Consider the following 113,561-nt stretch of genomic DNA (forward strand, 5'->3'; position numbering starts at 1 on the left):
AAACCTCGTCCAGGAATTCCCAGTCGGTCGCAACCGGGTGGTCCACGCGGTGTCCGACGTCTCTTTCGATCTCCGCAAAGGGGAGACCCTGGGCATTGTTGGAGAATCCGGCTGCGGTAAGTCCACGACAGCTCGAGCCTTGGTCCAACTCCCACCGCCTACCAGCGGACGGGTGGTTCTCGACCCCGGCTCCGAAGATGAGATCGACCTGACCGGCCTATCAGGTAACGACCTGCGCGATGTACGGCCGAGACTCCAGATGATCTTCCAGGACCCGATCTCGTCGCTGAACCCACGGCGGCGGGTAAAAGACATCGTCAGTGAGGGTCTCGAAATCTGGTCCGACGGCGACATCGGGACCGAAGGAAGGGAACGAGTCGCAGAAGTCCTCCACGCCGTAGGCATCGACCTGGCAGCGGCGGCCTCCCACCGGCCACACCAGTTCTCTGGCGGACAGTGCCAGCGGATCTCCATCGCCCGGGCGCTCACCGTGAACCCGGAGATCCTGATTTGTGACGAGCCGGTCTCAGCTCTCGACGTTTCAGTCCAGGCAAAGATCCTGAACCTCCTGGAGGACATGAAGGCCCGCTACGACCTGAGCCTCGTGTTCATCAGCCACGACCTGTCGGTGGTTCGCAATGTGAGCGACCGAGTCGTCGTGATGTACCTGGGAAAGCTCTGCGAGGTGGGCGACGCTGACCGCCTCTACGAGGCCCCGACCCACCCGTATACCAGGGCGCTGCTTGCCTCGGCACCCGAGCCGGCCCAATCAGTCGGCGTTGCCGACGCAGTCCTAGGCGACGAAATTCCTTCTCCCACCGACCCGCCGTCCGGCTGTCGATTCCGGACCAGATGTCCGGCGGCCTTCGACAGGTGCGCCGTCGAAGAACCGCAGATGCGACAACTAGGCGAGGACCACTTCGTGGCCTGCCACCTGCCGTCAACCTGATCGCGACGCTGCAAGCGCCTGATCAGCGGACTACACCCTCCCAGGCAGAACGCTCGTCAGCCCGAGGGTCATGAAGTAGACCGCACTGTTCGTCAAGTTCCATGACTACCCGGTCATCCGGTGAGTAACGAGGCCAGACGCCAAGCGTCGACGTGGACGGGTCACCGTCGCGGATAAAAGCGATCCAAGCGTCGTGCATGATTTCGGCCAGTTCAGTCGGTACATCACCGGGCCCCAGGAACACGTCCACTCCCGCCTGGTCAATGGTGTTGAAGGTGAAGGGGATCTCCAAGGCGTGGGCGGCCCCGAACAGGCCGTCAAAGGCCCGAGAATCCCAGGAGAACCGGTACATCCAAGTATCGGCACCGTGGGCACTCCGGTATTCGGCGTGACGGATAGCCGGGATGCCGAACACCAGGTCCGACGCAATGGCACAAGCCACCCATCCGGGCGTGGCATCGCCTAGCCGTCGCCGGTACACGTCAACCAGGGCGTCTGGGTCGTCGGCGATCCTGGCCACCATCTCGGCCGCTTGGTCGGAGTCCATGGCCGACACTCCCCACAGGGCCATCTCGTCCTCGTTGGTGCCGGTTAGCAGGGCCACGTCGGACCCTGCCCCGCTTGCGATCAGGTCCCGGGGGTCGTCGGGAAGGGCCTCGTGGCCCCACACCGGATAGAAGGGCTCCTGGCTTCGGCCCGTCTGCTGGCCACTCTCCTCGGCAACCTTCTCGGCAGCTTCAAGTATCCGTTTCACGTCCATGGACATCAGGTCGTCAGCCGACGGACCACCCAGCTGGTTCAGGAAACTTCCGGCAATCTCGCGGCCGTCATCAGGGTCAAAGGTGTGGTGGGCGGCCCCACTCTGGGCAATAGCCCGGTGGAACAGACCGTCAGTGGTCGACATGGCCAGCATGTTGGTGACGCTGAACGCCCCAGCTGACTCCCCTCCGATGGTGACCCGATCGGGGTCACCGCCGAACGCTTCGATGTTCTCGTGGACCCACTGCAGGGCCGCCACCTGGTCCAGGGTGCCATTGACGCCACAGGTAGCGAAGTCGTCGCCCAGGTGGCCGGCCAGGTCGCAGAACCCGAGGGCTCCCAACCGGTAGTTGATGGTCACCACGACGATGTCGCCCCGGGTAGCAAACGAGGTGCCGTCGTACCAGGGGGTAGCCCCCTGGCCGTGCTTGTAGGCACCGCCGTGGATCCACACGTAGACGGGACGTCGGGCATCGTCACAGGCCGGGGTGACGACGTTCAGGTACAGGCAGTCTTCGTCCCACGGAATCTCGAACCGGTTCGTGAGGCCCTCGCCCGGCAGTTGGGCTGATGCCGGACCGAATCGTCGGGAATCTCGGATGCTGTCCCACGGTTTCGGAGATTCGGGGGCCCTGAAGCGTCGTGATCCGACCGGTGGGGCGGCGTACGGAATTCCAGCGAACAACTGGACGCCTCGACGGTGACGGCCCTGAAGTTCTCCCTGATCGACCAGGGTGATCGGGTAGTCGTCCGGACTTGCATCGGTGGTCATGCGGCGACCTTCAAGGAGGATGAAGACATGTCTGGACGGTACCGGTCAGACATGCCTGGATCCGCTTCCGGGGGCGGGCGTGGCTTCTCCTCGCATCAGTGTTTCCCACAGTTCGGCGTAAAGGCCGCCAGCGTCTCGGAGTTCCGGATGACGTCCGCGTTCGACGATCCGGCCGTCGTCGACCACCACGATTTCGTCCGCGTCGATGATGGTGGAAAGTCGGTGGGCGATGACGATGGCGGCCCGTCCGGCAAGTGCGGCAGCTAGGGCTTGTTGCACGACGGCTTCATTTTCAGCGTCGAGATGACTGGTGGCCTCGTCGAGTATGACTACTGACGGGTCCTTCAGCAGCAGGCGGGCGATAGCCAGGCGTTGCTTCTCTCCACCCGACATGCGGTGGCCACGCTCGCCAACCACCGTGTCATATCCATCGGGCAGGCGTTGCACCACATCGAGGATGCGAGATGCCCGACAGGCCTCATCCAGCTCAGTGTCGGTGGCGTCGGGTCGGGCGTACCGGAGGTTGGCGCCCACCGTGTCGTGAAACAGGTGGGGGTCCTGGGTGACCACGCCGATTCGGGCCCGCAGGTCGTCTTGACGCACTGACCGTATGTCGTGTCCATCGAGGGTGATTGACCCCTCGGTTACGTCATAGAGCCGAGGAACGAGGGAGGCCAGGGTGGACTTTCCAGATCCCGACGGTCCGACGATGGCCAGCATCTGCCCGGGCCGGACTTCGAGGTCGACTTCGTGGAGCACGGTGTGGCCGGGCTTGCCAGGCGCAGCGTCGGTCTCTAGCGAAGCGACCGAGGTTTCGTCGACCGTTGGGTACCGGAATGAAACCTTGCTGAAGACCATGTGGCCGTCGGCGGTAGGGAGGGCCCGGGCATCAGGTGCATCGGCGACAGGGTTAGGGGCGTCAAGCACCTCGAATACCCGTTCAAAGGAAACGAAGGCCGACATGACATCTACGCGGGCGTTGGTTAGCTGGGCTAGTGGCCCGTAGAGCAGGGCAACGAGCACTCCCATGGAAGCCAGCGTGCCGATGGTGATGGTCTCGTTTATAGCTAGCGAACCGCCGACCCAGTAGACGACGGCAGTGCCAACGGCCCCCAGAAGGGTCAGCGCGATGACGAAGGCCCGGCTGAACAGGGCCCCGCGGATCCCAATATCACGGACTCGCCCGGCCCGCTCTTGGAAGCCTTCGGTTTCTTCGTCGGGTCGTCCGAACAACTTGACCAATTGGGCCCCTGAGACGTTGAAACGCTCGGTCATCGTGGCGTTCATCGAGGCATTGAGGTTCATGCCCTCTCGGGTGATACCAGCCACGGTTCGACCGACTCGGCGAGCCGGAAGGATGAACAGCGGGAGCAGGACCATGGCCAGAAGGGTGATCCGCCACTCCAGGAGGAAAAGAGTGACCAAGGTGGTTACTGCCGTAATCCCATTGGAGACGACCGTGCCGAGCGTTCCGGTCAGCGCCCGTTGGGCCCCGATCACGTCGTTGTTGAGGCGGCTGACCAGAGCACCGGTCTGGGTGCGGGTGAAGAACGACAGAGGGAGGCGCTGGACGTGGTCGAACAATGCCACCCGCAGATCGAAGATGAGGCCTTCACCAACCGTGGATGACGCCCACCGTTCCACGAACGACAAGACGGCCTGGGCGAGTGCCGCAGCGACCACTAGCAGGCCGAGCACGGTGAGGCGGTCGCGGTCGCCAACCACGATGGCCTTGTCGATGATTTCCCGAAAGAGGAGGGGTGGGACTACACCGAGCAGCGAGGACAGGGTCACCACGATGAGGAAGCCGGCAACCATCCTCCGGTAGGGGCGGGCGAAACCCCAGACCCGCCTCCTGGTCTCGCGGTCGACCTGTGACGGCGTGTCTGACTGATACGACATCACATGGAGGAGATGCATAGCGTTGCTCACCGCCCGAGCCTACGGAGCACCAGTGCGTCCGGGTAATCTGACGTTCCGTCAGGTATGCGGGAGCCCGGCGGATCCAACCTGGGAGGCATTACAAGCATGGGCCTAGACGCCAACCGACCGTTAGGCGGTCTCAAGGTGATCGAGAGTTCACTGCTCGGCCCCGGCCTGGTGGCCACCTTCCTGGCCGACCTGGGCGCCGACGTGGTCAAGGTGGAGCCGCCGTCTGGTGACTACATCCGGCAGATGACGTGGCCCATCGTGGACGGCACCTCACTGCTCCACCTCCACACCCACCGGGGCAAGCGCAGCATCGCCCTCGACCTCAAAACCGACGACGGCCTCGGGATCTACCGCGACCTGGTGCGAGAGGCCGACGTGGTGGTGGAGGCCATGCGACCGGGTTCGCTGGCCCGCCTAGGGATCGGCTTTGACGATCTTGTAGCCGTCAACCCTCAACTGGTCTTCTGCTCCGTGTCTGGCTACGGCGCCACGGGCCCCTACCGAGACATGCCCAGCCACGGCATCGCCTACGACACGTGGGCCGGTCTCATCGAGCCGGCCGTCGACGACCAGGGGTTCACCCGGATTCCCACGCTGCCCAACATCGGGATCAACGTCGGCCCCCTGATCGGGGCGCTAGGCATCCTGGCTGCCGTCCTCCGGGCCCGCGAGACGGGCAAGGGGACGTGGCTGGAAGTAGCCCAGTCCGACGCCGCGGCCTACATGGACTGGTACCGGATTGAGACCTACCGGGCCTACGACCGGCCAGCCGACGTGGTCACCGGCAACGCCGCCGATGACTACGAGCGCCGCGAGCCGGGCCTGGCCGGCATGTGGGAAGGCGTCCGCTACCAGATTTACGAGGCGTCAGATGGCCACGTCCTCTTTATGGCCTCTGAACAGGCGTTTTGGCGAAATTTCTGCGAGGGAGTTAACCGGATGGACCTCTTCGAGCAGTGGCCCGGCTCCACCTACGCCGACCATGCTCGCCACAACACCGAGCTTCAGACTGAGTTGAAGGCCATCTTCGCCACCCGGACCTGCACCGAGTGGCTGGACTTCTCAAACGAGGCCAACACGCCAATCGCTCCCGTTAACACGCCCCGTACAGCGCCGGACGACCCCCAGTTTTCCTACCGCTTGCCCTTCTACGGCATCGAAGACGTCGGCGCCGAGCAACTTCCCCTACCCATCTACCTGGAGGGCGAGCTGCCACCCACGCCGACCATGGCGCCCCGGGTGGGAGAGCAGACCGACGAGGTCCTGGCCGAACTGGGCCTGTCGCCCGAGCGCATCGCCGAGCTTCGGGCCTCCGGAGCGGTGGGGCCCCGAGAGGGCTAGCCGACCGGGTCACCGGTCGCCCTGAGCCCGGTCGCCGGGTCAGACGTCGAGCCCGAGGACCTGGATTGCGTTCTCCCGTAGGAACTTCGGCCACACCTCGGCTTTGAACGGCACGTCACGCAGTTCAGTGAAGATCCGATCCAGCGAGAGGCCCATGGGGAAGTAACCGGCGTAGAGGATCTTGTCGGCACCTCGGGTGTTGGCGTAGTCGATGATGGCCTTCGGGTAGTGCTTAGGGGCGAAGGCTGAGGTCGAGTAGTAGAGGTTGGGCCACTTCAGCATCAGCTTGACGACGAGGTCCACCCATGGCTCACAACCGTGACGAGTTACGAAGGTCAGGTCCGGAAAGTCGTACATGACCTGGTCGATCAGCTCCACCTTCTGGGGGGCAAACGGCACCCGCGGGCCGGGAATGCCGGCACAGCAAAAGACCGGAAGGTTCAGCTCACAGCACAACTCGTAGATGGCGTACATCTTCGGGTCGTCGATCGGCACCTGTGGATCCCGACCCGCCGGGAACGCAGTAATCGCCCTCAGTCCGTCGTCCCGATGGAGTCGGCGGATAGTGCGGATCGACTCCGGACCGTCGTTGGGGTCGGGCTCATGGCTGGGAATAAAACGGTCCGGGTGCTGCTCGATCATGGCCCGGCCTTCGCTCTTGTTAGGCCCGATGCCGATCATGGCCAATTGCACGTTGTTGCGGTCCATGAACGGGAGGCACAGGTCAGCCCCCTGGGGTGGATCCTGCGGTTCACCGTCACTGTCCCGTGCCTGGTCCGAGAACGGGACGTCCTTGAACATGTACTGGGCCGGAAAGTTCATGGACTTCGAGTCGGCGTCCCTGATCCCGGTGAGGTTGGCGTAGTTGAGTTTGGCGTTCGGCCCGGCCCGGGTGCCCATCATGGTGTCGACGGCCGCCACGTCGGTGGGGAACGTCCCGGTGGTCATGGCCCCATCCTCCGATCTGACGGCCCGTCAGGCAAACCCTGGCGCCGGGAGCGCGGTCAGAAGCCGACGGACGCGAGACTCCCGGTATGGACGACGGGCCAACCGGGCGACGCCTGAGCCGCCTCAGCCGGTCGGTGGCCGACCACCGGGTGCTGGTCACTGGAGCGGGGTCGGGGATCGGTCGGGCCACCGCCCACCTTTTCGCCGACGAGGGGGCAACGGTGGCCGTCACCGACCGGGACGGGGACCGCGTCGACGAGGTAGTAGCCGAAATCGAAGGCGTTGGGGGACGGGCCGCCGGATGGGAGTTGGACGTCACCGACCGGGAGGCCGTCGACCGGGTGGTAGCCGAGGCAGCCGACAGGTTCGGCGGCCTGGACGTGCTGGTCAACAACGCTGGGTTGGCTGCAGGCGCCCTGATCGACGATCCGTCCTACGAGGAGACCTGGCACCTCTCTCTCGACGTCATGCTCACCGCTCTGACCTCCTGCATCCGAGCTGCTCTCCCGCACCTCCGCGAGTCATCCGCCGGCCGGATCGTGAACCTTGCATCCACCGAGGGGGTCGGCGGTTCGGCCGGCCTGTCGGCCTACACCTCGGCCAAACACGGCGTGGTCGGCCTCACCCGAGCCCTGGCCGTGGAGTTAGGCGGGTCAGGCGTCACCGTCAACGCGGTGGGTCCCGGCCCGATCCGTACCGGTATGACGGCGGCCATCCCCGAGGAGAACAAACAGAAGTTCGCTCGACGCAGGGTGCCCGAGCGGCGCTACGCCGAACCCGAGGAGGTTGCACACGGCATCCTCCACCTAGCCCTGCCAGCCTCCAGCTACATCACCGGCCACTTGTTGATGGTCGACGGCGGGATGACCATCAAGAACAACTGACCTCGGACTCACTCAAGGCCAGTAGTCAACCCTGGTAGAGAGCCAGGGCCTCATAGAGCACGGCCGGCACGTCGTCGTTTCCCACCACGTGGATAGCCACCTGAGTGGCAACCAGCGTGCCCTTCTTGTGCTCACGAACATCCCTGATCCGGTTCCGGGCATGAAGCACCGATCCCACGGGAACCGGGGCCAGGAGCCTCATCCCGTCGGCCCCGTAGTTCACGACGTTCTGCTGGCCCGTGATCTTCACGTGACCGGCGCGGTTCAAGGTGGGTAAGAGACTGAGGGTGAAGAAACCATGGGCGATCGGCCCACCGAACGGACCAGCATTTGCCCGCTCAACATCCACGTGGATCCACTGGTGGTCACCGGTCAGGTCAGCGAACTGGTTCACCTTCTCCTGGGTCATCTCGTACTCGGGACCCCAGTCGCTCCACTCTTCGGTGATAACGGAGCGGAGCCCTTCTAGGTCATTAAACGCGATCTCCGGTAGGTCGCTCATCGAGTCATTCTCCTGCAGTCTGCTGATTGATCTATTGCCATTGTGGCCGTCAACCAACGTTCCGAGGCCAACCGGGCGCCCGTTGCCTCGACCAGGCACGGCCCGTCCTAGGGTCGGCGTCCGGCAGATACGACGTGGGGAAGGGAATTCGGGTGGACCGGCACTATCGCGAGGCATGGGAAGAACTGACCGCACCCGGCGCGCCCTTTGCCTGGTCGGTGACCGACGTCCGCGGCGTCCCCACCCGGACATACGACGCTGCCCCGCCGAACATGGCTCAGGTCTGGGCCGGTTCAATAGTTCACGGCGATGCCGATTACCTCGTCTACGAAGATGAGCGGATGTCCTACGCCGAGGCTCACAAAGCGGTCGACGCCCTGGCTGCCCACCTATCCGACGTTGGGGTAGGGCACGGAGATCGGGTGGCACTGGCCCTACGGAACTACCCCGAGTGGGCCCTGGCCTACTGGGCCACCGTGCGTCTGGGAGCCGTGGTGATTGGGATGAACGCCTGGTGGACTGGCCCGGAGCTGGAGTTCGGCCTGGCCGACTCGACTCCCAAGGTCATGGTGTGCGACGCCGAACGTTTAGATCGGGTGATGCCTCATCTCGCCGGGCTCCGATCCAGCGGACCCCTCCACCTGGTAGGTGTTCGGCTTCCCGCCGGGACCAGGCTTCCCGATGACGCCGTTCGGTGGGAGGACGCCCTAGCTGGTGCTGCAGAACACGGACCGGCTCCTGAACCCACCATCGATCCCGATGACGACCTCTGCGTCTTTTACACGTCGGGTACTACCGGCCACCCCAAAGGGGCTGTGCTGACCCATCGTGGTGCCACCTCCAACCTTTTCAACCTGGGTTTCTGGCAGGTCATGGCCGCGTCAGCGGAGGCCCGGGCAGTGGCGGCAGGGGAACCTCCTCCAGGGTCCGAGAAGAAAGCCGGAGAGTCGTACCCCGGTTCAGTATTGGCTGTTCCGCTCTTTCATGTCACCGGCTGTAACTGCTGCCTCCACCCGATCACCGCCGTGGGCGGCAGGCTCACCCTTATGCACCGCTGGGATCCCGAGGTGGCGCTGGAGTTGATTGAACGAGAACGGCCCGCCAGTTTGACTGGAGTGCCGACCATGACCCGTGAGTTGCTCAACAGCCCCGACTTTGAACGACGCGACACTTCCAGCCTTTCCCACGTAGGCGGTGGTGGAGCACCGGTACAGCCCGATCTGGTGCACAAGATCGAGGACCGATTGGAGGGCCGGCCCAGTACCGGCTACGGGTTGACCGAAGTCAACGGGGTCATCACCATCAACGTTGGGCACTTCTTCATGGCCAAGCCGGCCTCGGCAGGTTCACCGTGCCCGATCATGGAGACTCGGATCGTGGCCGAGGACGGTACCGATCAAGGGCCGGGTGAGCACGGCGAGCTGTGGGTCCGCGGCGGAAACGTGTTCCGCGGTTACCTGAACCGACCGGAGGCCAATGCCGAGGCCCTGACCGACGGGTGGTTCCACACCGGTGACATTGGCTACCTGGATGACGACGGCTTCTTGTTTCTCGTCGACCGGGCCAAGGACATGGTTCTGCGCAGCGGTGAGAACGTCTACTCGGCCGAGGTAGAGGCAGCCATCTACGAACACCCGGCAGTGGCCGAAGCCGCGGTATTCGCAGTTCCCGATGAACGCCACGGCGAAGCGGTAGGCGCGGCAATCGTTCTGCTTCCTGGGGCCGAATGTTCAGCCGAGGAACTGCGGGACCACACCCGTCGCTTGATCGCCGTGTTCAAGGTGCCGGAACACCTGTGGTTCCTGGACGAGGCGTTGCCCACTAACGCCAATGGCAAGTTCGTTAAACGCGACCTTCGGGACCGTCTGGTCGGTACACCGAGCAACTGAGGAGGGCCACGTGCCTGACCAGGACGATGCACCGGTCGCCGATGGTGACCCAGATCCGATGGCAGCAGTCATGGCATTGCTGGCCCCCGGGGCTCCGTTTGAGATGGGAACCGAGAAGGTGCTGGGCGTTCCCCTTCAGGTCTTCGTCCAACGGGCTGGTTCACTACGCGAGTTGCTGACATCGTCAACCCGGTTCGGAGACGTTGACTATGCGGTATTCCACGATGGAGACCGTCGCCGGGCAGTGACCTTCACCGAACATGAGCGCCGGGTGGCCTCGGTCGCTGCCGCCCTAGCGGACCGAGGGATCGGGCCTACCGACCGGGTGGCAATCCTGGCCGCCAATTGTCCGGAATGGTTGGAGACCTTTTGGGCAGTGGTGTCGTTGGGGGCGATCGCCGTGGCCTGTAACGGCTGGTGGACCCGTGACGAGGTCGAGCACGCCCTGGCTCATACCCGCCCGGTGCTCCTTGTGGCCGACCGGAAACGCCTGGCTCGACTAGAGGGTGCCGATCCGGGCATGCCAGTCGTCGTGATCGAAGACGACTTCGTCGCACTCCAAGAGTTCTCCCCTGATGCCGCCCTACCCAACGTAGCCATCGACGAGGACCAGCCAGCACTGCTCCAGTTCACCTCGGGGACCACCGGCCAGCCCAAAGCCGCCATACTCAGCCACCGCAGCATCGTTGCCTTCGTCCAGGTCGTCACCTTCCTGGGTGCCGCCCAGGCAGCCTCGGTCGGGGCATCGACGTCCGGCACAACTCGACCTCGTCTAGCCGTATTCCCCATGTTCCACATCTCGGGCCTACAGAGTTCCAGCGTCACCCCGATGGCCACTGGTGCCGGCAACGTCTGGCCCATGGGGAAGTTCGACCCGGCCACCGTGATCCGGCTGACAAACGAAGAACGGATCTACGCGTGGAACGGCACAGCCACCCATATTTTCCGCCTGTTGGAGGATCCGACAATTAAGGATTTGGACGCGACCCTGATCGAGACCGTGGCCATCGGCGGTTCAGCAAGCACCCCAGAGCTCATCCGAGCTACCGAAGAGCGGTTCCCTCACCTAGTGGACACCTTCACCTCCGGCTACGGCCTAACCGAGTCAGGTGGGATGGTCAGCCACGCCAGCAACGAGATGCTGAAGGCCAACCCTGACAGCGTCGGCATAGCCATGCCAACCGTCGAGTTGAAGATCGTCAATGACGATGGCGTCGAGTTGCCCGAAGGCGAGAACGGCTCAATCTGCGTGCGCAGCCCCCTGACCATGATCGGCTACTGGGAAGACGAGGACGCGACAGCCGCGGCGATCCTGTCCGACCGATGGCTACAGACCGGCGACTTCGGCCGTTTGGAAGGTGGCCAACTGTTTCTGGCCAGCCGGCTGCGGGACCTAATCCTCCGCGGTGGTGAAAACGTTTACCCGGCCGAGGTCGAGGCCCGACTTGAACAGCATCCCGCAGTCGCCGAGTGTGCAGTCGGCGGAGTCGACCACCGGACCCTCGGCCAGGAGGTCAAGGCCTACGTCGTGTTGCGCCCCGGGAAAACCCTGGACTTGGAAGAGGTGAGGGCGTTCTGCGCAAAGGTTCTCGCCTCCTACAAGCTGCCTGACCACCTCGAGGTCCTCGAAGAACCCCTGCCACGCAACGCCACCGGCAAAGTGCTTAAGACAGTCCTGCAAGGCGAAGCCGTCCAGACGTTTATCGAAGAGTAGAAACCCGGCGCGGTGAGGCGGCGGGGGCCTGTGGGAGGCTCCGGCCATGGTCGGTGACAACCCCTATCTGGAGGGCGCCCTGGCACCGGTACCCGACGAGGTCCTAGCGCTGGACCTACCAGTGACCGGGACTTTGCCTGAGGAGCTGGAGGGCCGGTGGCTCCGTAACGGCCCGAATCCCCTGGGGCCAACTGATCCGGCCACCCACCATTGGTTCTTAGGGGACGGGATGGTCCACGGCGTGAGGTTGTGCGGCGGCCGAGCCGAGTGGTACCGCAACCGTTGGGTCCGTGGCCCGAGGGTGGCCGAGGCGCTAGGGGAGCCCCACCCCGCCGGGACCTCCTTTGGCGATCGAGACTTCGGGCCCAACACTTCCGTGGGCGGGTTTGCCGGCAAGACGTGGGCCATGGTCGAGGCAGGAACAACACCGATGACCCTGACTTACGAACTGGACACCATCGACTACGACGATTTCGAAGGCACACTCCCGGCCGGCTTCACCGCCCACCCGAAGTTCGACCCGACGACCGGTGAGTTACATGGCGTCTGCTACGCGTACCCCGACCTTCCAGACCGGGTACAGCATGTGGTCGTCGGTCCGGAAGGAACGGTGTCCTCGGTGACCGACGTTCCCGTCGACGGAATGCCCATGGTCCACGACATGTCGCTGACCGAGACAAACGTCCTGATCTACGACCTTCCGGTGTGCCTCGACCTTGAAATGGCCATCGGTGGTTCACCCTTCCCGTTCTCCTGGAACCCAAATCATCCGGCTCGGGTCGGGGTCCTGCCTCGTGCTGGTACGGCGGACGACGTGGTGTGGTGCGAAGCCCCACAGGCCTATGTATTCCACCCTGTCAACGCTTACGACACCGGAGATGGTGGCGTGGTGGTCGACGTGTGCCGGTACAACTCGATGTTTGATCAGGACCGACGAGGACCGGTAGGTGACAGCGCCCCGACACTGGCTCGGTGGACGGTGGATTCGACGACCCGGCGGGTAACCGAGAAGCCTCTCGCTGACGGCCACCACGAGTTCCCGGCCCACGACCCACGGGTCGCCACTAGGTCCTACCGGTATGCGTACACAGCGGACGGCCTGACGCTGGGGCCGACCACCCGTATCGACGTGGAGACCGGTACCTCGGTCATTCACGACCACGGAAAGGGACGTTACGGAGCCGAACCAGTGGTCATCCCCAAGTATCGCTCGACCACCGAGGACGACGTCTGGGTGCTGGTGTGCGTCAACGACCGGGCCGGTGGCCCCGCAGAACTGGTGGTCCTCGACGGAGGTGATCTGGCCAGTCCGCCGGTGGCCCGGGTACACCTCCCCCGCAGGGTTCCGGACGGATTCCATGGTTCATGGATACCCGACTCCTCAGTACCACCACCGTGAGTACCGAACATGCCCAGGCCGAACGAGGCCTCCTATGCGACCTGATGTTGGAGGCGGGTCCCGACGCGCCGACCCTGTGCGAGGGATGGACCACGGCACACCTGGCCGCCCACCTGTGCCTCCGGGAGCGCCGACTCGACGTGGGCCTAGGCCTGGTCTTGCCCGGACCGTTCGCCCACTACACGGCGTGGACCACCGACCGGGTGGCCCAACGGGCCCCCTTCGAGAGCCTCGTCTCCCGGATCCGGTCAGGACCACCAACCCTGGTCCGACCGATCGACGGGCCGATGAACCTGTTGGAGTTCTTCGTCCACATCGAGGACATCCGACGGGCCGTCGAAGGGTGGTCGCTCCGAGAGAACGAGGCCCTCCAGGACGCCCTGTGGCCGTTCCAGCGGTCCCGGACCAAGATGCAGACCCGACGGTTGGACGACGTAGACCTGTCAATCGCCCGGCGGGGCGGGCCGGCCGTCCACGTGCGGTCCGGGATCCGCCAGGTCACGGTGACCGGCGAGCCAGGTGAGCTGGCGCTGTACTTCTTCGGGCGGCGCGACCATGCCGTGGTGGATCTCGACGGCGACCCAGAGGGGATCCGCGAGGTGTCCACCGCTCCGATCGGCTTCTAGGTCGCCGAGGGGAGGCGGGAGATGGTCTCTGATGAACGTCGACCGACGCTGCCCTGCTTGGTGGTCTGCCCACCGGGCCTGGAGGACGTGGTGACCGCCGAGTTGGACGACCTGGGGATCCGGGCGCGGCGGACGGGCAAGGGCTCGATCTCGGCGGACCTGACGACCCGGCAGCTGTACGCCGCCAACCTGTTCCTGCGGTCGGCAACTCGCGTGCTGGTTCGGGTGGCCCGGTTTACCGTGCGGTCCTTCGCCGACCTGGAGCGCTGGATCAGAGAGGTGGACTGGGACCCGTGGATCGGGCCGGAGGATCGGCCACGGGTACGGGTCACCACCCGGCACTCGAAGCTCTGGCACGACGGCGCAGTGGCTGAACGCTTCACCTCGGTGCTGGGCCCGGGGTCCGAAGAGGGACGAGAACAGCTGGTAGTCGTGCGGGCTGTGGACGACCGGTTCACAGTCAGCGTGGACTCCTCGGGGGCACCACTCCACGAGCGGGGGTGGAGGCAGGCCACGGCACGGGCTCCCCTCCGGGAGTCGGTGGCCGCAGCGCTGCTGACCGCTGCTCGGTGGGATCCCACTACGCCCCTCGTCGACCCGCTCTGCGGGTCGGGGACCATCGCCATCGAGGCGGCGCTGCGGGCCACCGGATCCGCCCCTGCCGGTCAGCGGGATCTGGCGTTCCAGTCGTGGCCGGGGTTCGAACCTGGGACGTGGGCCAGCGTCACCGCCGAGGCCGACCGACGGGTCTCCGAGGCCGGCGCGGTGCCATCCATCGTGGCCGCTGACCGCGATGCGGGTGCCATCGAGTCGGCACAGTCCAACGCCCAACGGGCCGGGGTGGAGGACCTCATCGAGTGGCGGCGGGCCCCCATCGCCGACCTGGCCCCTCCCGCCGGCGTCCAGGCAGAGAGCGGCCTACTGGCCACCAACCCACCGTGGGGTGGTCGAGTGTCCGGCGGCGACCTCCGGAACCTCTACGCCACGCTTGGTCGGGTGGCGGCCGAACGGTTCGCAGGCTGGTCCTTGGGAGTACTGGTTGCCGACCGGGGCCTGGCCCGCCAGGTGCGGCCCGGCCTCACCGAGACGCTCGACCTGGAACTCGGCGGCCGACGGGCCTGGTTCCTGACCGGCCGGGTCGGCTAAGGCGACGGAACCTCTGGGTTCAGCCCACGGCGGCGGCGGCCCTCATGTCCGGATGCAGGGCACAGAACAGGGTGCAGGTGCCCGGTTCAGGCGAGTCCAACAGGTAGTTGTCACCATCAGAGAGACGGCGATCCCGCGGCCCCTTATGCCTCTCCACCGGGCCGAGGGATCAGGTAGTCGGGATCAACAGCACGCGGGCCCTCCCGACGGGCCAAGGCGGCGGCCACTGCATCGGCGAGCCGTTCGTCACGGGCCGCCACGTGGGCTGGGTCCCGTTCGGCAAACTCGCCCATCACCTCGCGGGCGAAGAGCTCCATTGACTCACAGATGTGCTCATGACGGTTCCGCCCGGCCTGACTGACGAAAATCACCTGGTCCACGCCAGCCGCCTCGTACTCCCGCAGGAGGTCCCGGACCTGATCGGGGGTGCCGATAGCACCCCGGAGGGCCAGCAGCCCATTGCCCTGCATCTGGGCTCGGAGGTTGCCGCCCAGCTGGGTGGCCGTGTCCCGGTCGAAGCCGTACAGGCTGCGGTTACGGGTGAATTCCTCGTGGACGTCGGTGACGCCGGGACGGTGCTGACCGAACCCGTAGTAATGGGCCAGCGAGTATCCGAAAAAGTGAGCCCCGTCGATGCCACGCTCCAGCGCTGTTTCCTCGTCCTCGTGGCACAAGAAAGGCAGCACGCACGCCACGTTTGGGTTGACGGCGAACCCCGCTGGGACGCAGGCCTCCGAGGCGATGATCTCGTGATACTCGCCGATCCACTGCTCGGCCTCGCCGGGCTCCACGAAGGCGAAGGTCAGGGCGCCCATGCCCTTTTGGGCGGCCAGGTGAATGGTCTCCCGCTGGCTGCACGCCACCCATAGCGGGGGGTGGGGGCGTTGGAGAGGCTTGGGTACCACGTTTCGGGGCGGCATGGACAGCCACGGTCCCTCCCAGCCGGCGAATGGCTCCTCCACCATCATCCGCGTCGCAGCCTCGATGTGGTCCAGCCACTGGTCCCGCTTGGTGGCCCGGTCAATGCCGAAGCCGTCCAGCTCGGCGTTGGACGAAGACTCCCCGGTGCCGAACTCCACCCGGCCCCCGGACACCAGATCCAGGGTGTTGATCCGCTCCACCACTCGCGCCGTGTGGTTGTAGGCCGCCGGGAGCAGCGTGATGCCGTGCCCTAGCCGGATCCGGGACGTGCGCTGGCTGGCCGCGGCCAGGAAAACCTCGGGAGCCGAGCTGTGGCTGTATTCCTCCAGGAAGTGGTGCTCCACCTCCCACACGTAATCGAAGCCCAGGCGGTCGGCCAGCTCCACCTGCTCCAGGGCATCAGTGAAGAGCCGGTGCTCGTCGCCGTCAGCCCACGGTCTAGCCATCTGGTGTTCGTAGAACACGCCGAACCGCATGGGGCGACCCTACGGCTCGCGGTCCGAACAGTTCCGATCGAAGGTCGGGGCGTAAGGTCGAACCATGGATCGGCAGAGGTGGTCGTGGGTCGTTCTCGGCATCGTTGTGGTTGCCGTGGCCGGCTGGTGGTTTGTCCTGCGGTCCGACGCCCCGCCAGCTCCGGACCTAGCCACTGCGGCCGAAACGGCCGCCGCTGCCCAGGCCACCACGACGGCTGCGCCTGCTACGACGGCTGCGCCTGCTACGACGGCTGCGCCTGCTACGACGGCTGCGCCTGCTACGACGGCTGTGCCCACCACGACGGCTGCGCCCACCACGACAGCTGCGCCCGGTCCGGCCGGCACCTGGACGGTCGACCCGACAATCGGATCATTCAACGACTTCACCTCGAACTATGTCGGCTACCGGGTCAACGAGGTACTGGGCAATGGCATCGGTGCGACAACAGCGGTGGGTCGAACGCCGCTCGTGACCGGAACCGTCCAGCTCTCCGAAGACTCCCTGGTGGCTGCCGAAATTGTCGCCGACCTCCGGGGCCTGCGATCTGACAAGTCGTTCCGAGACGGCAAGGTCCAGACGGCGTTGAACACCGACGAACACCCGCGAGCCACGTTCACCCTGGACGGCCCCGTTGTCCTCGGAGACATTCACGGAGACGGTGCCTCGGCCGAGTTAACGGCAGCCGGCACGCTGACCGTAAATGGCCTGACTGCTGAGATGGAGGTGGCGGTTTCAGCCATCCGGGTGGGTGACGTGGTAACCGTGGTCGGCTCCTTCCCGATCGTGCTTATCGACCACGGAGTGGAGGCTCCCAGCGCGTCCATCGTGGTCTCGGTAGAGGACCACGGCACGGTCGAGTTCCAGCTATTCCTGACTCGGTGAGCCGCGAGGTCGATTCGACCGACCCTGGGCGCTCCAGCCCCTTTGGCTCCCTCCGCCACCCGGCTTTCGCTCGGTTTGCCGCCGCCCAGACGCTGTGCGGGATCGCCCAGTTTCTCGGAGGTCTGGCCACTCCGTTCCTGGTCAACGAGCTCACCGACTCCAACACGTGGGTTGGGGCGGCCTCCTTCGTGGCCCTCATCCCAGCCGTGGTGGGAACGCCCCTGTCGGGGACGCTGGCCGACCGGATGGACCGTCGCCGGCTTCTTCTCCTCGGCCTGTCCCTCCAGACGGTGACCATGGCCGCCGTCGTCATCCTGTACACCAGGGGCGACCTGACCCCTTGGCGAATCCTGGCGTTGAACTTCGTCGGAGGCACGGCGGGGTCCTTCCAGTGGGCGCCTATCCAGTCCATGGCCGCCGTGCTTGTTCCCCGCGAATCCCTGATAGCCGCGGTCCGGCTGGTGTCGATCACTTTCACCGTCGGCCGGTCCGTGGGTCCGGCCATCGCCGCTGTGACCCTCGCCTTTCACGGTCCGGGTCTCGCCTTCGCTGTGTCCCTAGGCCTCTACGTGGCAAGCCTGGCCATCCTCACCACGGTGCGGACGTCATGGGTGCCTTCCCGCAGCACCGGCTCCATCGGAGACCAGTTCCGCGAGGGCCTGGCCTACGTTCGAACCCGGCCGGAGATGCGTCTCGCCTTTCGCCTGGCATTCACCGTGGCGGGGCTCGGTGCCGTGTTCGCTTTCTCACTAGCCGCTGGCGTCGCCGACGACCTGTTCGGGAGGGGTGGCGGTGGGCTGGGGGTCCTTTCCACCAGCCTCGGTGTGGGATCCCTCCTGGCCAGCGCCTTCATCAGCGGCCGGGGCGGGCGAATGCCGCGGGCTGTCCTGGAACGGCAAGCCATCCTGCTCTACGGGACCGGTCTACTTATCGTGGCCTCGTCGTCGTGGCTAGGCCTGGGGATGCTCGGCTACCTCCTCACGGGAGCCGCCCACATGCTGCACGGCACCACCCTCAGCACAGCCCTGCAGATGCGGGTCGACGAGGAGTTCCGGGGACGGGTGATGTCGGTGTTCCTTGTGGCCATCCTCAGTGGGATCCCGATCGGTGGTCTGGCCTTCGGGATCCTCGGCGACCTGGTCGGCCTACGGTGGGTGGTCCTGTCGGCTGGCCTGGTGCTATGTCTGGACGGCCTTGTCACCGGGAGGCGCGGGGTCCTCACCCTCCTGGACGAGGAGGGCGAGACGGACGGCTGAGCGTTTGCCGAATCGCTTAATTCGGGGGACAATCGAGACACGCAACGGAGGTCCGCCATGTCCGACAACCAGTCCGAGCAACTCCTCGGTGTGGTCGACGCACTGGACGCCCTGTCTCGGGCCTGCTCGCCGGCTGAGGCCGCCGAACACCTGGACCCGGTCGTTCTGCAGGCCTTCTGGCGCGAATGGCCCCACACCAGCGTCTGGGCCGGGAACCTCTGGAGGACCCTCAACCTGGACCTTGAGGAGCCGGCCAGCGAGCGACTAGATCGAGAGGTCGACGAGGTCGGGGGCAGCGGCTGATGGCCACAATCGCCGACGTCATGACCAAGGACGTGGTGACCCTTTCGTCGGACTCGACGGTCAGCGATGCCGCCCAGGTGATGGTGCGGGGCGGTTTCGGGTCAGTGGTCGTGGTTCACGGCCGCATGCTGCTGGGCATCCTCACCGAACGCGATGTGCTTCGGGCCGCGGCCTCCGAGGACGATCTGCGATCTGCATCGGTGGAACGCTGGATGACGCCGGATCCGGACACCAGCGAACCCGACCTGGATACCGAAGAGGCGGCCGGCCTGATGCTGAGTCGTGGCTACCGCCACCTGCCGGTGGTGGTCGACGGGGACCTGGTCGGCATGGTGAGCCTGCGCGACGTTCTTAGCGCGCGGATCGCCCGGCGCTGATTCAGTAACGGTCCCGACCGGCGTCAGCCGCTCCACATGTCCTCCGATCGGCAGGAGCGCGCCCGTCGGACTAGCGCAGCGTGGACCGCCGGGCTCGTCTACGGGACGGTCCGGACGCTGGTGCGATTCGTGCTCTGGCCCTACCTGCGGACCCGGACCACTGGCCGGGAGAACATCTCACCCGAAGGACCAGTGATCCTGGCGCCCGTCCACAGGTCCAACCTGGACTCGATCATGCTCTCGCCCCTTTCCCGTCGTCGGATACGGGCGTTGGCCAAGGAGAGCCTGTTCACAGTCCCACCACTGGCTTGGGTGCTGGCTTCGTTGGGGGCCTTTCCGGTCCGGCGCGAGACCGCCGATCGGGAGTCCCTGCGAATCGCTCAGGAACTGCTGGTCGACCAGAACGTGCTGCTGGTCTTCCCGGAGGGCACCCGGCACGAGGGTCAACAGGTGGCCGAACTCTTCGACGGGACGGCCTGGCTGGCCGCCAGGACCGGTTCGCAGGTGGTGCCAGTGGGCATCTCGGGTACCGGCGAGGCCATGCCGACCGGAGCCCGTTTCCCCCGGCGCACCCGGGTCCGCATGGTGGTCGGTCCTCCGATCCAGCCACCGGACCCGAAGGCGGCCCGGAGTGCGCTGAGGAATTGGACCGACGGCTTAGTAGTCGCCCTCCAGGCCGTGCAGGACGAGGCCTGCTCGGCCTGATCCCTGTGGCGGACGGCCTCCGATAGCCGGGGGTCAGGGACCCCGTGAAAGGGTCCGCCGATGGAACGCCAGGCGGTCATCGGTCGGGTGGCGGCTGTCGGGGCTGTCTTCCTCATGTCGTTCGGTCCGAGCATCGTCAAGCTGGCCGACGTGGCCGAGATCACCTTCATTTTCTGGAGGCTCCTGGTAGCCGTGGTGTTCTACTCCCTGCTCCTCGTGGTGACCGGACGACGGCTGCTCTGGGAGGACCTCCGACGGTGCATTCCCGGGGGCGTCCTGTTCGGGGTGAACCTTGTTTTCTTCATCCTCACCATGCGCCGGACCAGCGCGGCGAACGCCGTGGTGATCGCGTCTCTCCAACCGGTGGTGCTCATCGGGATTGCCGGCCCGCTGTTCGGCGAGCGCCCCCGCCCGTCGATCTACCTGTGGTCGGCAATGGCCATGGGCGGGGTAGTGGTGGCCATGACGGGAGCCGACGCGACCGGAGTAGCCACGCGCACCGGCGACCTACTGGCCGTAGGCACGATGCTCCTCTTCGCCGCCTATTACGTGGTGTCCAAGCGGAGTCGGGTCAACCTGGACTCAGCCACGTACCAGGTGGGCCTCACGGTGGTCGCCACCCTGACCGTGCTGCCCTTTGCTCCGGTCATGGGCCAGAGCCTGGCTCCGCCGCCGGTCGACCAGTGGACTTGGATCGCTCTCATGGCCGTTATACCGGGGACCGGGCACCTGCTCACCAACTACGCCCTGGGCCATGTACCGATCATCTTGATGAGCCTGGTCGGCCTCCTGTTCACCGCCGTGGCGCCCCTGTACGCCTGGTGGCTGGTCGGGGAGACAATCGGAGGCGTACAGGCCCTCGGCATGGCCCTGGTTATTGCCGCCCTAGCCGTGGTGGTGACCCGTCCTGTGGAGAAGCCCCCCGCTCTCACCGTCGGCTGACCGGTCAGGTTCCGTACTCGCCCCGGAGGAAGCGGAGCATCCACGATGCCACTTCCACCCGGTGGAGTGGGGCGTCCAGCGTGGCCAGGGCGTCGTCCAGCACCCCGGGTGGGCTCGAACTCGTGTAGCGGCCCCGGTAGAGGATGTCGGCGTAGTGGGCATCGAACTCCGGGTGGGCCTGGACGCCCAGCAGGTGGTCGCCGACGGCCAGCACGGCCGCCGGGCAGTGGTCTGAGGAGGCGATCAGCCGGGCCTCACCGGGAAGGTCCAGGACCTGGTCGCGGTGGCAGTAAAAGACCCCCACCGGGTCGGGGCCCGACTCCATCCAGCCCTCGCGGGCGTCCAGGTTGATCGGCCGGTTGCCCAGACCCCACGTTTCCACCCGCTCGACGCGACCACCGAGGGCCTGGGCGATTGCCTGGTGGCCGAAGCACACCCCGACAGTGGGGGCCCGGGCGGCGTCCAGATCGCGAACCAAGTCCAGGAGGTCGTGGATCCAGGGCTCGTCCTCGTACACCCCGCGGACCGATCCGGTGATCAGCCACGCGTCCTGCTCGTCGGCCGATCTGGGAAGGGTGCCGTCCACCACCGGGTAGTCCACGAAGGACACGTCGGGTCGCACCGCTCCGAACAGGTCGGTGAACAGGCGGTGGTAGCCCTCGTAGCGGGGGCGGAGATCCTCAAAGATCTCGTCGCAGCGTAGGAGGCCGATCTGCATCACCCGAAACGTATCGAAACGTGGTGGAGGTGTTCGGTTCGGGCGGCGAGACTCCGGGGATGCGGCGGGGCCTCCTCTACATCCTCTGTGCCCAGGTGATGTGGGGGGTTTCCCCGGCCTTCTGGCGTGGCGTGGCTGACGTTCCGGCGCTGGACGTCCTGGCCCACCGGGCCTTCTGGACGTTCACAGTCCTCCTGGTGGTGCATCTAGTTCGGCGGTCGTGGACCGCCGTCCGGGAGGCCGCCGGGATGCCGTCCGTCCTGGGCCTGGAGGTCCTGGCAGGAGTCCTGATCGGCTCCAACTGGTTGGCCTGGATCTGGGCGGTCAACAACGACATGGTGTTGGAGGGCAGCCTCGGGTACTTCATCACCCCGCTGGTGAGCGTCCTGTTGGGCGTTCTAGTGGTCGGGGAGCGGCTACGCCGGGCCCAGTGGTTGGCTGTGGCCCTCGGCGCGGCGAGCGTGGTGTGGCTTACTGTCGACATGGGACGTCTGCCATGGGTGTCGCTCTTCCTGGCTGGCACCTTCGGCATCTACGGGCTCATCAAGAAGAAGGTCGACCGGCCACCGGTTGACATGCTGGCTATCGAGCTAACTGTGATGCTGCCCGTCACCCTGGGCTACCTCGCCTACCGGACGTCCAGCGGGCACGACGTCCTGTTCTCGGGGACGTCGAGCGAAGTGGTGGTCCTGGTGGCCAGCGGGGTGTTCACTGCCGCCCCGCTGCTGTTCTTTGCTGGCGGGGTCCGGCGGGCACCACTGTCGGTAGTTGGGGTGCTCCAGTACCTCTCACCCTCCATCAACTTCCTGTTGGGCGTGGTGGCCTTCGGTGAGCCATTCGGTTCGGGACGCCTGGTCGGCTTTGCCCTTGTCTGGACCGGATTGGCCGTATTCACCGCCGACGGCCTCCGGTCGGTCAGGCCACCGCGTCGCCGTTGATCAGGGAGGTCAGCCGGCAGCGGTCCGGATCTTGTCGGGGCGGCCAGCCGTTTGTAGCCGTCACCTCGGCGGGTAGGTCAGCCGGCGGCAGCCAGCACCTCGGCGGCGAAGGTCGGAGCCTCGTCGGCCAGGCGCCACCGGCTTAGTGACCGGGCGGCCACTACGTCAGCCCCGTGACTGGCGAGCATGTCGGCCAGCATGTCGGCAGCGCGACCCGGGTTCACGGCATGGGTCATAAAGGCAGCCACCCGTTTGTCCCAGAGTTTGGGGATCTGGTTCACCTTGGCTGCGTCGCCCGGACGGTGGCCGAACAGGATCAGGCCGTCGACCCAGGTGCCCACGAACACCAGGTCGGCCTCAGCCAGTTCCTTGTAGTCGAGGTTGGTGACCGGGCGGACGGCCACGGTGGCGCCGGAGGCCTGCACGGCCCCGCCGATCAACTCTGCGGCCCGTCGAGTGTTTCCGGTACGACTCTGGTGGATCACGACCACGTTCACGGCCACAGTGTGCCCCACCGAAGGGTCGGTTCTACACTCGCCATCATGCCGACCTACGACTATCGCTGCGGGATGTGTGATGCCGTCTTCGAGGTGCGTCAGCCCATGGCCCTGTCGTCGGAGCCGGCAACCTGTCCGAGCGGCCACGAGGGTGCGCGACGCCTGTTGTCGGTATTCGCGGCGGTCGGCGGGACAGAGGCCGCCCGCCCGACAACACCCGCTCCAACCGGCGGTTGCGGCGCGGCCTGCGCCTGCCATCCCGGCTGATGTCGGACCGAACCCGAGGAGAACCCATGGCCAGACGCCTGGAGGGGAAGATCGCCTGCATCACCGGTGCGGGCTCGGGGCTGGGGCAGGCCATGGCTTTCCGGTTCGCCGAGGAGGGGGCCACAGTGGCTGCCCAGGATCTGAGGAGGGAGGCGGCCGACGAGACGGTGCGCCTGTTGGACGGCGCGGGCCACAGTGCCTTCGGCGGCGACGTGTCCGACGAGGACGACATGGGTCTGGTCTTCGGCGAGATCTACGCCGCGTACGGGCACCTTGATATCCAGGTCAACAATGCCGGGGTGGACCGTCTTCCCGGTGACGGTTTCGACGAGATGATGGCCGGCGAGGGCTCCCAGATCTCATTGATGGACCACGCGGCGTTTACGAAGATGCTGGCCATTCACGTCGGCGGCACCTTCCTATGTACCCGAGAGGCGGTGAAGCTGATGGGCGAGGGAGGCGCAGTCGTCAACCTTTCCAGTATCGCCGGCCTGGCCGGATGGGGGCCGATCCACTACGCGGCAGCCAAGGGCGCCGTCCTGGCCTTCACCCGGGCGGCGGCCCGCGAGTTGGGCGCCATGGGAATCCGCATCAACGCCATTGCCCCCGGGGTGATCGACACGCCGATGACGGCCAGGGTCGACGAGGCCCTGCTGGCCCCCATGGTCGGGATGACCCCACTACGGCGTAAGGGCACCGCCGAGGAGATCGCGGCCACTGCCCTCCACCTCGCATCCGACGAGAGCTCGTTCACCACCGGACAGTGGATCTCGCCCAACGGGGGGCTCATCACCATCTGAGGTCTGACCCGGTGGGCACCCGGTCGGTCAGCGGGTCCGGTCCAGGTCTGCTAGTTGTCCGTCGATCTGGGCGGGGTCCAAGCCCATCTCGGCCATGCCGGCAGCCAGGACGTCCCGGTACGTGAGGCTGGGTGGCCCGATTTCCGGCGGGTCGCTGGAGGCCAGCGTGCAGGCCGGCTCGCCGTCAATCTCTGGCATTCCGACCACCAGGTCGATCACGCCGTCCAAGACCCGAACCGCGGTGTCCGGTGGTGGCGGGGTCTCGGGCATTGAGGCCTGGTCTGTTGGACGGTTGTTTTCCTGGGCGACTACGTCGGTCATCTGATCCCAGGTAATGCGCCAGGCTCGGCCGACCACCGGGAGGCGCCCAGGTTCTGGTGGCTCGGCTCGACAGAAACAGCACCCGCCCTGCCACTTTCGGGAATGGCCACCGAAGAACACGGGATGAGGAACCACGACCCGTCGGTCACCGGACGGCGGTGAGGGGTCCCTGGCCCCGCGGTGGGCACCCCAGGCGGGACCGTCGCCGCATCCCGCGAGGTAGGCGAGGAACCGGGCCTCCAGCAGGTTGGACCCGTAGGCCACGTACCAGACGGTGTCAGAGGCGTGCATAGCCGACGTCAGCCAAGGAGGCTGGCCAACGCCTCGGCTGCCCAGTCGTCGGCAGGGGGCGCCTCGTCGTGTAGGCGGTTTAGCCAGGTGAGGCTCACCTTGCCGGCCATGACGGATCCCCCATCGGTGTCCTCGGCAAGTACGCCTGGCTCCCCCCAACTCATCTGCACCCGATAGGTGCCGGCATGGCCCTCCTTGGGCACCAGGTCGGCCGTGGTGAGGCTCCGGGGAGGGGCTGACCCTGTCACCGTGTGGCACCACCCTCGGACGTCCTGCAACGCCACGTTGGGGACGTTCACGTTCAGGACCGAGGGTATTGCCGGTAGGTCGGCTGCGATGCCTCCGACCACCGCCCGGGCCACGGTGGCCGCCGTCGACCACCACTGGTCGATCAGCACCTCGTCGGCGCCCTGGCCCTCGATGCCCCAACCGGTTACGGCTTGGCTGACGGCGATCCCGGTGGTGCCGCCATTCCGGGCTGTGAGGGCCGCCCCGACCGTCCCCGAGTGGTACACAGAGCGGCCGACGTTCATGCCGGGGTTGATGCCGGCCACTACGAGGTCGAACGGGTCGCCGAACAGGCCGAGCCGGCTGTACATGACACACAGCCCCGGCGGGCCGCTCACCGACCAGGAGCGCGGGACCCCATCCACGTGGGCGTCGTGGACTTCGGGGCGCATCAGGTGGAGGGCCCCCAGCGAGGCACCGGCCCCCGAGTACTCGGTGTCGGGGGCCACCACGGTGACATCCCCCACGTCGACCAGGGCCCGGGCCAGATGGTGGAGGCCGTCTGAGTCGATGCCGTCGTCATTGGTGACCAAGATGCGCACAGTCGCCGACCGTACCGGCGTCGGGTGGTCCGCTCGTTAGCCGCCGAGTTGGGCGCTGAGGCGCTCCCAGTCGGCCATGAGCGCAGCCGCGGCGTCCTTGGCCGCCTCATGTTCGGCCACCACGGCGGCGGCCCGGTCGGGATCCCGGTAGAGGTCGGAGTCGGCCAGGCGGCCCTGTACCTCCAACACAACTGCCTCAGCCGTCTCCCAGTCCCGTTCTGCCCGTTCTAGCTTCCGCCTCAGGCCCTGGGCGGGGTCACGGGGCTTCCCCTTACGGGGCTTCTTGGTGGTAGGGGAGTCGGAGCGGCGTTCCGTCGCGCCGTGCCGGGTGGGGGTCGGGGCGGCATCGGCCTTCACCGGGTAGAGGACCCGGTCGGGGACCCCTTCGTGCCATACGGCCCGTCCGTTCCGAACCTCCACCAGATTGTGGGCCACCGAGCGGATCAGGTGGCGGTCGTGGGTGATCAGCACGACGGTTCCTGGGTAGGCCGTCAGGGCGTCCTCCAGCACGTCACAGCTGGGTAGGTCGAGGTGGTTGGTGGGCTCGTCCAGGATGAGCAGGTTGACCGGCACGGCCAGCGTCTTGGCCAGGGCCAGGCGCGTCTGCTCGCCTCCCGACAGGTCACCCACCAGCCGGTCTACGGTGTCGCCTCGGAAGCCGAACGAGGCCAGGTAGGTACGGGGGTTGCGACCGTCAGTGCCCACGCCGGGCACCGTTTTGAGCTCCTCCAGTACGGTCCGCCGCTCGTCCAGGACCTCGGCCTGAAGTTGGTCGAAGTGGGAGAGGTCGACGTTGGTGCCACGAGTGATCCGGCCATCCAGCGGGGCCATCTCTCCGGTGAGAAGGCGGACCAGGGTGGTCTTGCCGGCCCCGTTGGGCCCGACCAGGGCCACGGTTCGGCCTCGCTCCACCCCGAAGGTGACGTCGCGGAGGACGACCTCAGGGTCCCGTCCGTCGCCATCGTCGTAGCCGGCAGTCACGCCCTCCAACTCGGCCACCAGGCGAGACGAACGTCGGGGCTTGGGGAAGCCGAAGCGGGTTGCCGGGTCGTCAGGTTCCTCGACCACGATCCGGTCCAGCCTCTCCAGGGCCTTCACCCGGCTCTGGACCTGGCGGGCCTTGGAGGCCTTGTACCGGAAGCGCTCGATGAAGCGCTCGGTCCGGGCCACCTGCCGGGACTGCTGGGCGGCGGCCGCCCGTTGCATGGCCAACTGCTCCTCGCGGGCCACTACGAAGTCGGCAAAGCCCCCCACGTACTCGGTGATCCGGTTCCCGGCCAGTTCTAGAATCCGGTTGGCCACCGCGTCGATGAAGTCCCGGTCATGGCTGACGAACAGCAGGCCACCGGACCAACCGGCCAGGTGCTGTTCCAGCCAGGCCACGCTGTCCACGTCGAGGTGGTTGGTGGGTTCGTCCATGATCAGCAGGTCGGGGGCCGATAGCAGCAGCCGGGCCAGGGCGACACGCATGCGCCACCCGCCCGACATCTCGTCCATGGGTCGGTCGTGGTCGGCCGGGTCAAAGCCCAGGCCGGACAGGATCCGGTGGGCGTCGGCCTCGACGGCGTAGCCGCCGAGCTGCTCGAACCGGGATTGGGCCTCGCCAAACTCAATCAGCAGACGGTTCTGCTCGTCGCCTGCCGTCTCGCCGATCCGGGTGCCCAGGGCCTCGATGCGCTGGGCCAGCTCGGTGACCGGCCCGGCGCCCAGCATGACCTGTTCGAATACCGACCGACCGACCTCGTCGGGGAGCTCCTGAGGGAGGTAGCCGATACGAAGGTCCCTGGGTCGGTGGACCTCGCCAGCGTCGGGTTCCTGCAGGCCGACGATGGTTTCGATGAGGGTGGTCTTGCCGGTCCCGTTGCTGCCCACCAGGGCGACGCGGCGACCCGGACCGAGTTGGAGCGAGACGTCGGCGAAAAGGGTCCGGGACCCGAAGCTGCGGGACAGGCCCGAGGCGGTCAGCACGTCGGGAGGGTATCCGGAGGCCTCGAAGGGACCGGACGGTACCCAACGGTCTGGGCGGTGGGTGTCAGGTTTCGGGCGGATCCCAACGAATCACGGCGGCCGCCGACGACATGCCGGCGCCAAACCCCACCATCAGGACCAGGTCGCCGGGGGCCACCCGGTCATTGTCCAGGGCATCCACCAAGGCCAGCGGGATCGAGGCGGCCGAGGTGTTACCGGTCCGCTCGAGGACCATGGCCGCCTTCTCCCGGGGAATGTCCAGGCGCTTCAGGGCGGCATCGATGATACGGATGTTGGCCTGATGGGGGACCACCAGGGCAATGTCGTCGATGTCCACACCAGCCCGCTCCATGGCGTTGCGACCTGCCTTCTCCACGGCCAGGACGGCGCGACGGAACACCTCCTTGCCGTTCATGAAGATCTTGCCGCCGTGCTCGCACGACAGGATCCCAGCTGCCGAGCCGTCCGACATGAGGTCCCAACCCAGCAGGGTGGGGGCGTCGGCCGATCGTTCGATGACTACCGCACCGGCGCCGTCGCCGAACAGCACACAGGTGCCCCGGTCGGTCCAGTCGATGATCCCGCTGAGGGCATCGCTTCCGATGAGCAGGATGCGGTCGACACCACCGGCCGAGAACTGCATAGCTGTCACAAGTCCGTACACGAAGCCCGAACACGCAGCGTTCATGTCAATGGCCCCGCACGACATCCCAAGGTTGTCCTGGACCACCGAGGCACTGGCTGGAAACTGCTGGTCCGAGGTACAGGTGGCCAGGAGTAGCAGGTCCACGTCGGCCGGGTCTACGCCGGCCATGGCCAAAGCGTCGCGACCAGCGGCCGTGGACATCTCAGTGACCTTGCCGTCCACATGGCGGGCGCCGATGCCGGAGCGCTCACGGATCCACTCGTCGGTGGTTTCCACCATCTCAGCCAGGTCGTGGTTGGTGAGCTGGCGCTCGGGAAGGTGGGTCGCCCAACCGGTGATACGGCCGTGGGCCATGGGGTGCTCCGTCAGGGTTATGAGACGGCCGGTGGGGACCGGCCCGTCGGCAGGCTAGTCAAGGACCGCCGAAAGCCGGGTGAGAAGGGGTGCGGCCGGAGTAGGGATAGGGTCGAACGCCCATGCAGGACCACGAACTCGCCGGACTCCTAGCCCAGGAAGCCGGTGACCTGCTCCTCGGGATCCGGGGCCAGGCCGTCGCCGAGGGCTGGCCGTCGTACCGCCTGCAGGACGAGGGGGACCGGCAGGCCCACCGCCACCTGGTGGACCGTCTGGCCGAGCTCCGTCCCGATGACGGACTCCTGTCCGAGGAGGGGACTGACGACGGGGCCCGCCTGGAGGCCAACCGGGTGTGGATCTTGGACCCACTGGACGGGACACGCGACTTCGGCCGGCCGAAAAGCATTGAATGGGCGGTCCACGTGGCCTTGGTGGAGGGGGGTCGGCCGACGGCCGCTGCCGTAGCCCTTCCGGCCAGCGGACAGCTTTATGGAACCGGCCTCTCGGCGGCCTCCCGTCCACTCGAGCGGGAACGCCCGGTGGTCGTTACCAGCCGGTCGCAGTGGGGCGAGGCCGAGGTAGTGGCGGCGGCCATCGGCGGCGTGGTCCGGTCCTTCGGGTCGGCGGGCGTGAAGGCCATGGCAGTGGTTGGGGGGTCGGCCGACGTCTACGTCCACCCGTCAGGCCTCTACGAGTGGGACGCCTGCGCCCCGGCCGCCGTGGCTACCGCCGCCGGTCTAGACGCCAGCGGTCTTGACGGCACGACCCTCACGTTTAACAAACCCCGCCCCGTCGTGCCAGGCTTACTCATCTGCCGGCCGGAATACACCGGGCGGGCACGGTCCGCCCTCCGCTGGTAGGGGTCCCACGCCGTCCTAGCCCACTAGGCGGGTAAGCAGATCGTCTACCAGGACGGCCAGGTGATCCCGGTCGCCGTCATTAACCAGCACGTGGTCGGCCACCGCCCGCCGTTCGGCGTTGGTGGCCTGGGCGGCCATCCGGGACCGGACGTCGTCGGGAACCATGCCCCGTCCTACCAGGCGATCCATTCGCAACTCGGGATCGGCTTCCACCACGACCACCTCGGTGTAACCCCGGCCGTCGGCTAGCCGACCGAGGTCGCTCTCCACCAGCACCGCCATGTCCAGCACCACCAGATCAGGTGGATCCTCGGCCAGAGCATCCAGTCGGCGGAGGATTTCCCGGTCTATGACCGGATGGCTGATGGCCTCCAGGTCGGTCAGGCGACCCTTAGAGGAGAACACCACTTCGGCCAGAGCTCCACGGTCAACAGCCCCATCAGGCCCGAGAATGCCGTCACCGAACTCGGCCACCACAGCGTCACGGACCTCCCGGAGGGTGAGGACGTGACGTCCCAGGGCGTCGACGTCGATGACCACCGCACCCCTTTCTGCCAGGAGGGTGGCCACTGTGGACTTCCCGGCGCCAATGCCCCCGCAGAGGCCTACGACCTTCACGCGAACCGTGGGGCTGTCAGACGGCCGGGGTGATAAGGCCGTAGTGGCCGTCGAAGCGCCGGTAGAGGACCTGGCCCCTGCTGGTGTCCGGCTCGGCGAAAAACACGAACGGCTCGTCGCCCTCGTCCAGCAGCACCTCAGCCTCGTTCAGGGGCAGGTGATTCAGGACCAGGGGTGCCGGATGTATGGGAGGCCTGGTCCGACCCGGAAGGGCCTCGCCGTCCACGCGGGGAACCACGCGCAACCCGGAGTCACCGTTGCGGTACACCACCCGGTCGATGCCGTGGTCGGCGTCCAGGTATAGGTAGAAGCCGTGGTCCAGGAGGTCCATCTCGTCTGCGGCCTCCTCGACGCTCATCGGACGCATGGCCAGCGACTTGTGGCGGACCACCGTCCGGTCGTCGACGGGGAGGTCCGCGTAGCCCGGGTGGGCCGGGGCCGGCTCGGGCTCCGACTCGCGACGCCGGTCTTCCAACCGCTTGCGGTGGCGCCTCAGGCGTCGGCTGAGGCGTTGGTCCAACTGGTCGATGGCCTCGGGCATGGTGTCGGCCGAGGCGTGGGCCCGCACGGCGACGCCGTTCAGATCCAGGGTGGCCTCCGCGATGGCCGGCAGGGAGTCGGTGGTCCCGTCGCGGAGCCGTAACTTGACCACCGCCGAAAGCACGGGTTCGTGCCCCAACTCGCACAACGCCCGGACCTTTCCGATCGCATAGTCCCGATCGCCGAACTCCACCGGTCCCCGGCTGAGCAGTTCGACTTCACAGACGGCATGTGGCTTCGTCAAGCCTCCCCCTTCGTGTGTCGGCCCCGGCAACCGCGACGGCCGGGTATGTGCCCGCCCATCATGTCGCGTGCGGGCCGCGCTGTCAGCCCTACACATTGGCGAAACCCGTGGGGTGGGAAACCATCGGGGATCGGCGAGACTTTTCGACCATGGCCTTCCGACTTGGGACTCTGCGCGACGGTCGGGCCGTTCTCCTCGACGACGGTCTGGTGGAGCCGGGCGACGATGCCGTGGCCCAGTGGTGGGACCTTGGACGGCTCACCGACGGCCGCTTGGCTGACCCCATGGACGCCCTCGGCGACCTCCCGACATTGAACGATCTGACGGGCGCCGACGGCAGCCCGGACGGCGGTCCGGACGGGACGGTGGGCCTGGCCGGGTTGGGTCCGGCGGTGCCGCGACCCCGGAGCGTCTTTGGGATCGGCATGAACTATGTGGCCCACGTCGACGAAATGGGCCGGGCACCGTCCGCAGCACCGGTCATCTTCACGAAGTTCTCGTCCTGTCTGGTTGGCCCATCCGACGACGTGGCTGTGGTCGGTGACCGCACCGACTACGAGGTGGAGTTGGTGGCCGTGGTCGGGCGTCGCTGTCGGAACCTGGCCGAGAGCGAGGTGTGGAACGCCTTGGCCGGCGTCACCGTGGGCCAGGACATCTCCGACCGGGCCCTGCAGACGGCGGCCGAGCCGCCCCAGTTCAGCCTGGGGAAGAGCTACGACACCTTCGGTCCGATCGGGCCTGCTGTGGTGTCCGTCGACCTTCTCGCGAACCGTGACGACCTGGCCCTGAGCTGCGCCGTGGATGGCGAGGTCCGTCAGGACAGCCGGACCAGCCGGATGATCGTGGGCGTTGAGCAGCTGGTGTCTTACCTGTCGCAGGTGTGCACCCTGCAGCCCGGGGACCTGGTGTTCACCGGAACCCCGGCCGGCGTGGGAGACCCCCAGGGTCGGTGCCTGAAGCCCGGCCAGCGGATCGACTCCCACATCCAAGGCGTCGGCCACTTGGTCAACCACTGCGTCTGAGCAGGTGACGCCTTCGGCTGGGACGGCCGTCGTCCGAGATTCCTAGTCCAGGCGTACCGGGGTCGACACCTCATCGAAGAAGTCTCCACCCTTATCGTCGACCACGATGAAGGCGGGGAAGTTCTCGACCTCGATGCGCCACACGGCCTCCATGTCTAACTCCGGGTAGTCGAGAACCTCGACCTGACGGATGGAGTCCAGGGCCAGGCGGGCCGCTGGGCCGCCGATCGATCCGAGGTAGAAGCCGCCGTGGCGGGCGCACGCCTCGGTGACCTGCCGCGACCGGTTTCCCTTAGCCAGCATGACCAGGCTGGCCCCGGCGGCCTGGAAGCGGTCCACGTAGGAGTCCATGCGGCCGGCGGTCGTCGGGCCGAATGACCCCGAGGCGTAGCCCTCAGGTGTCTTAGCCGGTCCCGCGTAGTAGATGGGGTGGTCCCGGAGGTAGTCGGGGAGGGGCTGTCCGGCGTCCAGCAACTCGGCCATCCGGGCGTGGGCGATGTCGCGGGCTACGACCAGGGTCCCGGTCAGGGACAGCCGGGTCTTGACCGGGTGCTGTGACAGCTCGTTGCGGATGGTGTCCATGGGTTGGTCGAGGTCGATAGGCACCACGGTGGCCGACAGGTCCTCGTCGGTGATCTCGGGTAGGAAGCGGGCCGGGTCCTCTTCCAACTGTTCGAGGAAAACGCCGTCGGAGGTGATTTTGCCGAGGGCCTGGCGGTCGGCCGAGCAGGAGACGGCGATGCCGACCGGGTTGGAGGCGCCGTGGCGGGGCAGGCGGACCACCCGGACGTCGTGGCAGAAGTATTTGCCACCGAACTGGGCTCCGATACCGAACCCCCGGGTCATCTCCAAGATCTTTTGCTCCCAGTCCAGATCGCGAAAGCCGTGCCCAGCTTCGCTACCGCTTGTCGGTAGGTGGTCCAGGTAGTGGGCCGAGGCGTACTTGGCCGTGCGAAGGGTGTGTTCGGCCGACGTGCCACCGATGACTACCGCAAGGTGGTATGGCGGGCAGGCCGCGGTACCCAGAGAGCGCAGCTTCTCGTCCAGGAAGGCGGCCAGCCCCTCAGGGTTGAGGAGTGCCTTGGTCTCCTGGAAGAGGTAGCTCTTGTTGGCTGAACCGCCGCCCTTGGCCATGAACAGGAACTTGTAGGCGTCGCCGGCTACTGACTCGATCTCGATCTGGGCCGGCAGATTCGTACCCGTGTTCTTTTCGGTGAACATGTCCAGGGGTGCCAACTGCGAGTAGCGCAGGTTGGAGGTCAGGTAGGTGTCCTGGACGCCTTGGGAGATGGTCTCCCGGTCGTTCCCACCGGTCAGGACCAGTTCGCCCTTCTTGGCCGACACGATGGCCGTTCCAGTGTCCTGACAGGACGGGAGCACTCCGCCGGCCGCGATGCAGGCGTTCTGCAGCAATTCCCGGGCTACGAAGCGGTCGTTGGCCGACGCCTCGGGGTCGTCCAAGATGGCCGCCACCTGGGCTAGGTGCTCGGAGCGCAGCAGGTGGGCGATGTCGCGCATGGCGGTCGCCGTCAGCAGGCGGATGGCCGCCGGGTCGACCTCCAGGAAGGCCCGACCGCCCGGTCCCTCGACGGTTCGGACGCCTTCGGCGGTGAGCAGTCGGAAGTCAGTGGCGGCGTAGGGGTCGTCCAGCAGTGGCAGCAGATCGGTGTAGGCGAACTCGGGGGTGTCGCTCATAGCTCCAACCTAACGGTCGCGGTTCTTCGGAACCCTCGACTTTGACCGGAGGCCGTAGTGAGCGCTGGCGCCTCAGGCAGCCAGGTCAGCCACGATCGGCATCCAGAAGTCGGCGCCGTGGTCGCCTCCAAGCGCGTAGAACATCATGCGATCGACGCAGTCGCCGTAACGAGCCCGGATTTCTGCAGCCACCTTGTCGGGTTCTGCGACGACAGCAAATGCGTCGAGCATCTCGTCGTCGATGAGATCGCCCATGGCTTGCCACTCGCCCCGCTTAGACATGGCGTTGAGGTCGCCGTGGAGGCCTTCCCAGCCGTGGATCTCAAGCACGCCCAGGTAGGCGGGAGTCGAGGCGTAGAAGGCGATCTGCTGGCGGATACCCGTGGCAGCCTTCGCCATGGTCTCCTCGTCGGGGCCGGTGACCACAAAACCGGGGCCGATGATCTCGAAGTCGTCCATCGTGCGTCCGGACTTCGCTAAGCCGGCTTCGATCCTGGGCAGGGTGACCTCGCGCAGGTACGTCTCGGTGGAGAAGGCGTGACAGATCAGGCCGTCGCAGACCTCACCGGCAACCTCGGACATGAGCGGTCCGACCGCTGAGATGAACACTTTGGGCGGGCCGCATTCGTTGGGGCCGGGGTTGAAGAACGGCGTCATCAGGGTGTGGGTGTAGAAGTCGCCGCGGAACGCCAGCTTCGTGCCGTTGTTCCAACAGTCCCAGATGGCCTGCATGGCACTCACGAACTCGCGCATCCTTGCCGCCGGCTGCGACCACTCCATCGAGAATCGCTTGGTGATGTGCGGCCGGATTTGGGTACCGAGCCCCATGATGAAACGGCCGCCGCTGTAGCGCTGCAGGTCATGGCCAATCTGGGCGAGGATCATGGGGTTGCGGGCGAAGGCCACGGCGATCGCGGTACCCAACTCGAGGCGTTCGGTGTGCTCGGCGGCGATGACGTGCGGCAGGAAGGGGTCATGGCTCGTCTCGGCGGTCCAGGCGCCGGCATAGCCCTCGTCCTCGAGGCGCTTCGCCGACGCTCCGATGGAGGCAAGTCCGCCGGACAGGGAAGTGGGGTTCGCGGCGCCGAGTCCGCCGTCGATCTTCATGCGCCGACGGTAGCGGTGGGGTAGGGCACCGCTAGCGTCCGGCCGACCATGGAACTGCTCCTCATCCGGCACGCCCTTCCGACAACCGTGGACAACCGGGACACCGGCCGGGAGGCTGACCCCGACCTGTCGGACCTCGGTCGACGCCAGGCGGCCGCGCTGGCCGACTGGTTGTGTACCGGCCCGACGGCCGAGCCGGTCGACGCCGTGTACGCCAGCCCGAAGGCCCGGGCCGTCCAGACCGTGGCCCCGCTGGCCGAGCGCCTGGACCTCGAGGTGGTCATCGAACCGCTGGTCAACGAGTACGACGCCGGCGAGCCGGAGTACGTTCCCATGGAGCGCCTCCGGGCCTTAGGGGACCCCCGGTGGGGCGCCATCATGGCCGGTGAGGACCTGGACGATCCGGAGGCCTTCCGGGACCAGGTGGTGATCGGGATGGAGCGGATCATCGGCGCCAACCCGGGACGGACGGTGGCTGTGGGGTGCCACGGGGGCGTGGTGTCCGCCTACCTGTCCCACGTGCTGGGCACCGACCGGGTGATGTTCTTCGAGGCCCGGTACACGGCGATCAGTCGGGTGGCCGCCTCGTCGTCGGGTCACCGCAGCTTGCGATCGGTGAACGAGCTGGACCACCTGCGGCTGGCGGGCATACCGTTGAGCGACGTCTGAGCCGACCGGGTGACCGGGCCCCGTCGGTCAGCGGGACAGGTCGGACAGGTTCCGGAAGTAGTCCAGGGCCGACGGGTTGGCCAGGGCCTCGAGGTTGGTGACCTCCCGACCCTCGACCACAGCCCGGACGGCCAGTTCTACCAACTTCCCCGAGCGGGTTCGGGGAAGTTCTGGAACCTCCACGATGACCGCAGGGACATGCCGGGGCGAGGCTCCTGTCCGGACGTCGGAGCGGATTCGGTCTCGGAGCTCGTCGTCCAGGGTGACGCCGTCGGTGGTGACCACGAACAACACCACCCGGGTGTCGCCGTCCCATTCTTGACCGATGACCAGGGCCTCCTCCACGTCGGGGTGCTGCTCCACCCGGCGATAGATCTCGGCCGTACCGATGCGCACGCCGCCCGGGTTCAGGGTGGCGTCCGAGCGGCCGTGGATGATGAAGCCCCCCTCTAGGGTCCGTTCTGCGAAGTCGCCCTGGTGCCACAAGCCGGGGAAGAGGTCGAAGTAGGTGGCGTGGTAGCGCCGGTCGTCGGGGTCGTCCCAGAACCCCAACGGCTGAGACGGAAAGGCCGACCGACACACCAGCTCGCCGCGTACCCCTGGTCCGACCGGGAGACCGGACCCGTCGACTACGTCCATGTCCATGCCCAGCACCGGGCCCTGGATCTGTCCGGCGTGGACCGGGCCGGTCGGCTGGCCGCCTACCAGGCAGCCGCACAGGTCGGTTCCACCGGAGATGGAGGCCAGGTGGACGTCGGCCTTCCAGTCGGCGTACACGTGGGCGAACCCCTCGTGGCTGAGCGGGCTGCCAGTTGAGCAGATTGTGCGGATCGTGCCCAGGTTGTGGGTGTCGACGGGCCGGAGTCCGGCCCGAGCCACCGAGTCGATGAACTTGGCCGAGACCCCGAAGAGGTTGATGCCACAGTCGTCGGCCAGGTCAAACAGCCGGTCGCCGTCGGGGTGGAAGGGCGATCCGTCGTAGAGCACCAGGGTGGCGCCGGTAGCCAGGCCGGAGGCCAGCCAGTTCCACATCATCCAGCCAGCCGTCGTGAAGTAGAAGACGCGGTCTCCGGGACGGACGTCGCACTGCAGGCGGTGCTCCACCAGGTGCTTGAGCAGGATCCCACCGGCCCGGTGCACGATGCACTTGGGCCGACCGGTCGTGCCCGAGGAGTACAGGACGTAGAGGGGATGATCGAACGGCAGATTCGCGAACCGGACGGTGTCCGGGCCGTGGGGCGACAGGAACTCCTCAAGAGTGACGGCGCTGCCGGGCAGGGGGCCGGACGGCCCCGGCCCGGGGACCACCACAACCCGTCGGAGGTCGACCAGCCCGTCGGCCACCTGGACGAGCCGCTCGGTCATGTCGTGGTGGCGACCGGCGTAGTGGTAGCTGTCGGTGGCGAATAGGACCACCGGTCGGATCTGGCCGAACCGGTCTAAGACCCCGTCGATTCCGAAGTCGGGCGAGGTGGACGAAAAGACGGCGCCGATGGACGCCGCGGCCAGCATCACGGCGTACACCTCGGGCACGTTGGGCAGCCAGGCGACGACCCGGTCGCCCGGTTCCACGCCGAGTTCCAGGAGAGCCTGCTGCAAGCGCGACACCAGGTCGTGGAGTTCCCGCCACGTGACATCTCTACGGGTGCCGTCCTCGCCGCGGGCCATTATCGCCGGATCGTCGCCACTCCGCGACAGGAGGTTCTCGGCCACGTTCAGGCGTCCGTCGGGGAAGAACCGTGCCCCGGACAGGTTCGTGGCGTCGCCTCCGACGGTTCGACCGCCTGGGTCACCCACCACTCCTAGGTGCTCCCAGACGGCGGCCCAGAACTCGTCCGGCCGATCGATCGACCACCGGTGGAGGTCGTCGTAGCCGCCAGCTACGCCGACCGACATCCGGAAGGCCTCGATCTGGGAGGCGGACCGGCGGTCGGTGTCCGGGGTCCAGAGGGGGTTGGCCATGGTCTCCGGAGACTAGGGCGGGCACGCCGGCTGGGAACCCGATGGGCCAGACTGCGGCCATGGAGGACGAGGTGGTTCCGGTGGACGGGGCACGTGGGAGGTGGTTTGAGGAACTGCCCGTCGGACTGGTAGTCCGCCACGCCCTTTCTCGGACGGTGACCGAGGCCGACAACACCTTGTTCTGCGCCCTGACCCACAACCCTCAGCCACTGCACCTGGACGCCGAGTTTGCTGCCAGCACCGAGTTCGGCCAGCGCCTAGTCAACAGCCTGTTCACCCTGGGTCTGGTGGTCGGGGTCAGCGTGGCTGATACCACCCTGGGGACCACGGTGGCCAACCTGGGATTCGAGGAGACGACGTTCCCAGCTCCGGTGTTCCTGGGCGACACCCTGCACGTCGAGACCGAGGTGATGGCGGCTCGCGGGTCTCGTTCCCGGACCGACGCCGGGATTGTGGCTTTCGAGCACCGAGCCCACAACCAGCGCGGCGAACTGGTGTGTCGGACGCGACGCAACGCCCTGATGCGCCGTCGCCCCTGACGTGACCCCGATCCCCGTTCTCACGGATTCCCGGTAGGGCCTCGCTGGCGTAGGCTCGGCGACCGTGCCTGAGGACCACCCCGCCGCCGTCTCGTCGTCGGACGGGCAGTCACTCGGACGGGGTCACAACCACGGGGTAGTTGATGACCTGCACGTAACCGTGGGACGGCGTCTCCGGGCCTCCGGGATGCGCTACAGCCGGTCCCGCTTTGCCGTGGTTGAGGTTCTGGCTGACGCCGGTCGACCGGTCACCCTCCGTGAGATCCTGGTCGTAGATGGTGGGCGACGTCTGGCCCAGAGCTCGGCCTACCGGAACCTCGCCGAGCTGGTGGACGTGGGGGCTGTCCGACGGGTGGACGCCGGCGACGACCGGGCGCGCTTCGAGCTTCACGAGTCGCTCACCGGGCACCACCACCACCTGGTGTGTGACGTCTGCGGCCGAGTGGAGGACTTCCGGGTTCCGGACGAGTTTGAGCGGCAGGTAGCCGCCCTGGTCGACGTGGCCGAGGGCGGGGGCTTCCGGGTGGACGCCCACCGCTTTGACATGCTCGGCCGGTGCGCCGACTGTCGGTGAGCTGCCGACGCCGGAGGTCCGGCGAGTGTTCCTGAAGCGCCCGGCCGCCCGGGTTGTCCTCCTCGACCGGGAGGGGCGGATCTTCCTCGTCAACGCCGAGGATCCGCTCGACCCGTTCAAGCCGCCGTGGTGGGAGATCCCGGGTGGTGGCATCGACTGGGGTGAGGACAGCGCCACAGCAGCAGCCCGGGAACTAGTCGAGGAGACGGGTATCGAGGAGGTGGAGATGGGTCCGATCATCTGGACCCAGCACGTGCAGTTCACCTTCGGTGGGTACTTCTTCGACAGCCACGAGAAGATCCACGTGGCGTGGTGTGACGGCGGTGACTACCGGCCCCGGCACCTGGAGGCCCTGGAGGCCGCGGCCTTCCGGGGAGCGCGCTGGTGGGCCCTAGACGACCTACTGGCCTCTGACGAGCCAGTGCTCCCGGCCCTACTGCGCGAGCACCTGAGTCCCATCGTGGCCGGGAATCTGCCCGTCGAACCGATCGACATCTCGCCGGAACCCCTCGACTGACCGGTCGATAAGACAGGCCGAGGTGGTCAGGCCAGGGACTCCAGCCCGCCCCAGGCCAGTCGGGCGGCCAGGGCAGCCATCTCCTCGGCCGATCGAGTCCGACCCTCGTGCATCCAGTGACGGATCATGCCCTCGGACATCCCGTTGATGCCCGCCGCCATGGCCAGCGCCGATCGGTGGTCCACGACCCGGATGAGGCGGGTCAGGTACTCGGCGAACGAGTCCCGAACCTGACGGGCGTCTCGTCGAAACTCGGGGTCTACGGCCAGGCTCGAGCCGTAGAGCACTGAGAAGGCGGCTGGGCGCTCGTCGAAGAAGTGGAAGAAGGCCCGGAAGCCGGCCTCCACTTGACGCCGCGGCGTCTCTTCCGCCTCAGCGGCCTCGATGGCCCGCATCAGCCTGTCGCCTGTTTCGGTCAGGAGGACCTCGAACAGGTCGTGCTTCGACACGAAGTGCTGGTAGAGCACCGGCTTGGTTACGCCGGCCTCCGAGGCCAGGGCGTTCATGGACGTGTCGTGATAGCCGTGGCGGGCGAAGACCTCGAGGGCGACATCCAGGATCTGGCGACGACGCTCGGCGGCCGGCAGGCGTGTCTGGGTGGCCGTGACGGTCATCAGGGGCCTGGGAGCTGGTCGACGATTGTTGACACACTGTGACGGTAGACACACTGACGGCCAATGGGAGAAGCCGGGCGGGGAAAACCCCCTTGGGCACCTGGCAGGGGTCGGTCAGTGCCTGCGGTCCGTGCCCCGATCCTCATCGTCGGCGGCCCGCACTGCGTAGTGGAGGACAATGGCCGGGGCCAGCACGACAGATCCGGCGACCAGCAGCACCACCAGGCTGGTGGCCACGCGGCCCGAGAACCCAGAGGCCAGCCCGGCGGCGAAGATAACCAGGGAGGCGGCGAACGCCAGGTAGCCAAGCCGTTGGCCCAGCCGGGCCAGGCGTCGGAGGGATTCGCGCCGGACCAGCATCGGATCGAGGGGCTGTGACGGGGAGTCGGGTGGGGAGGTCACGGGAGCCAGCCTGCCTCAGCTAGTAGGGATTCCAGCCCTTCGGCCATCCGTCTGGTCGACAGTTCTTCGACCGCCACCTCCCGGTTGTGGGCCAGCAGAGTTTCCCGCTGGTCGGCCGGTGAGGCCAGCCAGTCCCGGAGGGGTTCCGGGTCGCTGGCGTCGAACCAGGCGAATCCCAGAGCCCGCAACTCATCAGCCACCGGGTAGTCGCCGACGGCCACGGGCCGTCGGGCCAGGGCGGCCTCGACCGGTGGGTTGCCGAAGCCCTCCCAGCTAGACGGGAAGGCCACTACATCGGCCGCTGCGTAGAGGTCGGACCGGTTGGCGTGCGAGGCGTGGATAACCGGACAGCGGGCGGCCGCCAGTTCCCGTGCCAGATCGGGTCCGTAGCCGTCTTCGGCCGGTCCGGAGAGCCAGTAGGTGGCGTCCAATGACTCGGCGAGGGTCACGGCACGGCCTACCGCCTTGCGGGGAATGGCCCGAACCGGATGGACCACCAAGCGGTCGTCGGCGCCTAGCCCCAGTCGGTCCCGGGTGGCCTGGTGGTCGCCGAGGGGAGGGTCCGGGTCGAACCCGTTGCGGATGGTGGTGGCGGCGATTCCCCGTTCGGCCAGGTCCCGGCGGGTCAGGTCGTTGACTGTGACGTGGCGCCACGCCGGGTCATCCGGTGGTAGGTCAGTCACGTGGGCGAAGCGGGTCCGCTGCCACGGGAGGTCGTGGTGGTGGAGGACGGCCGGCCGGCCCCGGAGAACCCCGGCCAGGACGCGGGCGGCAGACGGGTTCAACGGGAGAGAGCACAAATTTTCTACCACCACCAGGTCGGTTCCACGTAGGACCTCAACCAGCCGGTCGGCTTTCGGCGGGCTGGAGGCACCTACGCTCAGGCCTTCCACCAGGGTCAGTGGCCGGTCATTGTCCCAGCCCGGCTCCACCGCACCGGCCAGGAAGTCCACCCCGAATCCCAGCCCGGCGAGCGCGTTAGCCCAGTTCCGTGCTACGACCGAGACCCCGTCGGTCGGGCCGAAGCGGAAGGAGACAATGGTGCAGCGAGGCATGGGGCTCCCGGTCCTCCCAGACCCGTCCGACGGCGACCTCCGGGCCGTTGTGCAACGGGTGCTCGACGACCACTGGGTGCCGGAAGGGTACGCAGCGCCCAACACGGGGGTCTACCCGTGGCAGTGGCTGTGGGACTCGTGCTTCCACGTGCTTATCTGGCGGGCGCTCGGCGACCGGGACCGGGCCCAGCGGGAACTGGCCGAGATGTTCCGCCCGCAGGGACCCTCCGGCTTTGTGCCCCACGTGAACTACGTCCGGTCGCCGGGGTTTCACGAGGACCTGTGGGGGCGGAGGGACGGCTCGGCAATCACCCAACCGCCAATGTACGGCCACGCGGTGGCCGAGCTCGTCCGGGCTGGCTGGCCACCGGACGACGAGGTGGTGGCCTTTGCGGTCTCGGGACTGCGGTTCCTGCTAGAGCACCGGGCCCGCGACGGGAACGGGCTCGTCCTGGCATGCCACCCCTGGGAGACGGGTACCGACGACTCCCCCCGCTGGGACGACCGGTGCCCGGACGGCTTTGACCGGTCCCGCTGGGCGTCGGTCAAGGACCGCTTGGTGTCCACCATCGAGACCGGCTCCGACGGCGAGCCCCTTCACAACCCGGTGTTCCCGGTGGCCCCGACGGGCTTCAATGCGCTCATCGCCTTCAACGCCCGGGAGCTGGCCGCCGTGGTCGACGATGCCGGGCTGGCCGAAGAGGGCGACCAGCTGGCCGCCGCCCTGGTCGATCGGTGGTCCGAGGAGGCCGGAACCTGGGTGGACGCCGGTCCGACGGCCGACGGCTCGGGTCGGGTACGGACCCTGGACGCCCTGCTCCCGCTCCTCGTCGACGACGAGCCTGGTCGGGCGGCGACCGTGGTCGACCAACTCCTGGACCCGAGAGCCTTCGGAGGTCCGGCCGGTCCGGCTGGCGTGCATCGGGCCGAGCCGACCTTCAACCCGGATGCCTACTGGAGGGGCCCGGTATGGCCCCAGCTGGCCTACCTGGTGGTCCTGGCCGTCGAGCGGCACTCGCCGACCGCCGCCGCCCACCTGGCCCGGACCACGGTGGCTGGGGCGTGGGCGTCGGGGCTAGCCGAGTATTGGAACCCGGACACCGGAGCGGGTCTTGGTGCCGTCCCGCAGTCCTGGTCGGGCCTGGCTCTGGTGCTGGCCGAGCGGCGTTAGCGGCGAGAGTCCCGGGCCGAGCCGACCATCTCGCCGCCGTCCTCGACCATCAGGTAGCAGTGGATGCCTCGGAACCGGGCCTCCTCGTGCTCGAAATCGGTTCTCGACGGGGTGAGGTAGCCCAACTCCAGCTCGGAGAGCTCGTAGATCTGGCCCACGAAGGCGGCAAAGGCGCCATAGCACTCGGCCCGGGCGTAAGCCTCCATCTCGCTGTCTCCGGGCCACGGTGCCCCGGCTCGGGCCGGGTGGTCGGTCCGGAGGTACACCTCGTGCTGGTGAGGGCCCTCGCAGGGCACCCTGGTGTCGATCTCGACGTGCCGGTCGTTTTGCACCCAGGAGTACCGGTTAAAGCAGGTTCCGTCGGCCAGGTCGTGCAGGTTGACCACGTCGCCTACCCAGTCAGGTATGCCCTCGTCGGCCAGGGTAGGTCGGGCCTCCACGATCGACGTGGTGGCCACCGCCGGCCCCGCTGCCGGAGGGGCCGGGGCGGTGCCGTCCTCGGAGCAGGCGCCAGCGAGCAGGAGGACGGCCGTCATGGTGGCCGCCGGGAGCCGTTGTTGAGCGGACCGGGGCATGGGCATGGGGTCAGGGTACGGCCGACCGGTACCGTGACGGGGTGCCGGTGGTCGAGTTGCGTGGGACGGTGGCGCTGCTGGGGAACTTCCCCGCGCTGGCCGGGGTGGATCTGACGGTCCGGGCCGGCGAGACGGTGTTAGTCCGGGGCCCCAACGGGGCCGGGAAGACCACCCTGCTTCGCCTATGCGCCGGCCTAATCCGGCCCGAATCCGGGTCGGCCACCGTGCTGGGCCATGACCTGGTCATGGAGCGTCGGGCGGCCAGGCGTCGGGTGGCCCTCCTGGGACACGCCAATGGGCTCTACGACGACCTCACCGTCGTGCAGAACATGCGCTTCTGGGCCCGGGCAGCTGGCCTCTCGTCCGGCGAGGCAAGTCAACGGACGGCTTCGGCGCTGGACCGTCTAGCAGTCGCCAGGCGACTCCACGACCAGCCGGTCCACACCCTCTCGGCCGGCCAGCGTCGCCGGACCTCGCTGGCCGCCCTAGTCGTACGACGACCGGAACTCTGGCTGTTGGACGAGCCCCATGCGGGGCTGGACCAGGCCGGCCGGGACGTGGTTGACGCTCTGGTGAGCGACGCGGTAGCCGCCGGGGCCACTGTGGTGGTGTCGTCTCACGAGCTGGAGCGGGTGGCCACCCTCTCGCCCCGGGTGGTGACCGTGTCCGGTGGGATGGTGGTGGACGACACCGCCGGCGGGCATGGGCGGCCGGCCGATGGTTGACGTACGCCGGTTCCTGGGTGACGTTCGGCTGGTTGCCGGCCGCGATCTACGGATCGAGGCCCGTTCCCGGGTGGTCGCCGCCCAGGTGGTGCCCTTCGCTCTACTGGTCCTGGTCCTGTTTGGCTTCGCCCTAGATGCCGACCAGCGCACCCTAGGTACCTTCGCTCCGGGGCTGTTCTGGGTGGCCGTCCTCCTCAGCGCCCTGCTGGCCGTCCACCGGTCAGCGACACTGGAGCAGTCGGACGGGACGCTGGACGCATTGCGCATGTCCGGCTTGGCGCCGCTAGCCCTGTTCCTGGGCAAGGCGGCGGCTGTGTTCGTGCAGCTTCTGGCCCTCGAGGCGGTACTGGTCGGGGGGCTCTTGGTGTTCTACGGCGTCGAGGTGGACGACCCCGCCCTGTTGATAGTGGCCGGTGTGCTGGCCGGGGCCACGGTGGCCGCCGCCGGTACCCTCTACGGCGCGCTGGCCTCGGGTCTCGGGGTGCGGGAAACCCTCCTGCCCATCCTGTTGCTCCCGGTTCTGGCGCCGGTGCTGATCGCAGCCACCCGTGCGTTCGACGACGCCCTGGGGGTCGCGGCGGTGGACGGATGGGCCTGGACCGGGCTGCTGGCCGCTACCGCTTTGGTCGCCACCGTGGTCGGCGCCCTGGCCTACGGCGCGCTGATCGAGGACTGACCGGGAGCACCCATGGCCGGACCAGACGAGCGACGAGACGGAACCGGGTCCCGCGGCTCGCGGCTACTGGGCGCCGGGGCGCTGCTCGGCGTTGCGGCGCTGGTCGTCCTGGCCTTCGTGGCAACCGACGCCGACGTGCGTATCCACCCCACGACCGGTGAGGAGTTCGGACAGTTCGATGCCGTACGGATGCTTTACCTGCACGTTCCGATGGCTGTGCTTATGTACGCCGCCTTCGTGGTTTGTGCCGTGGCCAGCGTCGGGGTGCTGTTGCGCCGCTCGGCCTGGTGGGATGTCATGGCCTACGCAGCGGGTGAGGTGGGCACGGTGCTGTGTGGCCTGGTCCTGGTGACCGGCTCCATCTGGGGCCGACCAGTCTGGAACACCTGGTGGGAGTGGGGCGACGTACGCCTCATGACCACTCTGGTCCTCTTCCTGTTGTTTGTCGGCTACCTGGCGTTGCGTCGCACCACCGCTGACCCCCGCCTCCAGGCCCGGAGGGCGGCCGTGGTGGCCCTGGTGGCCGTCCTGGACATCCCGCTCATCAACCGCTCGGTGGCCTGGTGGGAGAACCGGACCCTCCACCAGCAGTCCACCCTGGCCGAGTTAAAGATCGAGGACCTTACGCTGTTCACCCTCATGTTCGGCTTCCTGGTCTTTGGCCTTGTGGCCTGGTGGCTGCTTGTCCACCGGTTCCGGGTGGGATGGCTGGAACAGGCGGCGATCGACCACGACGTGGCGACGGCCCTGGCCGAGCGCCGGTCCGAAACCTCGGCCACCGACCTGGACGCCGCGGTCGGCCGCCGGAACGATGGGGAAGACACGGTATGACCCACGTGGGCTATCTGGTGGCTGGGTGGGGCATCTCGCTGGTCGTGTTGGGCGGTTACGCCTTCGGCCTGGTACGTCGCGGTCGACGGTTGGCGCCCCGGGTTCCCGTGGACGGACGTCGCTGGATCGACTCGTCGGGGTCCGACCGTGGTTGACGATCTCGGACCACGGTCGGCTCCCCTCGACCTGACCCCTGAGCCGGCACGGCCGGTGGTCCGGACCCGGCGTCCTGGGGCGATGCTCCTACTCCTGGGAGTGGTGGCCGCCGTGGTCTTCGTGCTACTGCGTTCCCTGGGCGACGCCTCCCTGTTTTTTTACGAGGTCCCCGAGGCGGTCGAGCTGCGGTCTGAGCTCGGCGACGACCGGTTCCGGGTGGTGGGCACCCCGCAGCCCGGCCTAGTGGAGGGCGAGTTGGGGGGCGAGGCGGCGGTCGTCTTTACCCTGTGCGCCGGTGACGTCCTGGCCGACGTGGTCCACCTGGGTGACCCGGCTGAGCTCTTCCAGCCCGGAGTGCCGGTGGTGCTCCAAGGGGCCTGGAAGGCTGGAAGGCCCCCGGACCTGACCGGGCTGGACGGGGCGGCCGACGACGGCTGGTTCCTGCGGACGGACCACATGGTGGTCAAGCACGACAACGACTACCGGTCCGACGGCGCCCAGCTGGCTCCCTGCGGGACGGTCGGTTGAACGCCACCCTCGGCACGCTCTTCGTCGCCCTCGGCCTGTCCGCCTCGGTGGTCGGAGTGGTCGTGGTGGCCTACGGCCTGGCTACCCGTAACCCAGCCCTGGTCGTGCGTTCTCGGGTGGCCGTGGGATTCCTGGCCGTAGCCGCCGTAGGCCAGGTGGCGGCCATGGAGCGTGCGCTCATCACCCGGGACTTCACGGTGGCCTTCGTGGCCGAGCACGGCAGTCACCGGACGCCGGCTCTGTTCAACGTGGCCACTCTGTGGTCGGCCCTCGAGGGATCGATCCTCTTGTGGGTCCTGGTCCTCGTGGGCTACGTAGTCCTGGTGGCTAGGCGGTTCCGCGACCGCCTGGACGACCCGATGGTGGGGTGGACCCTCCTGGTCCTGTTCGCCGTCTGTGCCTTCTTCTTCCTGCTCCTGGCCGGGCCAGCCCATCCGTTCGGCCGGTTCAGCCCATGGCCGGGCTACGACGGACCGGGTCCCAACCCGCTCCTCCAGAACCACGTCCTCATGGCTTTTCACCCGCCGGTCCTGTACCTGGGATACGTGGGCTTCACGGTGCCGTTCGCGCTGGCTGTGGCGGCCCTGGCCACTGGACGCCTTGGCGAGGGCTGGCTACTGGAAGCCCGGCGGTGGACCTTGGTCGCTTGGGGGTGCCTCACTGTAGGAATCCTGTTGGGGGCCTGGTGGTCCTACGACGTCTTGGGCTGGGGCGGTTACTGGGCGTGGGATCCGGTGGAGAACGCCTCCTTTCTGCCTTGGCTGACCGGGACGGCTTACCTGCACTCGGTCATGGTTCAGGAGCGGCGGGGGATGCTTCGGGTCTGGAACCTGTCCCTACTTTGTGCCACGTTCTCGTTGACCATCCTCGGGACCTTCATCACCCGGTCGGGGGTCCTGGATTCCGTGCATGCCTTCACCGAGTCGGCCATCGGGCCGCTCCTGCTCGGCTTCTTTGCCGCCGTGGTGGCGACCACCGTGGGCCTAATCGCCTGGCGGGGCGACGAGCTCCGCACGGTGGGGTGGATCGACTCTCCGGTGTCACGCACTGGGGCCTTCCTGGCCAACAACCTGCTGTTCGGGGCCTTCGCCTTCGTGGTGCTCCTGGGCACCGTCTTTCCGCTGCTGGTGGAGGCGGCTCAGGGGAACCGGATCTCGGTCGGCAACCCGTACTTCGAGCGGATGACCATGCCAATCGGCTTCGCCCTGTTATTCATGATGGCGGTAGCCCCGGCACTGCCGTGGAGCCGCACCTCGGCTGACATGCTCTCGGTGCGCCTCCGGTGGCCGGCGGTGGCAGGGGCGGGGGCCATGCTGGCCGGCGTCCTGCTGGGCAGCCGCGGCTGGGCACCCACCCTGGCTGTCGGCCTGGCCGGCTTCGCCGTGGGAGGCGCTGTTCGGCAACTGCTCCTGGCCGTGGGAGCCCGGGGTCTCAGGGGCCTGATGGGCCGGTCCAGCGGAGGCATGGTCGTCCACATAGGGGTGGCCGTGGTGGCTGTGGCCTTCGCCTGCTCCTCGGCCTTCGTTCGCCAGGCCGAGTTTCGGTTCACCGATCCGGGCGATCGGGCCTCGTTCGCCGACCATGAGTTGGTCTTTGACGGCGTGGCCACCGTGCAACTTCCCGAGAAGACTGAGGTCCGAGTGGCTGTGCTGGTCGACGGGCACCGCTACCTACCGGCCATCAGCGCCTTCCCGTTCGGAGGCCAAACAATCGGCACGCCGGCTACCAGGTCCACGTTGCGCGACGACCTCCAGTTGGCGGTGTTGGCCGTGCCGGACGAGGAGTCCTCAACCACCGTTGTCCGGGTCACCGTGCAGCCCTTGGTGATGTGGCTGTGGGTTGGTGGGGCAGTGATGGCGGTGGGGACGGCCCTGGCCGCCGTCCCGACGGGCCGACGCCGCGACGAGGTTGACGTGCCATCGGTCGATGAGGTGGCCTCATGAGCCCGGTGCGGTCGGCGGCTATAGCCGTGGGTCTCGTCCTGGCCGTCCTGGTAGCGGTGTTTGCCACCCGTGACTCCAGCCGGGACCGGATGACCACCCACCTAGTGGGGGGCGTGGCCCCAGCCGTTGTCGGCACGGCGGTGGACGGCTCGACCTGGGACCTGGACGACCATCGGGGCAGGTGGGTGCTCGTCAACTTCTTCTCCACCACCTGCGTACCGTGTATCGAAGAGCATCCGGAGCTGGTGGCCTTCGCCGAGGCCCACGCGTCGGCCGGTGACGTGCGGCTGGTGAGTGTGGCCTTCGATGACCGTCCGGCCGCCGTGGCGGCGTTCTTCGCCGAGAACGGTGGGGGATGGCCGGTACTCGTCACCGATACGGGTCGGATCGCCGTGGACTGGGGCGTGGTGGCCGTGCCCGAGTCATACCTGGTGACCCCCTCGGGCCACGTGGCGGCCAAGGTGGTAGGCGGGGTCGACCGGAACAGTCTGGAGGACCTGCTGGATCAGGTCTCGGCAGGGGCGTCGTGAGGGCCGCATGGTGAGCCGACGCCTGACCTGGCTAGTCGTCCTGGCTGTAGTCGTGGGGAGCCTGGTGGCCGCTGAGCAGGTCGGGCGGCCTCCCCTCACCAACGCCGACCGGGTCCATGCGTTGGCTGGTGACTTCGCCTGTCCAGTTTGTCGTGGACAGTCCCTCGGGGAGTCGGACGTACCGATCGCCCGGACCATCCGTTCGTCCATCCGCACCATGGTCGACGACGGTCGGACTGACGACGAGATCCGATCCGTGCTGGTGGCCCGATTTGGCGAAGACATCGACTACACGCCGGGGGGAGAGGGCCTGACCGGGCTCGTCTGGGTCCTCCCAGTGCTGGCCGGTGGGGCGGCGGCGGTCGGTCTGGGGTTGGCGCTCGTACGGTGGCGGGGGGGACGGTCCGGTGGGCGGCCCCCCCGGCCGTTAGTCGTCGGGGGCGTCCTGCTAGTCGTCGTGGTGGCCGGGCTCCTAGTGGCCCGGACGGCTGGTCAGCGCCCGACGGGTGGGTCGCTCAGCGGTGATATCCGGTCGTCGACCCGCACCCTGCTGGTGGAGGCGGGGGTGGCAGACCCCGAGGAAGCCGTCGTCCTGTACTCACAGGTCCTGGAAGTGCAGCCGTCTAACGCGGAAGCGCTGGCCTACCGCGGCTGGGTCCGTTGGCGAAACGGCGAGGGCCCGTCGGCCCGTTCCGACCTAGACGAAGCAGTGGCTGTCGATCCCGCCTATCCAGACGTCCGGGTGTTCCGGGCCTCCCAGCGCCACGCCGACGGGGACCACACCGGGGCGGCTGCCGACCTGGTTGCCCTCGACGGCCTGGCCGCGCCGCCCATCGTGGGCGACCTGCTGGCTGCCAGCCGACTGCGAGAGCGCATCGCCGTCGGCCTGGCCTCCGACGGCGATCTGCTGGAGGCCCTGGAGGTCCTCGATTCTGGGCTATCGGCCGATCCAGAGAGCAGTTCGCTGCTCGCTGAGCGGGGCTGGCTGCTGGTCCTCACCCGGACGCCGGAGCTGGTCCAACGGGGCCTCAACAACCTGGACGAGGCGGTCGCCGTCCAGCCCGGAGACCCGCACGCCCGGGCTTACCGCGCGGTGGCCCTGGCCACGGTGGTCGGGAGGCCCGGTGACGCGACTGCCGACCTAGCGGTGTTCGCCGCGATAGACAGTCCTCCGGCGGACCTAGTGGACCTGCTGGTCGGGATGGGGCTCCTCGGAGGCTGACCCCGGTACTTACCTGGCTCCCCGGCTCAAGGGGTGGGGTGGTAGCGGGCGTGGACGATCCGACCACCGCCGATCGTCAGCTCCCACGTGGAGGCGTAGCCGCATTCCTGGCCACCGCTGATCTCTGCGCCATCGGAGACCAGGTCCCGGACCACGTCGAATATCACGTCGGAGTGGCTGCACAGCACTGTCGGCGAGGTCTCGGGATCGGCCGCCAGGTCCCGGATCAGGGTCGTGGTGTTCCGCGATGCCCCCTCGAATAGGTGGTCGACCACCTCGGGCAGGATGCCCAGCCGGGTGCACAGCGGGCCCACCGTCTGGAGGCAGCGGACGGCCCGGCTACTCAGGACGCGGGTCGGTGGCCGATCGGCGAACAGCGCCGACACCAAATCGTCCAACCGACCGGCCTGGGCAGCGCCCCTGGCGTCCAACGGCCGGTCGACGTCCTCGCCAACCCATCGGTAGGGATCGCCGGCCGACCCGTGGCGGATCAGGAGCAGGCTCATCCCGGTCCCCGGAGGTCAGCAGAGATCTCTCGACAAGTGTTCGGGACCCCTCCAGGGTGGACGTGACTGGCGCAAAGGGCGGCCACGGGGCGTGGTGGAGAGGTGGAGGCGTGGCCGAGCTGATGACACTTCACGGTGGCGCGGACCGTCGAACGAGACGTCGCTACGGGCCTAGCCCGTCACGTCGGTGATACAGACGGCGTCGCCCATTGGCAGCGACGACCGCATCTCGGCCGTCGCCTCGCCGTATAGCGTCGAAAGCATCCCTCGGACCAGGCCCCGGTCCACGGCACAGATCACCGGGTGCTCGATAGGGGCGCCCCCGAACGGGCAGTGTTCGGAGACGATACGCAGGCGGTCGTCAGCCGCCCGCTCCGCCCGGGCCGCGAAGCCATGGGCGGTGAGGGCCTCGGCCACCACGTACATCGCCGATTGGAAGGACCGGTGCACCTCGTCGGTCCCGAGGGACTCGGCCATGCTGCGTCCCACCTCGGCGCCCACCTCCTCGGCCATGGCCTCGGCCTGTTCCGAGGGCAGGAGGGCCAGCGCCCGGCCAAGCAGGCTGACTAGGACGGCATCTTGGCGGACCGGCAGCTCCAACGGAATGCCGGGATCGGAAATCCGGTAGTGCTTGGACGGGCGGCCCGCCGTGGCTCCCTCGGCCCGCTCCACGGCCACCTCCAGGTAGCCGCCGGCGGCCAGCTTGTCGAGGTGGTGGCGGGCCACGTTGGGATGGAGGTCGAAGGCGGCCGCTGCCTCGGCCGCTGTGACCCCATCGTCGGCCTCTCGGACGTGCAGGTAGATATCACGGCGGGTCGGGTCGCCGAAGGCGCCAGTAATCGCGGTGACCGCCGATGAGAACTCGGTGGCCGTGAGGGGGGCCGTGTCCACCCGGCTATTCTACCGAACCCGACTCTCCGGTCGCCCGGCCGGGTCCGCCGGTGGCATCGTGGCTGGTTCCCGGGCGGATGGAGGACGTCGGCAGCCCCGTGGCGGATCCTGTCCGGGGCACGGGAGGAGTATCCGTGCCGGTCACCGAGTCCCAGGTCATCGAGGCCCTGCGCCCTGTCCACGACCCTGAATTGAGGCGCAGCATTGTGGACCTGGGCATGGTCCGCGGGGTTGCTATCGACGGTCTGCGGGTCAACGTGCAGGTCGCCCTCACCGTGCCCGGCTGCCCCCTGAAGGCTGAGATCCAGCAGTCTGTGGACGACGCCGTAGTGGCTCTCGACGGCGTAGACGCCGTGGGCGTCGACTTCACCGTCATGAGTGATACCGAGCGCGAGGAACTCCGGGAGCGACTGCACGGTGATCCGTCGGCGACCGCGGGGACCAACCCCACCTTCGGGCACTCCGAGGGGCGGTCCGTGCCGTTCGCTGAGGCCAACTCATCCACGCGGGTGCTACTCATCGCGTCGGGCAAGGGCGGGGTCGGCAAGTCGTCGGTCACCACCAACCTGGCCGTGGCCCTGGCCGGTCGGGGTCGTGACGTGGCCGTCGTGGACGCCGACGTCTGGGGCTTCTCCATCCCACGGATGCTGGGCGTGTCCCATGCCCCGACGGTCATCGACGACATGCTCATACCGCCGGAGGCCCATGGTGTGCGCTGTATCTCGATGGGGTTCTTCGCCGAGGAGGACCAGCCGGTCATCTGGCGGGGCCCGATGCTGCACAAGGCCCTGGAGCAGTTCCTCACCGACGTCTACTGGGACGAGCCCGACTACCTACTGGTCGACCTTCCGCCCGGGACGGGCGACATCTCGATTTCGCTGGCCGGCTTCTTGCCCACCGCCGAGATGTACGTGGTCACCACCCCCCAACCGGTGGCCCAGACGGTGGCCCAGCGGGCGGCCTTCATGGCCGAGAAGGTCAACCTCAAGGTCCACGGCGTCATCGAGAACATGTCCTGGTTCACCGGCGATGACGGGACTCGCTACGAGCTGTTCGGCGCCGGTGGTGGAAACTCACTGGCCAAGCGACTGGACGTGCCCCTTATCGGTCAGGTCCCGTTGGTGCCCGAGCTACGCGAGGGTGCCGATCACGGTCGACCGGTAGCCGAAGACCCGACCAGCGAGGCGGGCGCCGTGTTCGCCGAAATGGCCCGGCTGCTGGACGTTGAGATGAAGCCGACGAAGCGTCGGCACAGGGAACTGAAGATCATCTGAGCCGGTCGCCGACCGGTCGGAGCGAACCCGAGGAGGATGAGGGTGGACCTGCGTATTGGGGTGACTAACGCCCCGAAGGAGATCACAGTGGAGTTGGCCGACGACACCGACGTGGACGCCCTACGGGCCGACGTGGACCGGGTGGTCGGTGGCGAGGAAGGGGCCGTGCTGTGGCTCACCGATGTCCGGGGTCGGCAGGTGGGGGTCCCGGCCGACCGGATCGCCTACGTGGACGTGGGCGCCGCCGGATCCGACAACCCGGTCGGCTTCGGCTGATCCGCTGACAGCGAGGGCCCCGTGGCGACGTTGGCCGACCTGGCCCGGACCCACACGGATCTCGACGACGAGGACATCGGCCTTCTTCAGGATCTGTCCAGCACCTGGGGCCTGCTGGCTGACCTCTCGTTCGCTGACCTGCTGCTCTTCGGCCGCCGGGACGGTGAGCCCAGGGGTCCCCTGGTCCTGCTAGGCCACGTCCGACCCACCACCGGCACCACCCTGTACCGGGCCGACCTAGTCGGCCAGGTCTTCGAGTCGTCGCGCCGTCCGTTGGCCACCGAGGCCTTCGATACGGGAAGCACGACCGCCGGGACGGTCAGCGTGGGAACCGACCGGGATGTCAACGTGGTGGCTATCCCGGTCCGACGGTCGGGGCGTACGGTCGGCGTGGTAGTACGCGAGAGGTTCCGCCCGGAGAGCCGTCCGACCAGCGAGCAGGAGCGCACTTATCTGACGGTCTTCGACCGGTTCGCGTCCATGATCGAGGCAGGCGAGTTCCCGTACCGAGACGTGGAGCGCCTCCGCCACCGGACACCCCGGGTGGGCGACGGCCTCCTATTGGTCGACGCAGAGGGCCGAATCGAGTTCGCGTCGCCCAATGCCGTCTCCGTCCTCCATCGGCTAGGGATGACCCGGGGCGTTGTCGGCGCCCGATTCGGCGACACCGGGTTGGGCTCGGCGATGCTGCGATCAGCGTTCTCCCGGCGGACGGCGGCCATCGACGAGATGGAGCGGTCCGACGAGGTGGCGGTGGTCAGCCACTGCTTTCCGCTGCTGGACACGGGGGTGGCCACCGGGGCCATCGTCCTGGTCCGCGACGTGACCGAACTCCGCCGACGGGATCGCCAATTGGTGTCCAAGGACACCACCATCCGGGAGATCCACCACCGGGTGAAGAACAACTTGCAGACCATCTCGTCGCTACTGAGGCTCCAAGCCCGGCGGCTGCAGTCCGACGAGGCCCGAGCGGCCTTGGGGGAGTCGGTACGTCGCATCGGGTCCATCTCCGTCGTACACGAGACCCTGGCCCAGAGCGCCGACGATGACGTGGCGTTCGGCGAGATTGTGCGCCCTCTAGTCCGCGTTGTGGAGGAGAGCGTCTCCTCGCCGTTGCGTCCCCTGTCGTTCACGGTCCAGGACGAGGCGGGCGTAGTTCCCGGCCAGGTCGCCATGACCCTGGCCGTGGTCCTGACCGAGTTGCTCCAGAACGCCGTGGACCATGCCTTCCCACCAGACGAGGTGGACACCTCGGCCTCGGGAACCGTACGGATCGAGTTCGACCGGCGTGCCGACGGCCTGGCCGTGCGGGTGGTCGACGACGGGGTGGGGGTTCCCGAGGGCTTCGACGTGGCCGAGGCCACGGGCCTCGGGCTGACCATCGTGCGGACATTCGTGGAGGGCGAGCTGGGGGGGCGCATCCGACTAGATCGGGTGGACAACGGCTCCGGGACGGTTGCCGAAGTGTGGGTGCCTGGCTCCCGGCTGGTCGGCCTAGGGGGAGACGCCCGTGACCCGGCCACCTAAGCCCGCGTGGAGACACCCGCGACCCGGCTACCTGAGGCCGTGCACCGCCCTAGGGTCGGCTGGGTGGGAAGCCGTCGGAGGCACAGCAAGTGATCGTCGGCAGGCCTGACGGCCGACCGCTGGTGGTCGCCCACAGGGGTGCCTCGGTGGACCGGCGGGAAAACACCGTGGAGGCGTTTGAGGAGGCCGAGACGCAGGGGGCCGACTGGGTTGAGTTGGACGTCCGCCTGTCGGCCGACGGCGTGCTGGTCGTCCACCACGATGCCCACTTCGATGACGGGAGGCTGGTCCGCGAGACGCCGGCTGACGAGGTCCCCGACTATGTGCCCAACCTCGCCGAGGCCTTCGAGGCCTGCGGCGGCATGGGGGTGAACGTGGAGGTGAAGAACCTGCCCGGTGATCCTGACCACGACGTTTCGGATCAGGTCTGCGCCGCGGTGGCCGGGCTGGTGGCTGCCTACCGGCCGACCGACGAGCTACTGATCTCCTCATTCGACATCTCTGCTGTGGACCGGATCCGCGGCACGGATCCAACCCTTCCCACCGGCTGGCTGGTTGTGGAGCGCCACGGAACCGACCTCGTCCTCGATCGAGTCGTAGCCCATGGGCACGGTTCCGTGAACCCGTGGGACGAGCTGGTCGACGAGTCGATGGTGGTGGCAGCCCACCAGCGGGGCCTCCGCATGGTGGTCTGGACGGTCGACGATCCGGGTCGCATTTCCCAACTGGCTGACTGGGGGGTAGACGGCATCATCACTAACCGGCCCGAGTTGGCCCGCCGGGTCATCGATGGTCGCCTCGACGGGACCTGGGTCGACGGCTAGCCAGGCTCGGCCTCGCCGACCGAAGTCAGTCGAAGGCAGCCGACGCCAGAGGGACCACCAGGTCCAAGGCGTCCGGCTGGTGGTTTACCACCAACTCGGTGGCCGTTCCTAGATAGTCGCCGTCGACCTGCCACGGCACGGCCCTCGACGCGACCACCGTGGCTTCGGTGACGTCGGACCGGAAGTTGACCGTCGGGTTGGCGGCCGGTGACGACCGGGTCAGGCCGAGCGAAGCGGCAACCACCGGCAGTAGGCGGGCCGGGGACAGGCTCTGGAAGGTGATGGCGGCCAACGGGTCGTCCAGAGTGGTACCGGGGGCCAGCGACAGGCCCCGGGTGCCCAGATAGGTGTACGGGTCAGTGTTCAGGAACACCGCGAACACCCCGGGTACCCCGGTCGACGGGTGAGGGGCCTCCTCGTCGCCGAGGACCCTGGTAGCCACCCGGAAGGTCGGGTTCCGGTGGTCGTAATGCCGTAGCCACGTGTCGACGGCCGCCACGATGAACAGGGGGTGTCCGGCGAACCGCTTCAGGAGACCGCCCCGGCGCTCCACCTGTTCGACCACCGCGGCGTCGAAGCCCACGCCGGCATGGAACAGGAAGTATCGCTGGTTGATGGACCCGAGCCCGATTCGTCGGATGGAGGCCGCCTCGACGGCGTCCAGCAGAGCTCCCGTGGCCTCGACCGGGTCGTCGGGCAGGCCCAGGGTCCGGGCGAACACATTGGTTGACCCGCCGGGGAGGGCAGCCAACGCTGTGTCGGTGCCGACCAGGCCGTTAGCTGCCTCGTTCAGGGTCCCGTCACCACCCAGGACGACCACCACGTCCATTCCGTCCTTGGCAGCGCTCTGGGCCAGCCGGGTGGCGTGGCCCCGCCGGGTAGTGGCCGCTACCTCCAGGCGGTGGTCGGCCGACAAGGCCTTCTGGATCACGATCCGGGTCCGGGCCGTGACCGACGAGGCCGAGGGGTTGACCACCAGGAGGATCTTCACGACACGGTGGCCATGTCGCGGCGGGCGGGAGATCCGGGGGTGCCGTCCTGAAACGGATCGTCGACCACAGACGAACCCTACGTCGCGGGCCACCTTGGGGCCGGAGACCGCTGGTGACCGACGACCATCGCGAAAACACCTTCCACGGATGGTCCGGTTCTCGTCCTCGTCGGGCACACTTTGCGACATGAACGTCGTCGTGTGTGTGAAGCAGATTCCCGATCCGGCCGACCCCGGGGTGTTGGATCCGGAGACCAGGACCCTCAAGAGGGACGTCAAGCTCATCTTGGACGAGTCCGACTCCTACGGGGTCGAGATGGGCCTGCAGTTGGTGGACGCCGCTGGCGAGGGTGAGGTCACCCTGGTGTCGATGGCCCCCAACAATGAGGTAGGCGGCCTCCGGACCGCCCTGGCCATGGGCGCCGCCGGTGCTGTGCTGATCAGCGACGAGGCCCTGGCCGGCTCGGATGCCCTATCCACGGCCAAGGTCCTGGCCGCCGCCATCCGGCGCTACGAGCCCGACCTGGTCTTGACCGCTACCGAATCCAGCGACGGCTACACGGGAACGGTCCCCGTCCAGGTGGCCGAGCTGCTCGGGCTGCCGTCGGTGACCTTCGGCAAGGAGATCGAGGTGTCCGGTGGCACGGCCACCGTCCGCCGACAAACGGAGGCCGGCTACGACGAGGTGGAGTGCCCGCTCCCCGCCGTGGTCTCGGTAACAGCCGGCGTGGTCGAGCCCCGGTACCCCTCGTTCAAGGGGATCATGGCTGCCAAGAACAAGCCGGTCGAGGAACTCGATCTGGCAGGTCTGGGCATCGACCCGGCCACCGTCGGCTGGGCCGGTGCACGCCAGGAGATCACCGAGATCACCGAGGCGCCCGCCCGCGAGGCCGGCGAAATCATCCACGACGAGGGCGACGCCCACGAGCGCATCCTGGCGTTCCTGGACGATCTCAAGGTCCTGTAGGAGGTCATCATGGGAATCTCGAAGATTTGGGTGTTCGGCGAAGCCACGGAGGCCGGTGCCACCGCGTCCACGCTAGAGATGCTGACCAAGGCCCGCGACCTGGCCGACACCGTCGAAGTGGTCATGTCGGGCGACGCCGCATCCGTGGCCGGTCCGCTGGGTGCCCACGGGGCCACCACCGTCCACACCATCGGCGACATTGAGGGAGCGCTAGCCGGCCCCCGGGTGGCCTCGGCCATCGCCGGTGCCGTGGAGGCAGGTTCCGGTCCAGACATCCTGCTGTGCGCCACCTCGTATGACGGCCGCGACGTGGCCGGCCGCCTGTCGGCCAGGATCGACCGCCCAGTTATCACCAACGTTGTTGACCTGGCGGTCGACGGCGACCGCCTGCTGGGCAGCGAGCCGGTCTTCGGCGGGACCACCGACGTGACCACCGGCTTCACCGACGACGGCCTGGCCATCTTCCTGGTCCGTCCCAAGTCATTCGCTGCCGAGGAGTCGGGCGGCGGGCTGGCTGACGTGGCCGAACTGGCTGTCGGCGACCTCGGGAACACCGGGGCGGCCACTGTGCGCGAGCGCTTCGTCGAGGAGAGCAGCGGTCCGAAGTTGGACGAGGCGGCCGTCGTGGTCTCTGGCGGCCGGGGGTTGGGCGATCCTGAGAAGTACGAGATGATCGAGTCGCTAGCCAAGCTGGTGAAGGGCGCCCCAGGGGCGTCACGGGCCGTAGTGGATGCCGGCTGGGTGCCCTACTCGTACCAGGTGGGCCAGACCGGCAAGGTCGTCAAGCCGACCGTCTACCTGGCCTGTGGCATCTCCGGTGCGACCCAGCACCTAGTGGGAATGAAGGGTTCAGCCAACATCATCGCCATCAACAAGGACGAGGAGGCGCCGATCTTCGGCGTGGCCGACCTCGGCATCGTGGGCGACGTGCACAAGGTCCTGCCCAAACTGATCGAGGCGCTCCAGGCCCGAGGCTAAGGGCCGCCGGCCGTCGAGGCGACCGCTCCGGCGACCCGGATCAACTGGTCCGGTCAGCGACGTCCCGGGCGTCCAATGCCCATGCCAGCCCATCGGCCGGGTCCTCGACGGCTATCAGCAGATGCCAGCCGGTGGGTGGCGTTCCATCGTCCCACCGCCACCACCTGAGCTCGGCGACCGCTCCTCCCAGGTCCTCCCCGTCGGGGGGCCAAGCCTCGTCCAGGCCGGTGAGAGCCGCCGCGCACCACCAGGCTTCGAAGCGGCCACGGGCCATGCCCCGACGCCGACCGTGGGCGCCTCCAGATGCCCCGGCCCATGCCAGCAGCCCTAACGCCTCATCGACCGGCAACCTGTGGTGGCGACCGGGGTGCCCGCTGAGCGAGGCCACGGCCTGGGCTGCGGTTCCCCGGACCGCAGCGGCCCTCCGAAGGCCATTGGACTGCTCGGCCCACACGGCGGTCAGGTCTCCGAGGGCGGCCAACCCGGGATCTCCGTCCAGTCCGGCAGGTGGTGCGTCGTCCACGGCGTCGACGGTGCGAGTGGGCCCGGGAGCCGGGACGGGGTCCTCCACGGAGTAGGCCCCGATGGCCGGCCCCTCGAGGCGGGGTTCCCATGGGGCGAGGGTCAGGGGAAGTCCAAGCGGGTCCTCGGCCAGGTCCGTCCCCGTGAGGTCCTCACCCCGGGCGACCCGTTCGTGGGCCACCACCGACCGGACCGGGCCAGCGTCGATCGGGAAGTGGGGTTCGAGGTCGACCCACCGGTGGGTGGAGGCCACCACCTCGGCCAGAGGGGCCAAACCGAACGTGGGGGCGTCGCGTAGCACGGCGGCTGCGGCACGGTCGGCGGGTGCCTCCAGCGCTAACCGGTGTTCGGCATGGTCGGCGGCCGGCCACAGCTGGTAGCCGCGATCGTGGGCCTTCCGGGCCCGGAGCGCCACCTGTTCCAGGTCGTCCCAGGCGCAGCCGTCACACGCCTCATCGACCAGGCGGAGTAGCCCGTCCAGGTCGCCGTTACCCAGCAGGCGGTCGAGGCCGGGGCCGCTCACCGGGTCCCCACCCGGGCAGTGTCCCGCCGGGCGGCTGCGGTGGTGCGACCGGTGCCCACGTGGAGGGTCACGAGATCCACCTTCCAACCGATGGTCACACCAGCGGCCACGGAACCCGCCGCCCGCTGGGGTCGGCCGGGAGTTCGCCGGCGTCCAGCACGGCCCGGGCCCGGGTCACCACGGCATCCCGCTCGAACGGGTCGAGGAGGTCGGCCAGCCCGTCACTTAGGCCGTCGGAAAGCAGGCGGCCTAGGTCGCCTGCCAGGTCGTCGCCGAGCGGATCGCCGGCGAAGTCCCAGACCACGGTCCGGACCTTGAACTGGTGGTGGAAGCACAGGGCGTTGTCGATGGCCCACAGGTGGCCGTCGAGGCCGGCGAGGACGTGGCCCGCCTTGCGGTCTGCGTTGTTGGCCACCAAGTCGAAGGCGGCCAGGCGACGGAGGTCGGCTACCCGGTCCGGGTCGTGGTGGAGGGTGAAGTAGTGCTCCTCGTAGTCGCACGGCACGTACAACTGGACCGATCCCTCTCCGAACGGGCCGTCGCGGACGATCGTCGGGGGGACCAGACCCCACCCGAGGAGGTTGGCCAGCTCCCACGCCGCGGCCTCCCGCCGGTACAGGCCGGGGGGGAAGTCGTGGAGGGGTCGCTCGCCGCGCCCCGGCTTGTAGACGCCCTGGATTAGGGGAAGGGGGCCGTCGTCCGGTGGGGTGACGTCCACCAGGAAGGTGGCGTTCGAGGTCCACGGCATGCGACCCAAGACTTCCAGGCGACCGGCGGCTAGCACTTCTACGGCCGTCGCGTCGTCGATCGGGCCCCGGGCCCGGAAGGGGCTGGGGGCTCCATCTCCGGTGGCCGGGTCTGGCGGCGCTGGGGCGTCAGTTGGCACAGGGGCACCAGCCGTCGACCGCGGGGTCGAGCGGTGCGCCGCACCACGGGCACGGTGGTCGGCCGGCCGCCACTAGTTCCCGGGCCCGGACGATGAAGGCGGCCACCAGCTCGCGGCGCATCGGGAACCGGGCCTGGGCTGGGACCAGGTCCTCGTCCCGCAGTAGTTCCTCGGCGATAAGGACCAGGCGGTCGGTGGACTGCTGGTAGGTCACCCCGAGGCTGCCGACCACCCAGTCGGCTTCCTCGGGGTCCTCGAACCGGGCCGACGTCTCCGCTACCTCGACGGCCGGTTCGTCGATCGGCGGCAGGTCGCCCATCAGGCCGTGCAGGAACTCGGCCAACCCGGCCACCTGTTGCTTCTCCAACTTCAGGGAGACCACCTGTCCGGCCCGGCGGGCCTGGAGGAAGAACACCCGCCGCCCCTGCGGTCCGGTGGTCCCGGCCGTGAAGGCGTCGGTGTCGTCCCAGTCGATTTCCGGCCGTTCCATCGCTGACGAGCCTACGAGTCGGGGTGTCCGGCGGTCCGGAGTTGGAGAGCTCGGGCGGCCGCCGCCTGGTCGAGGTACACGAGGATCTCTTGGGTGTTGGAGGCCGGGTCCATGACGCGTGCCGTGTAGGCGTCGACCACCAGTTGCTGGACGTCCGGGTGGTGGGGGTCGGCGTACCACGCCCAGTCGGCCAGGTGACAGGCCTGTGCCACGTCGGCGTCCACCAGCGAGCGCGCCCGGGCCACCAGCGGGCCCAGGCCGCCGGCCAGGTCCACGATGGTGGCCGCCTGGTCGACCAGGGGGGCCGGGGACCAGTGCGAGGGGATGTCGTCCCACCATCCCGTCCAGCGCTTGATGACCATCCGGGCGATGTCCCCGGGGGTGACGTACTGGATGGCCAGGGTCGGGTGGTCGGCGAAGCGTTCCGGCCAGTCCAGCGTGTCCACGATGAGGTCCTTGCGGAGGCGACGGTTCAGGCCGTCGACCACGTGGTCGATGATGTGCTCGAGGGCGTCGGCCAGGAGGTGGAACTCGGATCGGATCAGTTCGGGGTCGGTGATCGGCTCGCCGTGGCCGGGGAACAGAAAGAGCGGGCTCAGGTCTGCCATCTCCCTCATGGCCAGGACCCAGTCGTCGGTGCCCCGCTGGGTCCGCTTGCCATTGCCCAAGTTGGGCAGGAAGCCCTGGTAGTAGTCGGCGCTGTAGAGGGCCCGGCGGTCGGGGAACCAGGCGTAGCACTGGTCGTCGGTCTCTGCTGGGTGGTGAACCAAGTGGATTTCTTCGCCGCCGACGGTCAGCACGAGGCGCTCGTCGAAGGTCTCAGTCGGCCAAGCTAGGTCGTCGCGAGAGGTGGGCAGGTGGTGGGGGGGCTGGTTCATGTAGCGGGCCAGTGAGCCTCGGAGCCGGAGGTAGTAGTCGAAACGGTCAGCGACGCCCCGGTGGGCCACGATCCGGGGCCCTCCAGCGGCGATCGTGGTCTCGTCCTCTAGGAGGGCCCAGGTCCCGTAGGCGTGGTCAACGTGGCCGTGGCTGTACACGATGGTGTGGATCGGGCTGTCGGACACCGAGCGAATGGCCTCCAGCAGGGCGGGCCCGCCGGGCGCCATCGCCGTGTCACAAACCACCAGGCCATCGTCGGTTTCGAACACGGCGCTGTTCACGAGGGGCAGGCGGACCAGCCATGACCGGGGGGCTACCTCGACCACCCGGGTTTTGGCCCGAAGGTCCTCTACGGCCGGCCCCGAGTGGCGGTTGAACATGGCCTGGCCGGCGGGTCGGGAGTACTCGCCGCCAAAGGAGCCCCCCTCGGCCACCCGGGCCATGAGTTCCGGGTAGCCCACCACCAAGTCGATGCGGGCCGCCGTGCACTCGGCCACGTCGAGGCCTAGGTCACCGTGTTCTAGGGCGGATGGCGAGTCGGTCACCTTGGGGGCCTCCGTCGGGGGTTCAGGGGTGGTCGGCCAGGTGGCCGGTGGCGTTGATGCCCAAGATGTGGGGTCGGTGTGACCCGTGCAGTACGGCGCTCACCGAGCACGGACTGACCTCCAGCCGCTGGAAGAGGTCCAGCGGGGTGCCCAGGTCGCGGGCCAGGATCGCCTTCAGGGGATCGGCATGGGAGACGCACACGATGGCCTGGCCGGGGTGCCGGGAAACCAAGGAGTCCACCTGGCCGGTGATCCGGTCCTGCATCCCGGCGAACGACTCGCCCTTTGGGAACCGGAAGGTTGACGGCTGGTCCTGCACGGTTGCCCAAGACTTCAGTTTGCGGAGTTCCCGGAGGCGACGACCGGTCCAGGCGCCGAAGTCGCACTCGTTCAGCCCGGAAGCCGTCCGAACCCGGCACCCGATAGCCCGGGCGATGGGTGCGGCCGTTTCCTGGGCCCGTTCCATGGGCGAGGCGTAGACGGCGGCGATGGCTCCGCCGGGCAGCCCGGGCGCCCGGTCGGCCAGGTGACGGGCCACAGCCTCGGCTTGGGCTCGCCCCTCGTCTGAGAGGTGCAGATCGGGGGCCCGACCGGGGAGACGTGCCCCGGTAGTCGGGGTGTGGCCGTGACGGACATAGAGCACGAGGGTGGGGGCCATCGGTCGCTGAACCTACCCTGCCTTCGTGGACGGTGGCCGGGCGCTGCAGACGGTGCACGACGAGGTGGTGTCCTGCCGGGCCTGTCCGCGCCTCGTGGCGTGGCGAGAACAGGTGGCCGCTGAGAAGAGGGCTGCCTTCCGGGACCAGGACTACTGGGGTCGGGGGGTTCCCGGCTTTGGCGACCCGCGGGCCCGGATCCTGGTCGTGGGGTTGGCCCCAGCTGCCCACGGGGCCAACCGGACGGGACGGGTGTTCACCGGGGACCGGTCGGGAGACTTCCTGTTCGCGGCGCTCCACCGGGTAGGCCTGGCCAGCCAGCCAGAGGCCGTGGGCCGCGACGACGGCATGGTGCTGGACGACGTGTTCATCACGGCGCCGGTCAAGTGCGCCCCACCGGCCAACAAGCCCACCCCCGACGAAAGGGCGGCCTGTCGGCCGTTCTTCCAGCGGGAGGTGGAGGCCCTGGAGCGGGTCAGGGTCGTCGTCGCATTGGGCCGGATCGGCTACGTAGCGGCGGCCGCCGATTTCGGGCTGCGTCCGCGGCCGGACTTTGGCCACGGGGTGGAAGCACCCCTGCCCGACGGTCGGACCATCCTCTGCTCGTACCACGTCAGTCAGCAGAACACGTTCACCGGTCGGCTCACCGGTCCCATGTTCGACGCCGTGTTGAACCGGGCCCAGGGGCTGGCCGACGGTCGGTGACCGGGACGGGGGTAGGTCGACGGGCCGGTAGCCTCGGCGCCGTGGTGAACCGTCTCCGTTGCCTCCTGGCCGCTCTCGCCGTGGTCGTCTTGGCTTCCGGCTGTATGAGTTCCGGGGAGCCCGTCTCTTGGGAGGACCAGGCCGACGAGACCGGGGAGGGCCTCGTTGAACGGGAGTTCACAGCGGCCTGCCTGGCAGCCAACGACGATCTCGCGACGGTCCGGGCCAAGGACTTCTGCGGGTGCGTCTTGGACCGGGTGCAGTCTGCGGTGACATTCGAGGAGTTCAAGGGCCTCGACGACTTCATCGACAAACACCGGGACGACGTCACGGTCGCCATGCTGGGCGAGCACTACGGCTGGTTCGTGGAGGCCACGGAGACCTGCGGCGCCTAACTGGCTTCTGGCGGCCCGGGGGCCGTCGGCATTTCAGCCGGCCCTGACGGGCAAACCCACCCGGGCCGTCGGGTTGGCCCACTCCGGCCACCGCTCACGGCTCTTGGCCGACAGGCGATGCATGAGGGCGATGGCTCCGGGGTCGCTGTCGCCCGGCCGTCCCTCGATCACACCCTCGGCCAGCATCTGCATGATGATCTGGCGTCCCAGCTCGGTCCGCACGATGGTCAGGGTCCAGTCGTTGTTCTCGCCGATACCACCCGTCGAGATGTCAGCGTGCTCGGCGGCGAAGTCGGGGCAGTAGTCGCACCCCTCCCGGGTCCAGGCATGGCACTCCTTGAGGTTGACCTCGTGGTAGTCGCCGTTGCGCATCCAGATCTGGAACACGCCCTTGATGTTCATCTTGACCATGTCCTCCTTGCGGAGGCGGTACTTGGCCAAGAACAGCTCCTCGAAGATGGAGTCGTCGAACGACTTGGAGCACAGCAGGCCAATGTTCAACTTGATCGGCTTGCCGACCTTGCCGACCTTGCGGTGCCACATCACCGGTCCGATCGACGTCTGGCAACTCATCCCCACCAGGGCCAGTGAAGACAGACCCCGGTCCAAAGCCTCGGGAATGGCCAACGTGTTGGCCGAGTAGGTGTAACGGCTCCCCGCTCCGGCCAGTACCGATTCCCGGTCGGTGGCCACGGCCGGTACGGCCTTCCAACTCCCGTCGTGCTCCAGGTGGGAGGTCAGGGCACCGTCGATGACGCCATTTTCCAAGCACCAGATGAGGATCGCCGAGACCAGGCCTCCGTCCTGGCCCACGGTGTGCACGGCATCGTCGGAGGCTCGGGTGAGCAAGATGTCCTTGTAGACGCCGGACATCTCATCTGGTCGGCGCTCCCGGGCGAACAAGTGCCGGTCGGCCTCGGTCTCCCAGTCTCGGAACCGGGGACAGGCCCGGGTGCAGGACGTACAGCCCTTCTGGCCGTGGCCGCAATCGTCGAGTCCCAGCTCCTCCTCCAGGTGGAACGGGCGGTACTTCCCGGGCTCGTGCTCGTATCCGATGACGTCATGCGGACAGGCGATCACGCAACCAGCACACCCCGTGCACAGCCCCGAGGTGATGACCTCGTCGTAAAGCTCCTTCCACTGGAAGGACCACTTCTCGCGGGGTGCAGCCACGGGCCGACACTAGCCATGGTCTCGCGGTCGTCCGAGTCCCGGACCGTGCGGTAGGAAACACCACCCTCTCAGGGGTCAGCGGTGTCTGCGATTGGTGGCGCCCCTGACAGGACTCGAACCTGTGCACACGGCTCCGGAAGCCGATGCTCTATCCGCTGAGCTACAGGGGCCGGGACGGGTCAGGCTACCCCGACCTCAGGATGCCCCGATCGCTGCGAAGGGTCTGCAGTTGGCGCTGGTCGGGCCTGTGGGGACAACTACCGCGGACCGGAGTGATTGTTGATTGCTACCGACCCGATTGCCTTCTAGCCGACCGATCGGAATACGAGATCTCCAAGCGGCGAACCGTTCCTGATGCCTACGATCCCTGAGACCAGACAGAAGAAAGAAGGGCAGGAGGAGCGATGAGCGGAACGATGGTCGAGTTCCCGGCCAATGGGACAACAGCCGGTGGCTACCTGGCTGTACCGGACGGTGGCCGTGGCCCCGGCGTGGTCGTGCTCCAGGAATGGTGGGGCCTCGTCCCCCAGATAAAAGGGGTGTGCGACCGCCTGGCCTCGGAGGGCTTTGTGGCCCTGGCCCCCGACCTCTACCACGGGGAGATGGCCGAGCACACAGAGATGGACAGGGCCGGCGAGCTGATGACCTCCCTGCCACCCGACCGGGCGGCCCGTGACATGTCGGCGACTATCGACCACCTGCTCTCCTTGGATACCACCACCGGTGAGGCCGTAGGTGTGACCGGCTTTTGCATGGGCGGGATGCTCGCCCTGCTGATCGCTGCCCGGGAGGGCGACCGGGTAGCCGCCGCCGCCCCTTTCTACGGTGCCCCTCTCGGTGACGGCGCGCCCGACTGGTCGGGTCTGACGGCTGCTGTGGAGGGCCACCTGGCCGAGAACGACGACTTCTTCCCTCCGGAGGCCATCAACGCTCTGGGCGCAGAACTCCGGGAGGCGGGCCGCGACGTGGTGTTCCACGTGTATGAGGGCACCGGGCACGGTTTTGCCAACGAGGAGAACCCGCTGGGGACCTGGGACGAGGCCGCCGCCGCCACGGCGTGGGCTCGCACGCTGGCCTTTCTGGGCGCTCACCTCTGACACCCACTTGCTGATACCGGGTCGGACCGCCCGGTAGCTCAGCCCGGGTCGACGGCCAACAGGGCGGCGCCTATCGCCCCGGCGTCCGGACCTAGTTGGGCCAACACGACTTCGACCGGGGGCCGGGAGTCCGCTCCGGGGACCAGGCCGGCCAGGGCTGTCGCCACCCCGTCGCGCAGCGGCTCGCCGACGTCGGCCAGCCCGCCACCCAGCACGACCCGGGACAGGTCCAAGAGGACGACCAGGTTGGCCACCCCGCGGGCCACCTCGGTGCACCACTGGTCGAACACCTCAGCGGCTTGCGGGTCGCCGTCGGCCATCGCCTCGACGACGTGGTACCCGGTGACGGCGTTCGGGGAGCCCGCCAGGGCCACCCCACGGTCGAAGGCCCCGGTCGTTGCGGCCTCGCTGCCGAGGCGCCCCAGGGCGTTGCCCGAGGCATAGTGCTCCCATGGGCCCCGGTGGCCGGAGAGGTGCACCGGCCCGGCGGCGTTTACCACCATGTGGCCTGGTTCGCCGGAGAACCCGTGGGCGCCCCGGTGGAGGCGTCCTCCCAGGACGAAGCCACCGCCGATGCCCGTTCCCAGAGTTACCAGGGCCAGGTCGTCGCAGTTCCGGCCCGCTCCGAACCGGGCTTCGGCCAGGGTGGCCGCCAAGGCATCGTTGCCCACTGTCACCGGGAGCCCGACGGTTTGCTCCAACTCGGGTCCTACCGGGTGGCCGACGGCCCCCGGAAGGTTGGGCGACCACGTCACCGTGCCCGCCTGGTCGGCCAGGCCTGCGATGCCCAGGCCCACGGCCTCCACCGGCTCCGGGCTGCGGTCCCGAAGGGCGGCCACCAGAGTGGCCAGGGCGGCTACCAGGGCCGGACCGTCCTCGACGCTGGACGCTCGCTCCCGGTCGACGACAGCCGCCGACCCGGCGTCGACCAGCAGGGCTGACGCCTTCGTCCCCCCGACGTCGATCCCAACGATCATGGGATCGAGGTTACGGCTGTCCTGTGAGGCCGAGTCGGCTCAGCGACCCAGGCCGGTCAGGTCGGCTAGCACTGCGGCGTTGCGGTCCTCGTCGGAGTCGATGCCCGAGGACGTGGCGGCACCCCGGATGATCCGTCGCCGCACCGCGGCCGAGGCAGTGTCGATGCTCAACACCACGGCGATGGTCATCAACAGCACGGCGCCTACTGCCGGGAAGTTGCGAAACACCAGTTGGGACACCAGCTCAGAGCCCACGCCGCCGGCGCCGATCATGCCCAGCACCGCCGACGCCCTCACGTTGATCTCGAAGCGGAACAGCCACTGAGAGGTCACCACGGGCAGGATCTGAGGCACGACCCCCCAGCGCATTCCCGACACCCACCGGCCCCCGGTAGCCGCCACCGCTTCCAGAGGCCCGGTGTCCACCCCCTCGATAGTCTCGGTAGCCCACTTGCCGAGGGTGCCCACCGAGTGGATCCCGATGGCGAGCGCACCGGCCCACGGGCCCAGCCCGGTGATCGGGATGAGAATCACGGCCAAGATCAGCTCCGGTACGGCACGGATCACGTTGAACAACTGGCGTACCGGGATCCGAACCGCAGCCGGTGCCACATTCTCGGCGGCTAGGAAAGCCAACGGTAAGGACAGCGTGGCCCCGATAAGGGTGCCGATCCACGCAATGTGCACCGACTCCAGCACCTTGCCCACCACCCCGCGCTCAGCGGCTTCGGCAAAGGCTGGCGGGACCATGCGACGGAAAATGTCCCAGGCATCGCCGGGTGCACCGAGCAGACGGTCAAGCGAGACGCCCAGGCCAGATACCGACCAGCCGACAACCACGACCAGGATCGCCGCCGCCACAGCGCGGCGACCCGACCTGGTGGGGGCGACCGGTCGGTCCGGAGAGGCGATGGTCGGGTTGGCAGACATGTCAGACCAGCCGCCTGCGGATGGCCACGCTGACCTGCTCAATCACGAAGACGACCACAAAAACCAGCACCAGCACGCCCAGTACCCGGTCGAACCGGAAGTACTGCCGTTGGGCCTCGACCACCCGTCCGATGCCCCCGGCGCCCACCAGGCCCAGCACCACCGATGCCCGGATGTTCAACTCGAACACGTACAGCCCGTAGGCCACGTACTCGGGAAGGACGGTGGGCAGGACGCCGGTCCGGACCACGGGACCGTGGCGGCCGCCGGCCGCCCGGGCCGCCTCCAGCGGTCGGGGATCGGCACCGTCGATGGTCTCGCTAAACAACTTCACCATCACGCCCAGGGAGAAGACCGAAAGGGCCCAAGAACCGGCGAACGCCCCGACCCCCACCGCGGTGACCAGCAACTTGGCCCAGAAGAGGTCAGGTACCGCCCGGACCACGTTCATGGCTGACCGGCTGACCACCAGGGTTACCCGGTTCGGAGAGGTCAACGGGGACATGGCGAAGGCCAAGGGGAGGGCCAGGGTGCAACCGATGAGAGTGGAGACCACAGCGATCTGGAGGGTTTCGACCAGGGGGTCCAACACGTTGTGCCGATCCAGGACCCAGTCCCACGGGATGGGCCAGAACTTCTCCCACAGGGGGTTCGACCAAACGTTCCAGAACGTGGAGGCGTCAAAGCCGACCTTGTGGCCGGCAAACAGTGTGTAGGCGGCCAGGGCACCGACCACCGGCCACAGTCGGAGGCCGCGGCGGGGGCGAGACGGCCGCCCCGTGGTAGTCCCGACTAGGGGTGTGTTCACCCGGCGGGCTCAGCATCGACGGCCAAGAGGTCGTCGTCGGTGATCGCCCTGCCGTAGATCTCTTGGAAGGTGACGTCAGTGACGTCGGAGATGTCGCCGTCGAAGACCACCTCGCCGTCCCGCAGGCCCACCAACCGGCTTCCGAACTCCCGGGCCAGGTCCAAGAAGTGCAGGTTCACCAGCGTGGTGATCCCCATCTCGCGGTTGATGCGCTGCAGATCTCCCATGACCTGCCGGCTGGTGACCGGGTCCAGAGCGGCCACCGGCTCGTCGGCCAGCATTACTGCCGGCTCCTGGGCCAGGGCCCGAGCGATGCCCACCCGTTGCTGCTGTCCGCCGGACAGGTTGGAGGCCCGTACGTACGCCTTTTCGACAATGCCCACTCGCTCAAGGGCTTGGAGGGCCGCCTCGCGCTCGGTGGACGGCCAGAGCCCAAGAGTGGACCGCCAGGCCGGGACGGCGGACAGGCGTCCCATAAGCACATTGTTCAGTACCGAGGTGCGGTGCACCAGATTGAACGTCTGGAAGATCATCCCGATCCGCGAACGGATGACCCTCAACTCGGCGGCTCCGGCGCCGACCACCTCGGTCCCGTCGATGGTGATCGACCCGGAGGTGGCCGGCACAAGGCCATTCAGGGCTCGAAGGAGCGTGGACTTGCCCGCCCCCGAAAGCCCGACGACCACAACAAACTCACCGTCGTCGACCCGGAGGTCCACGTTGCGCAGCGCCTGAACGCCGCCCCGGTAGGTCACCGAGACGTCGTCGAACCGGATCACGGCCCGTGCGTCGGTTGTGTCGTGGTCGTCGGTTTCGGTACCCCGATCAGCCGGGGGCCTCGGTGATCCCGAGGGCTTCAGCTGCCTTTCGGACGATATCGAAGTCAGACTCGACAGCTCGACGGATCGATGTCCAGCCGTAGGCCTCGTCGAACACCGCCTCACCCTCCTCGGTCTCTAGGTAGGCGTAGATGGCGTCGTAGACGGCGTTCTGCAACGAGTCGGGCAGCAGCGAACTGGCGGCCACCACGTCGTTGGGGACCTCACCGGTGACATTGAACACGATCACCTTGTCACCCACGTCGGTCTTCTCCTTGCGCAGCGTGCGCCGGGCATCGTCGTAGGACACACCGACATCGGCATCGCCGTTGTAGACGGCAATCACGGCGGCATCATGTCCGCCGGTAAAGATCGGGGTGATGTCGTTTACCGGATCGATACCTGCCTCAATCAGCTGCAGGGCCGGGAACAGGTAACCGGAGGTCGACGACTCGGAGGTGAAGGCCACCCGCTTGCCCTTAACCTTGGACAGGTCAGCCATGCAGGAGGTCCCAGGCGATACGTCGCCGGCGTCCACCGACTCGCCGAGGGCCTTGCCGGAATCGCCGAAGTAGACGCCGACCTGCAACGCCACGGCCTCCAGGGCACCGACCTGGACCACTCCGTTGTCCGTGTTCTCCAGGGCCGTACCCGACTCGGGCGCCGTGTCGCACAGCGATGGGTCGTTGGTCATCCACTGGCCGTGATACGTGGCGGACCCGTACCGGATGGCCTGGATCAGCACCTCCATATTTCCGAACTGCTGCTGGGCCAGCGTGTAGCCGAACGGCCCGAAGGCCCCCAGGTCAGCCTTGCCGGTTCCCATGGCCGTGACCAGGCCGGTGTAGTCGGTGGTCACCACGCCCTCCACCTCGATACCGAGGGCCTCGGACAACACGTCCATGAAGGGTTGGATGTTGTCCTGGAGCGCCTCCTGCTCCGAGCTGGGGACGAAACCGAACGTGATGCTGTCCGGCCAGGTCCCGTCGCCGGCGGTCGACCCCCCGTCGTCGGAACACCCCGAGGCCAGTAGGCCCAGAGTGAGTAGCAGTGCGAGTAGTGAACGAGCCTTCATGGGACCTCCCCACGAACTTGGTGGCGACCCCTGGTGGCTCGCCGACGCCGCGACCGTAGTCAAGCGAGACGATCCCTGCATCACCCGTGCTGGGCTGCCCAGGGACCGGGCGTAGGGTGCCGCGATGCCGGGCCCCATCCGAGACCAAACGGGCCTCGGCCGGGTATCGGCGACCGCGGCCGTCTGCTGCTGGTCGACCGGGAACGTCATCGTGGCCGGGTTCGACATGCCCGGCCTCCAGACCGGGTTCTGGCGGCTCGTGCTGGGGTCGGTGGTCTACTGGGCGGTCCTCCACGCCAGCGGGCGGCGCATCACCTGGGCCGTGGTGCGCCGGGTCCTCCCGGTGGCCGTCACGTTCTCCCTAGAACTCGGGGCCTTCTTCGTTGCCCTCCACCACACCACCGTGGCCAACGCCACCACCATCGGGGCTCTCCAGCCCATCGTGCTGATGGCCGTGGCGTCGCGCCGCTACCGGGAGAGAGTCGGGCGGTGGCTAGTCGGCGTGGCCCTACTGGCCATCGGCGGCGTGGCCCTGGTGATGTACGGGGCTGGAGGCGAGGTCCGGCCCGAGGGCCACCTGACGGGAGACCTTCTCGCCGTGGTCGCCATGGTCCTGTTCTCTGCCTACTTCATCCTCGTCAAGGACGTCCGCCAGCAGATCGACACGTTCACACTTCAGGCCGCCTCGATGACCATCGGGGCCGTGGTGCTGCTTCCCATAGCCGCCGTGGAGGCCGGTCAAATCGTTCCCGCCTTCCCGTCGTGGTCGCAGTGGGGGGTCCTGGCCCTCCTGCTGGCTATCCCCGGAACTGGGCACTTCTTCATGAACTGGGCTCACCTCCACGTCAGCCTCACCTTGGCCGGCCTCCTGACCCTGGCTATCCCGGTCCTCTCCACAGTGGGCGCCTGGTTGGTCCTAGACCAGCGGGTGGCTGTCCCTCAGGTGGTGGGCATGGCCGTGGTGCTGGGTGCCCTGGTCCTCGTGGTGCGACAGGACGCTCGGCTGCACGCCGAGCCAAGCTGAGCAAAGAGTCCCGGGGTCCATAACGGCGGACAAAGCGCACCCGAGGGTCCCCGACACCCCCGGTAGCATCGGCAGGACCGACCGGGACCTGCCCGGTGGGCCTTCCCGACTGCTGGAACCGGCTATGGACGTGCGCCACACCCTCATCGACGCGGTTCGCACCGCCCTGACCGACCTCGGGGTCGACCCATTGCCCGACGTGGTCCAACTAGAGCGGCCGGCCAACCCTGACCACGGGGACTGGTCCACCAACGTGGCCCTGACCTCGGCGAAGGTCGCCGGTCAAAACCCCCGCGAGCTGGGAACCGCCTTGGCCAACCACCTATCGACCGCCCCGCCGTCCCACGTAGTTGGCGTCGAGGTGGCCGGGCCGGGCTTCGTGAATTTCCGACTGGCTGACTCGTGGCTCCACGAGGTGCTGGCCGACGTGGTAGACGCCGGGACCGACGGGTGGGGCAGGAATAACCACGGGGCCGGGGCCAAGGTCATCGTGGAGTTCGTGAGCGCCAACCCGACCGGGCCGCTCCACGCCGGGCACGGTCGTGGCGCCTGCTACGGCGACTCGGTGGCCCGCCTCTACGAGCGGTGCGGCTACCAGGTGGAGCGCGAGTTCTACATCAACGACCGCGGTATCCAGATGCAGAGCTTCGCCACCTCGCTGGCCGCTCGGGCCGCCGGACAGGAGGTTCCCGACGACGGCTATCACGGGCAGTACATCGTGGACTGGGCGGCTGAGATGCCGACCGACGCCGACCCGCTGGAGTGGGGTTACACGCGGGCGCTGGCCGCCCACCAGTCCGTCCTGGAGTCGCTGTCCATCCACTTCGACACCTGGTTCAGCGAGCGGTCCATGATGGCCAGCGGAGCCATCGACCAGACGCTGGCCGACCTACGGGTCGCCGGCGCCGTGTACGAGGAGGACGGCGCTGTCTGGCTACGGAGCAGCGAGTATGGCGACGACAAGGATCGGGTGCTGATCAAGGGGGACGGTGAGCCCACCTATCTGATGCCCGACGTGGCCTATCACCGGGACAAGTTCGGCCGGGCCGACCTCCTGGTGAACGTCTTTGGTGCCGACCACCACGGCTACGTGGCCCGGATGCACGCCGCCATGGCCCTGCTGGGACACGACCCCGGTGACCTGGAGATCGCGATCACCCAGCTGGTCGGCCTCCAGCGAGACGGCCAGGAGGTTCGACTCTCCAAGAGGACCGGCGAGATGGTCGAGCTGACCGAGGTGGTGGACGAGGTGGGCGCCGACGCGGCCCGCTTCACCTACCTCCTGTTGTCCGTCGACTCCCCCCAGACCTTCGATCTGGACCTAGTGGCCAGTCAGGTCAACGAGAACCCGGTGTTCTACGTGCAGTACGCCCACGCCCGGATCCACTCGATCGTCCGACGGGCCGACGAGGCGGGAAGCCGTCGGGGCTCGCCGGTCGACGCCAACCTGTCCCTACTCGTGCATCCCCGCGAGCTGGAGATCCTGCGGGCCTTGCACGAGCTGCCGGACATCGTGGAGCGGGCCTGTCGGGAGCGGGCGCCGCACCAGGTCACCACATGGGTCCGCGAGATGGCGTCGTCGTTCCACGGCTTCTACCACGACTGCCGCGTGCTGGGAGACGGGATCGACCCAGCGACCACGACGGCCCGGCTGTGGCTGGTCGAGGGGGCGCGCATCGGCCTGGCCGTCGCCCTGGACCTGCTGGGCGTGAGCGCACCGACCGAGATGTGGCGCGACCCGGTCGACGGGGAGGACTGATCGTGGCTGGTGCCATCCCCCTCCACCTGCTGCCCGACTCGGCGTCGGTCGGACCGGACGGCCGGGCCTCGATTGGCGGATGCGACCTGGTGGACCTGGCCGATGAATACGGCACGCCGCTCTTCGTGTACGACGAGGACCACCTGCGGAGCCGCTGCCGGGAGGCGGTGGCCGCCTTCGGGGACGGCGTGGCCTACGCCTCCAAGGCCTTCCTCTGTGGCGCCATGGCCCGCCTGGCCTACGAGGAGGGCATGTGCCTGGACGTGGCCACCGGTGGCGAGTTGTATGTGGCCCGTCACGCTGGGGTGCCCGGCGACCGCCTGGTCCTCCACGGCAACAACAAGAGCGATAGCGAGCTAGCCATGGCCCTGGATGAGGGCGTGGGCCGGATCGTCGTCGACTCGTTTGACGAACTGGACCGCCTCGACGACCTGGCCGCCCGGACCGGGTCCCGGCCTCAGGTCCTGTTGCGGATCACGCCGGGAGTGGAGGTCCACACCCACGAGTTCGTGGCCACCGGCCAGGACGACTCCAAGTTCGGCTTCACGGTGTCGTCCGGCCTGGCCGAGGCGGCCGTGGAACGGGCCACGGCGTCCGACGCCGTTGAGCTGGTCGGGCTACACGCCCATATCGGCAGCCAGGTGTTCGAGGTCGGGGCCTTTTCCCGGGCTGTCGAGGTCCTGGTGGACTTCGCCGAACCCTTCGGGTTGCCCGAGCTCTCGGTGGGTGGCGGCCTGGGTGTGCCGTACGTGGAGGGGGAGTCGGCCCCGTCGATCACCGAATGGGCGGCCGGCATCCGGGCCGTCTGCGAGGCGGCAGGGGTTACGGCATCGGTCTCGGCCGAACCGGGTCGGGCCATCGTGGCGTCGGCCGCCGTGACCCTCTACCGGGTGGGGACTGTCAAGGACCTGCCCGGGATCCGGACCTACGTGGCCGTCGACGGTGGGATGAGCGACAACCCCCGCCCTGTGCTCTACGGCTCGGGCTACGAGACCTTCCTACCCCGGTCCACGAATGGCGATCGTCCGCGTGCCGTACGGGTGGTGGGCAAGCACTGCGAGTCGGGCGACCTCCTGGTCCGCGAGGGCTGGGTCCCCGAGGACATGGTGGTGGGAGACGTGCTGGCTACGCCGGTCACCGGGGCCTACGGACACTCCATGGGCTCCAACTACAACCAGGTCCTACGACCCGCTGTGGTGTTCGTGGCCGACGGCCGGGCCCGCCAGGTAGTGCGACGCGAGACCTTCGAGGACCTGATCAGCCGGGAGGGCTGACCAGCGGAGGGGACGGGACCCCGAATCGGCGCCTTGCCGAGCCACCCCGAGCGGTACCGTCTGTCCCATGGAGTCCTCCCCGATCCGCGTCGGAATGCTGGGCTGCGGCCACGTGGGCGCCGCCTTGGCCGTCCTCGTCGCCGAACGCCGTGACGAGGTGCTCCGGCGGACCGGGCTGGACTTGTCGGTGACCCGCATCGCGGTGCGCAACACAGCCATCGACAGGGACGTTCCGGTCGACGACGACGCCTTCACCACGGACGCCGCCTCGGTGGTAGCCGATCCCGAGGTTGACGTGGTGGTCGAGCTGATGGGAGGGATCGAGCCGGCCCGCGAACTGTTGGCGGCCGCCTTGTCATCCGGCAAGCCGGTGGTGACGGCCAACAAAGAACTCCTAGCCAACCACGGTGCCGAGCTCTACGCCCTGGCCGAGGCCAACGGCGTGGACCTCCTGTTTGAGGCCGCGGTGGCCGGGGCCATCCCGATTATGCGACCCCTGCGTGAGTCGTTGGCCGGCGAGCCGATCCGACGGGTCATGGGAATCGTCAACGGCACGACCAATTTCATCCTGACTCGCATGGCCGACGAGGGGGCCAGCTACGCCGACGCTCTGGCAGAGGCCCAGAGCTTGGGCTACGCCGAGAGCGACCCAACCGCCGACGTAGAGGGCTTCGACGCCGGAGCCAAGGCGGCCATCATCGCCACGCTGGCCTTCGGCGCCCGGGTGGTGGCCGGTGACGTATACCACGAGGGCATCTCAGGGATCACGGTGGACGACATCGAGTTCGCCGCCGATCTGGAGCACTGCATCAAGCTGCTGGCGGTGGCCGAACAGACGGTCGACGAGGACGGTCGGCCCCAAGTCGGAGTGCGGGTACACCCAACGCTGGTCCCGCTGGACCACCCCTTGGCCTCGGTAAACGGCAGCTTCAACGCGGTATTCGTGGAAGGCGGGGCGGCCGGCGACCTCATGCTCTACGGACGGGGCGCCGGTGGACGACCGACCGCTTCGGCCGTGCTAGGCGACCTCATCGACGCCGCGGGGAACCTCCACCGGGGACACGGTGCGGTCATCGGGGACCTGGAGCGGGCCCGGATCGCCCCCATCGACGACGTGACGTCCGCCTTCTACCTCAACCTCGAGGTGGACGACCGCCCGGGGGTCCTGGCCCAGGTGGCCACCGTGTTCGGCGAGCACGGCGTGTCTATCCGCTCCATGGAACAGGAGGGCCTAGGTGGCGAGGCCCGCCTGGTGTTCATCACCCACGGAGCCCGGGAGCGCGACCTGCGTTCCACCCTTCAGGACCTCCGTTCCCTAGACGCCGTGCGGGCCGTCGGCAGCGTGCTGCGGGTCATCGGCGACTGACCGACGTCGAGACCGCCATGCGCTACGTCAGCACCCGCGGGGCAGCCCCGGCCCTGGAGTTCGGTGACGCCCTCCTAGCCGGTCTGGCCTCCGACGGGGGGCTGTACGTGCCGGAGTCCTGGCCGACCCTGACCGAGGGCGGGCGGGGTGACTACGTGGAGACGGCGATCGAGGTCATGGCCCCGTTCGTGGGCGACGCCATCAGCCGGGACGACTTCGCCGCCATGGTGTCCGACGCCTACGCCACATTTGACGCCCCGGAGGTGACACCGCTCGTCGAGTTGCACGACGGCATTCACCTGCTGGAGCTCTTTCACGGCCCGACGCTGGCCTTCAAGGACGTGGCCCTCCAGATGGTCGGGCGGCTCTTCGACTACGAGCTAGACCGGCGAGGCCAGCGGGTAACCGTCGTGGGTGCGACATCGGGCGACACGGGATCGGCGGCCATCGAAGCCTGTCGAGACCGCGAAAACGTTGACGTCATCATCTTGCACCCAGCCGACCGGGTGTCCGACGTGCAGCGCCGCCAGATGACCACCGTGGACGCCGACAACGTGCACAACGTGGCCGTGGAGGGCACCTTCGACGACTGCCAGGACCTGGTGAAGGCCATGTTCGCCGACGTGGCCTTCCGGGACCGGGTGCGGCTGTCGGCCGTGAACTCCATCAACTGGGCCCGGGTGATGGCCCAGGTCGTCTACTACGTGGTGGCCGCCGAGCGACTGGGGGGTCGCCGGTCGCCGGTGGCATTCGCCGTGCCCACCGGGAACTTCGGGAATGTTTTTGCCGGACACGTGGCCCGACATGCCGGCCTAGAGGTCCCCCAACTAGTGGTCGGGAGCAACACCAACGACGTTCTGACGCAGTTCTTCACCGAGGGCACCATGACCATCGCCGAGGTGGTACCGACCACCTCGCCCAGCATGGACATCCAGATCTCGTCCAACCTCGAGCGGCTGCTGTACGAGATCTTGGACCGCGACGGCGCTGAGGTGGCCGCCCGCCTGGACGCCTTCCGGTCCACCGGCCGCTTCCAGCTGGACCCGGAACATCATGCCGCCCTATCCAGTACCTGGTCCGCGGCCCGTTTCGGCGACGACGTGGTTAAGAACTGCATCGCCGCCGAGGCCGACCGGTCGGGGATCGTGCTCGATCCCCACACCGCGGTCGGCGTGCTGGCCGGTCGGGCCGCCCGCCGCGACCCCTCGGTCCCTCTGGTGGCCCTGGCCACGGCCCACCCAGCCAAGTTCCCCGACGCCGTCGAGGCGGCCACCGGGGTCCGGCCCGAACTACCGGACCGCCTCGCCGACCTCCACGACCGCCCGGAACGCCTGACCCGGATGCCCAACGACCTGGTCGTCGTCCAAGAGTTCGTCGAGGCGCACCGGCGTGTCCGATGACCGGCGGTGACGCGGTGGTCCCCACCAGCCTCTCTGACAGGATGATCGGCCTGTGAAATATGTGATCTGCGTCCCCGACGGCTGCGCCGACCTGCCGGTTCCCGAGCTGGACGGCCGCACGCCGCTGGAGGTCGCCCACACCCCCGTCCTAGACGCCCTAGCCGCTCGAGCCACCGTGGGTCGGGCGGCCGTAATCCCCGAGGGAATGCCCCCGGGGAGCGATGTAGGCAACATGTCGATTCTGGGCTTCGACCCAACCGAGTACCACACCGGCCGAGCCCCCATCGAAGTGGCGGCCATGGGCCGCACCCTGCGTCCCGACCAGACGGCCTTCCGGTGCAACCTGGTCGTGGTCCACGACGGAGTGATGGTCGACTACGCGGGGGCCAACCCAACCAACGAGGAGGGCGCTGCCGTGGTGGCCGCCCTCCAGGAGGCTCTAGCCGGTGCCCACGAGGGCCTGGAGTTCCTGGCCGGGGTTGGCTTTCGCAACGCCCTGATCGCCCCCGAGGCATGGCTAGATGCCGACTGCACCCCGCCCCACGACCTGTCCGGGGCCCCGATCGTGAACCCGTCCGGTCCGGCCGGCGGGGCGTTGACCAACCTGATGGAGGGTTCGAAGGAGGTCCTAGCCGGCTTCGACCTCGAGGCCAACCAAATCTGGCTGTGGGGCCAAGGCTTCCAACCGCGGATCCCATCGTTCCGGGACACCCACGGCGTGGAGGCCGGCCTGGTCACAGCCGTGGACCTCGTCCGTGGCATCGGCGTGCTGTCGGGCATGAAGATCTGCGACATCCCGGGCGCCACCGGGTGGTACGACACCGACTACGAAGGCAAGCGGGACGTCGCCCTGGCCGAGCTGAAGGCCGGCCTAGACCTGTTCGTTATCCACGTGGAGGCCACCGATGAGGCCGGCCACGCCGGAGACGTGGCTGAGAAGGTGGAGGCCCTAGAGAACTGGGACCGCCGGATCCTGGCTGACCTGTTGACCGGTCTGGACGACCTGGGGCCGTGGCGGCTCCTGATGCTGCCCGACCACGCCACGCCGCTGACCACTCGGACCCACACCCCCGACCCGGTGCCCTACCTATTGGCGGATTCGGCGGTGGATGGCCCCGGTGGAACCTTTACCGAGGCCGGTGTGGCCGACCGGGAACCGGTCCCCGGACACCTCCTGGTTCCCCACCTTCTGGCCTCCTGACCTGCTCCGATCCCTATCGTTGCAACGGTGGTTGTCGCCGTTCACGTCGATTCGGTACAGTGGAGGCGTCGCCAGGCGGGCGACAGTTCCCACGAGGTTTCCTTCGTGCCACCACGTGTCCGTGGCGGAACCACACGATCGGCCTCGGGACCACCGCTCGACGACACGCCCTCCGCCCCGCCAAGCGGGTCCCCGGATGGCGGTCCCCCCTCCCGTACCGTCCCGGTCGGGAGCACATCAGACGGGCCATTGGGTCCGAAGAAACATGAGGTGTTGTGAGCATGGACTCCACCCAGTTGGAACGCGGAACACTGGAGAGCAAAGACCGCGATGAGTTGACCACGATCGCCAACGCGCTTGGCGGCAAGCCTGGCTCGCGAGCCCGAAAGGCCGAGATCGTGGACCTGATCCTGGATCTGACCGGTACCGAGTCGAATGGCTCGTCCCCGGACTCGACGGGGTCCGACGAAGAGCCCCCGGCCGAGTGGGAAATCGAGGCGGCCACCGAGGAGGCGACTGTCGAAGAGGCGACCAACGAGGAGTCCGAGGACGCCAGCGACGGCGCTGAGTTACAGGACGACGGGAAGACCGACGCCACGACCGACCAGGGCGACGGTGAGGGCGGCTCCGACCGGGCCGACAACCGGAGCCCCGGACAGGACAGCGGACGACAAAACCAGGGCCGGGGCCAGCACCAGAACCGCGGCCAGCAGGGCGACCCGAGCGAGCCGGGCAACCGCCGTCGCCGCCGCCGTGGACGCGAAAGGGACTCGGGACCGGAGGAGCCGTGGGACGGCGAACCGGTGGAGGTCTCCGGCCACCTCGACCTACGGGACGAGGGATACGGCTTCCTGCGCACCTCCGGCTTCAAACCGTCCAAGAGCGATGCCTACGTCTCGGTCAAGCAGGTTCGCCAGTTCAGCCTCCGCAAGGGCGACCAGATCGTCGGGGCGTCGCGTCCGGCTAACCGGAGCGAGAAGAACCCCGCCCTGCTCCGGGTGGACTCCGTGAACGGCACGGACCCCGAGAAGGCCAAGGGTCGTCCGAAGTTCGAGGACCTCACGCCGCTATTCCCGGACGAGCAACTCAAGATGGAGGTCGACGACGATCCCACCAACATGACGGCCCGGATAATCGACCTGCTCTGTCCGGTGGGCAAGGGCCAGCGCGGGATGATCGTCTCGCCCCCCAAGGCGGGCAAGACCACCATCGTTAAGTCCATCGTCCGGTCGATCGAGACCAACCATCCCGAGGTCAAACTCATCGTCCTGCTGGTCGACGAACGACCCGAGGAGGTCACCGACATGCGCCGCTGGATGCAGCGCGGAGAGGTGGTGGGATCCACCTTCGACCGTCCCAGCGATGAGCACACCCACCTGGCCGAGGTCACCATCGAGCGGGCCAAACGGATGGTGGAGTACGGCGAAGACGTGGTGATCGTGCTCGACGGCATCACCCGCCTCTCCCGGGCCTACAACCTGGCAGCCGGCCCGGGCACCGGGCGCATCATGTCCGGCGGATTGGACACCGGAGCCCTCTACCCGCCCAAGAGGTTCTTCGGTGCAGCCCGGAACGTAGAGGAGGGCGGCTCGCTGACCATCCTGGCCACCGCCCTGGTCGACACCGGTTCCAAGATGGACGAGGTGATCTTCGAAGAGTTCAAGGGCACCGGCAACATGGAGCTCCGCCTGGACCGGCGTATCTCCGAGAGGCGGATCTACCCGGCTATCGACGTAAACGCCTCGTCCACCCGCCACGAGGAGCTCCTGTTCGAGCGCAAGCAACTCAACCAGGTGTGGAAGTTGCGCCGGGTGCTCAACGGCCTGGGGAACGACGGCGACGCCGGTGCGGCAGCCGGCCTCGAGCTACTCATCGACCGCCTCAAGACTTTCAACAACAACGACGAGTTCCTGGTGGAGATCGCCAAGGGACCGAGCATGGGTGCCTGATCAACACCCGTCACCACAGGTTGTCGACGATCCGAACGCAGCGCAGACTGGACCCGTTATGAAGCAGGACATTCACCCGAACTACCGGCCGGTGGTCTTCCAAGACCTCAGCGAGGGCACGAACTTCGTGATCCGGTCCACCGTCGAGACTGACGACACCATCACCTTGGACGACGGCGTGGAGTACCCACTGGTCAAGGTGGAAATCTCGTCGGCTAGCCACCCGTTCTTCACCGGCACGATGAAGATCGTGGACACCGCCGGTCGGGTGGAGCGCTTCGAGCGTCGCTACGGCAAGCGCCGTAAGGGCTGAACCCGAGCATCCGGCCCGGCCCCCTGACGGGCCGTTGAACCCGTGACCCTCGATCCCGAGCGTCGCCTTTCCCTCCGAGGCGCCAAGTTGCGCGCCCTGATATCCGATGCGATAGGCGAGCCGGCGTCCGACCTGGAGTCCGACGGCAACCAGTGCTTCGACGGCACCCGGCTGTGGGTGCTGGCCGACGAGGACGACCCGGAGCGCGCCCTGGGCAGCGCCGTGTTCCGGTCCGTACGGTTCGGCGAGGCACCGATGACCGTCTGCTTCGACGATCGGGAGGCGGCCGCCGAGGCCACCCGTCGGGCCGCCGCCCTCCTCCCTGCACCGGACATCCGACGGGTAGACGGTCGTCGGCTAGTGGAGGTCGCACCCGCCGATACGCCTAGCGTCGTGGACCCACCCGGGGCGCCGGTCGGGTTCGAGGACCTGTGTCGGGGCGTAGGGGTCGAGCCGATGGTCGAACACGGGATCTGGCGCGGGGAAGTGGCGGGTCTCGAGGTCGTTCGGGTGGTCGATGACCCGGAACTGGGCAACCACGTCCAGGTCGGGGTGGGGCGCTTCGACCGAGAGGCAGGGATGCTCCTGCACGCCGACCAACCACAGGGCGAGTCACTGGCCGCAGCGGCCGACCTGGTGCGAGCCCATCGTCGGCCCGGCACCGGCGCCCATCCGCTGTCCACACTGTGCCGGGAGCGTTGGCTCCGGCGGGACCTGTGCATCGACCCGTCCCCGGTGGGCCTGGTTGACCTGGAACCCGTAGATCCCGCCGACCAGCGGGCCAACCTCCGTGACCCGGCGCCAGCGCCGGCATTGGGCACCGACTCAGAAGGTCGACGGGTGCTGGTGGTCTGCTCGGTGGGGGTGGATCCACAGATCGTCTCGGCGACCGCCGACCTGGTGCTGCGCGAGACGCCCGACCGGGTGGTGGTGGCCCTCCCGGACCGGGACATCCTGGTTCCCGTAGAACAGGCCCTGGCCCGCCTCCGGGCCCCGGTCAACGTGGTCGGTGTGGTGTGCGGCTGGGAAGGCGCCTGAGCGATCCGTCCCGGGTAGTTGCCGTCCTGACCGTCCTGCAGGGGGCCGGTCGGTACCCTGAACACAGTGCGTGAACAGGTAGAGGCCCTGGAGGCCGAGTACACGGAGGTCGAAACCCGGTTGGCCAATCCGACGGTCATCGGGGACCCCGTGCAGCTGCAGGCGGCGGGACGCCGGTTCAAGGAACTGGAGCAGGTCCTGGCCGTAGGGCGGCCGCTGAACCGCGCCCAAGATGACCTGGAGACGGCCCGGGAACTGGCCGAGGAGGCAGAGGGCGACGAGCGCGAACTCCTCCGGAACGAGATGGCCGATCTGGAGGCCGACATTGAACGCCTGGAAGGTGATCTACGCGCCCTCCTCCTGCCCCGCGACCCCAACGACGGCCGCCCGGTGATCCTTGAGATCCGGGGAGCGGAGGGTGGCGAGGAAGCCAACCTCTTCGCCCGCGACCTCCACGAGATGTACCTGGCGCTAGCCGCTGCCCACGGCTGGTCGATCGAGCCGATGGAGGCCCGGGAGTCCGACATGGGAGGCTTCAGTGAGGTCATGGTCCTAGTCAGAGGCGACGACGCATGGACCCGCCTCAAGTACGAGGGCGGGGTCCACCGGGTCCAGCGGGTGCCGGTGACCGAGTCCCAGGGCCGGATACATACATCGTCGGCGACGGTCAGCGTTCTACCCGAGGCCGACGAGGTCGAGGTAGTGGTCGACGACAAGGACCTCCAGGTCGACGTTTACCGGGCCTCCGGACCGGGCGGTCAGTCAGTGAACACCACCGATTCGGCAGTCCGTATCACCCACCTGCCGACCGGTCTCGTGGTCTCCATGCAGGACGAGAAGAGCCAGCTCCAGAACAAAGTGAAGGCGCTCCGGGTGCTGCGAAGCCGGTTGCTCCAGATCGAACAGGATCGGGCCCGTTCCGAGGCCTCGGAGGCCCGCCGGGGCCAGGTCGGCGGCGGTGGTCGGTCGGAGAAGATCCGGACCTACAACTTCAAGGAGAACCGGGTCACCGACCATCGGATCGGGTTGACCCTTCACAGACTGGATCGCATCCTGGCTGGGGACCTGGACAAGGTGACCGACGGCCTGCTGGCCGACGAGCGGACCCGACAGCTGGCCGAGGGCCTCGACGGTGGGAACTGACCCGACCGGCGACGAAGGCACCATCGCCTGGCGGGAGGTCCTGGCCGAGACCGAGCACCGGGTGGTGGCCGCCGGGCTTCCGGCCCAGGAAGCCCACTGGATCGTGGAGGAGGCATCCGGGAGCGGCCGGGGAGGCAGTCTGGACGATCCGGTGACCGCTCGGGGCATGACCCATCACGACGCCATGGTGGGTCGCCGCTTGGCTGGAGAGCCGTTGCAGTACGTCCTGGGCCGTTGGGCCTTCCGAGGACTGGACCTGATGGTCGACCCGAGGGTCCTGATCCCCCGACCGGAGACCGAGGTGGTGGCCGGGCTGGCCCTCGCCGAGGTGGACCGGGTGGCCGCCGGTCGGACCGACAGTCCGGTGCAGGTGGCGGACTTGGGGACCGGATCGGGGGCCATCGGCCTGTCGATCGCCGTCGAGCGCATTGGAACCCGGGTGTGGTGTACCGACGTGTCGACCGGTGCCCTAGCAGTAGCCCGAGCCAACTGCGCCGGATTGGGGCGGCCTGCCCGGAGGGTGACTCTGGCCGAGGGGTCGTGGTTTGAGGCGCTGCCGACCGAGCTCAAATCCAGCCTCGACGTGGTGGTGGCCAACCCCCCTTACGTGGACCGGGCCGGAGACCTCCCGGTCGAAGTGGTGGCCTGGGAGCCGGTCGAGGCCCTGTTCGCAGAAAGGGATGGCCGGGCCGACCTAGAGGCGCTGGTGGATGGTGCACCGACCTGGCTAGCCCCCGGAGGCGCCCTGGTGCTGGAGATGTCACCCGACCAGGCTGGGGACCTGGCCGATCGGGCCCGGGAGGTCGGCTTCGACGAGGCGGAGATCCACCTCGATCTGGCCGGACGGGACCGGGCGATGGTGGCCCGGCTGTCACGATGAGCGAGCCCCCTACGCTGGACGTCGGAGCCGATCCGGTGGCCGCGGTGGCCGCTGCGGTGCGGACGCTTTCCGCCGGCGGCGTAGTGGTCCTCCCCACGGAGACGGTGTACGGCGTGGCCGCCCTGCCCTCGTGCCGCAACGCCATCGACGAGGTCTTCCGACGAAAGGGCCGCCCCCCCGAACGCCTCGTGGCCGTGTTGGTGGCCGACGGTGATCAGGCCCGAGCGCTGGTGGAGGCCGACGACCGGTTCGAACGATTGGCGACGGCCTTCTGGCCCGGTCCGCTCACCGTGGTCGGACACCGTCGCGGTGACCGAGACGATGACCTCTTCCTGGGCGACGGGACGACCGAGGGGGGAGGGGCGACGGTCGGGGTGCGGTGGCCCGACCACGACCTGGTCCGGGCTATCGCCGCCGAGGTCGGCCCAATTGCCGCTACTTCGGCCAACCGGACCGGGCAGCCGACCCCGGACACGGCCGCCGGGGCAGCTGCCGCGCTGGGTGGCGGCCTACTGGTCTTAGACGGAGGACCGTGCACCGGAGAGCCATCCACCGTGGTCGACCTCACCGCCCACCCGGCACGGGTGGTCCGCCGAGGAGCCATCACCGAGGGCGACCTCGAACGGGCCGGAGTCTCCGTGGAGGTCGTCGAACAGCGGTGATCCGGAGAGCGGTCGACGGGTAGCCTCGCCGCCATGTACGCCATCGCCGTCGGGTCCGACCACGCCGGATACGCACTCAAGCAGCTGCTGGCCGAGGAGTTGAGGGACCTGGGCCATGAGGTCTTGGACCTTGGCGCACACTCCACCGACCAGGTTGACTACCCGGACTTCGGTGCCGCGGTGGGCCATGCCGTGGCTGACGGCGACGTCGATCTGGGGGTCTGCGTGTGCGGTTCGGGAATCGGCATCGCCATGGCTGCCAACAAGGTTGCGGGGATCCGGGCGGCCACCGCGCAAAACGCCGAATCGGCCCGTCTGGCACGGGAGCACAATGACGCCAACGTCCTATGCCTTGGCGAGCGCCTGATCGATGCCGAGGCAGCCGTCGACGCCCTCCGGGCCTGGCTGGATGCGGGGTTTGAGGGTGGTCGCCACGTCGGTCGGGTGGAGAAACTGGCCCGGCTGGACGGGTCGGACGGCTGAGAAGAACCGGTGACCGACCGCGGAAATAAGCCGGTTCAGCTCTCCGGCCTGGAGACGGCCACCCCGACGGAGACGGTCGTCGAGCCCACTCTGGACGACGGCGACCACGACCGGTTCGCCCACTTCGCCCGCAAGACCGACATCGTGAAGTCAGCGGTGACCGGGAAGCCGATCGTGGCCCTCTGTGGCAAGGTGTGGGTCCCGAACCGGAACCCCGACCGCTACCCGGTGTGCCCGACCTGCCGCGAGATCTACGAGCGGAAGAAGGCCGGTGAGGCGGGCGCCTGAGCGCCGGCCCACCACCCTCCGCCATGGGAATGCTCCGCACGCTCCGGGCCGTGGTGCGGCTTCGGCGCCCGGAGCGGGACCGGACCGCCCGACGCCTGCGGGCAGCGGCCAACGTGGACGACCTGCGGAACCTCGCTCGGCGACGCCTGCCAGCCGGAGTCTTCGACTACATCGACGGTGCCGCCGAAGACGAGTTGGCTTTGGCTCGAAACGTGGAGGCCTTCCGAGCTACGACGTTTCGGCCCCGGGTCCTCCGGGGCCTGGGCTCCCTGGATCCGTCCACCACCCTGCTGGGTCGGCCATTGGCCTTCCCCCTGGTGCTGGCTCCCACCGGGTTCACCCGGATCGCCGATCCGGCCGGCGAGTTGGCTGTGGTCCGGGCGGCCGGCCGAGCCGGGATTCCGTTCACCCTGTCCACCATGGGTACCCGGTCGATCGAGGAGTGTGCGGCGGTGGCCGGACCGGGAGCCCGTCTGTGGTTCCAGGTGTACGCCTGGCGCGACCGGGACCTCATCCGACGCCTGGTGGACCGGGCAGCCGCTGCGGGATTTGAGGCACTCTGTCTGACCGTTGACACCGCGGTTTTGGGTCGCCGTGAGCGTGATATCCGCCGGGGTCTGACCCTGCCGCCCGAGATTGGACCCGGCACCTTCCTGGACGGGATCCGGCGGCCCGGTTGGACTTGGCGGTTTTTGCGCTCCGAGCCGATCCGGTTCGCCAACGTGGAGGGTCTGGCCGACGGGAAGGGTGGTCCGGGCGACGGGCGTCGGGCTGTGGACCTGGCGGGCTATATGAATGCCCAGTTCGACCACGGTCTGTCGTGGGACGACGTTGGCTGGCTCCGGTCGATTTGGAACGGTCCGGTCTTGGTCAAGGGGATCCAGTCTGTCGCGGACGCCCGGCTGGCCGTTGAGCACGGAGTGGAGGGGGTGGTGCTCTCCAACCACGGAGGCCGTCAGCTTGATTCGGCGCCAGCCCCCTTCGACCTGGTGCCCGACGTGGTGGCGGCAGTCGGTGGGCGGATCGAGGTGGTGTGTGACGGCGGAGTGCGCCGAGGCTCCGACATCGTTAAGGCGGTAGCGGCCGGGGCCACGGCCACCATGGGAGGACGCCTGTTCCTTTACGCCCTAGCGGCGGCTGGTGAGGCTGGCGTGGACCACGTGCTGGAGTTGCTGCGGTTGGGGACCGAACGAACCATGGCCCTGGTGGGAGCGGCGTCGGTAGGCGACTTGGGGCCTGAACTGCTGGACACGAAAGGGCCGTCCGACCGGTGATCCTTGAGGGTGACTACCGGAGAGACGGCGCGGTCTGTGTTCGCCAGGCCTTCAGCGACGAACACCTTCGTTGGGCCACGGAGGCCATCGAGGCCAACTTGGCCGACCTCTCGCCACTGGCCAAGCGGGCCAGCTCCCATGACGACGGGGCCTTCGTCGAGGATTTCTGCAACTGGGACCGGATCCCAGAGATGGAACAGTTCATCCGCGAGTCGCCTGCTGCACGGATCGCCGCCACCCTGACGGAGTCGAGCACCGTGCGTCTGTACCACGACCACGTCCTGGTGAAGGAGCCTGGAACCCGACAGCACACCCGTTGGCATCAGGATCTTCCTTACTACAACGTGAACGGCCATCAGAATGCCAGCATGTGGTTCCCCGTCGACCCAGTGGACCGGTCGGCCGCCATTCGCTTTATTGCCGGCACCCACCGTGGACCCTGGTATATGCCTCGGACCTTCCTTGACGACCGGGCCGCTTGGTTCCCGGAGGGCAGCCTCGCTGAAATCCCTGACTTTGACGCCGATCCCGAGCGGTGGCCGGTCATTGGGTGGGCGCTTGAACCGGGCGACGCTGTCTTCTTCAACATGTTGACCGTGCATGGTTCGGGCGGGGTGGGCGGAACGACCCGGAGGCGTGTCCTGTCGGTCCGCTTCCTAGGCGATGACATGGTCCACGCTTCCCGCTCGTGGCCGACGTCGCCTCCCTTCCCTGGACTCGTCGAAGAGCTAGACGACGGCTGTCCCCTCGACCATCCCCTCTTCCCGGTCCTGTGGACTCGGAGTGGAACCGAGGCTGAACCACGAAACTGAGACCGACTCAGCCTGTCGAACATCCCGCCATTGGTGAGCGGTCATGAGAGAGGGTCCGCATTGCCGCTCTAGCGTTCCGAGCCGGACGGACGGGACTGCTAGTAGTACTAGTCGGCTCAGGCCACGAGGGTGCTTGGGGTGGTCAGCACCCCGACCAGGACGTCAGTCAGGTCCTGCTCGTAGGATGGGTCATCGAGGAGCGGGGCGGCTCCCGAGTCGAGAGTGACGGCCCGAGCGGCCAGCGACGAGGTCATGAGGCGGATCATGGCCACCAGGCGGGCGTTACGGATCGTCGAGTCAGGCCCGTCAGCCCGGGCTTCCAGTTCAACCAATGCCTCGGTGAGGTGGGTCTGGTCGACTCCTCCAGGGACGTTCTGCCAGGCCGGGAACCGGTCTGACAACTGGGCCACGATGCGGACGTATCGGCGGCCCCGGGGGTAGGCCAGGACGGCGGTCATCGGTTGTACCAGAGCCGAGACCAGAGGGCGGACGTCGGCCGGTGGCGTCGGCTCCAACTGGAGAGCGGCCAGCAGTTCGCCGCGGTGGGTGTCGACGGGGTTGCCGTGCTCGGCCAAGATGGCGTCCAGCACGCCCTCCCGGGAACCGAAATGATAAGTGAGTGCCGAGGTGTTGCGCTGACCGGCGGCCCGGACGATGTTGCCCATGGTCGCCTGCCAGATGCCGACCTCAGCGAACTGTTGTTCAGCCTCGGCCAGCAGCCGGGCCCGGGTCTCGCTTCCGTCGCGGGCCACGGGACCTCCAGAGTCAGTTTCCGGACCTAGCCCAGGGGGAGCAGGGCGGTGGTCGGGATGACCGACACGTCGATGTCCTCTGGGATCGCGTACTGGAAGTCCGGGTACCGCCGGCGAGCCTCGGCTCGGTACCGGTCGGTGGAGTGGGTACGGTCGCCGTCGTACTCCGGGATGACCCGATCGCCGAACAGCTCGATCATCTCCAAGGTCTGGTCATGGGTTAGACCCTCGGTGGGAAGTCCGAACACCACCTGATCACAGCCCACCTCCTGATACCGGTTCAGTTGCTCGCTGACCTCCTCGGGATTGCCGCACAGCATGTAGCCACCGTCGATGGCCAGGTCCAGCAGCTCGTCAGTCCAACCTGGGTCGACCGGCGGGTTGGGCCAGGTGATGGCATCCGGGGACTTAGGCATGGTGTCGTGGTACATGTTGACCATGGTCACCAGATAGCCCCGCCCCTTGGCCTTGGCCACGGCGCGGGCCTCCTCCCGGTCCTCCAGACAGATGCAGGCGTTGGTCATCATCACGTTGTCGTTCCTGAACTGGCCGATCTGCTCGACCGGATCCTGGATGGCCTCCTTGTAGGCCTCCACCCTGCCCCTGAGGTTGTGGATAGGTTCGAAGTTGAAGGCGATGGCACCGATGCCCAGGGAACCGGCCTTAGCGAAGGTGGGTGGGTTACCGCAGGCCACCCAAAGCGGCGGGTGGCCCTTGCCGTAGGGCTTGGGGAGGATGTTGTGGGGGGTCGGCACGGTGAAGAACTCCCCGTCGAAGTCGTAGTCCTTCTGCTCCCACATGCGAGGGATCTCGCGGATGACCTCGTCCCACTGGGCCTTGGTCTCGCTGGGGTCCATGACGTTGAAGGTGCGTAACTCGTGACTGCCGGCACCTCGACCCGTGCCGAACTCGAACCGGTTGTTCGTGACGTGGTCGAGCATGGCTGCCCGTTCGGCGATGCGGACCGGGTGTTCCTTGTTGGTCGGCAGGCTGGTGATGGCCGAGCCGATGTGGATGTAGTCGGTCTGGGCGGCCACCCAGCCCATGACTGGGGCGGGGGCCGACATGTGGCTGTACTCGGTCAGGCCGTGGTGCTCGCCGAACCAGATGTACTTCCAGTTGTGCTTGTCGGCCAGGATGGCGTACTCGGCCTCTCGGAGGAGCTCGGTGTGCTCGCTCTCGGAGTCGTGGGCGGCCGGCCCGGGGGTATAGCCGTTACTGAAGATGCCGAACTCCATCGGGTGCTCCTGAGGTCGGGCCGAGACCGGTGGTCCGGCAGGTAGTAATACCATTCATTAGTATTGTTGAATCGTCGTTCCGGGTCAAGCCCGACAGGCCCGGTACGGTCCGCCGGGTGGACCAGCCCCGGCCGTGGACCGAGCACACCGACGGTGCTCCGTTCGACCTTCCGGAGCCGGGCACGCTGGTCGGCGCCTGGGCTTCGACCCTCTCCGATGATCCCGACCGGCCTCTGCTCCATGGTTCGTGGGGAGCTGGCGGGACACGGTGGGTCGGCCGGAGGGAGTTCCTCGACCACACGGTCCGGCTCGCTGGCCGTCTGTTAGCCGCTGGCGTGGAGGCCGGGGACCGCGTGTTGGTCTCCGGGCCGTCGTCAGTGGACCTGGCCGCTGTGCACGTGGCGTGCCTGCGGGCCGGCCTGGTGGTCGTGCCCGTCAATGGCGGTTACCGAGAGGCGGAGCTGGCTCACCTGGTCGGGGACTGCGCCCCACGGGCCGCCCTCGTCGACCACGACGGCTGGGCCGACCTCCTGGCCCGCTTGGCCCCCGACCTCCTGGTGGCCGACACCGCGGTGGACCTACCCGACGGCGACCCCGGCGATCGCCTGGATCGCGCGACTCCCGGTGATCCGGCCCTTCTCGGGTATACCTCAGGCACCACCGGGCGACCCAAAGGTGCCGTGCTCACCCAGGCCAACCTGCTGGCCGGAGCCTGGTCGGTGGTCGTGGCCTGGCGTTGGACCGGCGCCGACCGCCTGCTCCTCTGCTTGCCGCTGTTCCACATGCACGGCCTGGGAGTGGGCCTCCACGGCACCCTGCTGGCTGGAGGCTCGGCCGTCCTGCAGGTCGGCTTCGCTCCCGATGCCGTGTTCAACGGCCTAGCCGATCACCGCTGCACCATGTTCTTCGGCGTTCCGACCATGTATCACCGCCTAGCCGACCATCCTCGGGTGGCCGACCTCGGAGCGCTCCGGTTGTGCGTAGCCGGCTCGGCCCCCCTGGCCGCCGACCTGCACCACCGCCTGGCCGTCAAGGCCGGGGTGGCCGTGCTGGAGCGGTACGGCATGACCGAGACGGTGATGCTGGTGTCCAATCCGTTCGACGGCGAACGCCGTCCGGGTGCCGTGGGTTTCCCCCTGCCAGGCGTGGAGGTGCAGCTGGCCGAGGAAACCGGCGAGGTGCTGGTCCGGGGGCCGAACGTGTTCGCCGGCTACTGGGACCGGCCCGAAGCCACGGCGGAGGCCTTCGTGGAGGACGGCGACGAACCGTGGTTCCGGACCGGGGACCTCGCCGCGGTGGACGGTGACGGCTACCTGTCACTCGTGGGACGGGTGAAGGAGCTCATCATTAGCGGTGGCCTAAACGTTTATCCCCGGGAGGTCGACGACGTCCTGGCCGGCCACCCAGCGGTGGCCGAGGTGGCAGTAGCCGGGGTGCCGTCCTCCGAGTGGGGCGAGGAGGTGGTGGCCTGGGTGGTGCCAGTTGACGGACGGGAGTGCCCGACGGCGGCCGACCTTCGCTCCTACGCCGGAGACCATCTGGCCTCCTACAAACTGCCCCGCCAGGTGGTAGCCGTGGATGCCCTACCCCGCAATGCCCTCGGCAAGGTGGTTCGGCACGAGCTGCGGCTCCCGGGAACCTGAACAGCGACAGCCCGGCTGGGGCCCAACCGCCCACCCTGTGCGAGGCTCGATCCATGGGCGACCGACCGACCCGGGTGGACTTCCACTTCGACGTGATCTGTCCGTGGGCCTACCAGACGTCCTTGTGGATGCGCGACGTCCGGGACCGGCAGGGTCTTGAAGTGGACTGGCGGTTCTTCAGCCTCGAGGAGATCAACCTCATCGAAGGGAAGAAGCACCCGTGGGAGCGGGACTGGTCCTACGGGTGGTCGATGATGCGGGTCGGCGCCCTACTCAAGCGAGAGGACCCGGCCCTCGGCGACGCCTGGTACCTGCGGGCCGGAACGGCCCTCCACGTGGAGGGCCGTAAGCCCCACCGGCCCGAAGTAGCCCAGGACCTACTAGCTGAGATGGGCCTCGACCCGAGCCTTGTTGACGAAGCGCTGGCCGACGAAACCACCCACGACGATGTCCGGTCCGACCACGATCGGGTGGTGTCCCTCGGCGGCTGGGGTGTGCCGACTCTGGTCTTCCCGGGCGCCGACGAGGACAAGTCCCGCAAGCTGTTCGGTCCCGTGCTCATCGACCCCCCGACAGGCGAGGCCGCCGACAGGCTGTGGGACCTCGTGGTGGGCTGGCTGGAGTTCCCGCACTTCTTCGAACTGCAACGGCCCAAGACCGAGGCCGACCTGACCGCCGTCGGCCGGGTGTTCCAGCCCTACCTCGAGGCCCGGGAGTGGGACACCGTGGCCAACCCGACCCCCTAGACGCCGGAGGCGACGGTGGAGATCGACCTGGACCGAGGACAGATCCTGGGAGGGCTGGAGGAGATCTGGTCCACCTGGTCGGGCTGGGCGGACGGCCTGTCCGGGGACGACTGGGCCACGCCGAGCCGCTGCCCGGGGTGGACTGTCCAGGACAACCTGGCCCACCTCATCGGCACCGAGCGCATGCTCCAGGGCTACCAGGCGCCAGACGTCGAGTACCCAACCGAGCACCTGAAGAACCCGGTGGCCGAAGGCAACGAGCGGTGGGTGGAGTCGATGCGTCCATTGTCGGGGCCGGAGGTCCTAGCCAAGTTCCAGACCGTGTCGGCCGAGCGCCTCGGACAACTGCACGCCATGTCCGACGACGAGATCCTGAAGGTTGGCTGGTCGCCGGTGGGTGAGGTGCCGTACCTGCGCTTCATGCACGTTCGGATTTACGACTCGTGGCTGCACCTTGAGGACTGCCGGGCCCCGCTCGGCCACCCGTCCTGTGCAGGGGGACGACCGGCCGAGATGTCAGTGGCCGAGGTCACCACGGCCGCCGGCTTCGTGATCGGCAAGAAGGCCGGAGCGCCCGACGGGAGCCGGGTGGAGGTCACCCTGACCGGTCCGGTGGCCGCCACCATCCGGGTGGCCGTCGACGGTCGGGCCCGGGTGGTCGAGGAACTGGACGGCGAGCCCACGGCGACCCTTGCCCTATCGTCCAACGACTGGCTGGCCTTGACCGGGGGCCGAGTGGATCCGGTGCCCCTCATCGAGGACGGGCGGGTGGCCCTCGGCGGCGACCTCGTCCTGGCCCGCCAGTTAGCCGAGCGCCTGGCCTTCACCATCTGACCCGGTAGCCGTAGCATTTGACCATGGCCTTCGGACACCGGCTGCTGACCGTCCCCGATCCCGCTGACGCCCTCCCGGGGCGGGACCAGGCCGTGGCCGTGCCGGCGGCCCACCACGTCAACGGCCGGTCGATGGTGCCGCCGTTCCCAGACGGCGTGGACACCGTGGTCCTCGGCATGGGCTGCTTCTGGGGTGCCGAGCGGAAGTTCTGGGAGACCCCCGGCGTGTGGACCACTGCCGTGGGTTACGCCGGGGGCTACACCCCGAACGCCACCTACCAGGAGGTGTGCTCCGGGATGACCGGGCACAACGAGGTGGTCCTGGTGGCCTATGAAACCGACGTGCTGTCGCTGATCGACGTCCTGCGGGTGTTCTGGGAGAACCACGACCCCACCCAAGGCATGCGCCAGGGCAACGACGTGGGCACCCAGTACCGATCAGGGATCTACGTGGCTGACGACGCCCAACGGGCTGTCGCCCAGTCCACCCGGGAGACCTACGCCGCCCGGCTGACCGCCGCTGGCTTCGGCGAGGTCACCACCGAGGTCCTGATCCATTCCGAGTTCTTCTACGCCGAGGACTACCACCAGCAGTACCTGGCCAAGAACCCTTTGGGGTACTGCGGCATCGGGGGGACCGGCGTGTCTTGCCCGGTCGGCGTCCCCAACTGAGCGGCTCGGGTCACCGGTCCCGACTCTTCGGCACCCGACTACTCAGTGTTCCAGGACAGTGACCGTTCCGGTCGTTCCGTCAACCTCGACTAGGGCACCGTCTGGGATCCGTTCCGTGGCATTCTCCACGGAGACCACGCACGGGATACCGAGCTCACGCGACACGATCACCGCGTGGCTCATCAGCGCCCCCACGTCGACCACCACTGCGGCCGAGGGCAGGAACAGCGGCGTCCACGCCGGATCGGTGATGGGGGCCACAAGCACCTCGCCGGGTTCCAGGTCGACGGCGTCGGCCGGGTCCATCACCACCCGGGCCCGTCCCCGGGCCACGCCCTGACATCCCGACGCCCCGGTCAGCACTTCTCCTGGCTGTGCCGGCTCGCTCCGGGGCCGCGATGCGTAGTCGGCCTCCAACGCCTCGATGGTCGGGACCTCGTGCTGCCCGGTGATGAAGAAACGAGGCTCCACCGTCGTGTAGCGGTCATACAGGGCCCCGCGTTCGGCCAGGACACCGGCAAAGGAGGCTGGATCAGCGAGATAGGAGGGCAGCTCATCGATCGGATCCAGTAGGGCGACCCGGGTGGGGTCGGGATCCCCACCCCGCTCGGCGGCCCGCCGCACCAGCTCCCGGTAGACGCGCTTGGTGGGTGCCCCGAGGCGGATGGCCCGGTCGCGGGTGGCTTCGCGGGCCTGAGCCCACCAGGGGGCGGCAAGCAGCGCCTTGTCGAAGTTCCGTCGGTCGAGCCCCTTGACGTGGGGGCGTACCACGTCGACGGCCGCAGCCCGTCGGGCGTCGTCGCCGGCCAGGCGAGTCGCCGGGTCCAGATCGTGGTCGGCGAGGCGCATCCGGTCGATGGCCACCAGAGCCAGTTCGGGGGTGTTCTCCCAGTTCCGCGACGAGAGCTCCCAGTCGTTGGGTCCGCGGTGACCGTGGGTGGCCGTGAATGCCGCGAACCGTTCCCGGAAGTCGGCTGCCGCCCGGTCGCTGGCGATTCTGTCCAAAAGGCCGTCCACGCCGAGGTTGAACGCGGCACCCAAGGCCGGCTGGCCCTGCACCGCTCGGGCAATGGAGTAGAGGTCCCGGGAGTATTCGGCTGACCTCACGTCCCCGGCCGACCCGACCAAGTGGGTGACGAGCCCGGGCTCGCCGGCTGCCACGCATGCGTCGGCCAGCATCCCGGTCACGATCGAAGCCAGGCCCGACGAGAGCATGTGGTTGTGGAAGGCCGGTCCGAAAGCCTTAGGGAAGGCATGGAGGTGGGCCATCAACTCCGCATCCGGAGCGTCCAGTGACGGGCATCGGGCACGGTGGGCCTCGGCCCTGGCGAAGCTGTCGGACACCATGGGCGGCATAGATCGGGTGTTCAGGGCACCGAGGACCGACCGCAGGATTCGCAGGGACGACAGCAGGCTGCGGTCGCCCTTACGGGGTTCGTAGGGCGGAGGGTCGCCCTCGCCGAAGAACGCGATGTCGATCGCTTCGGCTGAGGAGCCGGGGGCGCGCACGCCCAGGATCCTGAGGTAGGAGAGGTTGAGGTAGGCGTAGCCGCCGTACAACCCGATAATCACCGGATCGTCGCCCGAGAAGTCGCTCGCCCGGGTCACGCCGAGTTCGACGTAGGCGTCGCGCCACGCCTTCTCGGCGGCGATGACACCCAACCGGTAGGACAGGGGGGTGAGCACCTCGGGGAAGACCTCCCCCACATTGCCCCGGGTGTTGATCGGCCAACGCGGGTCGACCGTCCCTTCGATAATCCACGACGTACCCATGGTGTCCCCCCGATTGCTGGCCCCACCAGAGACCCGCCCGGCGAGGCTAGGCGGGTCGGTCCGGCAGGTGTTAGCCGGGGATCAGTCCAGGATTCCGGCAGCGATCAGTTCTTCAAGCCGTTCGGGTCCGACCCAGTTGAGCTGCCATGACTTGGCCCGTCGGAAATAGAGCTGGGCGTCGCACTCCACGGTGAAGCCCATCCCGCCGTGGACCTGGATAGCCACGCCGGTCACGTCCCGGCAGGTCTGGGTGGCGAACAGCTTGGCCATAGGGGCCAGCGTGGTGACGTCCCGCCCCTGGTCCCGAGCCCACGCCGCCTGGTGCACGAGCACCCGACCTCCCTCGATGGCCGTGATCCCATCGGACAGGTAGTGGCTGATCGACTGGAAGGAGCCGATCGGCTTGTCGAACTGGTGTCGTTCGCGGGCGTAGTCGGTGGTTAGGGCGTGGGTGGCCTGGGCAGCCCCGATTGCCAGAGCGGCCACCAGGACCATGGTGTCGAGCATCACGGTGTGCCAGGTGTCCCAGCCGGTTCCGGAGTCGCCGATCCGGTTGGTGGTCGGGATACGCACGCCGTCCAGGTCGACCCGGTACTGGGTGTCGCCGGCCACCGTCTGTTGCAGGGTCAGCGACACTCCGTCGGCGGCCGGGTCCACCAAGTAGAGGTCGACGTCATCTCCGGTGCGGGCCACCACAACCAGGCGGTCGGCGGACGAGGCGAAGGGCACGTGGCGCTTGGTGCCGGTCAGGACCGTGGTGTCGCCGTCGGGACGGGCCTCCAGTTGCACTCCGGTCGGTCCGGACCCGTTGTCGGGCTCCAACCACGCCGGGACGAGGATGGCTTCGCCGGCAGCCAGGAGGGGCAGCCACTCAGCCTGCTGGTCGGGCGAACCGGCACCGGCCAGAATCCCGGCCGCCACCACGGATGACGCCAGGTGGGGCGATGGCACCAGGCTGCGTCCGAACTCCTCGTAGACGACAACGGCGTCCAGGAGGCCCATGGCCGAGCCCCCGTGTTGCTCGGTGAGCATCAGACCGGTCAGGCCCATGGTGGCCAGCTGGTTCCAGAATCCGTCGTCGTAGCCCTTCGGGTCGTCTTCCAGGGACCGCACGGTGTCGGCAGCGTCGGCGCAGAGGCCGCGGACCGCGTCGCGCAGCATGTCCTGTTCGTCGGTGAAGGCCAGATCCATCGGATTCCTAGGGGCGCCAGTCGTCGCCGCGGCGCGACCAGGGGTTGTCATCGGCGTCCCGAGGGAGGGACACCCGGGCGACGCACGTGGTGGCCACCACCTCACCTACCCGCAGAGACACGTCCAGGTCGACCCAGCCGCAGCCGGCGTCGTCGACCGCCGTTCCGGTGACGGTGGCCGAGAAGGCCATGTGGTCTCCGGGGAACACCGGGGTATTCATGCGGAAGGTCATGCGACCTAGCCGGCCGGTGGGCCCCGTCCAGTCGGTGACGTAACGCTCGAACCACGCCGCCTGGTTCGGGGTGTTGAGGAAGATGTCCGGGGTGCCGTTCCGGTGCACGGCGAAGTCGCGGTCGTGATGCATGGGGCGCCAGTCCCTCGATGCCAGGGCACCGAGTACCACTGTGGTGGCCGTGACGTCGTGGCCCAGGTCGGGGAGCCGGTCGCCGGCCGTCACGTCACCGAGGAGGAGTCGGGTGGCCATCAGCAGTCCTCCTCCGTATCGGTGGGCCCTGCCTCCTCGGGCCGTCGATAGCCGAAGGCCGTGTAGGACTCCACACCCAGGAGAGCATCGTCCTGGTTGAGGTACTCGACGTCGATGGTCCAGAACCGGCCGTGCCCTAGCCGTGTGGTCTTTGGCTCGCTAACCGACCGAAGGATCTGCCGGGACCGCACCCGATCGCCGATGCGGACCGGCTCGTGGAAGGTGTTGGTATTCGAGGAGATGATGGCCTCGGGGAGGTCCAGATTCTCCTTGAGGTCGAAGTGGGCCTGGAGCGGCACCGCCGGCTCGGATCGCCCCGGGGACCAGTGGTGGGGACGGAACCAGACCGAGAGCATGGTCGGCGGGGCGATAGGACCGCCGGTGAGGTCGGTGGCCATGTCCTCGTCCCAGAACAGCGGGTTTCCGTTCTGGACCGAAGCACATGTGGTCCAGACGTAGCCGTGCTCGACGGGAAAGCCACCCTCCTCCTCGTACTGCACGACGCCGATCCGGGCCTCTACCTCTTCAGGGACGGGGGCCAGGGCATCGGGGATCGGGGCGGTCACGCGATCACCCCATCGGCCCGCAGGACCGACAGCTCGTCATCGGAGAAGCCGACGGCACCCAGGACCTCCTCGGTGCACGGGACGGCCTGGTCGTGGATGGCCAGGGTGGTGGCGTCAACCTGACCGGCCAGGGGGGCGGCTACCTGGGGAATCGGGCCAGCCGTCGGATGAACGACCTCGGTGAATAGGCCCCGGGCCCGGAACTGCTCGTCGTCGACCACCTCGGTGATGTCGTGGACAGCTGACACGCAGGTGTCGGCCGGTCCTAGGTCAGCCACCCACTCGTCTCGGCTGCGTCGGGCGAAGGCGGCGGCGAAGTCGGACCGCATGGCGTCGATTGCGTCGTCGTCGTACTGGTGGTCAATCCACCGGTCGCAGCCCAGGGCTCGGCAGAGGTTGGCGAAGAAGTGGGGCTCGATGGCGCCCACGGCCAGCCACCCGTCGTCGGCCGCCCGGTAGACGTCGTACCAGGCGTACCGCCCGGTCAGCAGGCCGTGGCGGGGGCCGGGCCGGGTTCCTTCGGCCAGGTACTCGTCGACGGCCAGAGACATAAGAGACAGGACGCCGTCGGCGATCGAGACGTCCAGGCGAGTGCCCTCTCCGGTCACGGCTCGGGCAGCCAGGGCAGCGCAGATGGCGGCCACCGCCTGGAGGCCACCCCCGGCGCTGTCGGCCACCGTGGCTCCAGGTAGGGCCGGTCCGCCGTCGCAGTCGCGTCCTGAGCAGTGGAGGTAGCCGCCGACGGCCAGGTAGTTCAGGTCATGGCCGGCCCAGCCGGCGCGGGGGCCGCTCTGGCCATAGCCGGTGGTGGAGCAGTAGACGATCCCCGGATTCCGGGCTCTGACGGCCTCGTGGCCGATGCCCAGCCGGTCTACCACCCCAGGCCGGAAGCTCTCGATGACCACGTCAGCCGTGGTGGCCAGGCGCAGGAAGGCCTCCCGACCGCCGTCCGACTTGAGATCGAGGAGCACCCGGCGCATGCCCCGATGGGCGCTGTAGGCGTAGGGGGGCGGAACTATCTGCACCCCGGCGTCCCGAGGGACGGGCCCCACCTTGACCACGTCAGCTCCCCAGTCGGCCAGCCACCGCGAGGCCCGTACAGCGGGTCCTACCGAGGCGAGGTCCAGGACGGTCACACCGTCGAGAAGGGGGCGGTCGACCACGGTCCGGACCTAGAAGTTCTTCGGGAGGCCGAGGCCACGCCGGGAGATGATGTTCTTCTGGACCTCCGAGGTGCCCCCTCCGATGGTGTCCAGCACGGTGTAGCGGTAGGTGGACTCGGCCCGCCCGACCATGGGGGCCTCGACGGTGCCTACCCGTAGCTGGGTCCCAGGTCCTCCCAAGTCCATGGAGGCGTCGGCCAGCACCTTGGAGAACTCAGTGGTGAACAGTTTGTACTCCGAAGCCTCGATGGTGGGTGGGGCCCCACCGCCGGCTTCGGCCTTCATGGAGGCGTCCACCACCCTGAGGCCCATGCCGTGGGCGACAGCCGCCGTGGTGGCTAGGCGGGCGATCCGGGACCGCACCCTCGGGTCCTCCCTGAGCGGTTGGCCGTCCCGGGTGGCAGTGCGAACGTGGTCGAGTAGTAGGTCCAGGCGCTGCTTCACTGGCGAGAAGGTGAACATTGTGAAGCGCTCCAGGTCGAGGGCCTGGGAGATGTACTGGAAGCCGTGGTTGAGCTGGCCAACCACGTACTCCTCGGGGACGAACACGTCGTCGAAGAACACGTCGTTGGTGCGCTCGTCGCCCATAGTCCAGATGCCCTGCACGGTGATCCCGGGGTGATCCATTGGGACCAGGAAGAGAGTGATGCCGAAATGCTTCGGGGCGTCCGGGTCGGTGCGGGCGCCCACCCAGTACCACTCGGCGAAGTGGGCCGAGGTGGTCCAGGTCTTCTGGCCGTTCAGAATCCAGCCGCCCTCGGTCTCAGTGGCCTTGAGCTTCATGGCAGCGGCATCGGATCCGGCCTCCGGCTCGCTGTAGCCGACGGCGAACTCCACCTCGTTGGCCAGGATCTTTGGGAGGAACTCCTCCTTGAGGAACTCCGAACCGTGGGCGATCAGGGTCTTGCCGATGATGCCGACGCCCTTGCCGATTTGGGGGCCACCCCGGGCCGCCAGGGCCTCGTTGAGGATGTACTCGTAGACACCATCGCCCTCCTGGCCGCCGTACTCCCGGGGCCAGGTGATACCCAGCCAACCCTGTTCGCCCAACTTCTTCATAAGGGCCCGACGCTTGGGAGTGTCGACGATTTGGGCCATGTTCTCCCGGGTGGGGTCGAACACCTCAGGGTCGTCGTTGGCGTCCAGGAACGCCTCGACCTCGGCCCGGAAGGCCTCCTGTTCGGGGGAGAAGTCGAAGTTCATAGGTCGCCGTGCGGTGGGTCGTGAGATCTGACGGTGTGTCAGATCCCTACCGTACCGGAACCCCGGAGGTGCGCCCTATCCAAGCGGTCTGCCCTGGAATGACAGGCCTCCGGACCGGAACTCGCGGTTCCACCCTCCACCCCCCTAGAATCTGACGGTTCGTCAGATTTGTGCGGGCCGGTGGCGACACCGCCCGCAGGGAAGCCACCGGACGGGAGGAGAGCATGAACGGCACACGGGGGATCCTCGCCTACGGCGCCCACGTGCCCTACCGGCGTCTCGCCCGTTCGGCCATCGCCGAGGTGATGGGCGCCGGTGGTGGTCGTGGGTACCGCGCCGTCGCCTCGTTCGACGAGGACACCACCACCATGGGCGTGGAGGCGGCCCGCCAAGCCCTGGCCGGCGGTACCCCCACTCCCCGGGCCCTCTGGTTTTCGACGGTCGCCCCCGCCTATTTGGACAAGACCAACGCCACAGTCGTCCACGCCGCCCTACGCCTGGACGCCTCGGTCCCGGCCCTGGACTTCGGCGGAGCGCCCCGATCGGCGGTCGGAGCCCTTCGCACCGCCCTGGCCTCTGGCGACCGGACTCTGGTGGTGGCCTCCGACCTCCGGGTCGGCCTGCCTACCGGTCCCGAGGACGGGGGCGGCGGCGACGCCGCGACAGCCATACTGGTCGGGTCCGACGAGGACGGCCCGCTGCTGGCCGAGTATCTGGGAGGAGCCACGGCCACGGCCGAATTCACCGACCGATGGCGGACCCCCGGCGAGGCCCACTCCCGGACCTGGGAGGCCCGGTTCGGCGAGCAGGCCTACCTGCCCCTGGCCCACCGGGCCTGGACTGATGCCCTGGAGGCCACGAACCTGACGGCTGCTGACGTGACAGTCGCCGCGGTAGCCGGCTTGCACAGTCGGGCCACCAAGAAGGCGGCCGCCGCCCTAGGTGTGGCCGTCGCCGAAGACCGGACCGACACGGTCGGGAATGCCGGTGCCGCCCATCCGACGCTCCTGCTGGCCGACGTCCTCGACGGTGCGACGCCGGGCGACGTAGTGGCTCTCGTTGTGTTGGCCGACGGCTGCGAGGTCCTGTTCTTCCGGGCTACCGACGCCCTGGCCGCTGGACGGCCGACCCGGTCGGTAGCCGACCAAGTTGAGGACCGGGCCGACGTGTCCTACGCCTTGTACCTGGCCTGGCGGGGCCTCCTGGAGGTCCAGCCGCCCAACCGACCGGAGCCCAACCGCCCGTCGTCGTCGGCCGCCGCCCGGCGAAGCGACTGGAAGCACGGCTTCGTGGGCTCCACCGACCGGTCCACCGGCATCACCCACCTCCCGCCGTCGCGGGTAGGGATCTCCAGCGGCGAAGTCGACGATATGGAACCAGCGCCCATGGCCGACGCCGAGGGCACCGTGGCCACCTTCACCGTCGACCGCCTGGCCTACTCGCCCAGCCCGCCGGTGGTGTTCGCCGTAGTTGACTTCGACGGGGGCGGGAGGATGCCCGTCGAGCTGACCGACGTGGACCCGTCGGAGGTAGAGATCGGCACCCGGGTGGAGATGGTGTTCCGCCGGCTGTTCACGGCCGACGGCCTGCACAACTACTTCTGGAAAGGCCGGCCCCTCCGGGGCTGAGCGGGGAGCGACGACATGGCCTCACACGGAATCCGCGATCGGGTAGCGATCATAGGTATGGGCTGTACGCCGTTTCGCGAACACTGGGACCGCTCCCTGGACGACCTGCTGATCGAAGCCCACGGCCTGGCTTTGGCCTCGGCGGGCATGACCAAGGACGACATTGACGCCTACTGGTACGGAACCTCGCAGTCCTCGGCGTCGGGCATCTCGCTGGCCACCCCGCTCCGACTGGACAACCGCCCCGTGACCCGGGTCGAGAACTACTGCGCCACCGGCTCGGAGGCGCTGCGCCAGGCCTGCTACGCGGTGGCCTCCGGGGCCTACGACGTGGCGGTGGCCATCGGTGCCGAGAAGGTCAAGGACGGCGGCTACCAGGGCCTCAACGCCTTCCCGATCCCCACCGACGGGACCAACCGCACGCTCACCGCGGCGGCCATGTTCAGCCTCATCCTGCCCGCCTATGCCGAGCGTTACGGGATCGACGAGGACGATCTGCGCCACGTGGTGGCGCGGATCGCCGAGAAAAACCACTACAACGGGGCGCGCAACGAACTGGCTCAGTTCCGCCAGGAGACCTCGGCCGAGGTCATTTGCGACATGGCCGCCGTGGCCGGCCGCCTCTCGGTCTTCGACTGCGCCGGAGTGGCCGACGGGGCGGCAGCGGCCATCGTGGTTTCCGCCGAGCAGGCCGCCGACCTCTGCGACGACCCGCTGTATGTGAAGGCCCTGTCGCTGGTGGCCGGCAACGGTTCCGGCCTGGTCGACCCGTCGTTCGACTTCACCACGCTGCCCGAGTGTGCGGCGTCGGCTGCCGACGCCTATGCCCAGGCCGGGATCACCGACCCCCGTGCCGAGCTGGCCATGGCCGAGGTCCACGACTGCTTCACGCCCACCGAGCTTGTCCTCATGGAAGATCTCGGGTTCTGCGACCGAGGTACCGCATGGCGCGAGGTCCTGGACGGGACGTTCGCCTTGGACGGCGACCTACCAGTGAACCCGGACGGCGGGCTGAAGAGCTTCGGCCACCCGGTGGGAGCCAGTGGCCTGCGCATGCACTATGAGGCGTGGCTGCAACTCCGGGGGCGGGCACCCGAGGAGCGGAGGATCGGCACGTTGGCCGACCGCAGCCGCGCCCTCGTGCACAACCTCGGGGGCTACCCAGGCGAAATGGTGTCCTTCGTGGGCATCGTCGGCACCGAGAAGGATTAGCGGTCAGGGCGTCAGAGCCAGCCAGGCGTCGAGAACCGCCTCGTCACCGAACACCTCGACGGTCGGTCGGCGGCGTCCCCACACCAGCAGCGCCAGATCCGACGCGGTGCCCTGCACCGCAGCATCCCCCTTCGCGTGCTCGTGGCCCACGACCAGATGGTCGTCGACTGACGAGAGCATCCACTCACCCTCACCATCGGTCCGGTGCAGGTGGAGGGTCGACGTGGGGTATCCACTGATTGGGCCCCTCATCCCGTACTGCCAGGCGACATCGAGAATCTCGTCCACAGCGTCGCGCGCCAGGTCCCCATCGAACGGCGCGGCCTCGCCGACGGCGTTCTCCGCGTCCCACCGGTGCATCGAGTTCTCGTGGGCCATGCGCCGCACCATCCACGACACGGTTCGGCCGTCCTCGGGACACCAGTTCCAGCACGGAGCACCGGGGTCGGTCCCCGAGAGGAGGAGGACCAGGGCGTCGAGCCGCTCAGCGGCCGTGGACCCGTCGTCGGCATCGGGCCGGCTCGCCTTCTCGGGCCGGGCGGCCGACACCTGAGTGGCCATAAAGGTCCAGACCGTCCGGAGATGTTCGGCCAGGGCGGCATTGTCCCAGTCAGGGCAGTGCTCAACGCGGGCATCCGGGTCCCGGCCCACGGCGGCCAGCAGGGCACTCCCTTCTCGTTTCACGGTGGTGAGCAGCACGTCGAAGTCCATGGGCGGAGTCTGGCCCGCCGGACCGGCTCAGTCCTCGTCGGAGTGGCGTTGGTCCTGGTCCCGGAGGAAGGCCTCTAGCTCAGCGGCCAGATCGTCGCCCCGTGGCATCAGGTCCTCGGATCGGTCCACCTGGGACTCCAGCCGACGGACGTGCTCGGTTACCTCCTCATCGCCGGCTACCGCCTGGTCGACCCGCAACTGCCACTCGGCGGCCGGCCCGTCCAGGGCGGCGTGGGCTGTGTCCACCCCAGTCACCTGTTCGAACCGTCGCAGGAGGGCCCGGGTGGCCTTCGGGTTGGGGGAGTCCGGTAGGTAGTAAGGCACCGAGACTCGGAGGGAAATGGCCGGGACCCCGGCCCGGTCCATGGTGTCGAGCAGCACCCCCACCACACCGGTTGGGCCCTGGTAGGAGGGGTTGTCCAGGCCGAGGCGCTCGGCCAGATCTCGATTGGTGGAACTCCCGGTGACCGCCGGGGGTCGGGAGTGGGGCGACATGCCGCTCATCGACCCGAGGGTCACCACCATCTGGCTCTCTGTCCGGGCGGCTGCCTCCCGCAGGGCTTCGGTGAATGTTCGCCACCGAAGGTGCGGCTCCACGCCGGCCACCAGCACCAGGTCTCGTTGGCCCTCCGGGGTCCGGACGGCTAGAACCCGGTTGGCGGCCCACCGGACCCGTCGAACTCCGTGACCGTCGAACTCCACGATAGGTCGCTCCTGGGTGAAGTCGAAGAACGTCTCCGGGTCGACCTCGCCGATTTCTGAACTGTCCAGACGCTCGACCAGCCACTCGACGGCCGAGGTGGCCGAGCCGGCGGCGTCGAAGAGGCCGCGGAAGGCCACGACCAGGATGGGCCGGTCCAACCGGGAAGCCAGCAGGTCGTCAGCGGTCCACCGGAGCTCGTCCACGGCGACAGGTTCGCAGATGGGGCCCCGGAACCGGGGACCCGGTCGGGCCCCCTCCGACGGACCGTGCGAGCATCCGACGGTGACACCAGCTCAGGACCTCCACCCTCCCTACCGGTGGGTGCTGTTCAGCGGGGTATGCGGCGTCTACTTCGCCTTCGGGGTGGTGGCCATGTCGGTCCCCCCGCTGGTCGGGGAGGTCCGGGCCGACCTGGGCCTCAGCCGCAGCGCCATGGGGTTGGCTCTCGGGGCGTGGCAGCTCGTCTACATCGTGAGCGCCCCGGCAGGCGGACGGCTACTGGACCGCCTCGGCGTGCGCCGGGGCATCGTGCTGGGGTCCCTTGTGGTGGCGGCCAGCGGGTTCCTGCGGGCGTCAGCCGGAGGGCTGGGATCGCTCTGGTTGGCAATCGCTCTGTTCGGCGTCGGCGGTCCCCTCATCTCGGCCGGCGCCCCGAAGGCCGTTGGCCTGTGGTTCGCCGACAAGCGCGAGCGGCGCTTGGCCATCGGGGTGTACAGCACCATGCCGGCCGTCGGGGGCATGGCCACCCTGGTCCTCTCCAACTCGGTACTCATGCCCCTCACCGGGTCATGGCGTACGACCATCGTGGTGGAGACGAGCCTCATCGTTCTGGCCCTGGGCGTTTGGCTGGTCGTCTCGGGCCGTGGCCCAGAGCCCCCGGTCAGCCTCGGGTCACCGGCCGCCGGCTCTGGCGATCGGCGTGCTTTGCTGGCCAGCCCTGAGGTCCGCATCGTGCTCGTGCTAGGACTCGGCGTGTTCTTCATCGGCCACGGCCTGGGGGGTTGGATGCCCGAAGCCCTGCGGGAACACAGCGGCTTCTCGCCCATGGCGGCCGCAAACTGGGTTGCCCTGAGTGGCCTGATCGGGGTGGTTACCTCGCTGGTCGTGCCGCAACGGACGGACCGCCGGCGCCTGCCCTCAGCCATGGTCGTACTGCTGGCCATGGTGGCCGTGGGGGTCCTGGCCGTGGTGGCGCTGCCCACAGCGCTGGACCCGATACCGGTGGTTGCCTCCGGAGTACGGTTCGCCCTGGTGCCCCTCGTCCTGGTGGCCCTCATGGAATCGGAGCCCGTGGGGCCGACCAACACCGGGGTGGCCTACGGGCTGTGGTTCGCGGTGGCCGAGGTGGGAGGGGTGACAGGGCCCCTCGTGATGGGCTGGGTGGCCGACACGTCTGCCGGCTTCGGCGGCGCCTTCGCCCTGATGGCTGCAGTGTGTGCAGCCATGGTGCTACCAGTGTCCCGGCTCCGTCGGCTCACCAGGGGAGGGGTAAGTTCGGCCACCACCTGACCGCAGGTCGTGGCCGGCGGCGGCCGTACCCAGGAGCACGATGACCACCGACGAAACAGCGGCCGACCCGACAGCCGCCTACGCGGGATTCACCGGCGAGGTTGGACGGATCATGTCGACCTCAACCCCGGCCTGGACACGCCCGTCCACCGCCCCGGACAGCGCCCCGAACGTACTGGTCGTCCTGGTGGACGACCTTGGCTATAGCGACGTGGGCTGCTATGGCTCCGAGGTGGACACCCCAAACATTGACCGACTGGCCGCCGACGGCCTGCGCTACACCAACTTCCACGTCAACCCGATGTGCTCACCCACCCGGGCCTCCCTGCTGACCGGTCTGAACCACCACCTGGCCGGCGTGGGCACCGTATGCCATATGGAGCCCGGCTTCCCCGGCTACGCGGCGACCATCCGGGACGACGCCGTCACCATGGGAGAGGTACTCCGCGATGCCGGATGGTCCACCCTCATGGTCGGAAAGTGGCACCTGTGCCCAGACTCGGAACTCAGCGAAGCCGGCCCCCGGACCGGGTGGCCGTGCCAGAAGGGCTTTGACCGCTTCTACGGGATCCTGGACGGCTTTACGAACTTCCACCAGCCCCACCGCCTCTACGAGGACAATCGGGCACTGGACGTCGACGACTACCCCGAGGGCTACTACTTCACCGACGACCTGACCGACCGGGCCCTAGGCATGGTGCACGAGCTACGCGACGGCCACCCCCGGACACCCTGGTTCCTGTACTTCGCCCACGGAGCGGTCCATGCCCCCCTGCAGGCCAAGCCGGCCGACATTGAGAAGTACCGGGGCCGGTACGAGGCGGGCTGGGACGAAGTCCGGCGACTCCGCTTTGAACGCCAGAAGCAGCTGGGGATCATGGCCGACGACGTGGTTCTGCCGCCCCGGAACACCGAGGAGAACTACGCCGTGCGGGCCTGGGACGAGCTCACGGTGACGGAGAAAGAGGTCTTCGCCCGCTACCAGGAGATCTTCGCCGGGATGGTCGACAACGTGGATCAGAATCTAGGACGGCTCCGGACGGGTCTGGAGGAGATGGGGGAGTGGGAGAACACCATTGTGGTATTCACCTCCGACAACGGGGGGAGCCGTGAAGGCTTGGACAACGGCACCTCGGCCTACTTTCGCACCCTCATCGGCCAGACCCGACCCAATCCCCTGGACTCCGTTGAGCTGGACCACTCCCGAATGGACCTGATGGGTGGCCCGCAGACCTTGCCCCACTACCCGTCGGGGTGGGCCATGGTGTCGGGGACCCCGTTCCGCCTCTACAAGATCAACACTCACCAGGGTGGACACCAGGTTCCGTTCATCCTGTCGAAAGGCTCGGGCCTCCCTGGAGCAGGGGGTATCCGGCGCCAGTATCAGCACATCACCGATCTCCTGCCCACCGTCCTGGAGATGGTGGGCGTTGACCTGCCCACCGCGCGCGACGGTCGGCCGGTGCCACCTCCCGCTGGGGCCAGCTTCCAGAAATCGTTGGACGATCCGGACGCCGCCAGCACTCACCCCGAGCAGTACTACGAGCAGATGGGTCATCGCGGCATGTACCGGGACGGTTGGTCGGCTGTGGTCTGCCGGAAGCCCCGGACACCGTTCAGCGGGGAGGAGTGGGAGCTCCACAACCTGGCCGAGGATCCGACGGAGAGTCAGAACCTGGCCGCCGACTACCCCGATCTGCTGGCCGAGCTGATCGAGGCATGGGAGCAAGCGGCGTGGGCCAACCAGGTGTTTCCCCTCGATGAGGGCAACAACCTGAAGAACCTGCTGCGACCCCCGTGGAGCACCGAGACGGCCGCCGAGGCCCACTTCCTACCCGGCAGCCCGACTACCGAGCGGTACCGGTCACTGCAACTCGTCAACTACCGCTCCTTCGAGGTCGAAGTGTCGCTCGAGGTGGCGGTCGATGACCACGGAACGCTGGTGGCCCACGGCGACCAGGGCGGCGGCTACGCCCTCTACGTAGTGGACGGGTGGCTCCAGCTGGCCTGGAACGGCTACGGCTCGTTAGTAGAGGTGGACGGCGGACCGGTCGCCCCGGGGACCACCTCGGTGGTGCTGGCCGTGGAGGCGGTCGGAGACCTTGTCGTCCACGCACAGCTCCGGGTGGATGGGGCAGTCACCGGTGGGGCCCGGAACCTTCCGGCCCTGACCGCCATGGCGCCCTTTCAGGGCATTGACGTAGGGATCGACCGCCGTTCCCCGGTGTCGTGGGAGGTCCGGGAGCGGTTCGGGACCTTCCCGTGGACGGGGACGCTGCACCGGGTGACCTACCGTCCAGGGGAGTTGGCGCCGGACGCCGGCCCCCGATGGTTGGATGTCTTGCGCGAGGCCGGAACAAAATACGAGTAGACGGGAACCCACGATGGACCTAGCCGACCTAGTCGACCCGGCCCACACCGCGTTATGCGTGGTGGAGTGCCAGAACGGGGTGGTCGGGCCGGCGTCCAGCATTCCCGCGGTAGCCGCTGCTGTGGCCGATGCCGACCTGCTGGCCCGTCTCGGAACCCTGGCAGTCGTCGCCCGGTCAGTCGGGGTCCGGGTAGTGCACTGCACCTTCCGGTCCCGGGAAGACCTGTGGGGCGGAAACCGGAACTCTCGGCTGTTCGCAGCCGCCCGGAAGTCCGAAGTCCAGCAGGTTGAGGGGACGGCGGCCGTGGAACCGGCAGCCGAGCTGGGATTCGACGCCGACGTGGACGTCGTGGTGTCCCGGTCCCACGGCCTGTCGGCAGCGTCGGGAACCCAGCTGATCCCCCTCCTCCGAAACGAGTCGGTGGCCACCGTGGTGGTTGTCGGCGTATCGCTGAACGTGGCCGTCCCCAACACCGTGTTCGACCTGGTCAACGCGGGTTTCCAAGTCGTGGTGCCCACCGACGGCTCTGTGGCCACCGATGCCGACTACGGCAACCGGGTCCTCGAGCACACGCTGGCCCACGTATCCACCCTGACCGATGTGACAACCCTGGCCGGAGTCTGGCAGCGCTGAGAGAGGCCGGCTCAGCCGGTGCGGCGCCTCCGAACCCCGATGGCCAGCGAGAGCAGGATCCCCACCAGGACACCCTGCTCCACCCGGGGGGCCAGGGCCAGCGTGGCGGCGAACGTCACCCAGGCCACCAGGGCGTCGCTGGTCGAGCGCCGGACCATTCCCACCAGCTCCGCCGGTCTGACCAGGCCGACCACGGCGGCGATGACCACGCCACCCAGAGTGGCTCGCGGCAAGGGGGCTAGGACATCGGCGAAGGGCAGGAAGACCAAGACGGTCACCCCAGTGACCAGGCCCGACCACCGGGTGCGGGCGCCGGCCAGACGGTTCAGCGAGGATCGGCTGAATGACCCACCTACCGGGAAGGAGCCTGAGAAGGCGGCGACAACGTTGGCCACCCCCTGGCTCACGAACTCCCGGCTGGCGCTCCACTTCTGGCCCTCCGCGTCAGCGAACACCCGAGCGATGGACGCCGGTTCGGCGTAACCGACCAGGGCGATGAGGATCCCTCCCACCAGGAGCGATCCCGTCGATCCCCACGGGAGGTCGAGCGACAGGTTGGGCATGCCAGTGGGGACGTCGCCCACCACCGGACCCCCGTAATCGGCCAGCCGGCTGACCAGGATGCCGCCCCCCACGGCCACCAACGCACCGGGGAACAGCCGGTGGATAACCCGACGGCCAGCCAGCACCAGCAGCGCCGTCACCACGGCGATGGCTAGGGCTGCCGCCTCCCACCGGTCCGGGTGGCCGAGGGACCAGCCGGCCCGCCAGAGCACTCCGCCTTCCGGGGCGACTACGCCGAAGGCTTTCGGGAGTTGGGAGGCCAGGATCAGGATGGCCGCCGCTGACGTGAAGCCCGTGACTACGGGGTCGCGCATGAGGTAAGTCACGACTCCAAGGCGGAGGAGCCCGAGGACCAACCGGGTTACCCCGACCAGCAGGGCTAGCAGGGCGGCCAAGGCCACATAGTTGGCCGTACCCACCTCGGCCAGGCCGGCCAGGGCGCCGAAGGTCAGGAGGCTGGTCAGGGCCACCGGCCCGGTCTGCAGGTAGGGCGAAGAGGCGAAGAAGGCGGCCAGGATGGGGGGGAGAGCCGAGGCGAAGAGACCCAGGTGGGGGGGCAGTCCGGCTAACTCGGCGTAGGCCATGGATTGGGGCACAAGCACCATGGCCACGCTCAGCCCGGCCAGGAGGTCGGCCGGAACTGGGCGGTTCGGGGGGGCGGACGGTCCGCCGGTCCGGTCGTCGGGCACCCTCGCACCCTACGGGGCGCCTCCAGGTTGTCGCCCATCACAGGGACCGGTCAGGCGCCGATCGGTAGCCTCGCCGTATGGCGGTCTCCGGGTATGACGTATGACTGGAGCCACAGAGTCGGGCAACGAGGTGCCCCTGTGGACTGGAACCCCTCGGGACCGGATCCCAGGAGACGGGGTCCCAATCCAACCGGCGGCCACCATCCTGCTGGTCGCCGATCGACCGGAACTCCAGGTCCTGGTCCTCCGACGGACCGAGGCATCGACCTTCGTGGCCGGCCACACCCTGTTTCCCGGCGGGAGGGTCGACGACGGGGACCGAGATCCCCGGTGGCCGGACCTGGTGGTGGGCCGGACGGCATCCGACGCCGTGCGGGCCCTTGGGGCGGACGACGGGTTGGCCTTCTGGACGGCGGCTGTTCGCGAGACCGTGGAGGAGGCCGGCCTGGTCGTGGGGATCGACGATCGGGCGCTGGCCGCCGACCTGGTACACCGGCGCCGTGACCTCGAGGAACAGAGGGTCAACTTGGCCGACCTGGTGGCCGATCGGGGGGCCACCCTCGACCTCTCCGGTATCCACCCCGTGGCCCGGTGGGTCACGCCCATGCCCAGCGATAAGCGGTACGACACGTACTTCTTCGTGGCCGGTGTGGACCCCGGGGTGGAGCCGGTGGTCGACGGGCGGGAGGCCGTCCACGCCGCCTGGTACCGGCCGTCCGACGTTCTCGGGCGGTGGCGGGCCGGCGAGGTCACCATGATCAGCCCGACCATCGCCATGTTCCAGCGGTTGGCTTCCTACGCCACGACGGGCGATCTGCTGGCCGCGGCGGCTGTCGGCGGACCCGTACTGAGGGCCCGTATCCTCGATGAGTCTGCCTCGCCGGTCCGCTTCGAGGGCGATCCCGGCTACGACGACGAAGGGACTCGCGAGAGCCTGGGCTGGGTCTGGCTGCCGATCGGCGACCTGCCGGATCCCACGGCCGGGTGGGATACGACCGCACCCTGCTCGTAGAATTCCCTTCGTGGCTGCCCCGTCTTACGTTCCCGCTCCCGTCGTGCGCGCCACCGAGAGGACCTACACGGGTCCCCGTCGGCGCCTCGGCGCCTGGCGTGCCGGTCGGCCCGGTGAGGTCGTGGACCAGGGTGGCCAGCCCTGGGGGACCCGCCTGGGCAGTCAGGGCCCTGACCAGGGGTTCGCCCTGCGGCTTGCCCGGGCGTTCCGACCCCGCCTCCGCCTCGGCCCCGGCGAGCACGTAGCCGACGTGGTGGTGGGCTGCGTCGGCGTTGCCCTCAAGCGGGCTGCCCTGTTCGGCCGGGCTCCGGTAGCCGACGACCTGGAGGTGGCCTTCGGCCTGTTCGGGTTTTTGGACGAGCCACTGGTCGGACCGGCGTTGGAGGAACGTCGACGTCTGTTCGCCGAGGCTTCTCACCACCACCACTACACCGAGGTGCGGCGCATCGTCGACCTAGTCCCGGACGCCACCCTCGGACTCACCCGGCAGGAAGCGCTGGATACCCGGGACGCCGGACGCGCCTTCACCCCCTGATCCGGTCCATCACCGACTGTCCTGACTGGTGACTCCCGATCCAACCGGCCCACAGAAGGGACGGCTCCTTGACTCGGTCCTGCCGGTAGCCCTGTTCCTGGTCCTGAACCGGGTGTGGGGCCTTGCTGCCGGTGTGGCCGGAGCCACCCTTTGGAGCATCAAGGTGGCCGTCTCCCGTCGCCGTCGCGGCGAGGTGGTCGGACGCTTCCTCCCCATCTTGGTCGCTTACCTGGTGGTCAGGGCCGGTGTGGGTATCTGGACCGATTCGGAGGCCGTGTACTTCGGGATCGGGATCGGCACCAAGGCCGCCATCGGCCTGGCCCTGATCGGCACCGTGGTGCGGGGACGCCCGATCCTGACCCGCTACGCGCCGGCCGTCGTCCCGTTCAGCGCCGAAACACAGGCCCATCCTGGATACCACCGGGTGATGGCCCGCCTGACCGTCCTCCTGGGGGCCTACCAGCTGGCCACCTCGACCTGGGATGTCTGGCTATTCAACCAAACGTCGACCGACGGCTACGTCCTGATCCGGTTTGTGGTCGGGTGGCCGGCCGGAACGGCGGCCACCATGGCGGCTTTTCTGTGGGCCGACCGGGCCCTACGGGTCGTTCCCGACTGCCCGGGCCTGTTCGAGCTAATGGAGCGGCCGGACCGTCGTTGACCGGGGTCGGCCGGTCAGGCCGGCTCTAGCTCCAGGTGGGCCTCGCGGAGCCCGTAGACGAACGAGTTCGGCATCTCCACCGGGGTGGTCCCGGGAACCAAACGCAGGCCGGCCACCCGGCTCACGAACTCCTCGAAGAACACCCGGATCTCTAGCCGGGCCAACGCCGCCCCGAGGCAGAAGTGGGTTCCGAACCCGAAGGCCAGGTGGTGGTTGGGCGACCGGGTGACGTCGAAGGCCTCCGGATCGACGAAGTGGGCCGGGTCCCGGTTTGCCGACGAGTACATGAGGATCACCTGGTCGCCAGCCCGGACGGTGGTACCGGCCACTTCGGTGTCGGTGCCCGCCGTCCGGCACATGTTGTGGATGGGCGTCACCCAGCGGATGAACTCCTCAGTGGCCACGGCCAGGTCGGAGCCCTCGCGCAGAAGGGCCCACTGGTCGGGTTGTCGGGCCAGTTCCACCATGGTGCGGGCGAGCACCGTCCGCGTCGTCTCGGCTCCGCCGTCTAAGAGGAGCAAGCAGTCGGAGATCATCTCACTCAGGCCGAACTCATGGCCTTCGAGGCCCCGGTGCTGGCGGTCGATCCAGACCGACATGACATCGTCCAGAGGGCAGCCGTCGGCGACCCCGGGCTTCTTGGCCTCGTAGAGTTCGGCGCAGGCGCCGGCGAACTCCATGGCGGCTGCGATCCCCGACTGGTCGTGGTAGCGGGGGCCGCCGCCCAGGGCAATGGTTCGCTCCGACCACTCCTGGAGCTTCGGCCACATCTCGGCTGGGAACCCGAGCAGGAGGCCAATCATCTGGGCCGGTAGGGGTGCCGCCAACTCGCCGACCACCTCGGATCGTCCGCCGGCTAGCACGTCGTCTAGCAGGCCGGTGACCACGCCGCGGACGTGGTCCTCCCACCGACTGGTGGCCCGTGGGGTAAAGCGACGCGACACCACATTGCGACGCAGCGTGTGGTGGGGGTCGTCCAGGCCGATGATCGAGCGGTCCGCCGGAATGTTGGGCCGGTAGCCCCGCTCGGTTCCCGAGGAGACGAAGGTCTCCTTGTCCCGCTCGATGGCTACGACGTCGTCGTAACGGGAGATGCCCCACAGGTCGTTCACGGTGTCGCGGTGCACCGGGTCGTGCTCGCGCAGCCAGGCGTAGGTGGGGTAGGGGTCGCTGACGTAGAAATCGCCGTCCAGCAGGTCGATGCTCCGCGGCTGGTCCCTCGACATGGGCGGATCGTACGGTCGGGTCTGCGATCTGGGGGAAGCGGGTGTGGGCCCGCCACGGTTGCGACATGAGGGGAGGCGTTGTGCGAGCGGTCCGGACGGTGGACGGTGCGTTTCGGGTCGTCGAGGTCCCGGAACCCGACGGCGACGGCGTACTGGTCGAGGTGGCCTCGGCCGGAATCTGCGGATCTGACCTCCACATGGCCGGGTTCGGCCTTCCGGGCACGTTCGGACACGAGGTGGCGGGGCGCCTGGTCGACGGGACGTCAGTGGCCGTCCAGCCCACGGTGGCCTGCGGGACCTGCGATCGGTGCTCGGTGGGCGCCGCCCAGCAGTGTCGATCGATGGTCCTCTACGGCATCGGCCGGGACGGCGGGATGGCTGATCGCCTAGTTGTGGAACCGTCCTGCCTGGTGGCCCTCGACGATCGGATTCCGGTGGGTGACGCCTGCCTGGTGGAGCCGATCGCCGTCTCGATCCACGCTGTCCACGTCGGAGGCGTGGAAGCGGGCAACCGGGTGCTGGTGGTGGGCGGAGGCACCATAGGGCTGACCGCCGTGGCGGCGGCCCGCTACGCCGGCGCCGAAGTGGACCTTTCGGCGAAGCACCCCCACCAGGTAGAGGCTGGGGAGCGCCTGGGGGCCGGGACGGCCGCTACCGGGGAGTACGACGTGGTGGTCGAAGCGGCCGGCACCGAGGGAGCCTTGGCGACGGCCATAGACCGTGCCCGACCGGGCGGCACGGTGGCCATCCCCGGCGTCTACTGGGACGGGGTCGCCGTACCCAACGTCATGTCCATGTTCCTCAAGGAGGTCCGACTCCAGCCCTCGTCCATGTACGGGTGCTCGGGGCGCCACGGACCCAACGTGCGGGAGACCGACGAGGCAGCCGCCCTACTGGCCGCCGTTCCGGAACTGGTCAGCGCCGTGGTCACCCACCGGTTTGGGCTTGACGACGCTGAGGAGGCCTTCCGGGTGGCCGCCGACCGGAAGGCCGGGGCCATCAAGGTCGTCCTGGAGCCCTGACCCCGCAGGAGTGGTCCGTCAGGCCAAGACCATCGACGGGAACGGGAAGCGAGACTGGCGGGCGAAGACTTCGCGGACCAGGGGTTCGAACTCCTCCAGGGCCATCTCGTCG

At 68.2% G+C, this 113,561-nt stretch carries 118 protein-coding genes and 1 tRNA gene (1 of these 119 running past the window's edge); 70 read left to right on the plus strand and 49 right to left on the minus strand.

The window, feature by feature from the left end; translation table 11 throughout:
• Window positions 1–949 (plus strand): ABC transporter ATP-binding protein (locus MK181_01800; GenBank protein ID MCH2418527.1); only part of this gene is annotated, 949 nt, incomplete at its 5' end.
• Between the two features lie 22 nt (window positions 950–971).
• Here MK181_01800 and MK181_01805 read toward each other — a convergent pair.
• Together MK181_01805 and MK181_01810 are read right to left on the minus strand one after the other, a co-directional pair.
• Entirely contained in the window at window positions 972–2,480 is a 1,509-nt protein-coding gene (locus tag MK181_01805; protein MCH2418528.1) for a carboxylesterase/lipase family protein, read from the minus strand.
• Between the two features lie 45 nt (window positions 2,481–2,525).
• The gene (locus MK181_01810) at window positions 2,526–4,412 is read right to left on the minus strand and encodes an ABC transporter ATP-binding protein/permease (protein ID MCH2418529.1); all 1,887 of its coding nucleotides are present in this window, start codon (window positions 4,410–4,412) and stop codon (window positions 2,526–2,528) included.
• Window positions 4,413–4,466: 54 nt separating this feature from the next.
• Here MK181_01810 and MK181_01815 point away from each other — a divergent pair, with 54 nt between their 5' ends.
• Window positions 4,467–5,753: a CoA transferase gene (locus MK181_01815; protein ID MCH2418530.1), complete on the plus strand. Its 1,287-nt coding sequence runs from the start codon at window positions 4,467–4,469 to the stop codon at window positions 5,751–5,753.
• 39 nt (window positions 5,754–5,792) lie between these two features.
• Here the strand turns inward: MK181_01815 and MK181_01820 are convergent, their stop codons facing one another.
• Window positions 5,793–6,701 (minus strand): amidohydrolase family protein, encoded by a 909-nt coding sequence (locus tag MK181_01820; GenBank protein MCH2418531.1) that lies wholly within the window; start codon window positions 6,699–6,701, stop codon window positions 5,793–5,795.
• An 86-nt stretch (window positions 6,702–6,787) separates the two neighbouring features.
• Here MK181_01820 and MK181_01825 point away from each other — a divergent pair, with 86 nt between their 5' ends.
• Window positions 6,788–7,585, plus strand: coding sequence for an SDR family oxidoreductase (locus tag MK181_01825; protein ID MCH2418532.1), 798 nt, complete (start codon window positions 6,788–6,790; stop codon window positions 7,583–7,585).
• A gap of 25 nt (window positions 7,586–7,610) precedes the next feature.
• Here the strand turns inward: MK181_01825 and MK181_01830 are convergent, their stop codons facing one another.
• Window positions 7,611–8,087: a MaoC family dehydratase gene (locus MK181_01830; protein MCH2418533.1), complete on the minus strand. Its 477-nt coding sequence runs from the start codon at window positions 8,085–8,087 to the stop codon at window positions 7,611–7,613.
• A 152-nt stretch (window positions 8,088–8,239) separates the two neighbouring features.
• On the opposite strand from MK181_01830, the gene MK181_01835 reads away from it, so the two are divergent.
• The 5 genes from MK181_01835 to MK181_01855 are packed head-to-tail and all read left to right on the plus strand — an operon-like array spanning window position 8,240 to window position 14,861.
• Window positions 8,240–9,976, plus strand: a complete 1,737-nt coding sequence (locus tag MK181_01835; protein ID MCH2418534.1) for an acyl--CoA ligase — start codon at window positions 8,240–8,242, stop codon at window positions 9,974–9,976.
• Between the two features lie 10 nt (window positions 9,977–9,986).
• On the plus strand, window positions 9,987–11,690 hold the full coding sequence (locus MK181_01840) for an acyl--CoA ligase (protein MCH2418535.1): 1,704 nt from the start codon (window positions 9,987–9,989) through the stop codon (window positions 11,688–11,690).
• A gap of 46 nt (window positions 11,691–11,736) precedes the next feature.
• On the plus strand, window positions 11,737–13,089 hold the full coding sequence (locus tag MK181_01845) for a carotenoid oxygenase family protein (protein MCH2418536.1): 1,353 nt from the start codon (window positions 11,737–11,739) through the stop codon (window positions 13,087–13,089).
• Complete coding sequence (locus tag MK181_01850; protein MCH2418537.1) at window positions 13,086–13,715, plus strand: TIGR03085 family metal-binding protein; 630 nt, start codon at window positions 13,086–13,088, stop codon at window positions 13,713–13,715. The genes MK181_01845 and MK181_01850 overlap by 4 nt, the downstream gene beginning before the upstream one ends.
• A gap of 21 nt (window positions 13,716–13,736) precedes the next feature.
• On the plus strand, window positions 13,737–14,861 hold the full coding sequence (locus MK181_01855) for a hypothetical protein (protein MCH2418538.1): 1,125 nt from the start codon (window positions 13,737–13,739) through the stop codon (window positions 14,859–14,861).
• Window positions 14,862–14,880: 19 nt separating this feature from the next.
• Here MK181_01855 and MK181_01860 read toward each other — a convergent pair whose 3' ends face one another.
• Entirely contained in the window at window positions 14,881–15,018 is a 138-nt protein-coding gene (locus MK181_01860) for a hypothetical protein (GenBank protein ID MCH2418539.1), read from the minus strand.
• On the minus strand, window positions 15,005–16,258 hold the full coding sequence (locus tag MK181_01865) for an LLM class flavin-dependent oxidoreductase (protein MCH2418540.1): 1,254 nt from the start codon (window positions 16,256–16,258) through the stop codon (window positions 15,005–15,007). Before MK181_01865 ends, MK181_01860 begins: the two co-directional genes overlap by 14 nt.
• A gap of 64 nt (window positions 16,259–16,322) precedes the next feature.
• On the opposite strand from MK181_01865, the gene MK181_01870 reads away from it, so the two are divergent.
• Genes MK181_01870 through MK181_01895 form a run of 6 tightly spaced genes read left to right on the plus strand, consistent with a single transcriptional unit; the run spans window position 16,323 to window position 20,724 of the window.
• Window positions 16,323–17,141 (plus strand): YceI family protein, encoded by an 819-nt coding sequence (locus tag MK181_01870; GenBank protein MCH2418541.1) that lies wholly within the window; start codon window positions 16,323–16,325, stop codon window positions 17,139–17,141.
• On the plus strand, window positions 17,138–18,397 hold the full coding sequence (locus MK181_01875) for an MFS transporter (protein MCH2418542.1): 1,260 nt from the start codon (window positions 17,138–17,140) through the stop codon (window positions 18,395–18,397). Before MK181_01870 ends, MK181_01875 begins: the two co-directional genes overlap by 4 nt.
• A gap of 57 nt (window positions 18,398–18,454) precedes the next feature.
• Window positions 18,455–18,700 carry a hypothetical protein gene (locus MK181_01880; protein ID MCH2418543.1) on the plus strand — a complete coding sequence of 82 codons (246 nt, stop codon included), beginning with the start codon at window positions 18,455–18,457 and terminating at the stop codon, window positions 18,698–18,700.
• Window positions 18,700–19,077 carry a CBS domain-containing protein gene (locus MK181_01885; GenBank protein MCH2418544.1) on the plus strand — a complete coding sequence of 126 codons (378 nt, stop codon included), beginning with the start codon at window positions 18,700–18,702 and terminating at the stop codon, window positions 19,075–19,077. The genes MK181_01880 and MK181_01885 overlap by 1 nt, the downstream gene beginning before the upstream one ends.
• Before the next feature lie 36 nt (window positions 19,078–19,113).
• Window positions 19,114–19,782: a 1-acyl-sn-glycerol-3-phosphate acyltransferase gene (locus MK181_01890; GenBank protein ID MCH2418545.1), complete on the plus strand. Its 669-nt coding sequence runs from the start codon at window positions 19,114–19,116 to the stop codon at window positions 19,780–19,782.
• A gap of 60 nt (window positions 19,783–19,842) precedes the next feature.
• Window positions 19,843–20,724 carry a DMT family transporter gene (locus MK181_01895; GenBank protein MCH2418546.1) on the plus strand — a complete coding sequence of 294 codons (882 nt, stop codon included), beginning with the start codon at window positions 19,843–19,845 and terminating at the stop codon, window positions 20,722–20,724.
• Window positions 20,725–20,728: 4 nt separating this feature from the next.
• On the opposite strand, the gene MK181_01900 is transcribed toward MK181_01895, so the two are convergent.
• Complete coding sequence (locus MK181_01900) at window positions 20,729–21,442, minus strand: hypothetical protein (protein ID MCH2418547.1); 714 nt, start codon at window positions 21,440–21,442, stop codon at window positions 20,729–20,731.
• 20 nt (window positions 21,443–21,462) lie between these two features.
• Here MK181_01900 and rarD point away from each other — a divergent pair, with 20 nt between their 5' ends.
• Window positions 21,463–22,380 carry an EamA family transporter RarD gene (gene rarD / locus MK181_01905; GenBank protein ID MCH2418548.1) on the plus strand — a complete coding sequence of 306 codons (918 nt, stop codon included), beginning with the start codon at window positions 21,463–21,465 and terminating at the stop codon, window positions 22,378–22,380.
• A 77-nt stretch (window positions 22,381–22,457) separates the two neighbouring features.
• Here rarD and MK181_01910 read toward each other — a convergent pair whose 3' ends face one another.
• Window positions 22,458–22,877, minus strand: a complete 420-nt coding sequence (locus MK181_01910; protein ID MCH2418549.1) for a hypothetical protein — start codon at window positions 22,875–22,877, stop codon at window positions 22,458–22,460.
• A gap of 45 nt (window positions 22,878–22,922) precedes the next feature.
• Here MK181_01910 and MK181_01915 point away from each other — a divergent pair, with 45 nt between their 5' ends.
• Both MK181_01915 and MK181_01920 read left to right on the plus strand, forming a co-directional pair.
• Entirely contained in the window at window positions 22,923–23,144 is a 222-nt protein-coding gene (locus tag MK181_01915; GenBank protein MCH2418550.1) for a zinc ribbon domain-containing protein, read from the plus strand.
• A gap of 26 nt (window positions 23,145–23,170) precedes the next feature.
• Complete coding sequence (locus MK181_01920) at window positions 23,171–23,944, plus strand: SDR family oxidoreductase (GenBank protein MCH2418551.1); 774 nt, start codon at window positions 23,171–23,173, stop codon at window positions 23,942–23,944.
• A gap of 27 nt (window positions 23,945–23,971) precedes the next feature.
• Here MK181_01920 and MK181_01925 read toward each other — a convergent pair whose 3' ends face one another.
• The 4 genes from MK181_01925 to MK181_01940 all read right to left on the minus strand — a co-directional run bounded on the left by MK181_01925 (window position 23,972) and on the right by MK181_01940 (window position 28,354).
• Window positions 23,972–24,556: a hypothetical protein gene (locus MK181_01925; GenBank protein MCH2418552.1), complete on the minus strand. Its 585-nt coding sequence runs from the start codon at window positions 24,554–24,556 to the stop codon at window positions 23,972–23,974.
• An 8-nt stretch (window positions 24,557–24,564) separates the two neighbouring features.
• The gene (locus MK181_01930) at window positions 24,565–25,386 is read right to left on the minus strand and encodes a 5'/3'-nucleotidase SurE (protein MCH2418553.1); all 822 of its coding nucleotides are present in this window, start codon (window positions 25,384–25,386) and stop codon (window positions 24,565–24,567) included.
• Window positions 25,387–25,422: 36 nt separating this feature from the next.
• On the minus strand, window positions 25,423–27,354 hold the full coding sequence (locus tag MK181_01935) for an ATP-binding cassette domain-containing protein (GenBank protein ID MCH2418554.1): 1,932 nt from the start codon (window positions 27,352–27,354) through the stop codon (window positions 25,423–25,425).
• 64 nt (window positions 27,355–27,418) lie between these two features.
• Window positions 27,419–28,354 carry a ketoacyl-ACP synthase III gene (locus MK181_01940; protein ID MCH2418555.1) on the minus strand — a complete coding sequence of 312 codons (936 nt, stop codon included), beginning with the start codon at window positions 28,352–28,354 and terminating at the stop codon, window positions 27,419–27,421.
• Window positions 28,355–28,476: 122 nt separating this feature from the next.
• On the opposite strand from MK181_01940, the gene MK181_01945 reads away from it, so the two are divergent.
• A complete protein-coding gene (locus tag MK181_01945) occupies window positions 28,477–29,214 on the plus strand; it encodes a 3'(2'),5'-bisphosphate nucleotidase CysQ (GenBank protein ID MCH2418556.1) in 738 nt (245 codons plus the stop codon).
• Window positions 29,215–29,229: 15 nt separating this feature from the next.
• On the opposite strand, the gene coaE is transcribed toward MK181_01945, so the two are convergent.
• Window positions 29,230–29,832, minus strand: a complete 603-nt coding sequence (gene coaE, locus MK181_01950; GenBank protein MCH2418557.1) for a dephospho-CoA kinase — start codon at window positions 29,830–29,832, stop codon at window positions 29,230–29,232.
• 16 nt (window positions 29,833–29,848) lie between these two features.
• Entirely contained in the window at window positions 29,849–30,616 is a 768-nt protein-coding gene (locus MK181_01955; protein MCH2418558.1) for a sigma 54 modulation/S30EA ribosomal C-terminal domain-containing protein, read from the minus strand.
• Between the two features lie 149 nt (window positions 30,617–30,765).
• Here MK181_01955 and MK181_01960 point away from each other — a divergent pair, with 149 nt between their 5' ends.
• Window positions 30,766–31,638, plus strand: coding sequence for a fumarylacetoacetate hydrolase family protein (locus tag MK181_01960; protein MCH2418559.1), 873 nt, complete (start codon window positions 30,766–30,768; stop codon window positions 31,636–31,638).
• Window positions 31,639–31,680: 42 nt separating this feature from the next.
• On the opposite strand, the gene MK181_01965 is transcribed toward MK181_01960, so the two are convergent.
• Both MK181_01965 and MK181_01970 read right to left on the minus strand, forming a co-directional pair.
• Window positions 31,681–33,333: a fumarate hydratase gene (locus MK181_01965; GenBank protein ID MCH2418560.1), complete on the minus strand. Its 1,653-nt coding sequence runs from the start codon at window positions 33,331–33,333 to the stop codon at window positions 31,681–31,683.
• A gap of 72 nt (window positions 33,334–33,405) precedes the next feature.
• A complete protein-coding gene (locus MK181_01970) occupies window positions 33,406–34,440 on the minus strand; it encodes an LLM class F420-dependent oxidoreductase (GenBank protein ID MCH2418561.1) in 1,035 nt (344 codons plus the stop codon).
• 48 nt (window positions 34,441–34,488) lie between these two features.
• On the opposite strand from MK181_01970, the gene MK181_01975 reads away from it, so the two are divergent.
• Window positions 34,489–35,109, plus strand: a complete 621-nt coding sequence (locus MK181_01975; protein ID MCH2418562.1) for a histidine phosphatase family protein — start codon at window positions 34,489–34,491, stop codon at window positions 35,107–35,109.
• Between the two features lie 27 nt (window positions 35,110–35,136).
• On the opposite strand, the gene MK181_01980 is transcribed toward MK181_01975, so the two are convergent.
• Window positions 35,137–37,071 (minus strand): acetoacetate--CoA ligase, encoded by a 1,935-nt coding sequence (locus MK181_01980; GenBank protein MCH2418563.1) that lies wholly within the window; start codon window positions 37,069–37,071, stop codon window positions 35,137–35,139.
• 59 nt (window positions 37,072–37,130) lie between these two features.
• Between MK181_01980 and MK181_01985 the strand changes: the two genes are divergently transcribed.
• The 3 genes from MK181_01985 (at window position 37,131) to MK181_01995 (ending at window position 38,701) form a co-directional block, all read left to right on the plus strand.
• Complete coding sequence (locus MK181_01985) at window positions 37,131–37,610, plus strand: MaoC family dehydratase (GenBank protein MCH2418564.1); 480 nt, start codon at window positions 37,131–37,133, stop codon at window positions 37,608–37,610.
• Window positions 37,611–37,674: 64 nt separating this feature from the next.
• A complete protein-coding gene (locus tag MK181_01990) occupies window positions 37,675–38,184 on the plus strand; it encodes a transcriptional repressor (protein MCH2418565.1) in 510 nt (169 codons plus the stop codon).
• 25 nt (window positions 38,185–38,209) lie between these two features.
• Window positions 38,210–38,701, plus strand: coding sequence for an NUDIX domain-containing protein (locus MK181_01995; GenBank protein MCH2418566.1), 492 nt, complete (start codon window positions 38,210–38,212; stop codon window positions 38,699–38,701).
• A gap of 26 nt (window positions 38,702–38,727) precedes the next feature.
• On the opposite strand, the gene MK181_02000 is transcribed toward MK181_01995, so the two are convergent.
• The 3 genes from MK181_02000 to MK181_02010 form a co-directional block, all read right to left on the minus strand.
• Window positions 38,728–39,315: a TetR/AcrR family transcriptional regulator gene (locus MK181_02000; protein ID MCH2418567.1), complete on the minus strand. Its 588-nt coding sequence runs from the start codon at window positions 39,313–39,315 to the stop codon at window positions 38,728–38,730.
• Window positions 39,316–39,429: 114 nt separating this feature from the next.
• A complete protein-coding gene (locus MK181_02005) occupies window positions 39,430–39,717 on the minus strand; it encodes a hypothetical protein (GenBank protein ID MCH2418568.1) in 288 nt (95 codons plus the stop codon).
• Window positions 39,714–40,772 carry a glycosyltransferase family 4 protein gene (locus MK181_02010; protein MCH2418569.1) on the minus strand — a complete coding sequence of 353 codons (1,059 nt, stop codon included), beginning with the start codon at window positions 40,770–40,772 and terminating at the stop codon, window positions 39,714–39,716. Before MK181_02010 ends, MK181_02005 begins: the two co-directional genes overlap by 4 nt.
• On the opposite strand from MK181_02010, the gene MK181_02015 reads away from it, so the two are divergent.
• Window positions 40,759–41,943 (plus strand): hypothetical protein, encoded by a 1,185-nt coding sequence (locus MK181_02015; GenBank protein ID MCH2418570.1) that lies wholly within the window; start codon window positions 40,759–40,761, stop codon window positions 41,941–41,943. The genes MK181_02010 and MK181_02015 overlap by 14 nt on opposite strands.
• On the opposite strand, the gene MK181_02020 is transcribed toward MK181_02015, so the two are convergent.
• Complete coding sequence (locus MK181_02020) at window positions 41,940–42,524, minus strand: septum formation family protein (GenBank protein ID MCH2418571.1); 585 nt, start codon at window positions 42,522–42,524, stop codon at window positions 41,940–41,942. The two genes, MK181_02015 and MK181_02020, sit on opposite strands and share 4 nt — an antisense overlap.
• Before the next feature lie 35 nt (window positions 42,525–42,559).
• Here MK181_02020 and ccmA point away from each other — a divergent pair, with 35 nt between their 5' ends.
• From ccmA to MK181_02060, 8 genes are read left to right on the plus strand one after another with little or no spacing between them, the layout of a single operon-like run.
• Window positions 42,560–43,243 (plus strand): heme ABC exporter ATP-binding protein CcmA, encoded by a 684-nt coding sequence (gene ccmA / locus MK181_02025; protein ID MCH2418572.1) that lies wholly within the window; start codon window positions 42,560–42,562, stop codon window positions 43,241–43,243.
• Window positions 43,236–43,919: a heme exporter protein CcmB gene (locus MK181_02030; GenBank protein MCH2418573.1), complete on the plus strand. Its 684-nt coding sequence runs from the start codon at window positions 43,236–43,238 to the stop codon at window positions 43,917–43,919. Before ccmA ends, MK181_02030 begins: the two co-directional genes overlap by 8 nt.
• Window positions 43,920–43,931: 12 nt before the next feature.
• Window positions 43,932–44,750 (plus strand): cytochrome c biogenesis protein, encoded by an 819-nt coding sequence (locus MK181_02035; GenBank protein MCH2418574.1) that lies wholly within the window; start codon window positions 43,932–43,934, stop codon window positions 44,748–44,750.
• Window positions 44,747–44,905, plus strand: a complete 159-nt coding sequence (locus tag MK181_02040) for a hypothetical protein (GenBank protein ID MCH2418575.1) — start codon at window positions 44,747–44,749, stop codon at window positions 44,903–44,905. Before MK181_02035 ends, MK181_02040 begins: the two co-directional genes overlap by 4 nt.
• Entirely contained in the window at window positions 44,898–45,434 is a 537-nt protein-coding gene (locus tag MK181_02045; protein ID MCH2418576.1) for a cytochrome c maturation protein CcmE, read from the plus strand. The genes MK181_02040 and MK181_02045 overlap by 8 nt, the downstream gene beginning before the upstream one ends.
• Complete coding sequence (gene ccsA / locus MK181_02050; protein ID MCH2418577.1) at window positions 45,431–47,377, plus strand: cytochrome c biogenesis protein CcsA; 1,947 nt, start codon at window positions 45,431–45,433, stop codon at window positions 47,375–47,377. The genes MK181_02045 and ccsA overlap by 4 nt, the downstream gene beginning before the upstream one ends.
• Complete coding sequence (locus tag MK181_02055; GenBank protein MCH2418578.1) at window positions 47,374–47,907, plus strand: TlpA family protein disulfide reductase; 534 nt, start codon at window positions 47,374–47,376, stop codon at window positions 47,905–47,907. The genes ccsA and MK181_02055 overlap by 4 nt, the downstream gene beginning before the upstream one ends.
• A gap of 10 nt (window positions 47,908–47,917) precedes the next feature.
• Complete coding sequence (locus tag MK181_02060) at window positions 47,918–49,129, plus strand: cytochrome c-type biogenesis protein CcmH (GenBank protein MCH2418579.1); 1,212 nt, start codon at window positions 47,918–47,920, stop codon at window positions 49,127–49,129.
• 26 nt (window positions 49,130–49,155) lie between these two features.
• Here MK181_02060 and MK181_02065 read toward each other — a convergent pair whose 3' ends face one another.
• Both MK181_02065 and MK181_02070 read right to left on the minus strand, forming a co-directional pair.
• Window positions 49,156–49,635 (minus strand): histidine phosphatase family protein, encoded by a 480-nt coding sequence (locus MK181_02065; protein MCH2418580.1) that lies wholly within the window; start codon window positions 49,633–49,635, stop codon window positions 49,156–49,158.
• Between the two features lie 171 nt (window positions 49,636–49,806).
• Window positions 49,807–50,526 carry a helix-turn-helix domain-containing protein gene (locus tag MK181_02070; protein ID MCH2418581.1) on the minus strand — a complete coding sequence of 240 codons (720 nt, stop codon included), beginning with the start codon at window positions 50,524–50,526 and terminating at the stop codon, window positions 49,807–49,809.
• A 134-nt stretch (window positions 50,527–50,660) separates the two neighbouring features.
• Between MK181_02070 and MK181_02075 the strand changes: the two genes are divergently transcribed.
• The 4 genes from MK181_02075 (at window position 50,661) to MK181_02090 (ending at window position 54,427) form a co-directional block, all read left to right on the plus strand.
• Complete coding sequence (locus tag MK181_02075; GenBank protein MCH2418582.1) at window positions 50,661–51,800, plus strand: Mrp/NBP35 family ATP-binding protein; 1,140 nt, start codon at window positions 50,661–50,663, stop codon at window positions 51,798–51,800.
• 42 nt (window positions 51,801–51,842) lie between these two features.
• A complete protein-coding gene (locus tag MK181_02080) occupies window positions 51,843–52,076 on the plus strand; it encodes a DUF3107 domain-containing protein (protein ID MCH2418583.1) in 234 nt (77 codons plus the stop codon).
• A gap of 21 nt (window positions 52,077–52,097) precedes the next feature.
• Window positions 52,098–53,603, plus strand: a complete 1,506-nt coding sequence (locus MK181_02085; GenBank protein ID MCH2418584.1) for a PAS domain-containing sensor histidine kinase — start codon at window positions 52,098–52,100, stop codon at window positions 53,601–53,603.
• Between the two features lie 89 nt (window positions 53,604–53,692).
• Complete coding sequence (locus MK181_02090; protein MCH2418585.1) at window positions 53,693–54,427, plus strand: glycerophosphodiester phosphodiesterase; 735 nt, start codon at window positions 53,693–53,695, stop codon at window positions 54,425–54,427.
• A 25-nt stretch (window positions 54,428–54,452) separates the two neighbouring features.
• Here MK181_02090 and MK181_02095 read toward each other — a convergent pair whose 3' ends face one another.
• Window positions 54,453–55,418 carry a hypothetical protein gene (locus MK181_02095; GenBank protein ID MCH2418586.1) on the minus strand — a complete coding sequence of 322 codons (966 nt, stop codon included), beginning with the start codon at window positions 55,416–55,418 and terminating at the stop codon, window positions 54,453–54,455.
• Between the two features lie 187 nt (window positions 55,419–55,605).
• Between MK181_02095 and MK181_02100 the strand changes: the two genes are divergently transcribed.
• Both MK181_02100 and MK181_02105 read left to right on the plus strand, forming a co-directional pair.
• Window positions 55,606–56,385, plus strand: a complete 780-nt coding sequence (locus MK181_02100) for an electron transfer flavoprotein subunit beta/FixA family protein (GenBank protein MCH2418587.1) — start codon at window positions 55,606–55,608, stop codon at window positions 56,383–56,385.
• Between the two features lie 9 nt (window positions 56,386–56,394).
• Window positions 56,395–57,363 carry an electron transfer flavoprotein subunit alpha/FixB family protein gene (locus tag MK181_02105; protein MCH2418588.1) on the plus strand — a complete coding sequence of 323 codons (969 nt, stop codon included), beginning with the start codon at window positions 56,395–56,397 and terminating at the stop codon, window positions 57,361–57,363.
• A 40-nt stretch (window positions 57,364–57,403) separates the two neighbouring features.
• Here MK181_02105 and MK181_02110 read toward each other — a convergent pair whose 3' ends face one another.
• The 5 genes from MK181_02110 to MK181_02130 all read right to left on the minus strand — a co-directional run bounded on the left by MK181_02110 (window position 57,404) and on the right by MK181_02130 (window position 61,866).
• Complete coding sequence (locus MK181_02110; protein MCH2418589.1) at window positions 57,404–58,408, minus strand: hypothetical protein; 1,005 nt, start codon at window positions 58,406–58,408, stop codon at window positions 57,404–57,406.
• Window positions 58,409–58,502: 94 nt separating this feature from the next.
• Window positions 58,503–59,294: an SCO1664 family protein gene (locus MK181_02115; protein ID MCH2418590.1), complete on the minus strand. Its 792-nt coding sequence runs from the start codon at window positions 59,292–59,294 to the stop codon at window positions 58,503–58,505.
• Complete coding sequence (locus MK181_02120; protein MCH2418591.1) at window positions 59,284–59,784, minus strand: DUF3090 family protein; 501 nt, start codon at window positions 59,782–59,784, stop codon at window positions 59,284–59,286. The genes MK181_02115 and MK181_02120 overlap by 11 nt, the downstream gene beginning before the upstream one ends.
• 11 nt (window positions 59,785–59,795) lie before the next feature.
• Complete coding sequence (locus tag MK181_02125) at window positions 59,796–61,208, minus strand: MBL fold metallo-hydrolase (protein MCH2418592.1); 1,413 nt, start codon at window positions 61,206–61,208, stop codon at window positions 59,796–59,798.
• Between the two features lie 22 nt (window positions 61,209–61,230).
• Complete coding sequence (locus tag MK181_02130) at window positions 61,231–61,866, minus strand: histidine phosphatase family protein (protein ID MCH2418593.1); 636 nt, start codon at window positions 61,864–61,866, stop codon at window positions 61,231–61,233.
• Between the two features lie 25 nt (window positions 61,867–61,891).
• Here MK181_02130 and MK181_02135 point away from each other — a divergent pair, with 25 nt between their 5' ends.
• Both MK181_02135 and MK181_02140 read left to right on the plus strand, forming a co-directional pair.
• A complete protein-coding gene (locus tag MK181_02135) occupies window positions 61,892–62,569 on the plus strand; it encodes a uracil-DNA glycosylase (GenBank protein MCH2418594.1) in 678 nt (225 codons plus the stop codon).
• Between the two features lie 41 nt (window positions 62,570–62,610).
• Window positions 62,611–62,964, plus strand: coding sequence for a hypothetical protein (locus MK181_02140; protein MCH2418595.1), 354 nt, complete (start codon window positions 62,611–62,613; stop codon window positions 62,962–62,964).
• A gap of 33 nt (window positions 62,965–62,997) precedes the next feature.
• Here the strand turns inward: MK181_02140 and MK181_02145 are convergent, their stop codons facing one another.
• Entirely contained in the window at window positions 62,998–64,137 is a 1,140-nt protein-coding gene (locus MK181_02145; GenBank protein MCH2418596.1) for a Coenzyme F420 hydrogenase/dehydrogenase, beta subunit C-terminal domain, read from the minus strand.
• A 95-nt stretch (window positions 64,138–64,232) separates the two neighbouring features.
• Window positions 64,233–64,307 (minus strand) — tRNA-Arg (locus tag MK181_02150).
• A gap of 234 nt (window positions 64,308–64,541) precedes the next feature.
• On the opposite strand from MK181_02150, the gene MK181_02155 reads away from it, so the two are divergent.
• Complete coding sequence (locus tag MK181_02155; GenBank protein MCH2418597.1) at window positions 64,542–65,234, plus strand: dienelactone hydrolase family protein; 693 nt, start codon at window positions 64,542–64,544, stop codon at window positions 65,232–65,234.
• A 38-nt stretch (window positions 65,235–65,272) separates the two neighbouring features.
• Here MK181_02155 and MK181_02160 read toward each other — a convergent pair whose 3' ends face one another.
• From MK181_02160 to MK181_02180, 5 genes are read right to left on the minus strand one after another with little or no spacing between them, the layout of a single operon-like run.
• On the minus strand, window positions 65,273–66,211 hold the full coding sequence (locus tag MK181_02160) for an ROK family protein (GenBank protein ID MCH2418598.1): 939 nt from the start codon (window positions 66,209–66,211) through the stop codon (window positions 65,273–65,275).
• 39 nt (window positions 66,212–66,250) lie between these two features.
• On the minus strand, window positions 66,251–67,141 hold the full coding sequence (gene phnE / locus MK181_02165; GenBank protein MCH2418599.1) for a phosphonate ABC transporter, permease protein PhnE: 891 nt from the start codon (window positions 67,139–67,141) through the stop codon (window positions 66,251–66,253).
• Window position 67,142: 1 nt separating this feature from the next.
• Window positions 67,143–67,949 carry a phosphonate ABC transporter, permease protein PhnE gene (gene phnE / locus MK181_02170; GenBank protein MCH2418600.1) on the minus strand — a complete coding sequence of 269 codons (807 nt, stop codon included), beginning with the start codon at window positions 67,947–67,949 and terminating at the stop codon, window positions 67,143–67,145.
• The gene (gene phnC / locus MK181_02175) at window positions 67,946–68,728 is read right to left on the minus strand and encodes a phosphonate ABC transporter ATP-binding protein (protein ID MCH2418601.1); all 783 of its coding nucleotides are present in this window, start codon (window positions 68,726–68,728) and stop codon (window positions 67,946–67,948) included. The genes phnE (MK181_02170) and phnC overlap by 4 nt, the downstream gene beginning before the upstream one ends.
• Before the next feature lie 46 nt (window positions 68,729–68,774).
• Complete coding sequence (locus MK181_02180) at window positions 68,775–69,842, minus strand: phosphate/phosphite/phosphonate ABC transporter substrate-binding protein (GenBank protein MCH2418602.1); 1,068 nt, start codon at window positions 69,840–69,842, stop codon at window positions 68,775–68,777.
• Window positions 69,843–69,966: 124 nt separating this feature from the next.
• Between MK181_02180 and MK181_02185 the strand changes: the two genes are divergently transcribed.
• From MK181_02185 to MK181_02260, 16 genes are all read left to right on the plus strand, one after another.
• Entirely contained in the window at window positions 69,967–70,866 is a 900-nt protein-coding gene (locus MK181_02185) for a DMT family transporter (protein MCH2418603.1), read from the plus strand.
• A gap of 130 nt (window positions 70,867–70,996) precedes the next feature.
• Window positions 70,997–72,625, plus strand: coding sequence for an arginine--tRNA ligase (locus MK181_02190; protein MCH2418604.1), 1,629 nt, complete (start codon window positions 70,997–70,999; stop codon window positions 72,623–72,625).
• A gap of 2 nt (window positions 72,626–72,627) precedes the next feature.
• On the plus strand, window positions 72,628–73,899 hold the full coding sequence (gene lysA, locus MK181_02195) for a diaminopimelate decarboxylase (protein ID MCH2418605.1): 1,272 nt from the start codon (window positions 72,628–72,630) through the stop codon (window positions 73,897–73,899).
• Between the two features lie 67 nt (window positions 73,900–73,966).
• The gene (locus MK181_02200) at window positions 73,967–75,265 is read left to right on the plus strand and encodes a homoserine dehydrogenase (protein MCH2418606.1); all 1,299 of its coding nucleotides are present in this window, start codon (window positions 73,967–73,969) and stop codon (window positions 75,263–75,265) included.
• Window positions 75,266–75,282: 17 nt separating this feature from the next.
• Window positions 75,283–76,665: a threonine synthase gene (gene thrC, locus MK181_02205; GenBank protein ID MCH2418607.1), complete on the plus strand. Its 1,383-nt coding sequence runs from the start codon at window positions 75,283–75,285 to the stop codon at window positions 76,663–76,665.
• A 52-nt stretch (window positions 76,666–76,717) separates the two neighbouring features.
• The gene (gene apgM / locus MK181_02210) at window positions 76,718–77,866 is read left to right on the plus strand and encodes a 2,3-bisphosphoglycerate-independent phosphoglycerate mutase (protein MCH2418608.1); all 1,149 of its coding nucleotides are present in this window, start codon (window positions 76,718–76,720) and stop codon (window positions 77,864–77,866) included.
• Window positions 77,867–78,147: 281 nt separating this feature from the next.
• Window positions 78,148–79,815, plus strand: coding sequence for a transcription termination factor Rho (rho, locus tag MK181_02215; GenBank protein MCH2418609.1), 1,668 nt, complete (start codon window positions 78,148–78,150; stop codon window positions 79,813–79,815).
• A gap of 58 nt (window positions 79,816–79,873) precedes the next feature.
• Entirely contained in the window at window positions 79,874–80,128 is a 255-nt protein-coding gene (locus tag MK181_02220) for a type B 50S ribosomal protein L31 (protein MCH2418610.1), read from the plus strand.
• Between the two features lie 42 nt (window positions 80,129–80,170).
• Window positions 80,171–81,166: a hypothetical protein gene (locus tag MK181_02225; protein ID MCH2418611.1), complete on the plus strand. Its 996-nt coding sequence runs from the start codon at window positions 80,171–80,173 to the stop codon at window positions 81,164–81,166.
• A gap of 66 nt (window positions 81,167–81,232) precedes the next feature.
• Window positions 81,233–82,309, plus strand: coding sequence for a peptide chain release factor 1 (gene prfA, locus MK181_02230; GenBank protein MCH2418612.1), 1,077 nt, complete (start codon window positions 81,233–81,235; stop codon window positions 82,307–82,309).
• On the plus strand, window positions 82,299–83,189 hold the full coding sequence (prmC, locus tag MK181_02235; protein ID MCH2418613.1) for a peptide chain release factor N(5)-glutamine methyltransferase: 891 nt from the start codon (window positions 82,299–82,301) through the stop codon (window positions 83,187–83,189). The genes prfA and prmC overlap by 11 nt, the downstream gene beginning before the upstream one ends.
• Window positions 83,186–83,851: a threonylcarbamoyl-AMP synthase gene (locus MK181_02240; GenBank protein MCH2418614.1), complete on the plus strand. Its 666-nt coding sequence runs from the start codon at window positions 83,186–83,188 to the stop codon at window positions 83,849–83,851. Before prmC ends, MK181_02240 begins: the two co-directional genes overlap by 4 nt.
• A 33-nt stretch (window positions 83,852–83,884) precedes the next feature.
• A complete protein-coding gene (gene rpiB / locus MK181_02245; protein MCH2418615.1) occupies window positions 83,885–84,334 on the plus strand; it encodes a ribose 5-phosphate isomerase B in 450 nt (149 codons plus the stop codon).
• Between the two features lie 9 nt (window positions 84,335–84,343).
• Window positions 84,344–84,622, plus strand: coding sequence for a DUF3039 domain-containing protein (locus MK181_02250; GenBank protein MCH2418616.1), 279 nt, complete (start codon window positions 84,344–84,346; stop codon window positions 84,620–84,622).
• Window positions 84,623–84,645: 23 nt separating this feature from the next.
• A complete protein-coding gene (locus tag MK181_02255; protein MCH2418617.1) occupies window positions 84,646–85,896 on the plus strand; it encodes an alpha-hydroxy-acid oxidizing protein in 1,251 nt (416 codons plus the stop codon).
• On the plus strand, window positions 85,893–86,708 hold the full coding sequence (locus MK181_02260; protein MCH2418618.1) for a phytanoyl-CoA dioxygenase family protein: 816 nt from the start codon (window positions 85,893–85,895) through the stop codon (window positions 86,706–86,708). Before MK181_02255 ends, MK181_02260 begins: the two co-directional genes overlap by 4 nt.
• A 116-nt stretch (window positions 86,709–86,824) precedes the next feature.
• Here the strand turns inward: MK181_02260 and MK181_02265 are convergent, their stop codons facing one another.
• Window positions 86,825–87,460 carry a TetR family transcriptional regulator gene (locus MK181_02265; GenBank protein ID MCH2418619.1) on the minus strand — a complete coding sequence of 212 codons (636 nt, stop codon included), beginning with the start codon at window positions 87,458–87,460 and terminating at the stop codon, window positions 86,825–86,827.
• Between the two features lie 26 nt (window positions 87,461–87,486).
• Window positions 87,487–88,698 carry an LLM class flavin-dependent oxidoreductase gene (locus MK181_02270; protein ID MCH2418620.1) on the minus strand — a complete coding sequence of 404 codons (1,212 nt, stop codon included), beginning with the start codon at window positions 88,696–88,698 and terminating at the stop codon, window positions 87,487–87,489.
• A 116-nt stretch (window positions 88,699–88,814) separates the two neighbouring features.
• Here MK181_02270 and MK181_02275 point away from each other — a divergent pair, with 116 nt between their 5' ends.
• The 4 genes from MK181_02275 to msrA are packed head-to-tail and all read left to right on the plus strand — an operon-like array spanning window position 88,815 to window position 92,592.
• Window positions 88,815–90,341 (plus strand): AMP-binding protein, encoded by a 1,527-nt coding sequence (locus MK181_02275; GenBank protein ID MCH2418621.1) that lies wholly within the window; start codon window positions 88,815–88,817, stop codon window positions 90,339–90,341.
• A 53-nt stretch (window positions 90,342–90,394) separates the two neighbouring features.
• Window positions 90,395–91,087: a DsbA family protein gene (locus MK181_02280; protein ID MCH2418622.1), complete on the plus strand. Its 693-nt coding sequence runs from the start codon at window positions 90,395–90,397 to the stop codon at window positions 91,085–91,087.
• A 15-nt stretch (window positions 91,088–91,102) separates the two neighbouring features.
• Complete coding sequence (locus tag MK181_02285) at window positions 91,103–91,921, plus strand: maleylpyruvate isomerase family mycothiol-dependent enzyme (GenBank protein MCH2418623.1); 819 nt, start codon at window positions 91,103–91,105, stop codon at window positions 91,919–91,921.
• A 23-nt stretch (window positions 91,922–91,944) separates the two neighbouring features.
• Window positions 91,945–92,592 (plus strand): peptide-methionine (S)-S-oxide reductase MsrA, encoded by a 648-nt coding sequence (gene msrA, locus MK181_02290; protein ID MCH2418624.1) that lies wholly within the window; start codon window positions 91,945–91,947, stop codon window positions 92,590–92,592.
• A gap of 42 nt (window positions 92,593–92,634) precedes the next feature.
• Here the strand turns inward: msrA and MK181_02295 are convergent, their stop codons facing one another.
• The 6 genes from MK181_02295 to MK181_02320 all read right to left on the minus strand — a co-directional run bounded on the left by MK181_02295 (window position 92,635) and on the right by MK181_02320 (window position 98,972).
• On the minus strand, window positions 92,635–94,365 hold the full coding sequence (locus MK181_02295; protein ID MCH2418625.1) for a PEP-utilizing enzyme: 1,731 nt from the start codon (window positions 94,363–94,365) through the stop codon (window positions 92,635–92,637).
• Between the two features lie 81 nt (window positions 94,366–94,446).
• The gene (locus MK181_02300; protein ID MCH2418626.1) at window positions 94,447–95,556 is read right to left on the minus strand and encodes an acyl-CoA/acyl-ACP dehydrogenase; all 1,110 of its coding nucleotides are present in this window, start codon (window positions 95,554–95,556) and stop codon (window positions 94,447–94,449) included.
• A 7-nt stretch (window positions 95,557–95,563) separates the two neighbouring features.
• Window positions 95,564–96,040 carry a hypothetical protein gene (locus MK181_02305; GenBank protein MCH2418627.1) on the minus strand — a complete coding sequence of 159 codons (477 nt, stop codon included), beginning with the start codon at window positions 96,038–96,040 and terminating at the stop codon, window positions 95,564–95,566.
• Window positions 96,040–96,606 (minus strand): MaoC family dehydratase N-terminal domain-containing protein, encoded by a 567-nt coding sequence (locus MK181_02310; protein MCH2418628.1) that lies wholly within the window; start codon window positions 96,604–96,606, stop codon window positions 96,040–96,042. The genes MK181_02305 and MK181_02310 overlap by 1 nt, the downstream gene beginning before the upstream one ends.
• A complete protein-coding gene (locus MK181_02315) occupies window positions 96,603–97,769 on the minus strand; it encodes a CoA transferase (protein ID MCH2418629.1) in 1,167 nt (388 codons plus the stop codon). The genes MK181_02310 and MK181_02315 overlap by 4 nt, the downstream gene beginning before the upstream one ends.
• A gap of 9 nt (window positions 97,770–97,778) precedes the next feature.
• Window positions 97,779–98,972 carry an acyl-CoA dehydrogenase family protein gene (locus MK181_02320; GenBank protein MCH2418630.1) on the minus strand — a complete coding sequence of 398 codons (1,194 nt, stop codon included), beginning with the start codon at window positions 98,970–98,972 and terminating at the stop codon, window positions 97,779–97,781.
• Between the two features lie 224 nt (window positions 98,973–99,196).
• On the opposite strand from MK181_02320, the gene MK181_02325 reads away from it, so the two are divergent.
• Window positions 99,197–100,600, plus strand: a complete 1,404-nt coding sequence (locus MK181_02325) for an OB-fold domain-containing protein (GenBank protein MCH2418631.1) — start codon at window positions 99,197–99,199, stop codon at window positions 100,598–100,600.
• Between the two features lie 15 nt (window positions 100,601–100,615).
• On the plus strand, window positions 100,616–101,812 hold the full coding sequence (locus tag MK181_02330) for an acetyl-CoA acetyltransferase (protein ID MCH2418632.1): 1,197 nt from the start codon (window positions 100,616–100,618) through the stop codon (window positions 101,810–101,812).
• Window positions 101,813–101,815: 3 nt separating this feature from the next.
• Here the strand turns inward: MK181_02330 and MK181_02335 are convergent, their stop codons facing one another.
• Entirely contained in the window at window positions 101,816–102,523 is a 708-nt protein-coding gene (locus tag MK181_02335; GenBank protein ID MCH2418633.1) for a hypothetical protein, read from the minus strand.
• A 27-nt stretch (window positions 102,524–102,550) separates the two neighbouring features.
• Window positions 102,551–103,429: a PAC2 family protein gene (locus MK181_02340; GenBank protein ID MCH2418634.1), complete on the minus strand. Its 879-nt coding sequence runs from the start codon at window positions 103,427–103,429 to the stop codon at window positions 102,551–102,553.
• Between the two features lie 79 nt (window positions 103,430–103,508).
• On the opposite strand from MK181_02340, the gene MK181_02345 reads away from it, so the two are divergent.
• The 3 genes from MK181_02345 to MK181_02355 are packed head-to-tail and all read left to right on the plus strand — an operon-like array spanning window position 103,509 to window position 107,740.
• On the plus strand, window positions 103,509–104,735 hold the full coding sequence (locus MK181_02345; protein MCH2418635.1) for an MFS transporter: 1,227 nt from the start codon (window positions 103,509–103,511) through the stop codon (window positions 104,733–104,735).
• A 40-nt stretch (window positions 104,736–104,775) separates the two neighbouring features.
• Window positions 104,776–107,106 (plus strand): arylsulfatase, encoded by a 2,331-nt coding sequence (locus MK181_02350; protein ID MCH2418636.1) that lies wholly within the window; start codon window positions 104,776–104,778, stop codon window positions 107,104–107,106.
• A 13-nt stretch (window positions 107,107–107,119) separates the two neighbouring features.
• Complete coding sequence (locus MK181_02355; GenBank protein ID MCH2418637.1) at window positions 107,120–107,740, plus strand: cysteine hydrolase; 621 nt, start codon at window positions 107,120–107,122, stop codon at window positions 107,738–107,740.
• A gap of 11 nt (window positions 107,741–107,751) precedes the next feature.
• Here MK181_02355 and MK181_02360 read toward each other — a convergent pair whose 3' ends face one another.
• Window positions 107,752–108,993: a SulP family inorganic anion transporter gene (locus tag MK181_02360; protein MCH2418638.1), complete on the minus strand. Its 1,242-nt coding sequence runs from the start codon at window positions 108,991–108,993 to the stop codon at window positions 107,752–107,754.
• Between the two features lie 100 nt (window positions 108,994–109,093).
• On the opposite strand from MK181_02360, the gene MK181_02365 reads away from it, so the two are divergent.
• From MK181_02365 to MK181_02375, 3 genes are read left to right on the plus strand one after another with little or no spacing between them, the layout of a single operon-like run.
• Window positions 109,094–110,005, plus strand: coding sequence for a hypothetical protein (locus MK181_02365; protein MCH2418639.1), 912 nt, complete (start codon window positions 109,094–109,096; stop codon window positions 110,003–110,005).
• Window positions 110,006–110,015: 10 nt separating this feature from the next.
• Window positions 110,016–110,540 (plus strand): hypothetical protein, encoded by a 525-nt coding sequence (locus tag MK181_02370; protein MCH2418640.1) that lies wholly within the window; start codon window positions 110,016–110,018, stop codon window positions 110,538–110,540.
• Between the two features lie 28 nt (window positions 110,541–110,568).
• Complete coding sequence (locus MK181_02375; GenBank protein MCH2418641.1) at window positions 110,569–111,201, plus strand: hypothetical protein; 633 nt, start codon at window positions 110,569–110,571, stop codon at window positions 111,199–111,201.
• Window positions 111,202–111,215: 14 nt separating this feature from the next.
• Here the strand turns inward: MK181_02375 and MK181_02380 are convergent, their stop codons facing one another.
• Entirely contained in the window at window positions 111,216–112,427 is a 1,212-nt protein-coding gene (locus MK181_02380; GenBank protein MCH2418642.1) for a cytochrome P450, read from the minus strand.
• Window positions 112,428–112,492: 65 nt separating this feature from the next.
• Between MK181_02380 and MK181_02385 the strand changes: the two genes are divergently transcribed.
• The gene (locus MK181_02385) at window positions 112,493–113,449 is read left to right on the plus strand and encodes an alcohol dehydrogenase catalytic domain-containing protein (GenBank protein ID MCH2418643.1); all 957 of its coding nucleotides are present in this window, start codon (window positions 112,493–112,495) and stop codon (window positions 113,447–113,449) included.
• A gap of 18 nt (window positions 113,450–113,467) precedes the next feature.
• Here the strand turns inward: MK181_02385 and MK181_02390 are convergent, their stop codons facing one another.
• Window positions 113,468–113,561, minus strand: the 3' end of a protein-coding gene (locus MK181_02390) for an HD domain-containing protein (protein ID MCH2418644.1). It continues 485 nt past the right edge of the window; 94 of the gene's 579 nt are visible here — the last part of the coding sequence; its start codon lies off the right edge, out of view; its stop codon occupies window positions 113,468–113,470.

This window comes from Acidimicrobiales bacterium, from assembly GCA_022452035.1.
In the GTDB taxonomy this organism is placed as follows: Bacteria; Actinomycetota; Acidimicrobiia; order Acidimicrobiales; family MedAcidi-G1; genus UBA9410.

Excerpts from the sequence above, each read along its gene's own strand:
- MK181_01805 (MCH2418528.1), bottom strand. The coding sequence starts at position 2,480 with ATGACCACCGATGCAAGTCCGGACGACTACCCGATCACCCTGGTCGAT.
- MK181_01815 (MCH2418530.1), top strand. The coding sequence starts at position 4,467 with ATGCGGGAGCCCGGCGGATCCAACCTGGGAGGCATTACAAGCATGGGC.
- MK181_01820 (MCH2418531.1), bottom strand. The coding sequence starts at position 6,701 with ATGACCACCGGGACGTTCCCCACCGACGTGGCGGCCGTCGACACCATG.
- MK181_01825 (MCH2418532.1), top strand. The coding sequence starts at position 6,788 with ATGGACGACGGGCCAACCGGGCGACGCCTGAGCCGCCTCAGCCGGTCG.
- MK181_01830 (MCH2418533.1), bottom strand. The coding sequence starts at position 8,087 with ATGAGCGACCTACCGGAGATCGCGTTTAATGACCTAGAAGGGCTCCGC.
- MK181_01845 (MCH2418536.1), top strand. The coding sequence starts at position 11,737 with ATGGTCGGTGACAACCCCTATCTGGAGGGCGCCCTGGCACCGGTACCC.
- MK181_01855 (MCH2418538.1), top strand. The coding sequence starts at position 13,737 with ATGGTCTCTGATGAACGTCGACCGACGCTGCCCTGCTTGGTGGTCTGC.
- MK181_01865 (MCH2418540.1), bottom strand. The coding sequence starts at position 16,258 with ATGCGGTTCGGCGTGTTCTACGAACACCAGATGGCTAGACCGTGGGCT.
- MK181_01870 (MCH2418541.1), top strand. The coding sequence starts at position 16,323 with ATGGATCGGCAGAGGTGGTCGTGGGTCGTTCTCGGCATCGTTGTGGTT.
- MK181_01880 (MCH2418543.1), top strand. The coding sequence starts at position 18,455 with ATGTCCGACAACCAGTCCGAGCAACTCCTCGGTGTGGTCGACGCACTG.
- MK181_01885 (MCH2418544.1), top strand. The coding sequence starts at position 18,700 with ATGGCCACAATCGCCGACGTCATGACCAAGGACGTGGTGACCCTTTCG.
- MK181_01890 (MCH2418545.1), top strand. The coding sequence starts at position 19,114 with ATGTCCTCCGATCGGCAGGAGCGCGCCCGTCGGACTAGCGCAGCGTGG.
- MK181_01895 (MCH2418546.1), top strand. The coding sequence starts at position 19,843 with ATGGAACGCCAGGCGGTCATCGGTCGGGTGGCGGCTGTCGGGGCTGTC.
- MK181_01900 (MCH2418547.1), bottom strand. The coding sequence starts at position 21,442 with ATGCAGATCGGCCTCCTACGCTGCGACGAGATCTTTGAGGATCTCCGC.
- MK181_01915 (MCH2418550.1), top strand. The coding sequence starts at position 22,923 with ATGCCGACCTACGACTATCGCTGCGGGATGTGTGATGCCGTCTTCGAG.
- MK181_01920 (MCH2418551.1), top strand. The coding sequence starts at position 23,171 with ATGGCCAGACGCCTGGAGGGGAAGATCGCCTGCATCACCGGTGCGGGC.
- MK181_01925 (MCH2418552.1), bottom strand. The coding sequence starts at position 24,556 with ATGCACGCCTCTGACACCGTCTGGTACGTGGCCTACGGGTCCAACCTG.
- MK181_01940 (MCH2418555.1), bottom strand. The coding sequence starts at position 28,354 with ATGGCCCACGGCCGTATCACCGGTTGGGCGACCCACCTTCCCGAGCGC.
- MK181_01945 (MCH2418556.1), top strand. The coding sequence starts at position 28,477 with ATGCAGGACCACGAACTCGCCGGACTCCTAGCCCAGGAAGCCGGTGAC.
- MK181_01960 (MCH2418559.1), top strand. The coding sequence starts at position 30,766 with ATGGCCTTCCGACTTGGGACTCTGCGCGACGGTCGGGCCGTTCTCCTC.
- MK181_01965 (MCH2418560.1), bottom strand. The coding sequence starts at position 33,333 with ATGAGCGACACCCCCGAGTTCGCCTACACCGATCTGCTGCCACTGCTG.
- MK181_01970 (MCH2418561.1), bottom strand. The coding sequence starts at position 34,440 with ATGAAGATCGACGGCGGACTCGGCGCCGCGAACCCCACTTCCCTGTCC.
- MK181_01975 (MCH2418562.1), top strand. The coding sequence starts at position 34,489 with ATGGAACTGCTCCTCATCCGGCACGCCCTTCCGACAACCGTGGACAAC.
- MK181_01980 (MCH2418563.1), bottom strand. The coding sequence starts at position 37,071 with ATGGCCAACCCCCTCTGGACCCCGGACACCGACCGCCGGTCCGCCTCC.
- MK181_01985 (MCH2418564.1), top strand. The coding sequence starts at position 37,131 with ATGGAGGACGAGGTGGTTCCGGTGGACGGGGCACGTGGGAGGTGGTTT.
- MK181_02000 (MCH2418567.1), bottom strand. The coding sequence starts at position 39,315 with ATGACCGTCACGGCCACCCAGACACGCCTGCCGGCCGCCGAGCGTCGT.
- MK181_02010 (MCH2418569.1), bottom strand. The coding sequence starts at position 40,772 with ATGCCTCGCTGCACCATTGTCTCCTTCCGCTTCGGCCCGACCGACGGG.
- MK181_02020 (MCH2418571.1), bottom strand. The coding sequence starts at position 42,524 with ATGCCCATGCCCCGGTCCGCTCAACAACGGCTCCCGGCGGCCACCATG.
- MK181_02030 (MCH2418573.1), top strand. The coding sequence starts at position 43,236 with ATGGTTGACGTACGCCGGTTCCTGGGTGACGTTCGGCTGGTTGCCGGC.
- MK181_02035 (MCH2418574.1), top strand. The coding sequence starts at position 43,932 with ATGGCCGGACCAGACGAGCGACGAGACGGAACCGGGTCCCGCGGCTCG.
- MK181_02040 (MCH2418575.1), top strand. The coding sequence starts at position 44,747 with ATGACCCACGTGGGCTATCTGGTGGCTGGGTGGGGCATCTCGCTGGTC.
- MK181_02055 (MCH2418578.1), top strand. The coding sequence starts at position 47,374 with ATGAGCCCGGTGCGGTCGGCGGCTATAGCCGTGGGTCTCGTCCTGGCC.
- MK181_02065 (MCH2418580.1), bottom strand. The coding sequence starts at position 49,635 with ATGAGCCTGCTCCTGATCCGCCACGGGTCGGCCGGCGATCCCTACCGA.
- MK181_02100 (MCH2418587.1), top strand. The coding sequence starts at position 55,606 with ATGAACGTCGTCGTGTGTGTGAAGCAGATTCCCGATCCGGCCGACCCC.
- MK181_02105 (MCH2418588.1), top strand. The coding sequence starts at position 56,395 with ATGGGAATCTCGAAGATTTGGGTGTTCGGCGAAGCCACGGAGGCCGGT.
- MK181_02120 (MCH2418591.1), bottom strand. The coding sequence starts at position 59,784 with ATGGAACGGCCGGAAATCGACTGGGACGACACCGACGCCTTCACGGCC.
- MK181_02130 (MCH2418593.1), bottom strand. The coding sequence starts at position 61,866 with ATGGCCCCCACCCTCGTGCTCTATGTCCGTCACGGCCACACCCCGACT.
- MK181_02155 (MCH2418597.1), top strand. The coding sequence starts at position 64,542 with ATGAGCGGAACGATGGTCGAGTTCCCGGCCAATGGGACAACAGCCGGT.
- MK181_02160 (MCH2418598.1), bottom strand. The coding sequence starts at position 66,211 with ATGATCGTTGGGATCGACGTCGGGGGGACGAAGGCGTCAGCCCTGCTG.
- phnE (MCH2418599.1), bottom strand. The coding sequence starts at position 67,141 with ATGTCTGCCAACCCGACCATCGCCTCTCCGGACCGACCGGTCGCCCCC.
- MK181_02180 (MCH2418602.1), bottom strand. The coding sequence starts at position 69,842 with ATGAAGGCTCGTTCACTACTCGCACTGCTACTCACTCTGGGCCTACTG.
- MK181_02185 (MCH2418603.1), top strand. The coding sequence starts at position 69,967 with ATGCCGGGCCCCATCCGAGACCAAACGGGCCTCGGCCGGGTATCGGCG.
- MK181_02200 (MCH2418606.1), top strand. The coding sequence starts at position 73,967 with ATGGAGTCCTCCCCGATCCGCGTCGGAATGCTGGGCTGCGGCCACGTG.
- thrC (MCH2418607.1), top strand. The coding sequence starts at position 75,283 with ATGCGCTACGTCAGCACCCGCGGGGCAGCCCCGGCCCTGGAGTTCGGT.
- rho (MCH2418609.1), top strand. The coding sequence starts at position 78,148 with ATGGACTCCACCCAGTTGGAACGCGGAACACTGGAGAGCAAAGACCGC.
- MK181_02220 (MCH2418610.1), top strand. The coding sequence starts at position 79,874 with ATGAAGCAGGACATTCACCCGAACTACCGGCCGGTGGTCTTCCAAGAC.
- MK181_02240 (MCH2418614.1), top strand. The coding sequence starts at position 83,186 with ATGAGCGAGCCCCCTACGCTGGACGTCGGAGCCGATCCGGTGGCCGCG.
- rpiB (MCH2418615.1), top strand. The coding sequence starts at position 83,885 with ATGTACGCCATCGCCGTCGGGTCCGACCACGCCGGATACGCACTCAAG.
- MK181_02255 (MCH2418617.1), top strand. The coding sequence starts at position 84,646 with ATGGGAATGCTCCGCACGCTCCGGGCCGTGGTGCGGCTTCGGCGCCCG.
- MK181_02270 (MCH2418620.1), bottom strand. The coding sequence starts at position 88,698 with ATGGAGTTCGGCATCTTCAGTAACGGCTATACCCCCGGGCCGGCCGCC.
- MK181_02280 (MCH2418622.1), top strand. The coding sequence starts at position 90,395 with ATGGGCGACCGACCGACCCGGGTGGACTTCCACTTCGACGTGATCTGT.
- msrA (MCH2418624.1), top strand. The coding sequence starts at position 91,945 with ATGGCCTTCGGACACCGGCTGCTGACCGTCCCCGATCCCGCTGACGCC.
- MK181_02295 (MCH2418625.1), bottom strand. The coding sequence starts at position 94,365 with ATGGGTACGTCGTGGATTATCGAAGGGACGGTCGACCCGCGTTGGCCG.
- MK181_02300 (MCH2418626.1), bottom strand. The coding sequence starts at position 95,556 with ATGGATCTGGCCTTCACCGACGAACAGGACATGCTGCGCGACGCGGTC.
- MK181_02305 (MCH2418627.1), bottom strand. The coding sequence starts at position 96,040 with ATGGCCACCCGACTCCTCCTCGGTGACGTGACGGCCGGCGACCGGCTC.
- MK181_02320 (MCH2418630.1), bottom strand. The coding sequence starts at position 98,972 with ATGAACTTCGACTTCTCCCCCGAACAGGAGGCCTTCCGGGCCGAGGTC.
- MK181_02325 (MCH2418631.1), top strand. The coding sequence starts at position 99,197 with ATGAACGGCACACGGGGGATCCTCGCCTACGGCGCCCACGTGCCCTAC.
- MK181_02330 (MCH2418632.1), top strand. The coding sequence starts at position 100,616 with ATGGCCTCACACGGAATCCGCGATCGGGTAGCGATCATAGGTATGGGC.
- MK181_02335 (MCH2418633.1), bottom strand. The coding sequence starts at position 102,523 with ATGGACTTCGACGTGCTGCTCACCACCGTGAAACGAGAAGGGAGTGCC.
- MK181_02350 (MCH2418636.1), top strand. The coding sequence starts at position 104,776 with ATGACCACCGACGAAACAGCGGCCGACCCGACAGCCGCCTACGCGGGA.
- MK181_02355 (MCH2418637.1), top strand. The coding sequence starts at position 107,120 with ATGGACCTAGCCGACCTAGTCGACCCGGCCCACACCGCGTTATGCGTG.
- MK181_02365 (MCH2418639.1), top strand. The coding sequence starts at position 109,094 with ATGACTGGAGCCACAGAGTCGGGCAACGAGGTGCCCCTGTGGACTGGA.
- MK181_02380 (MCH2418642.1), bottom strand. The coding sequence starts at position 112,427 with ATGTCGAGGGACCAGCCGCGGAGCATCGACCTGCTGGACGGCGATTTC.
- MK181_02385 (MCH2418643.1), top strand. The coding sequence starts at position 112,493 with ATGAGGGGAGGCGTTGTGCGAGCGGTCCGGACGGTGGACGGTGCGTTT.